The 114,228-nt window shown below is 70.4% G+C and carries 95 protein-coding genes and 7 pseudogenes (1 of these 102 only partly in view); 53 read left to right on the forward strand and 49 right to left on the reverse strand.

The genetic code is table 11. The features are described from left to right. Positions 1–1,544: restriction endonuclease (locus ACIBU0_RS39265; RefSeq protein WP_398828369.1), on the forward strand; the 1,544-nt coding region annotated here is incomplete at its 5' end. Between the two features lie 209 nt (positions 1,545–1,753). On the opposite strand, the gene ACIBU0_RS39270 is transcribed toward ACIBU0_RS39265, so the two are convergent. From ACIBU0_RS39270 to ACIBU0_RS39290, 5 genes are all read right to left on the reverse strand, one after another. Beyond that, positions 1,754–2,410 carry a hypothetical protein gene (locus ACIBU0_RS39270; RefSeq protein ID WP_398828372.1) on the reverse strand — a complete coding sequence of 219 codons (657 nt, stop codon included), beginning with the start codon at positions 2,408–2,410 and terminating at the stop codon, positions 1,754–1,756. Between the two features lie 578 nt (positions 2,411–2,988). After that, positions 2,989–3,291, reverse strand: a complete 303-nt coding sequence (locus ACIBU0_RS39275) for a hypothetical protein (protein ID WP_398828375.1) — start codon at positions 3,289–3,291, stop codon at positions 2,989–2,991. Further along, positions 3,288–4,019: a GntR family transcriptional regulator gene (locus tag ACIBU0_RS39280; protein ID WP_398828378.1), complete on the reverse strand. Its 732-nt coding sequence runs from the start codon at positions 4,017–4,019 to the stop codon at positions 3,288–3,290. The genes ACIBU0_RS39275 and ACIBU0_RS39280 overlap by 4 nt, the downstream gene beginning before the upstream one ends. An 8-nt stretch (positions 4,020–4,027) precedes the next feature. After that, positions 4,028–4,252, reverse strand: coding sequence for a hypothetical protein (locus tag ACIBU0_RS39285; protein WP_398828380.1), 225 nt, complete (start codon positions 4,250–4,252; stop codon positions 4,028–4,030). Between the two features lie 523 nt (positions 4,253–4,775). Next, entirely contained in the window at positions 4,776–5,054 is a 279-nt protein-coding gene (locus ACIBU0_RS39290) for a hypothetical protein (RefSeq protein WP_398828382.1), read from the reverse strand. 79 nt (positions 5,055–5,133) lie between these two features. Between ACIBU0_RS39290 and ACIBU0_RS39295 the strand changes: the two genes are divergently transcribed. Continuing rightward, positions 5,134–5,889 (forward strand): GntR family transcriptional regulator, encoded by a 756-nt coding sequence (locus tag ACIBU0_RS39295; protein ID WP_398828384.1) that lies wholly within the window; start codon positions 5,134–5,136, stop codon positions 5,887–5,889. A gap of 1,082 nt (positions 5,890–6,971) precedes the next feature. Then, positions 6,972–8,882: a TerD family protein gene (locus ACIBU0_RS39300; RefSeq protein WP_398828386.1), complete on the forward strand. Its 1,911-nt coding sequence runs from the start codon at positions 6,972–6,974 to the stop codon at positions 8,880–8,882. Between the two features lie 44 nt (positions 8,883–8,926). Here the strand turns inward: ACIBU0_RS39300 and ACIBU0_RS39305 are convergent, their stop codons facing one another. Next, positions 8,927–9,238: a hypothetical protein gene (locus ACIBU0_RS39305; protein ID WP_398828388.1), complete on the reverse strand. Its 312-nt coding sequence runs from the start codon at positions 9,236–9,238 to the stop codon at positions 8,927–8,929. 158 nt (positions 9,239–9,396) lie between these two features. Here ACIBU0_RS39305 and ACIBU0_RS39310 point away from each other — a divergent pair. Further along, positions 9,397–9,640 (forward strand): annotated as a pseudogene (locus ACIBU0_RS39310) (hypothetical protein); the annotation flags it as partial. 132 nt (positions 9,641–9,772) lie between these two features. Here ACIBU0_RS39310 and ACIBU0_RS39315 read toward each other — a convergent pair. Next, entirely contained in the window at positions 9,773–11,467 is a 1,695-nt protein-coding gene (locus tag ACIBU0_RS39315; protein ID WP_398828390.1) for an RICIN domain-containing protein, read from the reverse strand. 308 nt (positions 11,468–11,775) lie between these two features. On the opposite strand from ACIBU0_RS39315, the pseudogene ACIBU0_RS39320 reads away from it, so the two are divergent. Beyond that, positions 11,776–12,063 (forward strand): annotated as a pseudogene (locus ACIBU0_RS39320) (alpha-L-arabinofuranosidase C-terminal domain-containing protein); the annotation flags it as partial. Between the two features lie 87 nt (positions 12,064–12,150). On the opposite strand, the gene ACIBU0_RS39325 reads toward ACIBU0_RS39320, so the two are convergent. From ACIBU0_RS39325 to ACIBU0_RS39350, 6 genes are all read right to left on the reverse strand, one after another. After that, complete coding sequence (locus ACIBU0_RS39325; RefSeq protein WP_398828393.1) at positions 12,151–13,980, reverse strand: RICIN domain-containing protein; 1,830 nt, start codon at positions 13,978–13,980, stop codon at positions 12,151–12,153. A 119-nt stretch (positions 13,981–14,099) separates the two neighbouring features. Continuing rightward, positions 14,100–15,860: an amylo-alpha-1,6-glucosidase gene (locus tag ACIBU0_RS39330; RefSeq protein WP_398828396.1), complete on the reverse strand. Its 1,761-nt coding sequence runs from the start codon at positions 15,858–15,860 to the stop codon at positions 14,100–14,102. Positions 15,861–15,914: 54 nt separating this feature from the next. After that, complete coding sequence (locus ACIBU0_RS39335; protein ID WP_398828399.1) at positions 15,915–16,754, reverse strand: carbohydrate ABC transporter permease; 840 nt, start codon at positions 16,752–16,754, stop codon at positions 15,915–15,917. Continuing rightward, positions 16,751–17,740, reverse strand: a complete 990-nt coding sequence (locus tag ACIBU0_RS39340) for a carbohydrate ABC transporter permease (RefSeq protein ID WP_398828402.1) — start codon at positions 17,738–17,740, stop codon at positions 16,751–16,753. The genes ACIBU0_RS39335 and ACIBU0_RS39340 overlap by 4 nt, the downstream gene beginning before the upstream one ends. Before the next feature lie 31 nt (positions 17,741–17,771). Then, on the reverse strand, positions 17,772–19,022 hold the full coding sequence (locus ACIBU0_RS39345; RefSeq protein ID WP_398828405.1) for an extracellular solute-binding protein: 1,251 nt from the start codon (positions 19,020–19,022) through the stop codon (positions 17,772–17,774). Positions 19,023–19,150: 128 nt separating this feature from the next. Then, complete coding sequence (locus tag ACIBU0_RS39350; RefSeq protein ID WP_398828408.1) at positions 19,151–20,197, reverse strand: LacI family DNA-binding transcriptional regulator; 1,047 nt, start codon at positions 20,195–20,197, stop codon at positions 19,151–19,153. Positions 20,198–20,546: 349 nt separating this feature from the next. Here ACIBU0_RS39350 and ACIBU0_RS39355 point away from each other — a divergent pair. The 7 genes and pseudogenes from ACIBU0_RS39355 to ACIBU0_RS39385 form a co-directional block, all read left to right on the forward strand. Next, positions 20,547–20,727: pseudogene (locus tag ACIBU0_RS39355) on the forward strand (hypothetical protein); the annotation flags it as partial. Positions 20,728–21,027: 300 nt separating this feature from the next. Further along, positions 21,028–21,255: a hypothetical protein gene (locus ACIBU0_RS39360; RefSeq protein WP_398828411.1), complete on the forward strand. Its 228-nt coding sequence runs from the start codon at positions 21,028–21,030 to the stop codon at positions 21,253–21,255. Positions 21,256–22,486: 1,231 nt separating this feature from the next. Further along, positions 22,487–23,254 (forward strand): hypothetical protein, encoded by a 768-nt coding sequence (locus ACIBU0_RS39365; RefSeq protein WP_398828414.1) that lies wholly within the window; start codon positions 22,487–22,489, stop codon positions 23,252–23,254. 1,102 nt (positions 23,255–24,356) lie between these two features. After that, positions 24,357–25,775, forward strand: coding sequence for a non-reducing end alpha-L-arabinofuranosidase family hydrolase (locus ACIBU0_RS39370; protein ID WP_398828417.1), 1,419 nt, complete (start codon positions 24,357–24,359; stop codon positions 25,773–25,775). 146 nt (positions 25,776–25,921) lie between these two features. After that, a pseudogene (locus ACIBU0_RS39375) lies at positions 25,922–26,228 on the forward strand (xylosidase); the annotation flags it as partial. Between the two features lie 194 nt (positions 26,229–26,422). Continuing rightward, on the forward strand, positions 26,423–27,766 hold the full coding sequence (locus tag ACIBU0_RS39380; RefSeq protein ID WP_398828420.1) for a glycoside hydrolase family 43 protein: 1,344 nt from the start codon (positions 26,423–26,425) through the stop codon (positions 27,764–27,766). A gap of 231 nt (positions 27,767–27,997) precedes the next feature. After that, the gene (locus tag ACIBU0_RS39385) at positions 27,998–28,225 is read left to right on the forward strand and encodes a hypothetical protein (protein ID WP_398828422.1); all 228 of its coding nucleotides are present in this window, start codon (positions 27,998–28,000) and stop codon (positions 28,223–28,225) included. Between the two features lie 538 nt (positions 28,226–28,763). Here the strand turns inward: ACIBU0_RS39385 and ACIBU0_RS39390 are convergent. The 3 genes from ACIBU0_RS39390 to ACIBU0_RS39400 form a co-directional block, all read right to left on the reverse strand. After that, complete coding sequence (locus tag ACIBU0_RS39390) at positions 28,764–29,087, reverse strand: hypothetical protein (RefSeq protein WP_398828425.1); 324 nt, start codon at positions 29,085–29,087, stop codon at positions 28,764–28,766. Between the two features lie 458 nt (positions 29,088–29,545). Then, entirely contained in the window at positions 29,546–30,370 is an 825-nt protein-coding gene (locus ACIBU0_RS39395; RefSeq protein WP_398828428.1) for an SDR family oxidoreductase, read from the reverse strand. A 133-nt stretch (positions 30,371–30,503) separates the two neighbouring features. Then, complete coding sequence (locus tag ACIBU0_RS39400; RefSeq protein ID WP_398828430.1) at positions 30,504–31,430, reverse strand: NAD-dependent epimerase/dehydratase family protein; 927 nt, start codon at positions 31,428–31,430, stop codon at positions 30,504–30,506. Positions 31,431–31,576: 146 nt separating this feature from the next. Between ACIBU0_RS39400 and ACIBU0_RS39405 the strand changes: the two genes are divergently transcribed. Next, complete coding sequence (locus ACIBU0_RS39405) at positions 31,577–32,536, forward strand: D-2-hydroxyacid dehydrogenase family protein (RefSeq protein ID WP_398828433.1); 960 nt, start codon at positions 31,577–31,579, stop codon at positions 32,534–32,536. Positions 32,537–32,609: 73 nt separating this feature from the next. Here ACIBU0_RS39405 and ACIBU0_RS39410 read toward each other — a convergent pair whose 3' ends face one another. The 4 genes from ACIBU0_RS39410 to ACIBU0_RS39425 form a co-directional block, all read right to left on the reverse strand. Beyond that, complete coding sequence (locus tag ACIBU0_RS39410) at positions 32,610–33,470, reverse strand: tyrosinase family protein (RefSeq protein ID WP_398828436.1); 861 nt, start codon at positions 33,468–33,470, stop codon at positions 32,610–32,612. Then, the gene (locus ACIBU0_RS39415) at positions 33,454–33,951 is read right to left on the reverse strand and encodes a tyrosinase family oxidase copper chaperone (RefSeq protein WP_398828439.1); all 498 of its coding nucleotides are present in this window, start codon (positions 33,949–33,951) and stop codon (positions 33,454–33,456) included. Before ACIBU0_RS39415 ends, ACIBU0_RS39410 begins: the two co-directional genes overlap by 17 nt. Positions 33,952–34,041: 90 nt before the next feature. Further along, the gene (locus ACIBU0_RS39420; protein WP_398828442.1) at positions 34,042–34,644 is read right to left on the reverse strand and encodes a vitamin K epoxide reductase family protein; all 603 of its coding nucleotides are present in this window, start codon (positions 34,642–34,644) and stop codon (positions 34,042–34,044) included. After that, entirely contained in the window at positions 34,641–35,354 is a 714-nt protein-coding gene (locus ACIBU0_RS39425) for a beta-glucanase (RefSeq protein WP_398828444.1), read from the reverse strand. Before ACIBU0_RS39425 ends, ACIBU0_RS39420 begins: the two co-directional genes overlap by 4 nt. Positions 35,355–35,602: 248 nt before the next feature. Here ACIBU0_RS39425 and ACIBU0_RS39430 point away from each other — a divergent pair, with 248 nt between their 5' ends. The 4 genes from ACIBU0_RS39430 to ACIBU0_RS39445 all read left to right on the forward strand — a co-directional run bounded on the left by ACIBU0_RS39430 (position 35,603) and on the right by ACIBU0_RS39445 (position 37,371). Continuing rightward, positions 35,603–36,004, forward strand: a complete 402-nt coding sequence (locus ACIBU0_RS39430) for a hypothetical protein (protein ID WP_398828447.1) — start codon at positions 35,603–35,605, stop codon at positions 36,002–36,004. 254 nt (positions 36,005–36,258) lie between these two features. Then, positions 36,259–36,606 carry a hypothetical protein gene (locus ACIBU0_RS39435; RefSeq protein ID WP_398828449.1) on the forward strand — a complete coding sequence of 116 codons (348 nt, stop codon included), beginning with the start codon at positions 36,259–36,261 and terminating at the stop codon, positions 36,604–36,606. 62 nt (positions 36,607–36,668) lie between these two features. After that, a complete protein-coding gene (locus ACIBU0_RS39440; protein WP_398828450.1) occupies positions 36,669–36,989 on the forward strand; it encodes a hypothetical protein in 321 nt (106 codons plus the stop codon). A gap of 61 nt (positions 36,990–37,050) precedes the next feature. Next, complete coding sequence (locus ACIBU0_RS39445; protein ID WP_398828452.1) at positions 37,051–37,371, forward strand: hypothetical protein; 321 nt, start codon at positions 37,051–37,053, stop codon at positions 37,369–37,371. 341 nt (positions 37,372–37,712) lie between these two features. Here ACIBU0_RS39445 and ACIBU0_RS39450 read toward each other — a convergent pair whose 3' ends face one another. Further along, positions 37,713–38,021 (reverse strand): hypothetical protein, encoded by a 309-nt coding sequence (locus ACIBU0_RS39450; protein ID WP_398828455.1) that lies wholly within the window; start codon positions 38,019–38,021, stop codon positions 37,713–37,715. Positions 38,022–38,315: 294 nt separating this feature from the next. Between ACIBU0_RS39450 and ACIBU0_RS39455 the strand changes: the two genes are divergently transcribed. From ACIBU0_RS39455 to ACIBU0_RS39490, 8 genes are read left to right on the forward strand one after another with little or no spacing between them, the layout of a single operon-like run. Continuing rightward, on the forward strand, positions 38,316–39,455 hold the full coding sequence (locus tag ACIBU0_RS39455; protein WP_398828457.1) for a glycosyltransferase family 4 protein: 1,140 nt from the start codon (positions 38,316–38,318) through the stop codon (positions 39,453–39,455). After that, positions 39,452–40,918: an exopolysaccharide biosynthesis polyprenyl glycosylphosphotransferase gene (locus ACIBU0_RS39460; RefSeq protein WP_398828459.1), complete on the forward strand. Its 1,467-nt coding sequence runs from the start codon at positions 39,452–39,454 to the stop codon at positions 40,916–40,918. The genes ACIBU0_RS39455 and ACIBU0_RS39460 overlap by 4 nt, the downstream gene beginning before the upstream one ends. Positions 40,919–40,974: 56 nt before the next feature. Further along, positions 40,975–42,291 (forward strand): O-antigen ligase family protein, encoded by a 1,317-nt coding sequence (locus ACIBU0_RS39465; protein ID WP_398828707.1) that lies wholly within the window; start codon positions 40,975–40,977, stop codon positions 42,289–42,291. After that, positions 42,288–44,156 (forward strand): lipid II flippase MurJ, encoded by a 1,869-nt coding sequence (locus tag ACIBU0_RS39470; protein WP_398828461.1) that lies wholly within the window; start codon positions 42,288–42,290, stop codon positions 44,154–44,156. Before ACIBU0_RS39465 ends, ACIBU0_RS39470 begins: the two co-directional genes overlap by 4 nt. Beyond that, the gene (locus ACIBU0_RS39475) at positions 44,072–44,875 is read left to right on the forward strand and encodes a polysaccharide deacetylase family protein (protein WP_398828463.1); all 804 of its coding nucleotides are present in this window, start codon (positions 44,072–44,074) and stop codon (positions 44,873–44,875) included. Before ACIBU0_RS39470 ends, ACIBU0_RS39475 begins: the two co-directional genes overlap by 85 nt. Continuing rightward, a complete protein-coding gene (locus ACIBU0_RS39480) occupies positions 44,872–46,035 on the forward strand; it encodes a glycosyltransferase (RefSeq protein ID WP_398828465.1) in 1,164 nt (387 codons plus the stop codon). Before ACIBU0_RS39475 ends, ACIBU0_RS39480 begins: the two co-directional genes overlap by 4 nt. Further along, positions 46,032–46,664: a lipopolysaccharide biosynthesis protein gene (locus ACIBU0_RS39485; RefSeq protein ID WP_398828467.1), complete on the forward strand. Its 633-nt coding sequence runs from the start codon at positions 46,032–46,034 to the stop codon at positions 46,662–46,664. Before ACIBU0_RS39480 ends, ACIBU0_RS39485 begins: the two co-directional genes overlap by 4 nt. Beyond that, entirely contained in the window at positions 46,661–47,773 is a 1,113-nt protein-coding gene (locus ACIBU0_RS39490; protein ID WP_398828469.1) for a GNAT family N-acetyltransferase, read from the forward strand. Before ACIBU0_RS39485 ends, ACIBU0_RS39490 begins: the two co-directional genes overlap by 4 nt. On the opposite strand, the gene ACIBU0_RS39495 is transcribed toward ACIBU0_RS39490, so the two are convergent. Both ACIBU0_RS39495 and ACIBU0_RS39500 read right to left on the reverse strand, forming a co-directional pair. Beyond that, positions 47,764–49,041 carry a glycoside hydrolase family 26 protein gene (locus ACIBU0_RS39495; protein ID WP_398828472.1) on the reverse strand — a complete coding sequence of 426 codons (1,278 nt, stop codon included), beginning with the start codon at positions 49,039–49,041 and terminating at the stop codon, positions 47,764–47,766. The genes ACIBU0_RS39490 and ACIBU0_RS39495 overlap by 10 nt on opposite strands. A 122-nt stretch (positions 49,042–49,163) precedes the next feature. Next, positions 49,164–51,083 carry an AMP-dependent synthetase/ligase gene (locus ACIBU0_RS39500; protein ID WP_398828474.1) on the reverse strand — a complete coding sequence of 640 codons (1,920 nt, stop codon included), beginning with the start codon at positions 51,081–51,083 and terminating at the stop codon, positions 49,164–49,166. Between the two features lie 136 nt (positions 51,084–51,219). Here ACIBU0_RS39500 and ACIBU0_RS39505 point away from each other — a divergent pair, with 136 nt between their 5' ends. Further along, on the forward strand, positions 51,220–51,825 hold the full coding sequence (locus tag ACIBU0_RS39505; protein WP_398828476.1) for a chorismate mutase: 606 nt from the start codon (positions 51,220–51,222) through the stop codon (positions 51,823–51,825). A gap of 47 nt (positions 51,826–51,872) precedes the next feature. Here the strand turns inward: ACIBU0_RS39505 and ACIBU0_RS39510 are convergent, their stop codons facing one another. From ACIBU0_RS39510 to ACIBU0_RS39520, 3 genes are all read right to left on the reverse strand, one after another. Then, entirely contained in the window at positions 51,873–53,432 is a 1,560-nt protein-coding gene (locus tag ACIBU0_RS39510; RefSeq protein WP_398828478.1) for a von Willebrand factor type A domain-containing protein, read from the reverse strand. Between the two features lie 147 nt (positions 53,433–53,579). Beyond that, on the reverse strand, positions 53,580–54,443 hold the full coding sequence (locus ACIBU0_RS39515) for an ABC transporter permease (RefSeq protein WP_398828480.1): 864 nt from the start codon (positions 54,441–54,443) through the stop codon (positions 53,580–53,582). Beyond that, positions 54,440–57,091: a CocE/NonD family hydrolase gene (locus ACIBU0_RS39520; RefSeq protein ID WP_398828482.1), complete on the reverse strand. Its 2,652-nt coding sequence runs from the start codon at positions 57,089–57,091 to the stop codon at positions 54,440–54,442. Before ACIBU0_RS39520 ends, ACIBU0_RS39515 begins: the two co-directional genes overlap by 4 nt. A gap of 214 nt (positions 57,092–57,305) precedes the next feature. Here ACIBU0_RS39520 and ACIBU0_RS39525 point away from each other — a divergent pair, with 214 nt between their 5' ends. The 3 genes and pseudogenes from ACIBU0_RS39525 to ACIBU0_RS39535 all read left to right on the forward strand — a co-directional run bounded on the left by ACIBU0_RS39525 (position 57,306) and on the right by ACIBU0_RS39535 (position 60,152). Then, a complete protein-coding gene (locus ACIBU0_RS39525; protein WP_398828484.1) occupies positions 57,306–58,037 on the forward strand; it encodes a hypothetical protein in 732 nt (243 codons plus the stop codon). Between the two features lie 152 nt (positions 58,038–58,189). After that, a pseudogene (locus ACIBU0_RS39530) lies at positions 58,190–59,275 on the forward strand (FxsB family cyclophane-forming radical SAM/SPASM peptide maturase); the annotation flags it as partial. Positions 59,276–59,318: 43 nt separating this feature from the next. Further along, positions 59,319–60,152 (forward strand): aminoglycoside N(3)-acetyltransferase, encoded by an 834-nt coding sequence (locus ACIBU0_RS39535; protein WP_398828486.1) that lies wholly within the window; start codon positions 59,319–59,321, stop codon positions 60,150–60,152. A 28-nt stretch (positions 60,153–60,180) separates the two neighbouring features. Here ACIBU0_RS39535 and ACIBU0_RS39540 read toward each other — a convergent pair whose 3' ends face one another. The 6 genes and pseudogenes from ACIBU0_RS39540 to iolC form a co-directional block, all read right to left on the reverse strand. Then, positions 60,181–61,578: an APC family permease gene (locus tag ACIBU0_RS39540; protein ID WP_398828488.1), complete on the reverse strand. Its 1,398-nt coding sequence runs from the start codon at positions 61,576–61,578 to the stop codon at positions 60,181–60,183. 192 nt (positions 61,579–61,770) lie between these two features. Beyond that, positions 61,771–63,273, reverse strand: coding sequence for a CoA-acylating methylmalonate-semialdehyde dehydrogenase (gene mmsA / locus ACIBU0_RS39545; protein ID WP_398828490.1), 1,503 nt, complete (start codon positions 63,271–63,273; stop codon positions 61,771–61,773). 14 nt (positions 63,274–63,287) lie between these two features. Then, entirely contained in the window at positions 63,288–65,171 is a 1,884-nt protein-coding gene (iolD, locus tag ACIBU0_RS39550) for a 3D-(3,5/4)-trihydroxycyclohexane-1,2-dione acylhydrolase (decyclizing) (RefSeq protein ID WP_398828492.1), read from the reverse strand. Positions 65,172–65,275: 104 nt separating this feature from the next. Next, positions 65,276–65,386 (reverse strand): annotated as a pseudogene (locus ACIBU0_RS39555) (5-deoxy-glucuronate isomerase); the annotation flags it as partial. A 133-nt stretch (positions 65,387–65,519) separates the two neighbouring features. Further along, complete coding sequence (locus ACIBU0_RS39560; RefSeq protein ID WP_398828494.1) at positions 65,520–66,401, reverse strand: deoxyribose-phosphate aldolase; 882 nt, start codon at positions 66,399–66,401, stop codon at positions 65,520–65,522. Continuing rightward, positions 66,398–67,372 carry a 5-dehydro-2-deoxygluconokinase gene (gene iolC, locus ACIBU0_RS39565; RefSeq protein WP_398828497.1) on the reverse strand — a complete coding sequence of 325 codons (975 nt, stop codon included), beginning with the start codon at positions 67,370–67,372 and terminating at the stop codon, positions 66,398–66,400. The genes ACIBU0_RS39560 and iolC overlap by 4 nt, the downstream gene beginning before the upstream one ends. Before the next feature lie 123 nt (positions 67,373–67,495). Here iolC and ACIBU0_RS39570 point away from each other — a divergent pair, with 123 nt between their 5' ends. The 4 genes from ACIBU0_RS39570 to ACIBU0_RS39585 all read left to right on the forward strand — a co-directional run bounded on the left by ACIBU0_RS39570 (position 67,496) and on the right by ACIBU0_RS39585 (position 70,623). Next, positions 67,496–68,431 carry a sugar phosphate isomerase/epimerase family protein gene (locus ACIBU0_RS39570; protein WP_398828499.1) on the forward strand — a complete coding sequence of 312 codons (936 nt, stop codon included), beginning with the start codon at positions 67,496–67,498 and terminating at the stop codon, positions 68,429–68,431. Between the two features lie 227 nt (positions 68,432–68,658). Continuing rightward, complete coding sequence (locus ACIBU0_RS39575) at positions 68,659–69,471, forward strand: helix-turn-helix domain-containing protein (protein WP_398828710.1); 813 nt, start codon at positions 68,659–68,661, stop codon at positions 69,469–69,471. A gap of 334 nt (positions 69,472–69,805) precedes the next feature. Then, complete coding sequence (locus ACIBU0_RS39580; protein WP_398828501.1) at positions 69,806–70,006, forward strand: helix-turn-helix transcriptional regulator; 201 nt, start codon at positions 69,806–69,808, stop codon at positions 70,004–70,006. Between the two features lie 53 nt (positions 70,007–70,059). Continuing rightward, positions 70,060–70,623 (forward strand): GNAT family N-acetyltransferase, encoded by a 564-nt coding sequence (locus ACIBU0_RS39585; RefSeq protein ID WP_398828503.1) that lies wholly within the window; start codon positions 70,060–70,062, stop codon positions 70,621–70,623. Here the strand turns inward: ACIBU0_RS39585 and ACIBU0_RS39590 are convergent. Then, entirely contained in the window at positions 70,604–71,647 is a 1,044-nt protein-coding gene (locus tag ACIBU0_RS39590) for a zinc-dependent alcohol dehydrogenase family protein (protein ID WP_398828505.1), read from the reverse strand. The genes ACIBU0_RS39585 and ACIBU0_RS39590 overlap by 20 nt on opposite strands. Positions 71,648–71,879: 232 nt before the next feature. Then, positions 71,880–74,144, reverse strand: a complete 2,265-nt coding sequence (locus tag ACIBU0_RS39595) for an MMPL family transporter (RefSeq protein ID WP_398828507.1) — start codon at positions 74,142–74,144, stop codon at positions 71,880–71,882. Between the two features lie 124 nt (positions 74,145–74,268). On the opposite strand from ACIBU0_RS39595, the gene ACIBU0_RS39600 reads away from it, so the two are divergent. The 3 genes from ACIBU0_RS39600 to ACIBU0_RS39610 all read left to right on the forward strand — a co-directional run bounded on the left by ACIBU0_RS39600 (position 74,269) and on the right by ACIBU0_RS39610 (position 77,620). Then, positions 74,269–74,916 (forward strand): TetR family transcriptional regulator, encoded by a 648-nt coding sequence (locus tag ACIBU0_RS39600; RefSeq protein ID WP_398828509.1) that lies wholly within the window; start codon positions 74,269–74,271, stop codon positions 74,914–74,916. 138 nt (positions 74,917–75,054) lie between these two features. Then, positions 75,055–75,294 carry a heavy-metal-associated domain-containing protein gene (locus ACIBU0_RS39605; RefSeq protein WP_398828511.1) on the forward strand — a complete coding sequence of 80 codons (240 nt, stop codon included), beginning with the start codon at positions 75,055–75,057 and terminating at the stop codon, positions 75,292–75,294. A 7-nt stretch (positions 75,295–75,301) separates the two neighbouring features. Continuing rightward, positions 75,302–77,620 carry a heavy metal translocating P-type ATPase gene (locus tag ACIBU0_RS39610; RefSeq protein WP_398828513.1) on the forward strand — a complete coding sequence of 773 codons (2,319 nt, stop codon included), beginning with the start codon at positions 75,302–75,304 and terminating at the stop codon, positions 77,618–77,620. A gap of 695 nt (positions 77,621–78,315) precedes the next feature. Here ACIBU0_RS39610 and ACIBU0_RS39615 read toward each other — a convergent pair. The 3 genes from ACIBU0_RS39615 to ACIBU0_RS39625 all read right to left on the reverse strand — a co-directional run bounded on the left by ACIBU0_RS39615 (position 78,316) and on the right by ACIBU0_RS39625 (position 82,392). Beyond that, positions 78,316–79,605 carry a citrate synthase gene (locus tag ACIBU0_RS39615; RefSeq protein ID WP_398828516.1) on the reverse strand — a complete coding sequence of 430 codons (1,290 nt, stop codon included), beginning with the start codon at positions 79,603–79,605 and terminating at the stop codon, positions 78,316–78,318. 264 nt (positions 79,606–79,869) lie between these two features. Further along, positions 79,870–82,131 carry an ATP-dependent RecD-like DNA helicase gene (locus ACIBU0_RS39620; protein ID WP_398828518.1) on the reverse strand — a complete coding sequence of 754 codons (2,262 nt, stop codon included), beginning with the start codon at positions 82,129–82,131 and terminating at the stop codon, positions 79,870–79,872. 51 nt (positions 82,132–82,182) lie between these two features. Then, positions 82,183–82,392: a hypothetical protein gene (locus ACIBU0_RS39625; protein WP_398828520.1), complete on the reverse strand. Its 210-nt coding sequence runs from the start codon at positions 82,390–82,392 to the stop codon at positions 82,183–82,185. Positions 82,393–82,670: 278 nt separating this feature from the next. Here ACIBU0_RS39625 and ACIBU0_RS39630 point away from each other — a divergent pair, with 278 nt between their 5' ends. The 6 genes from ACIBU0_RS39630 (at position 82,671) to ACIBU0_RS39655 (ending at position 89,204) form a co-directional block, all read left to right on the forward strand. Further along, positions 82,671–83,687: a LacI family DNA-binding transcriptional regulator gene (locus tag ACIBU0_RS39630; protein ID WP_398828521.1), complete on the forward strand. Its 1,017-nt coding sequence runs from the start codon at positions 82,671–82,673 to the stop codon at positions 83,685–83,687. After that, the gene (locus tag ACIBU0_RS39635) at positions 83,684–85,237 is read left to right on the forward strand and encodes a sugar ABC transporter ATP-binding protein (RefSeq protein ID WP_398828523.1); all 1,554 of its coding nucleotides are present in this window, start codon (positions 83,684–83,686) and stop codon (positions 85,235–85,237) included. The genes ACIBU0_RS39630 and ACIBU0_RS39635 overlap by 4 nt, the downstream gene beginning before the upstream one ends. Next, positions 85,227–87,182: a substrate-binding domain-containing protein gene (locus ACIBU0_RS39640; RefSeq protein WP_398828525.1), complete on the forward strand. Its 1,956-nt coding sequence runs from the start codon at positions 85,227–85,229 to the stop codon at positions 87,180–87,182. Before ACIBU0_RS39635 ends, ACIBU0_RS39640 begins: the two co-directional genes overlap by 11 nt. A 93-nt stretch (positions 87,183–87,275) precedes the next feature. Continuing rightward, the gene (locus ACIBU0_RS39645) at positions 87,276–88,178 is read left to right on the forward strand and encodes a ribokinase (protein ID WP_398828526.1); all 903 of its coding nucleotides are present in this window, start codon (positions 87,276–87,278) and stop codon (positions 88,176–88,178) included. Further along, positions 88,175–88,564: a D-ribose pyranase gene (rbsD, locus tag ACIBU0_RS39650; RefSeq protein WP_398828528.1), complete on the forward strand. Its 390-nt coding sequence runs from the start codon at positions 88,175–88,177 to the stop codon at positions 88,562–88,564. The genes ACIBU0_RS39645 and rbsD overlap by 4 nt, the downstream gene beginning before the upstream one ends. A gap of 253 nt (positions 88,565–88,817) precedes the next feature. After that, positions 88,818–89,204, forward strand: coding sequence for a DUF937 domain-containing protein (locus ACIBU0_RS39655; RefSeq protein ID WP_398828530.1), 387 nt, complete (start codon positions 88,818–88,820; stop codon positions 89,202–89,204). An 86-nt stretch (positions 89,205–89,290) separates the two neighbouring features. Here the strand turns inward: ACIBU0_RS39655 and ACIBU0_RS39660 are convergent, their stop codons facing one another. Then, positions 89,291–90,352, reverse strand: coding sequence for a LacI family DNA-binding transcriptional regulator (locus tag ACIBU0_RS39660; protein ID WP_398828532.1), 1,062 nt, complete (start codon positions 90,350–90,352; stop codon positions 89,291–89,293). A gap of 272 nt (positions 90,353–90,624) precedes the next feature. On the opposite strand from ACIBU0_RS39660, the gene ACIBU0_RS39665 reads away from it, so the two are divergent. Genes ACIBU0_RS39665 through ACIBU0_RS39675 form a run of 3 tightly spaced genes read left to right on the forward strand, consistent with a single transcriptional unit; the run spans position 90,625 to position 93,766 of the window. Beyond that, positions 90,625–91,782 carry a Gfo/Idh/MocA family protein gene (locus tag ACIBU0_RS39665; protein ID WP_398828534.1) on the forward strand — a complete coding sequence of 386 codons (1,158 nt, stop codon included), beginning with the start codon at positions 90,625–90,627 and terminating at the stop codon, positions 91,780–91,782. Then, positions 91,779–92,933 (forward strand): dihydrodipicolinate synthase family protein, encoded by a 1,155-nt coding sequence (locus ACIBU0_RS39670; protein WP_398828536.1) that lies wholly within the window; start codon positions 91,779–91,781, stop codon positions 92,931–92,933. The genes ACIBU0_RS39665 and ACIBU0_RS39670 overlap by 4 nt, the downstream gene beginning before the upstream one ends. A gap of 32 nt (positions 92,934–92,965) precedes the next feature. Next, positions 92,966–93,766, forward strand: a complete 801-nt coding sequence (locus tag ACIBU0_RS39675; RefSeq protein ID WP_398828712.1) for a sugar phosphate isomerase/epimerase family protein — start codon at positions 92,966–92,968, stop codon at positions 93,764–93,766. 24 nt (positions 93,767–93,790) lie between these two features. On the opposite strand, the gene ACIBU0_RS39680 is transcribed toward ACIBU0_RS39675, so the two are convergent. Both ACIBU0_RS39680 and ACIBU0_RS39685 read right to left on the reverse strand, forming a co-directional pair. After that, positions 93,791–94,483: a family 16 glycosylhydrolase gene (locus ACIBU0_RS39680; protein ID WP_398828538.1), complete on the reverse strand. Its 693-nt coding sequence runs from the start codon at positions 94,481–94,483 to the stop codon at positions 93,791–93,793. Positions 94,484–94,660: 177 nt separating this feature from the next. After that, complete coding sequence (locus ACIBU0_RS39685; RefSeq protein ID WP_398828540.1) at positions 94,661–95,272, reverse strand: DinB family protein; 612 nt, start codon at positions 95,270–95,272, stop codon at positions 94,661–94,663. Positions 95,273–95,438: 166 nt separating this feature from the next. Between ACIBU0_RS39685 and ACIBU0_RS39690 the strand changes: the two genes are divergently transcribed. The 4 genes from ACIBU0_RS39690 (at position 95,439) to ACIBU0_RS39705 (ending at position 99,313) form a co-directional block, all read left to right on the forward strand. Next, complete coding sequence (locus ACIBU0_RS39690; RefSeq protein WP_398828542.1) at positions 95,439–96,035, forward strand: dihydrofolate reductase family protein; 597 nt, start codon at positions 95,439–95,441, stop codon at positions 96,033–96,035. A gap of 74 nt (positions 96,036–96,109) precedes the next feature. Beyond that, positions 96,110–97,042 (forward strand): GNAT family N-acetyltransferase, encoded by a 933-nt coding sequence (locus ACIBU0_RS39695; RefSeq protein ID WP_398828544.1) that lies wholly within the window; start codon positions 96,110–96,112, stop codon positions 97,040–97,042. Between the two features lie 73 nt (positions 97,043–97,115). Continuing rightward, entirely contained in the window at positions 97,116–97,916 is an 801-nt protein-coding gene (locus ACIBU0_RS39700; protein ID WP_398828546.1) for a sugar phosphate isomerase/epimerase family protein, read from the forward strand. Between the two features lie 158 nt (positions 97,917–98,074). Continuing rightward, positions 98,075–99,313, forward strand: coding sequence for an MFS transporter (locus tag ACIBU0_RS39705; RefSeq protein ID WP_398828548.1), 1,239 nt, complete (start codon positions 98,075–98,077; stop codon positions 99,311–99,313). A 76-nt stretch (positions 99,314–99,389) separates the two neighbouring features. Here ACIBU0_RS39705 and ACIBU0_RS39710 read toward each other — a convergent pair. The 3 genes and pseudogenes from ACIBU0_RS39710 to aroA all read right to left on the reverse strand — a co-directional run. After that, a pseudogene (locus ACIBU0_RS39710) lies at positions 99,390–99,497 on the reverse strand (hydrolase); the annotation flags it as partial. A gap of 215 nt (positions 99,498–99,712) precedes the next feature. Next, on the reverse strand, positions 99,713–100,354 hold the full coding sequence (locus ACIBU0_RS39715) for a GNAT family N-acetyltransferase (protein WP_398828551.1): 642 nt from the start codon (positions 100,352–100,354) through the stop codon (positions 99,713–99,715). Between the two features lie 20 nt (positions 100,355–100,374). Then, positions 100,375–101,610 carry a 3-phosphoshikimate 1-carboxyvinyltransferase gene (aroA, locus tag ACIBU0_RS39720; protein ID WP_398828553.1) on the reverse strand — a complete coding sequence of 412 codons (1,236 nt, stop codon included), beginning with the start codon at positions 101,608–101,610 and terminating at the stop codon, positions 100,375–100,377. A 465-nt stretch (positions 101,611–102,075) separates the two neighbouring features. Between aroA and ACIBU0_RS39725 the strand changes: the two genes are divergently transcribed. Beyond that, a complete protein-coding gene (locus ACIBU0_RS39725) occupies positions 102,076–103,881 on the forward strand; it encodes a glycoside hydrolase family 3 protein (protein WP_398828555.1) in 1,806 nt (601 codons plus the stop codon). 160 nt (positions 103,882–104,041) lie between these two features. After that, positions 104,042–104,698: a hypothetical protein gene (locus ACIBU0_RS39730; RefSeq protein ID WP_398828557.1), complete on the forward strand. Its 657-nt coding sequence runs from the start codon at positions 104,042–104,044 to the stop codon at positions 104,696–104,698. 31 nt (positions 104,699–104,729) lie between these two features. Here ACIBU0_RS39730 and ACIBU0_RS39735 read toward each other — a convergent pair whose 3' ends face one another. The 6 genes from ACIBU0_RS39735 to ACIBU0_RS39760 all read right to left on the reverse strand — a co-directional run bounded on the left by ACIBU0_RS39735 (position 104,730) and on the right by ACIBU0_RS39760 (position 112,965). After that, positions 104,730–106,172, reverse strand: a complete 1,443-nt coding sequence (locus ACIBU0_RS39735; protein WP_398828559.1) for an aminopeptidase — start codon at positions 106,170–106,172, stop codon at positions 104,730–104,732. A gap of 116 nt (positions 106,173–106,288) precedes the next feature. Continuing rightward, entirely contained in the window at positions 106,289–106,681 is a 393-nt protein-coding gene (locus ACIBU0_RS39740) for a hypothetical protein (RefSeq protein WP_398828561.1), read from the reverse strand. Positions 106,682–106,783: 102 nt separating this feature from the next. Beyond that, positions 106,784–110,503, reverse strand: a complete 3,720-nt coding sequence (locus ACIBU0_RS39745) for an ABC transporter ATP-binding protein (RefSeq protein WP_398828564.1) — start codon at positions 110,501–110,503, stop codon at positions 106,784–106,786. A 91-nt stretch (positions 110,504–110,594) separates the two neighbouring features. After that, positions 110,595–111,620: an esterase-like activity of phytase family protein gene (locus tag ACIBU0_RS39750; RefSeq protein WP_398828566.1), complete on the reverse strand. Its 1,026-nt coding sequence runs from the start codon at positions 111,618–111,620 to the stop codon at positions 110,595–110,597. Positions 111,621–111,673: 53 nt separating this feature from the next. Beyond that, the gene (locus tag ACIBU0_RS39755) at positions 111,674–112,465 is read right to left on the reverse strand and encodes a serine hydrolase (RefSeq protein WP_398828568.1); all 792 of its coding nucleotides are present in this window, start codon (positions 112,463–112,465) and stop codon (positions 111,674–111,676) included. A 197-nt stretch (positions 112,466–112,662) separates the two neighbouring features. Next, complete coding sequence (locus tag ACIBU0_RS39760) at positions 112,663–112,965, reverse strand: hypothetical protein (protein ID WP_398828570.1); 303 nt, start codon at positions 112,963–112,965, stop codon at positions 112,663–112,665. A gap of 327 nt (positions 112,966–113,292) precedes the next feature. Between ACIBU0_RS39760 and ACIBU0_RS39765 the strand changes: the two genes are divergently transcribed. Next, the gene (locus ACIBU0_RS39765; RefSeq protein WP_398828573.1) at positions 113,293–114,087 is read left to right on the forward strand and encodes a helix-turn-helix domain-containing protein; all 795 of its coding nucleotides are present in this window, start codon (positions 113,293–113,295) and stop codon (positions 114,085–114,087) included. Continuing rightward, on the forward strand, positions 114,080–114,228 hold the 5' portion of the coding sequence (locus ACIBU0_RS39770; protein WP_398828576.1) for a DUF397 domain-containing protein. 67 nt of this gene lie beyond the right edge of the window; only the first 149 of its 216 coding nucleotides appear in the window; the start codon lies at positions 114,080–114,082; its stop codon lies off the right edge, out of view. Before ACIBU0_RS39765 ends, ACIBU0_RS39770 begins: the two co-directional genes overlap by 8 nt.

Below are 114,228 nucleotides of genomic sequence, written 5' to 3' on the forward strand. Positions count from 1 at the left end.
ATCCACGGCCGCGACTGACGTTTCCCCATGCCCACATCAACGAGCGATCAATTCAACAGTCACATGATCAACCCGCTTTTGTTAGAGCCAGTAAGGCTGCTGAGTTAAAGCGTGCCCAGCAGAAGGAGCAGCGGGCAGCGAAGGCTGCTGAGGAGCGTCGGCGCCGTCCGAAGCCGGAAGCCGCCAAGGCCGAGGCCGAGCATGCCCGTCTGCTAGCCGCAGGGGAGAAGCTCCTCGACCGGGAACAGGCTGCAAAGGCACGCGAGGTTGCCCGTATTGAGCGGGAGTTAGCTAAGCGCCAGGCCGAGCGGCAGCGCGCTGCAGAGCAGCGGGAACGGGAGCAGGCCCGCTCGGAGAAGGAGCGGCAGAAGCAGGCGCGAGAGGCCCGATTGGCGCAGTTGAAGGATGAGGCAGATCAACGCACGCTCCAGGCCCAAGAGCGCCTGGCGGAGCTACAGGCGGTGCTGACGGAACGGCCCAGAAGACTGACGAGTTGGCACCCATACGTCGAGCAGGCACTCGCTGAGCGGGGCCCGCAGGGCGTGGCCGATGCTGTGGAGGAAGTGCTTAATGGCTCGGCTGTGCCCGAGGGATGCCGAGCGGGTGCGGGAGCGGCTTATGTTCCGGAGGCTCAGCAACTCCTGATTGAGGTCGAACTGCCGCAGCATGAGGTGGTGCCGACCGTGGCCGCCTACAGGGTTATGGTCCAGCGGACCGAAATCGTAGCCCAGCCGCGTAAAGAGGCCGAGACCAAGGAGACTTACCGCACTCTGGTCGCACGCCTCGCCCTGCGGGCACTGGACGAAGCGTTCTCGACCACTCCAGCCGGTCTCGTCACCACTGTGGTGTTCAACGGGCATGTGAGCGCTAAGGATCGCGCGACCGGCCGTCCAGTGCACCCCTGCCTTGTGAGCGTGGTCGCCCGGCGCGAAGACTTCGACGAACTTGTACTGGACGAACCCCAATTGGATCCGCAGGAGTGCCTTAAATACCTGGGGGCTTTAGTCTCCCGCCATCCGCACGATCTGGAGCCCGTGCCCCCGGTCGTGGAGATCGACCTGTCGAGGTACCGCATCACCGCGGATGCCGGCGCCGTGGCAGGGCTCGACAGCCGACCCGACCTCCTGCAGATGGACCCCTACGCCTTCGAGCGGCTCGTGCGCGAGCTGTTCGAAGCAATGGGCTTCGAGACCTGGCGGACTCAAGGTTCTCGGGATGATGGTGTGGACGCCGTCGCTGTACAGCGTGACCCGGTGGGGATCACGGTCTTCGCCATACAGGCTAAGCGGTCGAAGAACGCCGTGCCCGTTGAGACAGTCCGCGCGTTGGCAGGCGTGATGCACGACAAGGCTGCAAGCCGTGGAGTCCTGGTGACGACCTCATGGTTCGGAAAAGCAAGCGATGACTTCGCTCACCGAACGGGCAGGATGCAACTCATCAACGGACGCAACCTGAAGGCGCTACTCAAGGAGTACTTGAACATGGACGTCCTGATCGGCCTCCCGAAGACACCTCCGGGTTGGCAGCCCTCTGACGTCCAATGAGCCGTCCAGACGGACCGATTGACCAAGCCGCAGCTCTGCACCACAACCGCACCAGATGGAGCGAGGAACACCGGGGAATCACGATGAAGGCAACCCAGCCGGGAGAGGCCCCACCCCGGCTGTTTGCCCAAGTCAGCGACCCAGCCGTCCGCAAATGCTCGCAGCTTCCCAAGCCGAGGTCGGTTACGGAGGAAAGTAGGGATCACCCATCAGGACCTCGTTCGCTGTCCGTCGGCGATCTCAGCACAAGATCTTTGGTCGGTGCCCCGACTGACGTTGACTTCGTCGCGTGGTCGAGCGCCTGTGGTATAGCCGTGGGAAGAGAATCTCCACAGATCAGCACCGGCAGAGAGCGTGTCGGCCTTGCTGCCGTACATGTCGATCACTGTTGTCGCGAGCATCTCGTGAGTCAGTCCATCGACATCGACAGCCGTCAACGTATAGGTGTTCCCGATGTGGCCGGGACCACCAACGTTGATCTGGTCAGCGTGCCAGCGTCCGCTACGCATGGTGGCCTCGCGGGCGAAGACGACCCGGTTGTCTCCCGCCTTGTTCGGAAACTCGACCGCGATCCAGAGGTGGTGTCCTTTCGGTAGAGTTCCGCTACCTCGCAGGCTCTGCACGCAGCGAGGAATCACGACGTCCTTGCTGTCGTCGTGTGACGTGATGTGGATGTCGTCACTGTCGGGCCAGAACAGGAACCCGCCTCCTGCCGGAAGCGCCACCACAGCCGCGGCTGTTGCGACCACTCCACCACGGCGATTGCGGTACGCCTGCCTGATTGTGAGGGCAAGGCTGCGCCACGATTCCTTCTGATAGCCCCAGAACCCAGCGGGACTCGGTGTACTTCCGGTCAGCTCACTCATGATCCCCCCAAGGTCGCCTTGCAGATGGCAAGGAGCGTGAAGGGAATCTAGCGATCCGGCCACACTAGATCACCCACTGCCGCGATTCGGCAACAGAATGACCGATGATGCCCACTACTGTCCGTTTGGTTCATTTCGGTGATCGGCACTCTCCTCACCGCATTCAGAGCTCTGGCGTTTCACTTTCCGTCTAATTCAGCAGCACAGCGAGCGCATGGGGTGGGTAACGAGCGTTTACCCGTCAGCGTCCCGCCGCCCCGAAGAAAGGGAGGTCTACTCAGTCGCGGACTGTCTGTGGACAAGCCCAGGCCAGCCGCTCGCAGACCCCGCTCTGACCAGCGGCAGCCCTTCCTACCTAAAACTCTCCGGAGCCGTTTCTGTGCAGCAACGGACCACGTCAGATCCGTCCATGTTGTGCTGGGGCGAGCCGCCTTAAGTCAGTCGAGCATTCTGATAGTGCCTCTCTCGGCGTAAGCACAGAAGCAACGGGGAGAGGAACCCGGTGCGAAACCGAGTTCCTCTCCCCGTTACTAAGAAGCGGAAGGTCGCTGCCGGCCACTAAACGCAGCCTTCCCCTTTCAGGGGCAATGAGGATCGCTCACCGCTAGGAGGTCACCGCGGCTGGTCGCAACGCGGAGCACATCGCGCAAGGCCCCGGTCAGGTCTTTGGCCAGCCGTCGCAGGTCCTCCGAGCCCGTGCCCTGGTCGTCGAGCTTGTCCGAGGCTTGCTCCAGCAGCTCGGCAGCCGTCCCCAGTTGCACCGCCTCGATGTTGTCCGCCAGGCGGGACATGTAGCCCTCCCTGTCGTCGGTGCTCAGGTAGCAGGGCTTGCCCTCCGGCCCCGACCACGGGAGGAGTCGCAGTTCGTTCGGTGCCGTCATCCTTGCGTCTGCCCCTCATTGGTCATGTGGTGGGTGGTGAAGACCGCGTCGACGCGGTTCCCCGGGAACACCAGAAGCGCGGCCTCGACGACTCGCCCGGTGGCGTCGGTCGCGACGCGTGTGACGGCGAGGACTGCCACGGCGGAGCGGAGACGGAGAGCCGATGCTTCGTCCAGCGTCGGTGGGCGGGCACATACCGTCTCCCGAACAGCTGCCGGCGGCGAGCTCAGGACGGCGAATCGCGTGACTGTCTCCCGCCACGAGGACTCATCGTCCAGTACTCCGGTCGGTGCCAGGTCGCGCGGGATGTAGATGCGGGCCAACCCGTGCGGTGACTCCCCCTCGTGGCTTACGCAGAAGAACTCGGCGAGAGGGCTGCCCGTCGGCACCTTCAGCAAGGCCGTCAGCTGCCCCTCTGCTGGGACCGTGTTGGTGCGAACCGTGACACGCAGGGCCGTTTCAGCAGCGGTGCGCGGGTCCAGCGTTCCCCATCCCCCGACGTACACGATCTTCCTGGGCGGGCGACGGACGAAGTTGCCCTTGCCGTGGATCTTCTCGATGAGGCCTTCGCCCTGGAGGACCCCGAGAGCCCTCCGCAAGGTCACCGTGCTGACCTTGTAGCGATCGGCGAGGCCGGCCTCGGACGGCAGGCGTTCGCCGGGCTTGATGCGGCCGGTCGTGAGCTGGCGCCGCAGATCGTCGGCGATCTCGTGATGGCGTGAAGGCACGGACCGGATCACCGCCTTCCCTGCATCCGAACGGCGACGAGCCGGGTTCGCGAGTGCATGGTCAGCAACTCGCCTGACTCGAAGAGGAGTTGCTTGCCGCCTTGGGGAAGTTGGAAGAGGTCGCTCACCCGGCGCGCCTGGCCGCCGAGTTGGATGATGTCGCCGCGCTGCACGGTGGCCGCGGTGACCTCGACGTTGGATGCCAGCGCGCCACCAGGTTCCCAGCTGCTCACCGCTCCGCCTCCGTGGGCGTGCAGTTGTGGGATGCCGAGTGACACGGGCAGGCGCATGTCTCGTAGACAATCGGCACGTCGACCGGTGCGGGGATCGGGGAGGATTCCGCGCAAGCAGGGTGTGTGCCGATACAGCAGGCGGTCGACCAGTAGGGAACAGCCGAGACCTCGATGGTGTAGGGCTGTTGGCGAGCCGGCATCAACGCACCCCTGCAAGCGACGACCAGGCCCCAGCGGGCAGGTGAGGAGCGACTACCACCGCGCGCGGCCGTACCCGACGCTCCCAAGCCAGCAGGTACGGGCGGACGAGCGCGTTCTCCTCCCCCGCGAGAGGGTGGCGGTGGTTCGCGGTATCGGGGACCCGGCCCAGGACGACCGTCGACGGATCAGCGGACGCAGGGACAACGAGGGCGGCCGTCGGCCGGGAGGGCCGTAAGGGGCGGCGGTGCCTGCCCCTGGGGAAGTAACGCGCTCTGGCAAGCGAGGCGGCACGGCGGATACGGTTGAGCACGCTGTTCAGCTCCTATCGCTGATGGCTCGGTCCCCCGACATCGCCCGTCGTGGGGACCGCTTTGTGTACGACCGCCCAGAGGGTGCGGCCGTTCAGGCTGGTGGCGATGAGCCCGAATCGGTCGGCATTCGCCACCACTTCCAGGACCTCCCGCCATAAGTCGGCGGAGAGCGACTCCGGCAGCTCCGCTTCGATCGACGTGTACCGGTCGTGTTCCTCCACACGCGCGTGAAGCCCGACGCCGGACAGTCGGGCAGCGATGGCCGCCGCGCTAAATCCCGAAGCGGGCACAGGGCAGCCTCCGTTAACCGGCGATCACTTTGAGTGAAGCTAGTTAACTAGATTAGAGCTAGTGGACTAGATTTTCCATATGCCTGAGCAGCCGCCTTATCTCCGCATCGCTGACGAACTCCGGCGGCGGATCGCGGAGCACGTGTGGGAACCCGGGGACCGCCTGCCTTCCCGCGCCCAGATCGGCCAGGAGTGCGGGGTGGGCGAGAACGTGGTCCGTCGGGCGCAGGAGCTGCTGATCTCCCAGGGCGTGCTGGAGGGCCGTGCCGGATCGGGCACTTACGTCGCCGAGCCCCGGCAACGGGTCCGGGTCGTCCGGTCGTCGGCGCGAGAGCGGCCCGATGCGTCACCGTTCCGGGCGGACATGAAGGCCGTGGGCAGGCAAGGGGATTGGGAGAGCCGGACCGAGGCCAAGGTGCCAGCGCCGGCGGACATCGCTGCGCGGCTCGGCATCGCCGAGGGCGACCTGTGTGTCCGTACGGCGTACGAGTTCCTGGCCGACGGCAGGCCGGTGCAGTTGTCGACGAGTTGGGAGCCGTTCGACCTCACCGCCGGCACACTCGTCGTTCTCCCTGAAGGAGGGCCGCACGCCGGGGCCGGTGTCGTGAACCGCATGGCCGCGATCGGGGTCACCGTCAGCCACGCCGTGGAGCAGCCGGAGCCAAGGCCGGCGACCGCCGAGGAGGCGTCACTTCTCGGCCTCCAGAAGGCCGCACTCGTGACGCACATCCGGCGGACCTACTACAGCGACGACGGGCGGCCCGTGGAGACGGCGGACATCGTGGTGCCCGCCGCGCACTGCGAGATCGTGTACGAGATCCCCATCAACCGCTAGCCGGCAGTCGACACCGAGCCGGAGTTACTGGAGTGCGCCGCATGACCAACGAGGTCCCGGTCTGCCCCGAGTGCGGCCAACCCATGAAGTCCGGTGGACTCGTGCTCTCCGGACGGGCGGACGATGGCCGACGGACATGCCGATCTCTGTGGCGGTGTACCGATCGGCATGTCTGGTGGGGTTGGACAGACCGGCCGGACGAGCCTCTAGAGGCCTGCCCGGTGCCGCATCTCTTCCGCTGAGATCGGACGGCACCGCGAGAGCACGTGTCGAATGCGTGTCGAGTTTACGGGTGAATGCCCTGCGAACCGTACGAGTAAGCAGGTCAGCAGCGGTGTGTCACTCGACCCGCCAAGCGCCTTCTAAGCGCTTGGCCGCAGGTTCGAGTCCTGCCGGGGGCGCCCTCTCTCCGCCCTCCTTCGGGAGGGCGTTTTTGCTGGTCAGAGGCCGTCCATCGGGCCCGGCAGAGCAGCTTCGCGGGTGCGGGTGGGCCCTCGGGCGGAGTCGGCTGATGTCCGGCTGGAGACGATTTCGTCCGGCCCTCGGCGGGTGTTCTTCCCGAAAACTTCCCGATGTTTCGGTGCGGTCTCTTGCCGTCGAACCGCTCACCCACGCCGCGGTCTGTGGTCAGCCACCAGCATCGCCCTCCGCCGCGCAAAGTGGGGCCCTGACCGTCCGTGTCATCCCGCCCGACCGAAGCTCAGCTCCTCGTACCAGGCGCGCATGCCTCGCCTCCTGCTACTCGGCCCGCCATGTTCTCAGCACGCCGGCGCTGCTTGCTGTGCGTGGCGGTAGCACCACTCGTCCACTTCCTGGCGGGCACTGGTCTGATGGACAGCCTCAGTGCGCTCCTCGAAGGCGAGCCTCAGGCAATCGCGCACGCCAAGAGGCGAGACAGTGCCGAAGCCTGGGCCGCGCGATGGCTCTCCGGCGTTTCAGCAAGCGACACGCTCCAAGCAGAGTGACGACACCCGCCAGTTCAGCTCTCGACGCCGCAGGACAGCCTCGTTGCAGCGTCCCAAACAAGTGCAAATCGTCATACAGGTTGAAGGAGCGCTGGATATCAGATCATCCTTGCCGCCATGAGTCTCGTCTCCACCTCCTTCGATGTGCCCGACATGGGCGACTACGCACACGACTGGGCCTTGGTTGATGTGGAGACGTCGGGCCTCATGGCCCGACGAGATCGCGTGCTGTCCGTCGCGGTGATCACGATCGGTCCAGACGGCGGGCAGACCGGGGAGTTCTCGACGCTGCTCAATCCGGGGTGCGATCCGGGGCCGGTGGAGGTGCACGGGCTGACCGTCGAACGGTTGCAGGGTGCGCCGACCTTCGATCAGGTCGCCGGGCGGATCGGGGCGATGCTTCAGGACCGGGTCCTGGTCGCCCACAACGCCCAGTTCGACTACGACTTCCTGGCCCACGAGTTCGCCCGTGCGCGGATGTGGCTGCCGGTGTCGCAGCGGCTGTGCACGCTGGCTCTGAATCGCCAGGTGGATCCGCCGACGGACGACATGAAGCTCGGCACCCTCGCCGCCCATTACGGCGTCCCCCAGCAGCGTGCGCACGATGCGCTGGACGACACTCGTGTGCTGGCCGGCATCCTGCGGGCGTCGCTGCGCGAGGCGGCGCGGCTCGATCTGCCCTTGCCGCTGGTGACCTGCCCGCCCCGGGCAGAGTCGCAGTTCACGCCGAAGCCACCGAAGACTCCCTGCGCCTACCGCAATCCGGGACGGCTGACTCCCTGCGGGCCTCTCCAGCAGGGGATGAAGGTCGCGATCACCGGCGAGACCGCCCATGCCCGGGCGGAGCTGGTCGGGCGGGCGGTCGCCGCCGGGCTGAACATGATGACCTCCGTCAGTCGGCACACCAGCCTGCTGGTCACCAATGAACCGGCGTCCGATTCGGCAAAGGCCCGACGCGCACTCGCCGAAGGCGTGCCGGTCATCGACGAGCACACCTTCCTGCGGCTGCTGGCCGACGTACGACCGGGGACAGCCCATGAGGCGACAGCCGTCGCTGTCGCCCCGTCGGCCGAGCCGGAAGCAGAACCCGTCGCCGGACCGGTGGATTTGGCGCCCACCACAACCTCTGCCGCACCCGCCCTAAAAGCCGCAGCTCTCCCCACGGCCGCACCCGGTGCGGGGGTACCCGCACCGCGTCGACCGGTGCCCTCCGTCGGCACCTTGGACAAGCCTTTGGCCGGGCGTCGCGTGCTGGTGCTCGGTGGAGTCCATGCCGATGCCGCGGCGGCCCGTACCCGCGTCGTCGAGCTGGGCGGGTCCGCGGCGGTCAACCTGTCCGCCAGCGTCACCGACGTCGTACTCCTGGAGGGAGGGCCGGGCGACCGGCGCATGAGCCGCATCACCGCCCTTGAACTCCCCGTGCACGACCTCCACTGGCTCACCGCTCCGACCGCCACCGCCCCGGCCGAGGCGGCCCTGCGGACTCAAGAGCCGCAGGTGATGCCGAGAGGCGGTGTCATCGACCTGCCCATGCCGCACGGCAGCCCCGCGCCGGAGTGGTACGTCACCGCCGGCTGGGCCCCGCAGTCCGGCTACGAGATCGACGTCGTCGCCTTCCTCCTCGACGAGGACGAACAGGTCACCTTCGACGAGGACTTCATCTTCTACGGCGCTCCCGAGAGCCCCGCCGGAACCGTGCGACTGCTGACCGGCGGCCCTGCCGAACAGACCATCGCCCTCGACCTGGCCTCCCTGCCGCCCGCGACGCGCAAGGTCGTCATCGCAGCGGCCATCGACGGCGCCGCCACCTTCGGGGCGGTCGGTGCGATCCAGATCGGTGCCGCCCCCGGTAGTAGCGGGGCACCGCTCGCCCGGGCCACTCTGGATGCCGCCACCACCGAACGCACCATGCTGCTCGCGGAGATCTACCGCAGAGGCCCGGTCTGGCGCCTACGCGCCGTCGGCCAGGGCTACGACCACGGCCTCGACGCCCTCGCACGCGGATACGGCGTCGACATCGCCGACTGAACGCCGGTGCCGGAAGCGGAGATCTGTCCGTCCCTACTTCCGGGTCAAGCCCGACGACGCGGTGCGAGCGTGGATCCAGGCTTGGGCACCGGCCTGCTCGGGGCCGGACCGGCGGGCAGGCGCTGGGGGCCTTCGATGCGCTGCTGGAGTTCGGCGAGCCGGCCCGTGATGCAGGGGGGGAGGTGGCGAGCAGGGGCGGGGACGCTGTTGCCGGCCCACTCGGCGACCTGGGCGGGTGGGATGCCGTGGTCGAGCCAGGTGGTCAGGCAGGTGTGGCGCAGTCGGTCCTGCTCGTCGAAACAGTCCGCAGGATTGGCCTTGACCGGGCCGTATCCGCAACTCTGGTCTGGCTCCATGGCGGAAGCCGCGGGCCGTCCACTTCATGGAGCAGATGCCCCAGGGCGCGGCCGCAGCAGCCGGAGGCGGTGCATTCCTGACCGGCGCCGTGCAGCCAGGCGAAAGTGTGCGCGGGTGCGTGAACGCCGGTATCCGATCGATATGACGCACAGGGAGGGACCTGGTCCGCCTGCTGCGCTTCAGCCACGGCGACGCCAACCTCGTTGAGCTGACCCTGCCGGAGGAGTCGGCCCTGGCAGGCACACAGGTCGGCGATGTCGAGTGGCCGGCAGGACAGCTCCCTGGTCACCAGCATCCGCAGCAACCGCGTCCTCACCCCATCCTGGGAGGGATGCGTACGCGATCCGCAGTCTCCGCACGAACGGCCGGGGCAGGCCACGGCCGTCCTCGGCGGACCGTAGCCGCCGGCCGAGGCACTCTTGGCAGGCGGCTACGGGCGGCGGCAGCCGGTCGGCACCGGCCGAGGAGCCCTCAGCGTGACGAAGGGGACGAACGCGACCCCTTCGAAGGGCGGGCCGACCGGCTGCGTGCGCCTACTGGAGCGGCGTACCACCCGACTTGCGGTAGGCGATCGTCTTGTTGATCAGGTTTCCGCCGTCGGACTCGACCGTTGTCTGCTCCTGCCACCCCGCGCCGAACAGGAGGGCGACGATATGCGCCTTCGCCACCTGGTCCATGTGCGCGAAGAGCCAGTCCACCTTGTCGTCCTTGTAGTGGTTGGTGGTGTTGTTCTGTGCCATGTTGCCCACGGGGATCTGCCACAGGGCCACCGGCTTGCCCACCGCCTCGGCCATCTTCTTCCAGAAGCCCAGCTCGGCGGTGGCCTTCTGGTCGGTCCAGAAGGTGTTCTTGCCACCGTGCTCCGGCTTCGCGTACCAGCCCGCGTCGCGGTCCACCACGTCGGAGACCAGGAAGTCGGCGTTCTTCGCCCCGAGCTCCTTGTAGTCGTTGATGCAGTCCTGGAGGTTGGTCTGCCAGTCCCAGCAGGAGAGGTGGAGCCCCACGCCGGAGTTAGGCGCGTACTTGCGCGCCATGTCGATCAGGCAACGGGAGAGCCCGGCGGCGCTGTTCTCCTGCGACCCGCAGTCCGTCGGATTCGCGGTCTTGACCTGCGCGGGGACCTTGTGCAGATCGCCGAGCGACCGGGCGAAGCCCCAGAAGTCGGGCTCGATGTCGATCATGTCGTCCCTGTTGCCGATCTTCTGGAGGAAGAAGCGGTAGTCGTTCAGGTAACGGGTGAGCAGGTCGGCCCTGTTGATGGCGACGACCTCGCCCGGACCGTCGCCCTGGCCCGCCAGATCCCCGAGGTCGCGCAGCGAGTACCAGGTCCAGAAGTACTTCTGCGGGCGCGGCTTGCCCTGGTACGTCGTCTTGGACGCCTTCTCGTTGCTCCAGGTCACGTAGGTGCCGGGCGCCGTGGTCTCGCCGTTCCAGCACCCCCACCAGTTCGACCACTCGGCCTTGCAGCGCTTGGCCGTGTAGTACTCCGAGGAGGGCGCGGGGTGGCTGTGCACGTAGTTGTATCGCATGTCGAACGGCGCGGCGGTCGCCGAGGCGTCGGACATCGAGGCACCGATGAGCACCGTGCCACTGCCCATGAAACGCTTCGCCGAGCTGCCGTTTCCGGTGGCCGGAGACGACGGCGACGGCGACGGCGGGCGGGTGCCGCTGCTCGGAGCCTGGCTTGTCGGAACGCTGTCGTCCGGCGTGGTGGGGCTGTTGGGCGCGGTGGTGCTGCCGGAGCTCCCGGTGCCGCCGACACTCCCGGCCGGGACGAGTTTCCACTGCTGGTTGGCGCCACTCTTGTCGTGGTGCTGGGTGACGCGGCCCCCGTCGGCCTTGGAGCCCTTCTCGACCTCGACGGCCATGCCACTGAAGCGATTGATCAGACGCACGTAGCCGCCCGACGACTTCTTCACGTGGAACTGCTGGTTGGCGCCCTTGTGGTCGTTCCACTGCACCAGGGCGGAGCCGGCGCTCTTCGACCAGCGGTAGTCGTCCAGCACCTTGCCGGAGTTCCGGTTCTGCAGCCGGTAGTTTCCGTCACCCGAGTCGATGAACCGCCACTGCTGGTTGGCCCCGCCGTTACGGCGCCACTGCACCACCGCCGCACCGTCGTGCGAGGCGTAGGCAAGGCCGTCCAGCACCTTGCCGCTGTCGCGGTTGACCAGCACGTACCAGGACTTCGTGTCGACGACGTCCGCTGAGGCCGTGTTGACCACGGCCACGGAGCCGCCTACGACTGCCAGGGCGACGGCCGCCCAGAGGCTCCGACGCTGGTACAACCGACGGCCGCGGTGCCCCTGCTGTCGGCCCGGAACAGCTGAGCGGAACGACAGGCGACGACGGCGACGGCGGCGGGCGGCGCGACCGCCGACGGGTGCCCCCTCAGGCGACGTGGATGGGGGAGGGAACATGCTCGGTGCTCTCTTTCAGCTGTTGCCTCTGACCGGACCGTCTGGTCCGAACATCCCCCAGTTGTCACAGCCTCCGCAAAGGTTGCCTCGGCCCGAAGAAGTATGTGCGGCCGCCGCGCGACCTGCTGCACGCCACCGCCGTGCGCGCCGAGGACGGCTCGGTCACCGTCTTCGCCGTCAACCGCAGCCGCACGCAATCCCTACCCCTGCAAGTCACCCTGAACGGCCTCGCGTTGGCATCGGTCGTCGAGCACAGCGCCCTCGCGGACGCCGACCCCGACGCACGCAACACCCTCACCGGTCCGGAACGCGTGACCCCGCACCAGGTCTCCGGGACCACCCTGAGCGACGGCACCCTCAGCGCCGTCCTCGAACCGCTGTCCTGGAACGTGATCCGGCTCGCCTAGTACTCCTGCCGGAGTTGGGCGAGGAGGAGGTGGGGGCTCCCGGCTGTGGCCGGCCGGGAGCCCCCATGGGGAACCGGGGGGCGTAGGTCAGCCCATGCCCTGGAGGCGCCAGATCTGGTTCCTCTTGTTGGTCAGCGCGCTCTCCGGGTCGCACGTCCACTGGTGGATCTTCGCGCCGGCCGCCGTCGAGATCTCGCTGACGTCGACGCACTTGCCGCTGTGGACGGCGGCCAGCTGGTAGTCCTTGCTGTTGCCGAGCGCGGTGACGGGCTTCAGAGTGAACATCTGGTTCGTGGAGCCGTTGCACGTGTACTGGATGACGGCGGCACCGTCGGTCGTGGAGGCGCCCGAGACATCCAGGCACTTGCCGCTGTGCTCATTCACGATGGTGTAGGTGTTCGCCCGGCCCGCGACCGGCTTGAAGTCCAGCATCTGCTGGTAGCCGCCCTCGCAGTAGTACTGCTGGTACTGCGTACCGTTGGCCGTGGACAGGTTGGTGTCGTCCAGACACTGACCGCTGTGCTGGGCCACCGCGACCGTGGAGACCGTCGTGTTGGACGGCGGGAGCAGGGTGACGGTGTAGCCGTCCGAGGCATCCGTCCACGGCACGCTCACCGAGGCCGAGTTGCCGCTCACGGTCAGCGTCTGGTCGGAGACCGTCACCGGACCCGTCACCGCGCCGCCGCCGTTGTTCGGTATGCGCTGGACGACCGCGCGCACCCGGCCGTTCTCCACCACCGACGTGGTGTCGAGGCGGTTGAGGCTGACGTTGACATTGCCGGTGTTGCCGTTGCTGCCCAGCAGGATCTTCGCGTTACGCGCGGAGTTGTCCTTCGTCGCCAGCCCGTCGGTGTTCGTACCGGCCGTGACCTTCACGACGTTCCCGGTCTGCGAGCCGTAGTACCGGTAGAGGAACCATTCGCCCAGCGGCAGGTACTGCCCGGCGCTGTTCTTGGTGAGCAGCTTCGCCTCGAAGTCGTGCAGGTTGTTGGCGGACGCCCAGTTGGCGCGCAGGCCGTCGGCTCCGGCCCGCTCCAGGCGGGAGATGTACCAGCCGCCGCGGCCCGGGTTCTGCTCGGTGGGGGAGGCGTACTCGTTGACCTGGAACGGACGGCTCGTCGTCATCGACCGCGCCGACAGCTTCGAGTTGACCGCGTTCGAGTCCGCGACCGGGTCGCCGGGGAGGTCGTGCCAGCTGTAGATGTCCGGCTCGACGTTGTTCGCCTTGACGTAGTCCAGGTACGTGTCCCACCAGGACGAGCCGGTCGACCCGGGCTTGCCGGCGCTGCTGGCGCCGACGATCACCGCGCCCGGGAAGGCCGCTCGGATCTTCCGGTAGGCACGCTTCCACATCTCCAGGTACTGGGCCTGCGGCCGGTCCCAGAAGGGATGCCAGTCGGGCTCGTTCCAGATGTCCCACTCGACGTCGGTCATGCCGCCCGCCTTCGCGTCGGCGATGAGGCGGTCGTAGAAGGCGTCGAAGAGGGTCCAGTCGCCGTTGTCACCGGGGTACGTGGGGCTGGCGGTCCCGGTCCCGTCGGCGCCCCACAGGTCGTGCGGCAGGATGACGAAGGTGCCGCCGAGCGCCTTGGTGCGCTTGTACTGGGCCAGGGTGGAGTTCCACCGGCGGTCGTACTTGCCGGCGACCCAGCCTCCCGGGTTGTCGAGCTGGGCGCCTCCGGCCCGCATGAACTTCCACTTGATGTCCTTGTAGAAGTGCTCCTGGGGCAGCGAGCCGTTCTCGGACATCCCGTAGATGGTGCCCGAGGCACGGTAGGTGGGGGCGCCCCCGGCGGTGGCGAAGTCCACGGCCACGGTCGTGTCGGCGGCCTGCGCCGACGTGCCGGGAAGGGCGACGGCGGCGACCGACGCCAGGAGGGCTGCGAGCGCGGTGACCGTGCGCGGGTGGGATCCCATCCGGGCGGGGCTGCTCGTGCGTCCGGATCGGGGAAGGGGGCGAGGTGCGTCGTGCATGGCGGGTCTCCCGGGGAGGGGTGGGTGCTGCCTGGGCGGAAGGGGGGTGCCCAGGGGGTCGTTCAGCCGCCGGTGTGCGCGGCCGGTGCGGGTGTGGTGTGCCGGAGTGTGTGGGCTTCGGCGAGGAGGAGGTAGGCGGCGGCGGTCCAGGTGTAGGCGCGGTCGCGCAGGCCGGTGCCGGTGAGGGCGTCGAAGTTCTCGGCGAAGCCGTGGGTTTCGCACAGGGCGCGGAAGCGGGCGCTGATCTCGTCGGCGAGGCGGTGGTGGCCGGCGCGGCGCAGGCCGTCCTCGATGAGGACGGTGGCGGGGGCCCAGATCGGGCCGCGCCAGTAGCCGTCGGAGAGGTAGTGCGGTGAGGTGGGCAGTTCGGTGGCCAGGCCGTACGGGGTCAGGTGGGCCTCGATGCGGGCGGCCAGGGTTTTGCCGATGTGTTCGGGCAGGTGCTCGCCCAGGGCCATCGGCATCAGGTCCAGCAGGCTGGAGGTGCTCCAGGTCGCGCCGCTGTCGACGCCGCGGGCCACGAACCGCTCTCCCGTCCACAGCTCGTCGAGCATCGCGGCCTGGGTCACCTCGGCGGTGCGGGTCCAGTGGCGGGCCTCGTCGGGCAGGTCCAGCTCGGTGGCCAGTCGGGCGAGTTCGCGGAGCTGGAGGGTGAGGAAGGCGGCCAGGTCGGCGGTGACGACCACGCGTGCGGGGTCGAAGGTGGTGGCGTTGTCCCAGCCGCTGTCGTTGCCGTGCTGGTAGTGGGGCAGGGCGGCGCCGGGTGCGCGGCGGGCGGTGAGCCAGAAGTCGGACCAGCGGGCCAACCTGCCGTAGACCTCGGTGAGTTCGGTCCGGCTGAGGGGTTCGGGGAGTCTTCGGCGCAGGTGGGACAGGGTCCAGCCGTGGATGGGCGGTTTGACGAAGTTGTAGAGGACCTCGGAGTGGGTCACCGAGTCGGGCAGGGCGCCGGTCTCGTCCTGGTGGTCGAACGGCAGACGGAACTGGTCCCACGCCAAAGCCGGTGCGCCGGGGGCCAGGGCGAGGGCGTTGAAGCAGTGGTCCCAGCTCCAGACCTTGTCCATCCAGTGCTTGGACATCAGCACCGCGGGCCGGGTGACCAGGCCCGCCGGACGGACCGTGGCCGACCACAGGACGTAGGCGGCGAGTTCGGCGGCCGGCGTGGCGGACGAGCGCCACGGAGCCACCGCGTCCACGAACGTCGCGAAGGCCTGCTCCGCGGCCGCCACTACGACGTCGAACGTCTCCGAGGACGCGTAGGGCAGGCGTGCGCTGTCCAGTTCCTCGATCGCCGCTTCCCAGACCCCGCCTGGGTCCGCGGTGACGGTGACGCCTCGTGCACTGGTGCCGAGGGCCTGACCACCGGACACCTCGACGGAACCCGACAGCACGGTGACCCGGTAGCGGCGCCCGGTCTCGTAGGAGGTGAACACGTACGCCCCGTCCACCGGGTCGCGGTAGAAGTAGGTGCCCGTGAAGGGGGTCAGGGTGTCCGCTGCCGCGGTGATGCGCAGGCCGAGTCCTTCGCCGCGCAGGCGGACGGTGTCCGGGGAGGCGTAGGCGAGGGCTATGTGCCCTTGCTCACCGGTCCAGCTGAGCAGGCCCGCGGTCGCCTCGGTGCGGGTCCCCGCGCGCTCGCCCGTCGTCGCCTCCAGGGGCGTGAAGCGCAGGATCGCGTGCATGCCGTTCTGGTGCGAGACGAGGTGCAGGTCCTCGGCCCGGGTCTTCTCCGCGAGTACGGGCGAGATGCCGAACCAGGAGCCGTGCGTGCTGAACGGGATGTCGTGGAGGGAGAAGGCCGGGCCGGATCGGGCGGCGGTCATGTGGTGTGACTCGTTTCTTGAGCAGGGGTGACCGACGGGGGGTTCGTGTGGTGGTCAGTCCTTGACGGCACCGGCGGTCACGCCGGCGGCCACGTAGCGCTGGGCGAGGACGAGGATCACCGTGGCGGGCAGCGAGGCCACGACGGCGGTGGCCATGATGGCGTTCCACTCCTGGTTGTTGTTGCCGATGTAGTGGTAGATGCCGAGCGTGATCGGCTCGTGGGCGCCGCCGTTGGCGAGGGTGCTGGCGAAGATGAAGTCGGACCAGGACCACAGGAACGCGAACAGCGACACGGTGACGACCGAGTTGCGGCTCATCGGCAGCACCACGGACCGGAAGGTGCGCAGCGGCCCGGCTCCGTCCATCTGCGCGGCCTGGAGGAGTTCGCCAGGGATGCCGGACATGAACGCCGTGAAGATCAGTACCGCGAAGGGCACGGCGAGAGTGGAGTCGGCGACGATCAGGCCGGGCACGGACTGGAGCAGGCCCAGCTGCAGGTAGATGGCGTAGAAGCCCATCGCCATGATGATCCCGGGGATCATCTGCGCCACAAGGAAGAGGAAGCTGAGGACTCCCCCGCCCCGGGGGCGCAGTTTCGCCAGCGCGTATCCGGCGGGCGCTGCCAGCGCCACGGTCAGCACGACCGTGCCGAGACCGATGACCAGGCTCGTGGCCAGGTAGGGCAACTGCTCGTCGAACACGGCGCGGTAGCCGGCCAGCGTGCCGTGCACGGGGAACAGGTCGGGCGGGGATTTGCGCATGTCCTGGTCGCGGGTGAAGGACACGTTGAGCATCCAGTAGACCGGGAAGAGCATGACGGCGGTCAGTGCCAGGCCAAGGCCGGTCTTCCACCCCGTACCGCGAAGCCGGAGCCGGTGCAGCAGGTTGTTCATGCCAGTGCCTGCTTTCGCTGGACCCTCAGATACACCAGGCCGAAGACCAGGGCGGCGACCACGAGCAGGTTGCCGACGGCCGCTCCGGGGCCGAAGGCGGGCAGGAGGTTGCCGAAGCCGAGCTGGTAGGACCAGGTGGCGAAGGTGGTGGACGAGTCGGCCGGGCCGCCCTTGGTCATGATCCAGATGATGTCGAAGACCTTGAGCGTGTAGACCAGGCCCAGCAGGAGGGTGATCGCGGAGACCGGGCGCAGCAGCGGGAAGGTGATGCTCCAGAAGCGCCGCCAGGCGCTCGCGCCGTCGAGGGCCGCCGCCTCGTACAGCGAGCCAGGGATCGACTGCAGTCCGCTGTAGAGCACGACCAGGTTGAACGGGACGCCGATCCAGATGTTCGCGATGATCACCGACGTCAGCGACCAGTCCGGTGAGGTCAGCCAGTTCACCGGGTCGACGCCGAGGGCGTGCAGGGCGGCGTTGACGATGCCGGAGTCGCTGTTGAGCATCCACGACCAGGTGGAGGCCGACACGATCAGCGGCAGCAGCCACGGCACCAGGAACAGCGCCCGCAGGGTCGCGGAGAGCTTGAAGTGCTGGTTGAAGAAGACCGCGAGGGCCAGGCCGATGGCGTACTGGAAGAACAGGCACACGGCGGTGAACACGACCGTGTGGGTCAGGGCGGGGCCGAAGGTCGGGTCGTCGAAGACCTTCTGGTAGTTGTCCGGTCCGGTGAACGGCGCGTCGCCCTGGACGAAGGAGCGGACGGTGTAGTTACGCAGGCTCAGGTCGAGGTTGCGGTAGAGCGGATAGGCGTAGAAGAGGACGAGGTAGAGGGTGACCGGGGCGAGGAAGGCCCAGGCAGCCCACTGCTGGGAGGTGGGGCGGCGGCGCCGGGCGGCGGTGGGGGCCGGGGGCGGGGCGGCGATGGCCGCCGCCCCGTTCCGGTCACGCACCGGCCGGGGGTCCGGCAGGGGTGTCGTGCGTTTCATCAAAGGCCCTGGGTCGGGGTTGCCTGACGGTTTACTTGGTGGCGGCGTCCTGTGCCGCGGAGAGCGCGTCCTTGGGCGACTTGGAGCCGCTGAGGGCGGACTGGACGGCCTTCCACATCTGCTCGGAGATCTTGGGGTACTTGGTGCCGAGGTCGTCACTGGTGCGCCCCTTGGCGGCCTTGACCGCCTCCACCCAGGGCTTCAGCTCGGCGTTCGCCGCCACCTGCTTGTCCTGGACCTCACTGGTCGGGGCCACGTAGGACAGGGTGGTGTCGGTGGCGTTGAGGTTCTCGGTGCTGGTCAGGCAGGACACCAGCTTCTGCGTGGTGGCGTAGCGGTCGGTGTCGCCCTGGACCGGGACGGTGACGAACTCGCCGCCCGTCGGGGCCGCGGCGTTGCCTCCGCCGGCGCCGGGGATGGGCAGGACGCCGTAGTCGAAGCCGGCTTTCTTCGCGTTGGCGAGCTGCCAGGTGCCGTTCTCGGCGAAGGCGTAGTCGCCGCCGGCGAACTCCTGCCAGCTGGTCGTCTGGGTGTTGTTGATGACCGAGTTGGGCGCGTACCCCTTCTTCAGCCAGTCGGTCCAGAGTTTCAGCGCGGAGACGCCCTCGGCCGAGTCGAGTTCGGTCAGCTTCGCACCCGAACCCCAGAACCAGGGCAGGAACTGGAAGCTGCCTTCCTCCGTTCCGATGGCGGAGAAGGTGATGCCCTTCTTGCCGGCCTTCTTGACCTTGTCCAGGGCCGCCGTCAGCGACTTCCAGTCCTTGATCGAGGCGACGTCGACCCCGGCGTCCTTGAGGACCTTCTTGTTGTAGTAGAGCGCAAGGGTGTTCGCGCCGATCGGCGTGCCGTACGTCTTGCCCTCCGACTGACCGGCCGCCAGCAGATTGGGGTCGACCTTCGAGGTGTCCAGCTTGTTCTCGTCGGTCGTGGTCAGCACGCCCGCCTCGGCCAGCGTCGACACCACCGGGTTGTCGACGATGAGCACGTCGGCGGAGTTGTCCTGCTGCGCCGCCAGCAGCGCCTTGTTCGACAGGTCGCTGGTGTCGAAGGCGGTCCGCTTGATCTTCACGCCGGCCTTGGTGCCGCAGTCGTCCAGCAGCTTCGCCCAGGCCGAGGTCTTGTCGAACTGCGGGTACGGGTCCCAGATGGCGTACGTGCCGCTGTCCGCGCCCTGGGAGCCGGCGCTGCCCGAGCCGGAGGAGCAGGCGGTGGCACCGGCGGCCACGGTCAGGACGGTCAGGGCTGCGGCGGTCAGACGGCGGTGTCTGGAGAAGTGGTTCATTGAGGGTTCCCTTGTTCTGACATGCGGGTGCCGAGGGCACGGGGTGAGGAGGAGAGGCGGGCACGGAGAACGGCGCCGCTGAGCAGTTCGGCGTGGGGCGGTGTTTGGGGCGGTGTGCGTGGAGGGGGTCAGAGGGGGGTGGCGGGCCCGTCGCCCGCGGTGGGTCTGGCTTGCGTGGGCCCGGTGCTCGCCCGCAGGGAGATCGGTGGCGCGAGGAGATGGTGCCGGGGCGGTGCGTCGGGATGGCCGAGCCGCTCCACCAGCAGGTCGACGGCCCGTCGGCCCATCTCTTCCGCCGGCACGTCCGCCGCGGTGAGCTGCGGGGTCACCGTCTCCGCCCACCGGCTGGCCACGACTCCGGTGACGGAGAAGTCGCGCGGTACGTGGCGGCCCGCCTCGGCGAGCCCCCGGTAGAGGCCACCGAGCGCGGCCTCGTTCAGCGTGACCAGAGCGGTGGTGGCCGGATCGTCCTGCAGGATCCGCTCCAGGCACGCCTGACCGGAGGCGGCGTCGTCCCCGCAGCAGTAGGTCCGCACGGTCAGCCCGCGCTCGGCCGCGGCCTTGGTGAAGCCCTCCAGCCCCCGGTGCGCGGACTCGTAACCGGCCCGCAGAAGCTGTTCGGGCCGGTTGACGAGGGCGATCCGGCTGTGGCCCAGGTCCGCGAGGTGGTGGACGCACGCCGCCGCGAGTGCGGTGTGGTCCAGGCCGACCCACCAACCGCCCTCCGGACGGGCGGTGCGGCCGATGGCGACGGAGGGGAAGTCCAGGGCGGCCAGGTGATCGATCCGGTCGTCCTGCAGCCTGATCTCCATCAGGATCGCGCCGTCGACCCGCCGCTCCCCCAGCAGCCGCTGGAACGAGCGGTCGCTGTCCACGCCGCTCGGGGACAGCAGTACGTCGTAGTCGTAGGCCGCCGCGGCCTCCACCACACTGCCGATGAAGTCCAGCTGCATCCCGGTGTAGTGGTTCCCGGCCGGCGGGAAGACCAGGCCGATCGTGCTGGTCCGGCCGTTGGCCAGGGCGCGGGCGCTGGCGTTCGGGCGGTAGCCCAGTTCGTCGATGACCTCCTGGATCTTCCGGCGCGTGTCGTCCGACACCGGCCGTTTGCCGCTCAGCGCGTACGAGACGGTGGAGCGCGAGACACCGGCCCGCTTGGCGATCTCACCGATGTTCACGGCGACTCCTTGGTCGAACCGGTTCGATGTTCCGTGGAACGGAACCTCGAACCGCGTAGGTGGTGGAGTTGGAGTGGGTACTTCGGCACTGCGGTGGCAAGTCAACCGATCACCGGTCGTCGAACCGGTTCGGTGAAGCGAAGATAGGAACGACGCGGAGGGCTGTCAACGCCTGCGGTGAAACTTTTCGAAACCGTCCCGTAACCCGGATGTTCTGCGGACTCCGCTCGCGTCAGAGGTGTTGCTGAGAGCTTTCCTCGCTGCTAAGTTCCTGCGAACCGGTTCGACACCACCCGTGATGCGGAGCCTCTTGGCCACGAGGCCCGCGCTGCCAGGTGCGGGAGTGTGCCAGGTCAACGACACCCTCATGCTGCACCGGCGACTCGCCCGCGACCACGACCACCGACCCGACAACGCGGCCTCCCGCGTCTACTGGACCTCCACCGCCGGCATGCTCCGCCGCCGACATGCTCCGCCGCCTCACCACCCCTACCCCAGCCTGGGGGGACGACGTGGAGCCGACCACGTGAACGTGAGCGAAGCTTCCTCGTCTGGTCATTCCGGACAGGTCTGGGCTCGCCGACGGACTCGGGCAGCATGGTCTACATCGCGGAGACGACCGTGGCTGATCCCACTCGTCTCATCAGCGAACCGGTGTTGCTGACGCGCCCGCTGTACGGCTGGGAGAACGTGCAGGGGACGATCAACAACGAAGGCCCGTACCCGTTCCTGACCGACGAGACCGTGTACATCACGTACTCCGGTGGAGCGGCCAGAGGCTACACCTGCTCCATCGGGATGCTGAGTATTCCCCGAGGCGGTTCCAGTCGGTGGAAGGGCTCTATGGTGCCGGGCGCAACTCCCTCTTCACCGACCACGACGGCAACACCTGGATCTGCTACCACGCGGTCGCCTCGCCCGTGGGTCACGATGTGGTCTCGTCCGCGATGCACCGAGTCCGCTTCGGCAAGGACGGAGTTCCCGCCTTCAACCTCAGCCCGGCCCGCGACCTGCGAGAGGAACTGACCGACATTCGCCTCGAAGTGGTGGTGCCCTGATGCGGAGGACAGGCCCTACCTAGGGCTGATGGCATCGGCGAACGGCCTGGGCGGCACCCGGACCTGGTAGGAGGTCCGGGTGCCGTCGTCACACGACGGCGGTGAGGTGGAAGACCAGGGCCTGCACAGGCAGCAGGGTGGGGCTGAAAACCCACCTCGGCGAGCAGCCGGCCTGAGAGCACGAGTCGGGTGGTGGCGCTCAGCCGGCTCGGGGCGCCCACTCGGTCCGTGATGCGCCGACGTCGTTACGCACCTGCACCGTGTAGCGGCGGCCGGGGTCGAGCCCGGACAGCCGCAACCGGTCAGCGAGGGACTCCTCGGGCTGGGCGACCGCCGCGACGGTCCACGGGGCTTGTGATCGATCATGAGTGACGACGCCGCGCACCCGCAACGCGGGTCGACGTCGTCGGGGTGGATCACGGTACCGCTGTGCAGGAGGTCGCGAAGCTCGCGGTAGAGCGCCCCGTACGCGCGGACCGACTTGAGCTCGGTGTCGTCGCAGCCGAGCAGGTCATGCTCGTGCAGCGTTGGAGGTGAAGCGATCGCCGACGCACACGGATGAGCCGGTGGCGACCACCGCCCGCCGTCCGAGTTTCCCGACCCCACCAACTTCGCGAAGTTCTTCACCCCTCACGTCGGCACCTGCCCCGGCACCTTCCGCCACATCCGCCAGGACCAGTTGCGGTTCAGCGAAAGCCAGGTGGCGGGCGCGGCCGAAGCCATTCGATGCGCTTCGACAATGATGTCGCCAGGTGAAAGAAATGTGTCTTCCTGCGCAGAGTGTTGCTGTTCAGACGTCCCATCATTACTGTCCCCGAAGACGCAAGCGCTTCGACACTTCGCGCCTGTGTCTGGCCAGTCCGGTGCTTGAAGTAAGGGGACCGAGCACCGTTCCCGCAGTTCTTGAGCGCGCCACCTCGACGACACGAGCCACCCACCATCGCGAGCAGCACCGCATGTGAACGGAGCGAAGGTGTCAACACGTCAGCTGACCGACCGTCTCGGCCGCCTCGCTTTCGGCGGGACTCCAACTGCGAGCAGTGGAAGGAACCACTTCGCCCAGGGCGGGCCTTCAAGGCGATCAGTCGGCTGACTGCGCAAGCACCTCGGACGGAGCTGAGTCGCGCCGTCCCGAGCCCGGACTCGCCTGCGAGCGACACCTCGCGACGGCAGAGTCCGCCACCAGACCAGGGGGGACCGGAACAACCCATCGCCGTCCTTGGAGGGACACATGAGATGGCAAGCCCGTAAATCCATAAGCGGCAAGTCGGCCGGGTTCGGTCGGCTGGCCCTGATCGTCGCCGTGATCGCCGGGTTCCTGAGCTTCGCGTCTCCGGCGCAGGCAGCGGTGTACACCACCTGCGAGCGGTACGGTCAGTACACCCAGGGCACCTGGACGATCCACAACAACCTATGGGGCGACAACTACGGCAGGCAGTGCCTGACCGTCGACAGCATCAAGTCCTGGTACATCGATGCGAACCACTCCGGCGGCGGGATCAAGTCCTACTCGAACACCTCGGTCCGGCCCCAGACGCCGCTGTCGCAGTTGAACTCGGCGGGCTTCTGGTACAACACGTCGTCGGCTCCCGCCGCCGGCGGTGACAACTGGGGCTGGACGGCCGACCTCTGGTCCACCAACAACCAGGACGAGATCATGGTCTTCACCAGCTGGAACCCGGGACCGCTAGGCGGCTGGGGAAGGCAGGTCGCGTCCAACGTGACCATCGGCGGCGTCCGGTACGCGTCGGTCTGGCAGGCCGATCCCGGCTGGAACGTCCTGCAGTTCATCCCCGCCCAGCAGAGCAACACCGGCACCATCGACGCCGCGGCGGTCTGGCGATGGGCCGCGTCGCAGAACCTCCTGCGCAACACCACCTTCGACACGATGCAGTTCGGCGTCGAGATCAGCTCGACCAGCGGCGTGCAGAAGCGGTACTCGCTGAACTCCTACAGCGCCTGGTGGAGCAACACCTCCGGCGGCGGATCAAGCATCTAGCCGCAATACGCGCGACACGACGGTGCACTCCGTCCGCGCATAGAGGCGAACGCCGGAGCGATTCTCAAACGCATACCTTCTCGTCTTCCACCAGGTCGGCAAACGGCCCGCGCTTCAGCAGATGAAGAACGTCGCCGACCTCACCCGCTGGCCACTGGCAGGGCCAGCGGGCCGAAGGCGGCTTCCGCATCTACAACCAGAAGATGCCGATCGTGGCGACCACTCTGGAGCTGCTGCGCGAGCACGGCCCGACCGGGCCCGCGTTCTGGCGCTTCGGCCGCGAGGACCGACAGAACCTGTGGGAAGCGATCGGCAACCCCCGCCGGGACGTTCACCGACGACCGGTGGAAGGCCGGCATCGCGGTCGACTGGGGCCGCGGGGACAGCCACCCGCACCTGTGCGACGACTGCAAGGCCCGGGCAGTCGAAGCGGAGCGGCAGGCGGAACAGGCCGAACACGAGCGCCAGGAGCAGGAGCGCCAGGAGGCGGAGAGGGCGCAGGCCTCGAAGGCCGGCGGCTGGCTCGGACGCCGGCGCAACTGACCCCGGAAGCCCTCACCGTCGACAACCGCGTGCCAGGGAATCGTCTCCAGCTCGATGAGCGAACCGACACGGGGTACATCTGCCCGGCCTTCGATCAACTCGTGACGCAGGTCTAACAACAGGAGTTTCCTTCAGACGGCGATCAGCCGCCCGGGCGACCGGAGCGGCTTGGCCACGATTCCCTCAACGCCGGTGCCTTCGAGCGTCTCGAACCAGAGCAGGGCAGCGAGGCACACGCGCGCCTGATCGGTCGGGGCCCCCGCCGTCGCGGCCCGTAATGATCACCAAGCCCGCACCCGCACGCGCTGCTGCCTCCCCCCTCACGACAAGAGACCCGCATAACCACGGAACCCGAAGCCGCTTGGTTCAATCTGCGATTTCGGCTCGCGAATCGTGCGAAAAGTATTGACGCACTTCACCGGAACCTTAAGATCCAGTCGATCGACACTTCGACCCTCGTTCGTTATCTCGAACACGCTAGGGCCGCACCCCTGCCGGATTCAGGACAGCCTCTGACGGGCGAACCGGTACCGCCAGCTCCAACGATGACGAGGTTCGCATGCACAGACGTAGTTTCAGCCGCAGACACCCGTCTGCGGTGCTCGCGGCTACCGTTGCTGCCCTGGCCGCCTTGGCGGCGACGCTGCTCGCCAGCCCCGCTCAGGCGGCCACCACCAGCGCCGTACGCGGCGTCGCTTCCAACCGGTGCCTCGATGTGCCGGGCGCCAGCCAGACCGACGGCACGAACGTGCAGATCTGGGACTGCAACGGCGGTACCAACCAGCAGTGGACCCTGACGGACAACAACCAGCTGACCGTGTACGGCAACAAGTGCCTGGACGTCCCGAACCACGCCACCACGGCCGGTACCCGGCCGGTCCTCTGGTCCTGCAACGGCGGCACGAACCAGCAGTGGCGGGCGAACGCCGACGGCACGATCGTCGCCGTGGAGTCCGGACTGTGCCTGGACGTCAGCGGCGGCGCCACGGCCAACGGCACGGCGGTGCAGCTGTGGGACTGCAACGGCGGCAACAACCAGAAGTGGACCGGCCTGTCCGGGACGAGCACCACGTGCGCACTTCCGTCGACGTACCGGTGGTCCTCGACCGGCCCACTGGCGCAGCCGCAGAACGGCGCGCTCGCGGTGAAGGACTTCACCACCGCGAAGATCAACGGCCAGAACCTGGTCTACGCCACCACCTCCGACGGAAAGTCGTGGGGCGCGACGATGTTCAGTCCCTTCACGAACTGGTCGGACATGGGGACAGCCACCCAGAGCAAGGTGAGCGGGTCAGTGATCGCGCCCGAACTGTTCTACCTCTCGACCAAGAACATCTGGGTGATGGCCTCGAACGGGTGGGACACCGCCTGGCCCTTCACCTACCGCACGTCCAGCGACCCCACCAACCCCAACAGCTGGTCCGCGCCGCAGCCGCTGTTCACCGGCAGCCTCCCCGTCGGCGGCCCGATCGACCCGACCCTGATCGCCGACGACCAGAACATGTACCTGTTCTTCGCCAACGACAAGGGCGGCATCTTCAAGTCGACCATGCCGCTCGCGAACTTCCCCAGCAGCTTCGGCTCGTCGTACGAGACGGTCATGAGCGACACCGAGGAGCGCCTGTTCGAGGCCCCGGAGGTCTACAAGGTCCAGGGCCAGAACCAGTACCTCATGATCGTCGAGGCGCGGGGTGCCAACGGGCGCTACTTCCGCTCCTTCACCGCCCCCAGCCTGAAGGACAAGTGGACCGAGCAGGCCGGCACCGAGAGCAACCCCTTCGCGGGCAAGGCCAACACCAACCAGACCTGGACCAACGACATCAGCCACGGTGACATGATCCGCGTCAACTCCGACCAGACCATGACCATCGACCCCTGCAACCTGCAGTTCCTCTACCAGGGCAGGTCTCCCTCATCGGACGGCACCGACTACCTGTCGCTGCCGTACCGGCCGGCCCTGCTCACCCTGCAGCGCTGACCCCGCCCGCTCAACGGTGATCGCGACGCGGGTCGGCCCGCCGACGCGTGGACGAGCTGTCCACGACGTGGGCGAACCCATCCGCTGACCGACCCACCACCTTGAGGAACCCCAGCCGCGCGTCGGCCGGGGTTCCTCCCCTCACCACCTCCACCGCGACCATCCAGCTGGACTACGCGACGATGCGCGACGGCGGCCGGGCCGGACTCGCCCTGCTGCGCGACCTCTTCGCGTGGATCGGCATCGAACGAGACGGCGGCACAACACGGTAGTGATGGTCAACGGCTTGACCATGGACAGCAATCGGAACGCCGCCGGCACCAGCACCGAAGTCGCGAGCGCCAACGTCACGGGCGGTCGCATCTGGCTGCGCGCGGCCGCCGACATCCGCCCCGGCGCCTCCCGTCCGGGAACCTTCTCCACAGCACCGACGGCACCGACTTCACCCGCCTGGCTGACCACACCCCGAGCGCAGCGACGTCCCTCTCCCCCGCATCTGACCGGCTGCTCAGTCCCCGAGCCGCAGCATCAGGAAGGACCACACCATGTCCAGTACCGACGTCCACAGACCAACGGTTCCCCCGACCGCGGTGAGACCACCCGCCACCGTTACGAGACTCGCCCGGGCAACCTGGGTGCTGATCCTCATGTTGGCGTTCGCCGTCCTTCCTGCCGCGGTGCATCCCACCGCGGCCAGGGCCGACAACCCGATCGTGCAGAACATCTACACCGCCGACCCGGCCCCGCTGGTGTACAACGGCCGGGTCTACCTCTACACCGGGCACGACGAGGACGGCTCCACCTCCTCCTTCGTGATGAAGGACTGGCGGGTGTATTCCTCCGCCGACATGGTCAACTGGACGGACCACGGCTCACCGCTCAGCCTGAACACCTTCAGCTGGGCGGGCGCCAACGCGTGGGCGGGCCAGGCCATCGAACGGAACGGCAAGTTCTACTGGTACGTTCCGGTGTCGGTCCGGGCGACCGGCGCATTCGCCATCGGCGTGGCGGTGGCGGACAGCCCCACCGGACCGTTCCGGGACGCCCTCGGCCACCCGCTGCTGGAGAACACCGAGTTCGACCCGACCGTCTTCATCGACGACGACGGCCAGGCCTACCTCTACTGGGGCAACCCCAACCTGTGGTACGTCAAGCTGAACGCCGACATGACCTCCTACTCGGGCAGCCCCACCAAGATCCCGCTCACCACCGCGGGATTCGGCACCCGCACCGACAACCCCGACCGTCCCACGCTGTACGAAGAAGGGCCGTGGGCCTACAAGCGGAACGGTCTGTACTACCTGGTGTACGCGGCCAGGTGCTGCCAGGAGTTCATCGCCTACTCCACGGCACCCACCCCGACCGGGCCGTGGACCTACCGTGGAACAGTCATGCCCGCCCAGGGCAACAGCTTCACCAACCACCCGGGCATCGTGGACTTCAAGGGCGGTTCGTACTTCTTCTACCACAACGGCGCCCTCCCGGGCGGAGGCGGCTTCACCCGCTCGGTCGCGGTGGAGAAGTTCTCCTACAACGCCGACGGCACCATTCCGACGATCAACATGACGAGCACGGGTGCCCCGCAGGCCGGCTCACTCGATCCGTACGTCCGCCAGGAGGCCGAGACGATCGCCTGGGGTTCCGGGATCGAGACCGAATGGAACAGTGAAGGCGGAATGGACGTCGGCTGGATCGAGAACGGCGACTACATCAAGGTCAAGGGAGTGGCCTTCGGGGCCGGCGCCTCCTCCTTCGCCGCACGCGTCGCCTCGGCCACCAGCGGCGGCACCCTCGAAGTGCGCCTGGACAGTCCGAGCGGGTCGATCGTGGGCCGGTGCGGTGTGCCGAACACCGGTGGCTGGCAGTCCTGGACCACGGTGAACTGCCCAGTGAGCGGCGTGACGGGAACCCGTGACCTCTACCTGACGTTCAGCGGCGGCAGCGGCTACTTGTTCAATGTCAACTGGTGGCAGTTCACCCGCGCCGCGTAACCGCACCGCGTTGACTTGCTCCTCGGGGTGAAGCCCGAGAATTCCGGCCTTCCCGTCCGTTGCTGTGCCTCTACGTGAGACAGCAACGGACGGGAATCCGTGACTTCCCGCTTCGTCGCGCTGTGCCGGGACGAGTTCTGGTCCGACCTGCGCTCCGCAGGCCGTAACCGCCAGTCCGGCGGCCGTTCTCACCTTTTTCGCGGCGATCGGCCACCGATCACGGGAGGGAACATGAGTATGTCGCTGTCCACTCCCTCGTTGCACACCGCTCGCCTTCGACTGCGTGCCTTCGAAGACGCGGAGGCGAACGACCTGTTCGCGCTGCACAGCAGCGCCTACGTGCCGCGCTACTGGGACGCGCCCCTGTGGAGCGAACGCGTGCGCGCCGAGCAGTTCATCACGGTTTCCGGGCCACTCCGCCACCTGAGCGGGCGGAAGGAGCACTGCGCCGGAGCCTGAGCAAAAGCCAGGAAGCGACTTTGCCGCCACTGCACTCCGTCACGTAGGGCCATGCGCCCAGCCAAGTTGCTTCGGAACGAAGAGGTCATTCCGTTAGCGTGCGCCGCATGACCGGCGATGCCCCGGACTGCCCTGAGTGCAGCCAGCCCATGAGGTCAGGCGGATCTGTCCTGTCCAAGCGGGAGGACGACTCTTCACACTTTCAGGCATGCTGACACCTCGATGCCACCCGGCTGGCGCTCTCGGTCACATACCTCGTGAACCCACCGAATTCCTATGCGGAGTTGGGTGCACCACACCCATCTGCGGCGTCCGCAGGTGCCGGGCCTGTGGAATGTTGCCGCCCTTCGGCTCTCCGCGAGCCGAATGCGGGCAGCGTATCGGATGGTCGCGCGGTACGGGCAGTGGGGAATCACGGTGAAAGCCGCCGCAGCCGTTGAGCCGTCAGCCCAACCGTTGGCCCAGGTCGGCGTACGAACCGCCACAAATGTTCGCAGCTTCCCAAGCTGAGAGCGCCGCACGTCCGCTCAGTTGTGATCTAGGGCCGCACCACGGCTGCGACGGCCACACCAAGGCCGACGAGCCCGAACACAGCCAACCCCACCGTCCACACTCGATGGGAACGGAGCTTGACCAGGCCTTTGGACGGTATACCCGCAGCTTGGCAGCGCATTGCTGCTGGAGCATGGACCTCGGGCAGTCCCCTCGCCCTCTCGAACTCCTGCAGCCAGATGCTGTCAGCCAGTTCGTGGAGGCGGTGCTTCGCCAAGAGCTGCACGCACAGGAAGGACACCACCATCGACAGCGCCCCAGAAGTGAGCCGCGCCAGTTGCCCCGTATCCGGGCTGAGAGCGATCGTCATGAGGAACGCCTGAGCCGTCAGTCCCAGACCGGGCACTTGCCACATCATCGAGTCAAATCCAGCTCGGCGGGCGGCTACCGCTTGATACTGGAGGAGTGCTTGCCCGTCGCTCGGGGGTGGGGGCGTCGACATGACCCCAATGGAATCAGCAGACGGCACCTATTCGCGGGTGAATCGATGAGCTTCTGATCAGGACGTGCCGTGGCCCACCCGTGCCCGATCGTATGGGGAACCGCAGGGAACCACGGTGCCGGGCGCGCACCGCGCGCCACAACGACCCCCGATCAATTTCCCGGTCCGCTTACGTCTCCTTCAGCAGGACGCCAGAAGCGGGTGTCGACCCCTCGGCCTACCGGCGACCGTGAACCGGCTCGGGGCCGTGTCGAATGTGTGTCGACGGCTGGTGACAAGCCGCCGTGATCCGGACTCCCCCCGGCACCCGCGCACCCGCACCCCTCTCACATATCAGTGCCGCCACTGACATCGAGATACTGCCCCGTGATCCACCGGGAGTCGTCGGAAGCCAGGAACGCCACCACGTCGGCCACGTCGGACGGCTTGCCGATGCGGTTGAAGACGGAGCGGGCGGCGAGGGCGGCGCGGTCCTCGGGGGTTTTTCTGCGGCGGGCGTTCATGTCCGTTTCGACGAAGCCCGGGCCGACCGTGTTGACGGTGATGCCGCGATCGCCGAGTTCCTTTGCCAGACAGCGGGTCATCGTGTCCAGTGCGCCCTTGGACATGGCGTAGGCGACGGACTCGGGGAAGGCGCGTCGGGAGGCGAGGGAGGAGATGTTGATGATGCGCCCGCCGTCCCGCATGCGCGGCAGGGCGCGCTGGGTGAGGAAGAACGGTGCCTTGGCGTTGACGGCGATCATGCGGTCGAAGACCTCGGGCACCGCCTCCCCGATCGGCCCCGATCCGCTGGTGCCCGCGTTGTTCACCAGGATGTCGAGCGAGGCCGCGACATCGGCCGCCGTCTCCGTGTCTCCCCGCTCCCGCAACCCGGCGTCGTAGGCGGCCTCCTCCCGCAACCCGGCGTCGAAGGCCGCGAAGACGGCGTCGGCGTCACCGGGCACGCCGAGTTCCGCCCGGACCGGGAAGGCCCGCCCGCCGTTCTTGCGGATGCCGGCGACGACTTCCAGCGCGGCGGCCGCACTGTGGCCGTAGTGGACGCCGACCAGCGCCCCGTCGCGGGCGAGCCGCTCGGCGATGCCTCTGCCGATGCCCCGGCCCGCCCCCGTGACCAGTGCGATCTTGTCCGTCAGTGCGCGTTTGTTGTTCACGAGGACAGGTGTATCGGAAGGAGGAGGAGACGAAGGAGAAACTCCGGGGAGACGGGGTGAGAAGGTGCGTGTACGTGTATGTGCGCGTGCGTGTGTACGTGTGCGTATGTGTACATGTACTTGTGCATATACGTCAGTGGTCCATGAACGTCCGGTACCACGCGGCATGTTGTGCCATCGCCTCCTCCCATCCGGCCCCTGGGCCGACGCCCGCAGCCGCCCAGAAACCGCCGTCCGAGAACCAGTGGTCCACGGCGAGCAAGCCGAGGTGGTGCAGTGCGCGTGGGCTTCCGGTGAGCCGTGTCCGGGCGTCGTCGAGGTCGAGGGGGGCGCCCGGCAGGCGCAGGCCCAGCCGGTCCGCTACCGCGTCCAGCAGTTCCGAAGTCGTCACCGGCTCGGGGTGGTTGACGTGATGCGCCCCCGCCACGACCCGGTCCGACAGCCCTGCGGCCACGACCGCCCGCCCCAACGCCCGTACGTCGATGACGGATTGCCGAGCGGTGCAGTCCTTCAGGCCCGCCGACAGCGCTCCCATCAGGGTGGCCAGTCCGGGCACCACCCATCGGTCGCCGGCCCCGAACACCAGGTGCGGGCGCAGCACGACCCCTCCCGCCCGAAGCACATGCCGCTCGGCCGCGGCCCGGGAACGGCTGGTCGGTGAGGCCGGGGCGTGCGTCAACTCGCCCACCGTCGCGTCGGTGTAGGGCCCTCGGCCGTACACGGCGGCCGTGCTCACGTAGACGACGCGGGTGACCGCGGCGCGGGTCGCCTCCTCGACGAGGGCCCGGGTGCCGTGGTCGTTGACGGTCTCGGTGCGCCGATCGTCGTCGCCGACGTAGGAGGCGCAGTGCAGGACGACGTCGATGCCGTCGCAGACACCGCGCAGGGACGCCGGGTCGGTGAGGTCCGCCCGTACGACGTCCACCGCCGGCGCGGTCGCCGGGGCGCGCAGCAGGAGCCGGATCCGGGACGGTGTGACACCGGACGACTCCCGCAGGGCGGCCAGGACATGCCCGCCTATGAAGCCGCTGCTTCCGGTGACGAGGATGCGTGGTGACAAGGTGGGTCCTCTCTCTCCGGTCTCCCGCCGGCGATGCGCGCCTCGCTCAGCCTTGCACGGGAGCGCGGCGCACTCGCACGGGAGCGCGACCCACCGCCCTCCCCGCTTCCGTAGAGTCGGTTCCCTGACCATGGAAAGGAACTGCTGTGCGGCTGCGCTGTGCTGTGCTCGACGACTTCCAGAACGTGGCGACCGACATCGCCGACTGGTCGCCGCTCGCGGACGACGTGGAGGTCGTCCCTTTCACCACCCACTTCCCGGACGAGGACACCCTCGCCGCGGCCCTCGCCGACTTCGACATCGTCGTCACCCTGCGCGAACGCGTCCCCTTCCCCGCCTCCCTGATCGCCCGTCTCCCCCGGCTGAAGCTGCTGATCGCCTCCGGCATGCGCAACTCGGTCATCGACTACGCCGCCGCCGAGGCGCACGGCGTCACCGTCTGCGGTACGGCCAGCTCCTCGACCCCGCCCGTCGAGCTCACCTGGGCCCTGCTGCTCGGCCTCGCCCGCGGGATCGTCCAGGAGAGCAACGCCCTGCGCTCACAGGGCCCCTGGCAGTCCACGGTCGGCGCCGACCTGCACGGCCGCCGCCTCGGCCTCCTCGGGCTCGGCAAGATCGGCGGCCGGGTGGCGCAGGTCGGTCTCGCCTTCGGCATGCAGGTCAGCGCGTGGAGCCAGAACCTCACCAAGGAGCGCGCCGAGGAGGTGGGTGTCGACCTCGCCGCGAGCAAGGAGGACCTCCTGCGCGACAGCGACTTCGTCTCGATCCACCTCGCCCTGAGCGACCGCACCCGCGGCCTGCTCGGCGCCGCCGAACTCGCCCTGCTCAAGCCCACCGCCTACCTGATCAACACCTCACGCGCGGCGATCGTCGACCAGGACGCCCTGCTCGCCGCCCTGCACGAGGGCCGCATCGCCGGAGCCGGCGTCGACGTCTTCGACATCGAGCCCCTCCCCGCCGACCACCCCATGCGCACGGCCCCGCGCCTCCTCGCCACACCCCACCTGGGCTATGTCTCGCAGGCCAACTACGCGACGTACTACGGCCATGCGGTCGAGGACATCCGGGCGTACCTGGCGGGTTCACCGGTACGACGGCTGCCCTGAGGGCTGCGGCCAAGCACACCGCAGGTCACGTATACCGGCGGTCACGCGCGCCAGTCGCCAGGCGCACAGGGCGTCACGCGTACTGGTAGATCGTGGACATGTCCTCCAGGTCGTCCGGAGTGACGTCCCACGGGGGCAGCCTCTCGTGCCGGGCGACGATCCGGCCGTACTGCGCGCTGCCCCGGCCGGGCGGCCGCGCCGGCAGGTAGCGGTGATTGCGGTGGCGCCGCTGCCACCGCTGCCACTGCAGGTCCATGAAGGCGTGGACCAACCAGAAGACGGGATCGTTGACGGAGGCGGCGCCGAGCATGGCGCCCCCGATCCAGCGATGCACCCTGTTGTGGTTGTCCCAGGGGACGCTGCCGGTGCCCCAGCCCTCCATCTTGTTGCGGAAGCCCTTGGTGACCGTGGAGTCCCACGGGGAGACGTCGTAGACGGGGTCCTTCAGCGCCCGGTTCAGATCGTCCCGCGTGGGCAGGTCGATCGGTCTGCGGGCGCGGCCCAGGTCCCGGGTGAGGAACTCCGTGTCGGTGACACTCACCCTGAGGGGCCACCGGCCCGCCGCGTAGGCGAACGGCCCGGTCATCACCTGCCGGTCCCCGCGCCGTCCGTTGCCGCCGAGCAGATCGTCGGTCCACGGCACCGAGGTGGCCGACCGGTCCCGGGTCCAGTCCCAGTACGGCACCGTCACCGAGGGGTCGATGCGGCGCAGGGCGTTCTCCAGGTCCAGCACGAACTGGCGGTGCCAGGGCAGGAAGGAGGGCGTCATATGGGCGGCGCGCAGGCCCCGGTCGCCGTCCCCGCGGAAGTGCGCGATGTGCAGCCGTACGAACTCGTCGTACTCCCCGCGCCGTTTGAGCTCCAGCAGCGCCCCGACGAAGCGCCGCCGCTCGGTCGGCGTCAGCGTGCTCACGTTCTTACGCACGTACACCATGCTGTGCCTCCCTGTGCGGGTGCCCGCCGCCGAACGGCCCGGGGGCCACGTCGCGCAGCCGCCTGCTGGGGCCGAGTTCGTCGACGGCCGCGCGGGTCGCCTCCAGCGGGGTCCGGTACCAGCTGTAGTGGTCGAGCATGCTGAGCCAGGTGCCGTCGGCACGGCGCATCAGGTGCAGCGGGCGGCCGTCCACGGTGACGTGCCAGGCGACGCCGAGCGCGCTGAGTCCGGCGGCGGGAAGCGGGGAGCCCTGGATGTGGCGGCCGCGGTAGGTCTCGTCGAAGGGGATGTCGGTGGGCTGCCGCCGGTCCGCGGACTGCGAGGGCCGGGAGGCGGCCAGCATCGGGGTGAGCGCCACGGCGGCCGAGCCGAGCAGCAGCCGCGCCACCTCCCGTCGCGTCCGCCCCTCCGGCCGGCTGCACCCCGGGGTGCCCGCCCCCTGTCCCGCACCCACCGACACCCCGTCTGCACTGACGGCCATCGCTCACTCCTCGTACGGTTCGGCTGTTCGTACGAGTAACCGTCCGGGACGCCCGTCGGTCACCGCAGAAGCGCCCATACGGTGCAGTGGTCAGCTCGTCCAGAAGTCCCACCAGCGGGTCAGGACCAGCATCCCGACGATCCCGGTGTGCAGGACCGGCAGCACCCAGGTGAACTCCGCGAAGAAGGTCTGCACCGGGCCCGGCGCGGGCAGGAAGCCGCTGCGCACGGTGAAGGACGTCAGGTACCAGAACAGCACGATCGTCGCGAGCCAGGCCAGGCAGCACCACAGGCACAGCGCGTTGATGCGGTACAGCGACTCGAACTGCAGCCAGGAGACGAACCCGATCCCGAAGAGGCACCCGGCCTCGAAGACCAGCCAGTACCAGCGCGGGAAGACGGCCCCGGCCAGCAGGCTCATGCCGACGCAGATCACGATGCCGTAGGCGACGAGGCCCAGCATCGGGTTGGGGAACCCGAAGGCCTCGGCCTGGTCGCTCTCCATCACGCTGCCGCAGGACACCACCGGGTTCAGGCTGCAGCCGGGGGTGAAGTCCGGGTCCTCCAGCAGCTTGAACTTGTCCAGGGTGATGACCCAGGAGGCCAGCAGCCCGGCCGCCCCCGTGACCACCAGAAGCAGGGCGAACGCGCGGCCGGCGCCCGCGGTCCGCCGCGTGACCGGGGCCGCGGTCACCACCGTGCGGCCTCGCGGTAGACGCGGAGGTGGTCGACGGCGAAGGTGAGGGGAGCCGGGTCGCAGGGCGCCGGGTGGTACCGGCCCGCGCACACCGACAGGTTCAGGATCAGGTACGCCGACCAGTCGGCGCCGACGCCGGTGCCGTCGGAGCAGACGCACGCGCCATTGACGTACCACTCGACGGAACGCTCGCCGTAGCGGGTGCCGATGGTCACCCACCGGTCCGGGGCGATCGTGTCGGCGTCGGTGTGGTACGCCGAGGAGAAGGTGACGTGGTTGGACAGCTCCAGCAGGTTCGGGTTGTCCGGGTGGTACTCGAAGGAGTCGACCTCATTCCCGCCGTCCTTCCAGGTCCACAGCGCCGGCCAGGCCCCGGTGCCCGAGGGCAGTTTGACGCGGGTCTCGACATAGTCGCCGGTGCGCACCCGGAATTCCTCCGCGGAGTACTCCGTGGTGAGCAGCCCGGTGCGCCAGGCCTGCCGGCCGTTTTCGAGGGTGCGGTCGGCCGGTGCGGCGGTGAAGGTGGCCACGCCGCCCGAGACGGTCACACAGCCGGGGTCGAGCCAGTCGAGCTTGTTGTCGTCCGGGTTGTGATCGCAGTAGCGGTAGGCGCTGGACCGGTCGCCGACCCAGGTCGAACCCCAGTCGATCGGCGCGTCGAACTCCTCGGACCAGACCGGCGTGAACGTGGCGATGTCGATGGTCATGGCGGCGAGGGTAGACGGCCTGCCCTCTTTCCCCATTCAGCTCGCGCAGGCGATCGAATCGAGCCGGGCGCACCATACGATCAATCGATGCGCGGACCAGATGCCCATACCTCCGAATGCCTCTGTGCATTCCATTCTTCACCCCTGCGACTTTCACGCGTATGGAGCAACGCGTCGCTTTTACAGGGGCCTTGGACTGCTATGTTCTCCAACCGTCGGATCAGAGGTACTTTCAAGCGAGGTGAATCATGAAGAAGGCAGTTTTCACCACTGCGGCGTTGGCTATCGGTGCGGGTCTCGTGGGTGGCTCCGCCGCGGCGGCGGCGGCCGCCACGGGCGGATCGGGAATCTCCACCAGTCCGCTCGGGCTCATGTCCCCGACCAAGGTGAGCCCGGCGATCCTGCCCGCGGCCGACGCCGTGACGCGGCTGGCCCGCGACGGCGGAATCGCGAAGGGCAGCGCGTTCGACAAGAGCAACAAGAGCGCGGTGGGAATGTCCGGCGTGTACTTGGACGGAATGGACCCGGACGCCGCAAAGCGGCCCACCATTCCGGTGAAGAACCCGGCCGGCAGCGGCTCCGTTCAGGTGCACCCGCTGAAGGCACCGACCTCCGCCGGGCTCGGCACCTTCCTTCCCAAGTCCAAGTGACGACCCGGCAACCGTACGAGTCCTTGGCCCCGGAATTCTGAGACTCTGATCCGGTTCTCGGCACCCCCGCACCACAACTCCGGCCCACCGGCCCGCACCCTGCCGGTGGGCCGGACGCATTCTGTTCTGCATGCTGCGTTGCGCCATCCGAAGGAATCTTTCCACGTTTGATTGTTCCCGCCGTGACTTAGGGATGCATATACGGGTTTCCTTTTCGTAAGCGTGCGCAACCGTGAATTCAGGAAGGAACCGAGTTGCCCAAGAAGTTCGCGGTCATCACGGCCCTCGCCCTCAGCACCGTCGTCGGCACCGCCGGTATCGCCTCTGCCGGTGGCAGCGGCAGCGGCAGCGGCGGCAGCGGCAACAACACCACCGTCAAGGGCGGTAGCGGCTTCTCGTCGGCCCCGGTCGTCGTGAACGAGCCCCAGCAGGGCGTTCTCGTCATCAACGGCAGCCTCGTCGACGGTCGTTGCATCGCCCCGTGGTCCAACGGAGCCGTCCTCGGCGGCGTCCCCGCGCCGAACTCGCACTACGCCGCCTGCGACACGGCCACGGTCAACCAGCAGCAGAACGCCCCGTACATCGGCGGCCTGCTGTTCTGACGTCTGCTCAGAGCCATTAGCAGCAGCTGATTCCCCCAACGCAGCCCGGAAAGGCGCAACTCATGCGTAAGAAGGTTACGGCCATTTCCGCCCTCGCGGCCGGCATCGCTCTCGCGACCGGCGGCACCGCCGCGGCCGACACCAACACCACCACCGTCAAGGGCGGCAGCGGCTTCTCGCAGTCCCCGGTCGTCGTGAACGCCCCGCAGCAGGGCATTCTCGTCGCGAACGGCACCGTGATCGACCTGCGCTGTGCCGCGCCGTGGTCCAACGGAGCCGTCCTCGGCGGCGTCGTCGCGACCAACTCGCACTACGCGGCCTGCGACACGGCCACGATCAACCAGCAGCAGAACGCCGGGTACAAGGGCGGCTTGCTGTTCTGACTCCTGCTCCGAGCAATTCGGAGCAGGTAAACCCCATACGCAGCCCGGAAAGGCTCAGCTCATGCGTAATAAGGTTACGGCCATTTCCGCTCTCGCCGCGGGCATCGTGCTCGCGGCCGGCGGTACCGCCGCCGCCGACGGCGACACCACCACCGTCAAGGGCGGTAGCGGTTTCTCGTCGGCCCCGGTCGTCGTGAACGAACCGCAGCAGGGGATCGCCGTCGTCAACGGTGCTTTCCTCGACGCCCGCTGCCTCGCCCCGTGGTCCAACGGTGCCGTCCTGGGCGGCGTTGCCGCGCCGAACTCGCACTACGCGGCCTGCGACACGGCCACGGTCAACCAGCAGCAGAACGCCCCGTACGTCGGCGGCCTGCTGTTCTGAGCAGCGCCTCACCCGAGGGCGGTCCGCCGGATGTCCGGCGGACCGCCCTCGTCTTCGTGTGTGCACGGCAAACCCGTGGGCCCTGTCCGCATCGCTGCGCGGACAGGGCCCACAGTCAGGGAGCGCCGGCAAGGAGGAAAGAGCGCCCATTCAGATGGACTAACGGGGTCGGCCGATGCCGGGTCACCCCGCATCATTCATTCGGCCCAATATTGGGATTCCATGAGGAAATATGCCGTCCCTGAACATGCCGAAAGGCCGGCTCCGCGGAGTGCGGAGCCGGCCCGGAACAACAAGCCGATGGGCGACGAAGTCGAGGAACGAGTCGCCTGCCTGATCGCCTACCTGTTGATCGGGAGTCCACCGAGCAGCTGACCGTCGATCGGGTTCGGCAGGGTGCCGCCGAAGACGGGGGTCTTCACCACTCCAGAGCGCTTCACGCCCTGCTTCACGTTGTCGGCCGTGCGCTTGACGTTGTTCCCCACGTAGCCCGTCGGCAGCTTGGCGGCCGTGGGCAGGCTGCGGGCGACCGTCCTGCCGTTGTCGACGAGGCCCGATGCCGGCATGTCCACCGCGGCGGCGGGCCCGGCGACACCGGCAACGGCGAGGGAGCCGGCGACGACGGCGGCAGCCTTCAGGTTCTTCATCATGTTCCTTTCCTGGTGACTCGTTCTCGGTTCTCCTGGGCTAACGAGAGGGGACCGCTCGGGAAACTCTGCTGCCGACAACTTCCAGGAACTCATACGAAAAGACCCGTTGCGCCGAACACGTTCGGCCCACGACGGCTCCGAACGGGTGACATCACGCGCGAAACAACTCCGGGAGAGCCGCCATTCCAACATGTTTGGCTGTTTGGCAGATAAACATGGATAAGTGGTCGGGAACGCGAGCCACACATCGTGTTGCTGGTTCGGACTCTTTTCCTCGGAGGGGCAGCCTCGATCATGCGCATTTCCGTGCCGCACATCCTGCATGTCGCGCAGCCCCTCGAGGGCGGTGTCGCGCGGGTCGTGACGGACCTGGTGGCGGCGCAGCTCGCCGCGGGGATGCGGGTGACGGTGGCCTGTCCCGAGGGCGGCACGCTGACCGGCTCCCTGCGCGCGCGGGGCTGCACGGTACTGCGCTGGGACGCCACCCGCACCCCTGGGCCCCGACTCGCCGGTGAGGTACGGCAGTTGGCGCGGCTGGTGCGGGTGGCGGGGCCGGACCTGGTGCATGCGCACAGCGCGAAGGCGGGGCTCGCGGCCCGGCTCGCGGTGCACGGCCGTCTGCCGACCGTCTATCAGCCGCACGCCTGGTCGTTCGAGGCCGCGGACGGGGTCGTCGCCCAACTGGCCCTGGACTGGGAGCGGTTCGGTGCGCGGTGGGCGACGCGGGTGCTGTGTGTGAGCGAGGCCGAGCGGCGGACCGGGGAGCGGCGCGGCATCGCCGCCTCGTGGCGGGTGATCCCCAATGGTGTCGACACCGGCAGGTTCCGGCCCGACGGGGACAGCGCGCGGTCCGGGGCGGGTCCGCTCGTGGTGTGCGTGGGCCGGCTGTGCCGCCAGAAGGGGCAGGACGTGCTCCTGGCGGCCTGGCCCGAGGTGGTGCGGCGGGTGGCCGGTGCGCGGCTGGTGCTGGTCGGCGACGGGCCGGACGCGCGGCGGCTGCGCTCCGGTGCGCCCGCGTCGGTGGAGTTCGCCGGGGCCGCGCCCGAGGCCGCCCCCTGGTACCGGGCCGCCGACGTCGTGGTCCTGCCGTCCCGCTGGGAGGGCATGGCGCTCGCCCCGCTGGAGGCCATGGCGTGTGCCCGGCCGGTCGTCGTCACGGACGTGGACGGGGCGCGCGAGAGCCTGCCGTCCGGTCATCTGCCGTTCTGCCTGGTGCCGCCGGAGGACCCCGGTGTGCTGGCCCGGGCGCTCACCTCGCTGCTGCGGGACGAGCCGCTGCGCGCGGCGCTGGGTGCGCAGGGCCGCGCACACGTGCTCGGGGCCCATGACCTGCGGCGGACCACGGACGCAGTCACCGACGTGTATCGCGAGTTGCTCGGCGGCGTTGCCACGCCGGCCGTACCCGACGAGGGCAGGAAGTGCATCACCACATGACCGCGGAAAGTACCCTCGCCTCGGCCGCGGGGCAGCAGCGGGCGCCCGAGGGCGCCCTCTCCGTTCCCGCCCCGACCGGCCTCGCCCCGCGGCGGCGGCCGTCCGCCGGACGGGCAGCCCGTCGTGCGCGGCGGACCTCCCCGGCGCTGCTGTGGCTCGCCGACGTCGGCGCCGTCCTGCCGGCCGTGCTGCCGGTGCCCGCGCCGCACAGGTACCCGCTGGTCTTCGCGCTGCTGGTGCTCGGGGTGCTCGGTCTGAACCGACGGGCCTCGCTGTACGAGACCTGCGTCGTCCCCGGCGTTCTCGACGAACTTCCCGCCGTCTGCGGCCGGATCGGCGTCGGCTGGGCGGTCGTCGTGGCGCTCTCCCCGCTGCGCTCGCTTCCCGTGACCGTGCTGGTCGTCGCGGTCGCCGCACACTGCGGGGCGGCCTGCGCGGGCCGCGCGGCGGTGCACGGTCACCGGCGCCGGGCGCTGCGACGCCGGCCGGCTCCGGCCCTGGTGGTCGGCCCGGCCGACACGGCCCGGCGCGTCGCGGCCGCGCTGTTGCGCCAACCGGACTGCGGGGTCCGTCCGGTGGGCCTCGTCGACGGCGACCCGGAGGTCTCCGGCGACGCCGACGACGAGCCCGGGCTGCCGGTGCTCAGCACGGCGCCGGACGCGCGCCGCGCACTCATCCAGAACGGTGTGGAGACGGTGCTCGTGGTGGGGCCCGCCACGCGGGTGGAGCAGGCCGCCCTGCTGCGGGAGCTCGCCGGCCACGGCTGCGTGCTGTGGGAGCTGGAGGCGGACCCGGCGCCGTACGGCCCCGGTGGGCGCCGTGAGCGGGCGGGGCATTTGGCCGGCTTCTCGCGCAGGCTGCTGGTTCCGGGCGGCGGACGGCGGCGCGGCGGCCTGGGCAAGCGGGTGCTCGACGTGGTGCTGTCGGGGTCGCTGCTGCTGCCGGCCGCTCCGGTGCTGCTGGTGTGCGCGCTGACGCTGCGGGTCATGGACGGACCGGGCGTGGTGTTCCGGCAGGAGCGGATCGGCAAGGACGGACGCCCTTTCACGATGCTGAAGTTCCGCACGCACCGGCCCGCCAGCGCGCACGAGGCGGCGACCCGCTGGAGCGTGGCGAACGACCAGGACATGAGCCGCTTCTGCCAGTTCCTGCGCCGTACCTCCCTGGACGAGCTGCTGCAGCTGTGGAACGTCTTCCGCGGTGACATGAGCCTGGTCGGCCCGCGGCCCGAACGGCCCTACTTCGTCGCCAAGTTCAGCCAGGCGCACCCGGGCTACCCGGCGCGGCACCGGATGCGGACCGGGATCACCGGGCTCGCGCAGATCCACGGGCTGCGCGGCGACACCTCGATCGAGGACCGGTGCCGTTACGACAACGCCTACATCGACAACTGGTCGCTGTGGCAGGACGTCTGCATCCTGCTGCGCACGGCGGCACAGTTCGTACGGCCGACGGGGAGCTGAGCGCCGTGAGCACTCCGCCGGCGGCCTCTGCCCCGCTCGTGCCGCCACTGCCGGCGTTGCCGCGCCGGGCCGACGTCGTCCCGTCCGTCCTGTCCGTCCCGTCCCTCCTGTCCGTGCTGCCGGTCGTGGCGGTCGTCGTGCTGCTGGGGCTGCCCGTGGCACCGGACGGCGGCGCCACCCCTGCCGACGCGGCGTCGGGGCTGGTGGTGCTGTGTGCCGTCGTCGACACCGTGCGGCGGACCCGGCGACCGCTGACGCGGACGGCGGCGGTCGTGCTCGGGCTGCCCGTGGTGGGCATCGCGGCCGCCGCGGCCGGGGCGATGACCGCCGGGGACGCGATCGCCGGACTGGCCCGCTATCTGCAGGTGTTCGTGCTCGTCCCGGTCGCGGTGCTGCTGCTGGTGCGCGGCCGGACGGGCGCCCGGCTGGTGCTGTGGTCCCTGATCGGCCTCGCGCTGTGGCAGGGGGCCGTCGGGGTGCAGCAGTACCTCACCGGGACCGGGGCGTCGTATCAGGGGGCCGACATCCGGGCGGTGGGCACGTTCGGGCCGACCGACGTGATGGGCATGGCGACCGTGGTCGCGATCGGGGTCGTGGCCGCGACGGGGCTGGCCCTCGGGACGCGGGCGCGGCGGGCGCGGGTCGTGGCGGCCGGGTGTGCGCTGGTCCTGCTCGTGCCGCTCGCGCTGTCCTTCAGCCGGGGTGCCTGGATCGCCACGGCCGTGGCCTGCGGGGCGCAGCTGCTGATGGGCGGGGTACGGCGGGCGGTGGCGGTGCTGGCGGCGGCGGGCGCGGCGGCCGTGGTGCTGGTGGGCGGGTTCGGGGTGGGCGCAGCGGTGCTTGAAGAGCGGCTGACCAGCATCACCCGGGTCGCCGACGCGCCGGACCAGTCGGTCGTCGACCGGTACACGATGTGGGCGGCGGCGGCCGGCATGTGGCGCGAGCATCCGGTGACCGGCGTGGGGCTGAAGGCCTTCCCCGCGCACCGGGACGGGCATGCCTCGCTCGCGCTGTCGTCGGGCAGCGACACGGAGGGGGCGGGCCAGGCCTACCACCGCCGGCCGCTGCTGTCCCCGCACAACATGTACCTGCTGCTCCTCAGCGAGCAGGGGCTGCTGGGCCTGCTCACGGTGGCGGGCAGCTGGTCGGCCCTGCTGGTGTGCGCCCTGCGCCGGCTGCGGCGGAGCGGACGCGCCCGGGACTGCGCGTTCCCGCTGTGCGGGCTGCTGGTGTGGCAGCTCGTCAACTTCCTGTACGCCGACATCGGCGGACCCTCCACCGTACTGACGGCCGTGTGCTTCGGCCTCGCCGCCTGGTGGGCCCTCGCCCCCCGGGAGACGGCGGCCCCGGCCGCGGAACCGGGCCCACGATGAGGCCCCGGCCGACGACGACGGGGGACGCTCCCGGCCACCCGTCCGGCACGCAGGGCCTGCGGCCCGCCGAAGGCAGCCACCGCGGGCACGCACCCGGCACGGCCAACCGGGCCACCCTGCAAGCCGCAGGCCCCGACGACAACCGGCGCACCCCCACCCCCGCCCCCACGCCCGCAGCCGACCCACGCACGCACGTGCCCTCGGAGCGTCTGCTCGCCCGGGCGACGTTGCTCTCCGCCGTGCTGGCCGTCGCCGGTGCGGTGCTCGGGCTCGGGCGGGATCAGGCGCTCGCGCATCTCTTCGGTGCGGGGGCGGACACCGATGCGTTTCTGGTGGCCTGGACGGTGCCGGAGATGGCGTCGACGTTGCTGATCGAGGACGGGATGGCGTTCGTGCTGGTGCCCGCGTTCAGCGTGGCGCTGGCGCGGCGGGCGGCGGGCGGGACCGGGTCGCCCGATCCCGTGCGGGCCCTGGTCGCCGCCTCGCTGCCGCGACTGTGCCTCGTGCTCGCCGGTGCGGCCGCCCTGCTCGCGGCCGGGGCGCCGTTGGTGGTGTCGGCTCTCGCGCCCGGCCTGCCCGACCCGGCCCTGGCCGTGTCCTGCACCCGGCTGACCGCGACCTGCGTGCTGAGTTTCGGGCTGGCCGGGTACTGCAGCGCGGCACTGCGGGCCCACCGCAGCTATCTCGTCCCGGGCGCCATCTACATCGCCTACAACCTCGCGATCATCACCACGATGGTCGCCCTCGCCCGGCACTGGGGTGTGCGGTCCGCCGCGCTCGGGGTGGCGCTCGGCGGGTGCGTGATGGCCGCCGTACAGGCACCGTCCCTGTGGCGGCGGATCGCGGGGCGCCCCGGCCCGCCCTCCGAGCGGACGGCGCCGCCTGCGCCGCAGGCACTCGCGCTCGGCCTGGTCTGCGCGGTCCTGCTGTTCACGCTGTGCCGGCAGTCGCAGGTCCTCATCGAGCGCTCCTTCGCCTCGGGGCTGCCGTCCGGTGCCATCTCGCACCTCAACTACGCCCAGAAGGTGGCCCAGGTGCCGATGTCGCTGGCGATGATGGTGTGTGTCGTCACCTTCCCGGTGGTGGCGCGGGCGATCGCCGAGGGCGACACGCGGCGGGCCAGGGACCGGGTCGAGCGGGACCTGGTGCTGATGGCCTGCCTCGTGCTGCTCGGTGCCGCCGTGGTCGTGGCCTGTGCCCCGCAGCTCGTCCAATTGCTGTTCCAGCGCGGCGCGTTCACCGCCCAGGACACCGTCGCGACCGCCGCCGTCATGCGGGTGTACGCGGCCGGACTGCTCGGGCACATGCTGGTGGGGGCGCTCGTGCGGTCGTACTTCTCGGCAGGCCGGACGACCTGGTATCCGCTGGGCGCGATGGGCGCGGGCGCGCTCGTCACGGTCGTCGTCGGCGCCTGGGCCGTGGGCCCCTGGGGGGCGCCCGGCATCGCCGCGGCCAACGCGGCCGGCATCACCCTGACGGCGCTGCTCCTGCTGCACGGCCTGGGCCCGCGCAGCGTGCCCGTGCGGGTCCGCCGGGTCGTCGCCGGGCTGGCCCGGCCGGTGTGCGCGGCCGTCGGCGCCACCGGGGCCGGGCTGGTCTGCGCCGGGCTGTTCGCCTCGCCCGCCGTGTCCGTGGCCGCCTGCTGCATCTGTGTGAGCGCCGTCTTCCTGCTGCTGGCCTGGCTCCTGGACGCGGCGGACACCCGCTCCCTCCTGCTTCCCGTCCCGCATTCCGTCCGCAGCTCCCTCACACGAAAGCCCCGTCACACGAAAGCTGAGCCATGGTCGTTGACATCTCCGCCCCACCTCGCGCGCCCGAACCCGGACCAGGACCAGGACCCGAACCGGCCACGAAAGGACGTCTGAAGCGGCGTCCCGCCGCCTGGGTGGCCATGTACCACTCCGTCTCGGACTGCCCGGACGACCCGTACAACATCAGCGTCACCCCCGCGCGTCTCGACCAGCAGCTCGCCTGGCTGGCCCGCCGCGGTCTGCGCGGAGTGAGCGTCCGGGAGCTGCTCGCGGCGCGCGCCCTGGGTGCGGAGCGCGGCCTGGTGGGGCTCACCTTCGACGACGGGTACGCCGACTTCGTCACCGCCGCCCTGCCCGTGCTGCGCCGCCACGGTTTCACGGCCACGGTGTTCGTGCTGTCCGGGAGGGTCGGCGGCGAGAACGCATGGGAGCCGACCGGCCCGCGCAAGCCGCTGCTCGACGAGGACGGCATCCGCCGTGCCGCGGCCGCGGGCATGGAGATCGCCTCGCACGGTCTCACCCACGTCGATCTGACCACGGCCCCGGAGGACGTCCTGCACAGCGAGGCCGACGACAGCCGGCACCGGCTCGCCGCCCTCATCGGGGACGACGTCGAGGGGTTCTGCTATCCCTACGGCCGTATCGACGAGCGCGCCGCCGCCGCGGTGCGCCGGGCCGGTTACCGCTACGCCTGCTCGATCGCCCCGGGCCCGGCCGGCTGCGGGGACTTCGCGCTGCCCCGCATCCACGTGGGGCAGGCGGACACGCCGGTGCGGCTGGAGCTGAAGCGGCGCCTGGCCCGGGTCTGCGGCCGTGCTCTGGAGGCGTCGTGAAGGCGCTGCACATCATCACCGGACTCGGCGTCGGCGGAGCGGAGCAGCAACTGCGCCTGCTGCTGCGCCACCTGCCCGCGCAGTGCGACGTGGTGGCGCTGACCAACCCCGGCCCGGTCGCCGAGGGCCTGACCGCCGACGGGGTCCGCGTCACCCACCTCGGGATGGGCGGCAACCGCGACCTCGGTGTGCTGCCCCGCCTGATCGAGGTGATCCGCTCCGGCCGCTACGACCTCGTCCACACCCATCTGTACCGGGCCTGCCTCTACGGCCGGATCGCGGCGCGGCTCGCGGGCGTCGAGGCCGTCGTGGCCACCGAGCACTCGATCGGCGAGACCCGGCTGGAGGGCCGTCCACTCAACGCGGGCGTGCGCGCGCTGTACCTGGCCGGTGAGCGCCTCGGCCGCGCCACGGTGGCCGTCTCGCCGACGGTGGCCGAGCGGCTGCGGCACTGGGGCGTGCCGGAGCAGCGCATCCGGGTCATCCCGAACGGCATCGACGCGTCCCGGTTCCGCTTCGACGAGGCGCGCCGCAAGGAGGCCCGGGCGTTCCACGGGCTGCCGGAGAACGCGTTCGTCGTCGGGGGTGTGGGGCGTCTCGCCCCGGGCAAGCGTTTCGACCTGCTCGTGCAGGCGCTGGGTCTGCTGCCCCTCGACGTACGGCTGCTGCTGGTCGGCGGCGGGCCCGAGGAGGAGACGCTGCGGCGCACCGCCCGGGATCTGGGCCTCGCGGAGCGGGTGGTGCTGACGGGCGAGCGGCCGTATCAGCCCGACCCCGGCGACAAGGCACCCGGCCTGGTCTCGCTGCTGTCCGCGATGGACGTGCTCGCCTCGCCGTCGCCGGAGGAGTCCTTCGGCCTGGCCGTGGTGGAGGCGCTCGCGGCCGGGCTGCCCGTGCTGTACACGAGCTGCCCGGCCGTCGAGGACCTGCCGCCGGACGCCGCGCCCGGAGCCCGGCGCGTCACGGGCGGCGCGGGGGCGTACGCGCGGGAGGTACTGCGGCTGCGGGCGGCGGGGCCGGGCGAGCGGACCGTCCCGGAGGTCGTCCGCCGCTACGACATCGCGTGCACGGCGCGGCAGCTGATGGATCTGTACACGGCCGCTGTGTCCGGCTCGGCTCCGGATGTGTCCGGCTCGACTTCGGAGGTGGGTTCCTCATGACGGACAACCCCGCTCGGCGCGTGTGGTGGTGGCTGCCGGCCGGCGCGCTGCTCGGTGCCGTGGCCGGTGGCGCCTACGGCCAGTTCAAGCCGCCGGAGTACACGGCGACGAGTTCCGTCGTCGCCGTCCCGACCGGCAGGACCGAGTCCGACTGCACCGACGCGCTCGGTTTCGCTCAGGCGTACGGCCGGATGGCCCCGCAGCTCGCGGTGCTGGGGGACGCTCAGGTGTGGGCGGGTGTGCCGGTGTCCACGCTGCGCGACAGCGTGGAGGTCGCGACCTCGCCGGACGCGCCGATGGTCGCGGTCTCGGCGACGTCGTCGAGCCCCGGTCAGGCGGTCGACATGGCCGACGCGGTGTCCCACGCGCTGATCACGCAGGCGGACCACACCAAGGACCGCACCGGCATCCGGCTGGAGCGCCTCGCCCGCGCCCTGAAGCCCTCCGAGCCGTCGTCGGCGTCCCCGGCGCTGACCTCTCTGGTGGGCGCGAGCGCCGGAGGTCTGCTGGGCGGCCTGGCCCTGCTGGCCCGGCCGCGGCGGGCCACGGAGGAGGAGGGCGAGGACAGGGGCCGGGCCCCGGTGCCCGGCCCGGCAGGCGCCGCCGACGCCCACGGAACACGCGGGTGACCGCATCGGCGCGCGCCCTGTCGGTGGAGGTGTGCACCGAGGAGCGTGCCTTCGCGGAGCTGGCCGGGGAGTGGGAACGGCTGTACCGGGCGTGCCCTTCGGCGACGCCGTTCCAGAGCCATGCCTGGCTGCACTCGTGGTGGCTGTCGTACGGCAGAGCGGGCAGGCTGCGGCTCGTCCTGGTGCGCAGGGGCGGTGAGTTGGTGGCGGCGGCCCCGATGATGCGCGTGCACCACCCGCTGCCGGCGCTGGTGCCGATCGGCGGTGCCATCACCGACCTGTGCGATGTGCTCATCGACGACGAAGTGGCCGCGCCGGGCGCAGGAGCCCTGGCGGACGCACTGGCCGGCCTGGCCCGCACGGCGCTGATCGACTTCCGTGAGGTGCGGCCGGGCGGTGCGATGGAACGGGTCTACCTGTGCTGGCGGGGCCCGCGGCACCGGCTGCGCGACTCGATGTGCCTGGAGCTGCCCGGCGTACCCATGGACCAGTTGGTCGAGCGCCTGTCGTCACGGCACGCCCAGCGGGTCCGCAACAAGGTGAGCCGGCTGGCCCGGCTCGGCATCGAGTGGCGTGTCGTGCCCCACGACGAGACCGGGGCCGCGCTGCGCCGGCTCCTCGAACTGCACCGGCTGCAGTGGGAGGGCCGGAAGATGTCGGCGGAGCACATGCGGCCGCGCTTCCTGGAGCACCTGGTCCGGTCGGTGGCGCCCATGGCCCGCTGCGGCCGGGCGGCGGTGACGGAGTTCCTGCTCGAAGGGGCGGTGGTGGCGGTCAATCTGAACCTGCTGTCGGAGGGGATGACGGGCACGTATCTGTACGGCTTCCACCCGCGGTTGCGGGAGCGGAAGGTGGACGTGGCGGCGATGCTGCTGCACGCCTCCACCGAGCACCTCGTGTCCGACGGCGGGCACCGGGTGCTGAGCCTGCTGCGCGGCGACGAACCGTACAAGTACCGCTGGCACCCCGAGTCGGCCCCCAACCAGCGGTTCCTGCTGGCGCGGCGCCGCACTCTCCCGCTCCTGGCCGTCGCGGCCGGCGAGGGGGCCGCGCGGCACAGGGCCAGGAAGGTCCTGCGCCACACCCGCGGCACCGCGGATCACCGGTAGCGCTCCGCCCCTTCCTGGCAGACGGTGAGCTTGCCGCCCGTCTGGTGCTCGAGCCAGTCGGGGAGGTCCACCGGGGTGCAGCGAGGCAGCTCGGAGGGCACCGGCACCGGGGTCGCCGGGTCGTACGTGTCCTCCGAGTCATCCGGGTCACCCGAGTCATCCGGGTCGCCCGGGTCGCCGGGGGCCGTGGGCACGGACGGGGCGGGGACCGACGGCCCCGGTTCCGGCCGCGGGAGGGGCGGGTTGGACAGCAGCGCGCGGTAGAGGGCGGAGGCGCGGGGATTGTCGGAGCACAGCCAGACGCCGTGCGGGCAGTAGTCGGTGATGGTGTTGTACAGCGGCTTGTGCTCGTCCATCCACGCGAGCATGCGCAGCATGTACCGGATGTTGTCGCCGTTGCGGAACAGGCCCCATTCCGGGTACGAGATCGGCTTGCCGTGCAGGCGCGCGAAGTCCACGTGGTGCTGCAGGCCGTAGGGCTCGGCCACCTGCTCGTCGAAGCCGATCCCGCGCGGCTGGTCGTACGCGTCCATGCCGATGATGTCGACGACGTCGTCGCCGGGGTAGCACTCGGGCCAGGGGATCGCGTCCATGCCCCGGCTCGGGGCGAAGTCGAACCGGAACTTCTGTCCGGGGACCGAGCGCATGACGGTGACGATGCGTTTCCAGTACTGCTTCCAGCTGTCCGGGTCGGGGGCGCAGCGGTGGGTGTAGGTGATGCCGTTCATCTCCCAGCCCAGCACGATGACCGTGTCCGGCACGCCCAGGTCGACCAGCCGCTCGGCCAGCGCCTCGAAGTGGTCGTCGTACGCGCCGTCCGCGGCGCTCTGCAACAGCTGTCTGACGGTCCGGTCGGGGAGGTCGTCCTCGTTGCGTTCCATCATCGGGACGTTGAGCACGAGCAGCCGGTCGGGCTTGGCCCGCCGCCACTCGGCCCAGCTGTCGAGGAAGCCGTGCCCGCCCTCGATGTTCTCCCATGCGTCGCCCGGCAGATAGGTGTGTCCCACGCGCAGTTCGTGCCCGCCCAGCCACTGGCTGAGCTCCTTCATGCGCTGCACTCCGGCGGGCCCGTAGTGGAGGAACGCACCGAACGCGGGGTTGTACGCGGCCACCCCCGCCGGGGCGGGCGCGGGGCGCCGCGGGTCGGGGCGGGAGGCGTCGTCGTCGGCCCCGAAGGCCGCACCGGGAGCGAGGGACGCCGCGGCCAGCACTCCGGCGGTGATGAACGCCAGTCCGGTGCGGGCGGACCGGCGATGGTGAGGGGCCATGCATCCTCCTTGGTGCAGCTCCTTCCGCTAGTGATACGTAGTCATATAGGGACGTACTGCGCCATTTGAGTGCGGCCGAACGGACCCTCGGCTGCCGAGACCCTCGACCGCCGAACGGGCTCTCAGTTGCGGTACAGCGCCTCGATGTCGGCCGCGTACGCCGCCGTCACCGCGTGCCGCTTGACCTTCAGGGATGGGGTGAGCATGCCGTTGTCCTCGTTGAACTCCCCCTCGACCAGGGTGAAGGCACGGATCGACTCGGCCCGGGAGACGGCCTCGTTGGCGTAGTCGACGGCCTTCTGGACGTCGGCGCGCATCCGGGGGTCACGGATCACGTCGGCCATCGGGGTGTCGGCGGGCAGCTTGCGCACGGCGAGCCAGTGGGCCACCGCGTCGGGATCGAGGGTGATCAGGGCGGCGACGAAGGGACGGTTGTCGCCGACGACGAGGCACTGGCCGACCGGCGGGCGGCTGCGCAGGCGGTCCTCCAGGACGGCCGGGGAGACGTTCTTGCCGCCGGAGGTGACGAGGATGTCCTTCTTGCGGCCGGTGATGGTGAGGTAGCCGTCCTCGTCGAGGGAGCCGAGGTCGCCGGTGGCGAACCAGTCGTCCTGGAGCACGGCGTCGGTGGCGGCCGGGTTGTTCCAGTACGAGCCGAAGACGATGCCACCCTTGATGAGCACCTCACCGTCGTCCGCGATCCGCACGGCCGTTCCGGGAACGGGTCGGCCGACCGTGCCAGGCCGGGGCTTCAGCGGCGGGACGATGGTGGCGGCGGCGGTCGTCTCGGTCAGGCCGTAGCCCTCGTAGACGATGATTCCGGCGGCGTAGAAGAACAGGTTGAGGCCCCGATCCAGCGGGGACCCGCCGCTGATGGCGTAGCGCATGCGGCCGCCGAGCTCCTTGCGGATACGGCGGTAGACCAGCAGGTCGTACAGCGCCCAGGCGGCGTAGAGGCCGGGGCCGGGGCCCTTGCCCGTGCCGAGGAACTTGTTCAGGTAGGCCTCGCCGAAGCGGACGCCGATGCGGTCGGCGCGGTCGAAGGAGGCGCCGCGGCCGATCTTCTCGGCGGTCGCCCGGCCGGTGTCGTGGATCTTCTCGAAGAGGTACGGGACGCCGACGACGAAGGTCGGGCGGAACTCCCTGAGCGCCGGGCGGAGTTCGTCGGGCTTGATGCTCGGGCAGTGGCCGATCTCGATGCGGGCCATCAGGCAGGCGATCTGGAGGGTGCGGCCGAGGATGTGGGCGAGCGGGAGGAAGAGAAGGGTGGAGGCCTCCTGGCCGGTGACCTCCTTGAAGATCGGATGCAGCAGCTCGACCGTGTTGGCGGCCTCGGCGTGGAGGTTGCCGTGGGTGAGGACGCAGCCCTTCGGCCGGCCGGTGGTTCCGGAGGTGTAGCAGACGGTGGCGATGGTGTCGGGGGTGAGGGCGGCGCGGCGCTTGGCGACCTCGTCGTCGGTGAGGTCGTGGCCGAGGGCGGTGAGGGCAGCGACCGCCCCTGCCTCCAACTCCCAGATTTTCGGCGGTTGTTGGTGACCGGACGTGCCTGTCGTCACCGTCTGCGTGTTCTCGTCCGTCTCGGTGATGACATGGCGGGCGCCCGAGTCGCGGACGATCCACTCCACCTGGTCGGCCGAGGAGGTGGCATAGACGGGCACGGTCTGGCCGCCCGCCGCCCAGATGGCGAAGTCCAGGACCGTCCACTCGTAGCGGGTGCGGGACATGACGGCAACGCGGCCGCCGGGTTCCAGGCCGGCCGCGATCAACCCCTTGGCCACGGCGGTGACTTCGCGGGCGAAGGCCGTGGCGGTGACGGGGTGCCAGGCGGCGCCCTGCCTGCGGCGGAGCACTACGGCGTCGGGGGCCTCGGCCGCGTTGGTGTAGGGCAGGTCGGCGGTGGTGCCGGTGGTCGGGCGGGGGGCGAGGGGCGGGGTGCGCGCCTCGCGGACCACGCCCTCGGCGTCCTTGACGATCTCGACAGTGGTGCGGTCCATCAGGTCGGTGCGCTGCTTCGCCCGCTTCAGATCCTTGCGTACGCCCATGACGGCTCCCGGTGCCAGTTGGACTTACTCGGGAGTCAACTTACTCGCGCGTAAGGGAAGGTCAATGGGTCGGCGCGTGGCGAAGGTGTGTGCCTCTGTACGTTGCTGTACGACCATCCCCCACGGAAGGAAACCCGTGTCTTCCCGACGTCTCCGGTCCGCCCTGGTCGCCGCATGCGCCGCCGCGGCCGTGTCCTTCGCCGGCACCGCACCGGCCGCCGCACACACCGCGGCTCCGGTTCGGGCGGCGTCCGTCGCCCACGGACTCACCTCGCTGACCGACCTGTTCACCGAGCGGCTGCTGCTCGCCGACAAGGTCGCCGCCGCCAAGTACGACACCGACAAGCCGATCGACGACCCCGTGCGCGAGCAGCAGATCCTGGACGACGTCGCCGCCCGGGCGGCTGGGCTCGGCCTCGATCCGGACGCGACGAAGGCCGTCTTCCGGGACCAGATAGAGGCCAACAAGCTGGTGCAGCGCGGGCTGTACGCACGCTGGGACGCGCATCCCGAGGAGCGTCCCACCGAGCGGCCCGACCTGGTCAAGGAGGTGCGCCCGGCACTCGACCGCATCACCACCCGGCTGCTGGACACCCTCAAGGACACCCAGCGGCTGCGGACGTCGCCGTCCTGCGAGCCGCGCCTGGGTGTCGCCGCCCTGCGGTCCGCGTACGGCCATGAGCTGGACGCGCTCCATGGGGAGGGGCTCGTACGGGCACTGCCCTCCGTCTGCGCGGACTGAACCGGCGACCTCGGCACCGTACCCGCACCCGTACCCGCACCCGTCCCTCAGTCCGTCACCCTGTCCGCCCGGCCGATGGCCTCGGCGAGCTGCCGCACCTCCCGGTCCTCCGTCTCCTTCGCCAGCTCAGCGGCGCGCTTCTCGAGCTCGCGGAGGGACGGGGCACCCGGCAGGGAGCTCCAGCGGTCGTCTCCGTCACGCAGGGCGTCGGCGAAGTAGGCGGCGGTCGCGGTCACCTGGAACCTCGGGGAGGCGTCGCCCAGGGAGTCGTGCAGGGAGCCGGTCTCCAGTCGGCCCGACTCCTCGTGCGGGGCCCGGGTCCTCGGGTCGAGCCAGCGGACGCTCGCCGTGGCGAGGTGGCCTTCGGTGCCGGGCCTGGTGCGGACGGCGTAGAGGGCGGTGACCGTGTGGCCGGGCCCGATCTCGCCGCCGTCGACGCGGTCGTCCCGGAAGTCCTCGTCGGCGACCTGACGGTTGTCGTAGCCGATGAGGCGGAAGTCGGCGACCGTCGCCGGGTCGAAGGCGACCTGGGCCTTGGCGTCGCGGGCGGTGAGGTCGATGTTGCGCGGGAGGTCGTCGCAGAAGACCTCCCGGGCGTCCTCGTCGCTGGAGACGTACGCCGTGTGCCCGTCGCCCTTGTCGGCCAGGCGTTCCATCAGGGCGTCGCCGTAGTCGCTGCCGACGCCGACGCCGAAGAGGGTGATGCCGTGTTCGCGGCGTTCCGAGGAGATCCGCTCCAGGATGGTGTCCGCGTCGGTGTCCCCCGTGTTGGCCAGGGCGTCGGAGACCAGGACGACGCGGTTCGTGGCGCCCTCGCGCAGGCCCTCGACGGCCGTTTCGTAGCCGGTCTCCACGCCCGCGCCCAGGTTGGTGGAGTCGGTGGGCTCCAGGCTGTCGATCGCGTCGTGGATGTCGTCCCGGTTGCCGTCGAGGCGGGTCATGGGCAGGACCGTCTCGGCTTCGTCGCTGAAGGTGACGAGGGCGACCGAGTCGTCGTCGCGCAGGCGGTCGGTCATCACGCCGAGGGAGTCCTTGGCCAGGTCCAGACGGCCCGGTTCGGCCATGGAGCCGGAGATGTCGATGACGAAGGTGAGGGCGGCGGACGGGCGTTCACCGGCGTCCTCGGCCGGGCGGGTGGCCAGGCCCACGCGGACCAGGGACCAGTCCTCGTCGTCGGTGCGGGCGCCGTCGACCGTGACCGTGAAGCCGTTGCCGTCGGGGCGGTCGTAGTCCTGCCGGAAGCTGTTGACGAACTCCTCCGGGCGGACCGTCGACGGGTCGGGCAGCCGGCCCTCGGCGAGGGTGCGGCGGGCGTAGCCGTAGGAGGCGGTGTCGACGTCCAGGGCGAAGGTGGAGAGGTGGTCGGGGGCGGGCGCGAACTCACGGGAGTCCGAGTCGCCGGTGCCGTTGTGCTCACCGGTTCCGCCGATGCCGCCCGTCCTGCCGGTTCCGCCCGAGTCGGGAGCCGGGAAGCCGTTGCTGTTCTTGCCGCCGTCCGCCGAGCTGCTCCCGCTGTCCCCGGCGCTGCAACCGGTGAGCAGCAGGCCGCCCGCCGCGGTGAGTGCGAGGAGGGCGGCGCGCAGCCGTCGTATCCGGTACCTCTCCATCGTTCGTGCCCCCTGGGTCCGTTGACGTCGACTTCTGCGACTGTGACGGGCCAGGGGGCCGGAACGTGCGCTACGGAGCGTTGCGGATGGGTCTCGAATACGGCACGGGGGCGGCCCTTCGAGACCGGTGGGTGATCCTCCGGTGACCTACGAGACCACGTCCTTGCGCGCGAAACCGCGGAAGGCCAGCGCGAACAGGACCAGGGCGTACGTTACGGAAATCGCCGTGCCCTGGATCATGCCGGACCACTCGGGGCGGGGCTGGACCGCGTCCGCCCACGCGAACTGCCAGTGCGCGGGCAGGAAGTGGCGCCAGTCGCCGAGGGCGGTCACCGCGTCGAGGACGTTGCCGACGATGGTCAGACCCACCGCACCGCCGACCGCGCCGAGCGGTGCGTCCGTCCTGGTCGAGAGCCAGAACGCCAGGCCCGCGGTGACCAGTTGGGACACGAAGACGTACGCCACCACCACCAGCAGGCGCTGCGCCGCCGTGGCCGTGTCGAGCGAGCCGCCGGTGGGGATCTGGAGGGGACCCCAGCCGTAGGCGGCCGTACCGACCGCCAGCGCGACCAGGGGCAGGATGATCATCGCGGCGAGGCTCAGCCCCAGGCCGACCACGAGCTTGGACCACAGGAGGCGGGCTCGGGGTACGGGGGCCGCGAGGAGGTAGCGCAGGGAGGACCAGCCGGCCTCCGACGCCACCGTGTCCCCGCAGAAGAGGGCCACCGGAATGACCAGCAGGAAGCCCGCGGAGACGAAGAGGTTGACCGCGGCGAAGTTCGCGCCGGACGCCGTGGCCGTGTCCATCAGGGTGATGCGGTCGCCGCCGCCGTCCGGCTCGCCGCCGATCGCGAAGGCGGCGACCAGGACGAACGGCAGGACGGCGAGGATGCCGAACATGACCAGCGTCCGGCGCCGCTTCAGCTGGCGGACGAACTCCACCCGCAGGGGCAGCGTGCGGCCCGCCCGGTAGCCGGAGGCGACCTCGGTGCGCTCGGTGAGCGTGCTCATGCGGAGCCTCCGATCAGAGTGAGGAAGGCGTCTTCCAGGCGGCGGTGCGGGCCGACGGACTGGACGGGCACCTCCAGCCGTACGAGTTCGGCGACCAGGCGCTGGGCGCTGCCGTCGCCGTCCAGGCGGACGAGCAGGCCCTCGTCTGTGCTGATCGCCGAGGCGATGCCGGGCAGCGCCGCCACCTTCTCCACGACCGGCTCCTCGACGGGCGCCGCCGTGCCGACGAGCAGCGTGTCGCCGGAGCCGACGATCTCGGCGACCGGACCGGCCTGCACGAGGCGGCCGCGGTCCATGACCACGAGGTGGGTGCAGGACTGCTCGACCTCGGCCAGCAGGTGGCTGGAGACGATCACTGTGCGGCCGGCGGCCGCGTACCGGATCATCACCTCGCGCATCTCGCGGATCTGCGGCGGGTCGAGGCCGTTGGTCGGTTCGTCGAGGATGAGGAGGTCCGGCATGCCCAGCATGGCCTGGGCGATGGCCAGGCGCTGGCGCATGCCCTGGGAGTACGTGCGGACCGCGCGGGCCAGTGCGTCGCCGAGGCCGGCGATCTCCAGGGCCTCGTCGAGGTGGGCGTCCTCGGGCGGGCGGCCGGTGGCCTGCCAGTACAGCTCCAGGTTCTCGCGGCCGGACAGGTGCGGCAGGAAGCCCGCGCCCTCCACGAAGGCGCCGACGCGGGAGAGGACGGGTGCGCCGGGCCGGATGGCGTGGCCGAAGACACGGATCTCGCCGGCGTCCGGCTTGATCAGGCCCATCAGCATGCGCAGGGTCGTCGTCTTGCCCGCGCCGTTGGGCCCGAGGAGGCCGAGGACCTGGCCCTTCTCGACGCGGAAGGACAGGTCCCTGACCGCGTAACGGTCCTCCGAGCCCGCGTACCGCTTGCTCAAGTCGGTGATCTGCAGCGGGACTTCGGCCAGCTCGGGATCGGGTGCGGGGGTGGCGGTGCGGCGGCGGGCCGTCAGCAGCAGGGCCAGGGCGATGAGCGCGCCGGTGAGCGGCAGCCACCACACCCAGGACGGCAGCGGGGCCGCGGCGGTGCTCACGCCGGGGGCCGTCGGGACCGACAGGTCGCCCTTCAGGGAGACCGTGTACGTCGCCGGGGCGGCCGGGGAGGCGTAGCCGAGGTCCGTGGAGGACAGGACCAGGCGCAGGCGGTGGCCCTTCTCGATGCCGTAGTCGATGGCGGGGAGCGTGAGCGTCACGTCCTCGCCGGCCTTGGCGCCCTCGACGCGCAGGGGCGTGACCAGCTGCGAGGGCAGCACCTGCTGGTTGCCGTCGGGGCCGACGTCGTAGACCTTGGCGAAGAGCACCGCGTCGTCGCCGGTCGACTTCACGTGGACGGTCGCCGTCGGGGAGCCGGTGATGCGCAGGTTGTCGGTGACCGGCGCCGACTGGAAGGCGGCGAACTGGCCGGGGAAGTCCAGCGAGATCCCCACGCCCAGCGAGGACAGCTGGGCGAGGCCGCCGGAGCCGCCGAGGCCGGGGAGGGCGGAGACGGCGGGCGGGTTGGCGCCGGCCGGGTTGGCGAAGCTCTGTTCGCCGCCGGTGAGCGGGACCGGCTTGCGGCCGCTGTCCAGGCCGGGGTACGCGTCCGCGCTCGCGCCCCGCAGCTGGGCCCGGCCGTCGGTGGAGTCGACGCCTCCGGTGCGGGTGACGCGGAAGGCGGGGCCCGTGTCGGCGCTCTTGTCGTCCTTGAGGTAGCGGTCGAACCAGGACACCACGCGGCCCTGGATCCGGCTCGTCTCCATGTCGCCGCCGTCATGGCCGCCGGCGATCCAGTCGACGTCGACCGGGGCACCGTTGGCGCGGATGGCCTTCGCCGCCCGGTCGGCCTGGCCGAGCGGGAAGAGGGAGTCGGACTGGCCCTGCACGAGCAGCGTGGGCACCTTGATGCGGTCGCCGACGGCGGACGGCGAGCGCTCCTCCAGCATGGTGCGGGCCTGCGCGTCCGGGATGCCGGACTCGGCGACCCGGTCGTACATCGCGCAGATCTGCTTCTCGAACCTGGCGCAGCCGCCGCCCGTGTTGACGAAGATGCCGGCCCAGAGCTTCTTGAAGACGCCGTTCGGGAACAGGGCGTCCGCGAGGTTCCAGTACGTGATCGCCGGGGCGATGGCGTCCACCCGGTCGTCGTGGCCGGCGGCGAGCAGCGCGATCGCGCCGCCGTAGGAGCCGCCCGCCATGCCGACCCGTGGGTCGCCGGCCTTGTCGAGCTGGACCTGGGGCTGCTTCGCCAGCCAGTCGAGCAGCCGGGAGACGTCGGCGACCTCGCCCTTCGGGTCGTTCAGCCCGATCCTGCCGGTCGACCGGCCGAAGCCGCGGGCCGACCAGGTCAGCACCGCGTAGCCGTCGCGGGCGAGGTCCTCGGCCTGCTGCCGTACGTCGTTCTTGCTGCCGCCGAAGCCGTGTCCCAGCAGGACGGCCGGGCGGCGTCCCGTGGTGCCGGACGTGAAGAACGAGGTGTCGATGCGTACCCCGTCTCCCATGTCCATGACCCGGTCGGCGCGGCGCACCTGCGGCGGGTCGTCGGCGGCGACGGCCGTCCATGTCCCGGCACCGGCCAGGACGACGACGGAGGCCGCGGCGGCGATCCACCGGCGCGGCCTCCGTACGCGTCCGCGCAGTCCGGACAGTCGAAGATCCATGTTTCAACGGTACGGGGTGAAGCTGTCGGGGAGTTGTCGACCAGAGAGCGAACCGGGGGACCTCCCACGGGCGTACGGGGCCGCCGCGGCATACCGCGTCCGTGGTACGCGGGCCGGCCACGCGATGTCCGGAAATGCACCTGGCGGGACATTCCTCCCCTGTCATACTTTTCGGCACCCGAGTGCCCTGCTGGACGAAAGCGGGAACAACCACATGACACGTGGCACCGTTCTGCCGGGATCAGGGCATCTCGACGACCGCCAGCGCCGCATACGGCGCAGCCCGCTCCTTTTCACCACACCCGTCGCGCTGGTCGCCGTACTGACCATCATGGCGATCTGGGAGATAACCAGGGGGAATCTCTCCCCGCACAGCAAAGATCATTGGCCGTGGCGGTTTTCGCTGCTCAGCCAGGAAGCGCTGTCCAGTCTTCTGGCCGTGGCGATCGGCTTTGTGTTCGCGCGCGCACAGTACTCGCGGACGGTGAGGCCGATCGTCGGCTGGAACGGGTACGTCAGCAAGGACACCCCGGCCATGAGCAGCCGACTCGTCTGGGTCGTCCGAGTCCGCAACGGAGGCATGCACAGCGCCATCCTGAAGAGCGTCGACTACCACGTGCAGCCGAAAGGTGAACTGACTCCCGCCGCGGATGTTCAGTGGCAGGGATTCGAGGCCGCCATCGCGAGGCTCGAATCGCTGGGCCTGCGCATCGGGAAGGACTTCGACCTGAACGCACTGGGCCCCGGATCGCCGCTCACCGTGGCGGGTGAGCACCCTGGCGTGTACGTGGCTCATCTTTCGATACCGGCGATCTCTTTGCTCGACAACTTGTACATCCGCGTACGCGTGATCGATGCGGTTGGAGACACCCATGAGCGAATCGTTCACTGCCTTCGGGCAGCCGAAGTCGAAATACGCAGCGCTCGCGCCGCCGACGAGCCCTGAACAGCCCTCGCCGGCGACCGGGCACGGCACCCCGGAATCCAGGGTGATGACGAATCCTGCACCCGAGGCGGAGGCGAACGACGATGACCGAGGCTGGCCCGCCACGTTCCAGTCCTGCATCTGAGGCGGACGAAGCAGCCCACACCGCACCGTTGCGGCAACTCGTCCTCAAGGTGCACAGCCGCTGCGATCTGGCCTGCGACCACTGCTACGTCTACGAGCACGCCGACCGGAGCTGGCGCGGCCGGCCACCTGTCATGTCCGCCGAGGTGGTCTCACGGACAGCGGCCCGCATCGCCGAGCACGCCGCCGCCCACGGGATCGGCACGATGCACGTCATCCTGCACGGTGGGGAGCCGCTCCTGGCGGGGCACACCCGGCTGCGCCGGGTGGCGGAGGAACTGCGCCGGGCCTTGCCGGGCCACTGCGAGCTGGACCTGCGCATCCAGACGAACGCAGTACGGCTCGACGAGCGCTTCTGCGAGCTCTTCCGGGACCACGACATCAAGGTCGGCGTCTCGCTGGACGGCGACCGGTCGGCGCACGACCGCCACCGCCGCTTCCGGGACGGCCGCGGCAGTCATGACCAGGTGCTGCGCGGCGTACGACTGCTGCGGCAGCCTCGCTACCGGCACCTGTTCGCCGGGCTGTTGTGCACGGTCGACCCGGAGAACGATCCGCTGCGGGTCTACTCCGCCCTCCTGGAACTGGCCCCTCCCCGGATCGACTTCCTGCTGCCGCACGCCACGTGGGACCAGCCGCCCGCTCGTCCGGACGGCAGGGCCACCCCCTACGCCGACTGGCTGATCACCATCGCCGAGGAGTGGTTCGCGACCGGGCGTCCCGTGCCGGTGCGTCTCTTCGCGTCCGTCCTCAGCCTCCTGGCGGGCGGCCCGAGTTTCGTGGAGTCCCTGGGGACCACGTCGGTCGATCACGTGGTGATCGAGACGGACGGCACCATCGAGCAGGCGGACTCCCTCAAGACGGCCTACGACGGCGCGGCGGCCACCGGAATGGACGTCTTCTCCCACAGCCTCGACGAGGTCGCCGACCACCCCGGACTGCGGGAGCGGCGACGGGGGCTCGCGGACCTGTGCGCGACGTGCAGGTCGTGCCCGCTGGTGCGGGTGTGCGGCGGCGGCCTGTACGCCCACCGCTTCCGCTCCGGCAATGGATTCGACAACCCGTCGGTCCACTGCCCCGACCTGACGAAGCTGATCGGTCATTTCCGGAATCGCTTCCCGGTGCCCGCCCTGGGCCAAGGCAGCTGACAGGGGACTCATGGCGCACAGACTCGACAACCCCGCGTTCCTGTCGGCCCTGGACGAGGAGACGCTGACCGCCGAGCTCCACGCCCTCGGCATCCGCCCCGGCACGGTCCTGCTCACCCACTCCTCGCTGCGGGGCCTGGGCCCGGTGCGGGGAGGCAGCCGGACCGTGGTGCGTGCTCTGCGGGCCGCCCTCGGCCCGGACGGCACCCTCGTGGTGCCCACCTTCACCCCGGAGAACTCCGACACCTCCCCCGTCTACCGGCAGCGGGTACAGGGGCTGACCGCGGCGCAGGTGGCCGAGCTGCGCCGCCGGATGCCCCCGTTCGATCCCGCGTACACCCCGGCCCGGTCGACCGGGCGGCTCGCCGAGGAGGTGCGCACGCACCCCGAAGCGCTGCGCAGCAGCCATCCGCAGACCTCGTTCGCGGCCATCGGCCCGCTCGCACGGCGGATCGTCTCCGGCCATGCGCCGCGCTGCCACCTCGGTGAGGACTCCCCCATGGCCAAGCTGTACGACGTGGGGGCGCAGGTGTTGCTCCTCGGCGTGGGCTTCGCTTCGTGCACCGCGTTCCACCTGGCCGAATACCGTGTGCCCGAGAAGCCGGTCCGTGAGTACCACTGCGTGATCCGGGACCGGGGTGCCCGGACGTGGTGGAGTTTCACGGACGTGGCACTCGACGACAGCGACTTCGTGGACGTCGGCGCCTCCTTCGAGCGGAGCGGGGCCGCCGTCCGGGCCGCGACCGTGGGCAGGGCCACGGCGCGGCTGTTCGCGTTCAGGGCGGCCGTCGATCACGCGGTCGGGTGGCTCACGGCGCACCGCCCAGGTCCGCGCCGGGGATAGCCCGGACCCGTCGTCGCCCTACCGCGGCTCAGGCCTGCGCGTCCTCCGGGAGCGTCACCAGCCAGCGGGTTTCGCGGCGCGGGCGCAGGTACAGGGCCCAGTACAGGGTGGCTACGGCCGTGATGCCGCCCGTCCAGAGCAGGTAGCTCGTCTCCTGCCGGCTCAGGATGTACACCAGGACCACGATCAGCAGCACGGGCATCGCGGGCCACAGCGGCATGCGCCATGCCGGGCCGTGCTTGTGAGCGCCCCGGCGGGCCAGTAGCGCGGCCACGGCGACGAGCAGGTACATGCCGGTCACCGAGACGCCCGTGACGCCGTACAGGGTGTCGAGGTCGACGAAGCAGAGGGCGGCGCCGGGGACGCCGACCGCGAGGGTGGCCACCCAGGGGGAGCCGAAGCGGCCGAGCTTGGCGAGGACGGTGTTGACCGGCCGGGGCCAGGCCTTGTCGCGGGCCGAGGCGAACAGGACGCGGGAGTTCTGGATGACCATGACGATGCCCGCGTTGACGATCGCCAGGGCCACGCAGAGGCTGACGAAGGTGCCGACGGCGGAGTTGGACCAGGCGGTGACCATGGTGCTCAGGTCGCCGCCGGTCAGCTCCGCGAGGTCCGAGGCGCCCAGGGTGATGGCGACGACCGGCACCAGGATGATCACGGTGGAGATGCCGAGGGTGGCGAGGACGGTGCGGGCGACGTTGCGGCGCGGGTTCTCCAGTTCCTCGGAGAGGTAGACGGCGGTCGAGAAGCCCTGGGTGACGAAGAGGGCGATCGCGAGGCCGGTCACGATCAGCAGGGTCGTCACGGTGTCCGTGCCACCGTCGGCGCCGGCCACCTGCAGGGAGACCAGGCTGCCGGGGCCGCGCTCGGCGTGGGCGAAGCCCAGTACCGCCACCACGCCCGCCGCGACGACCTCCAGGACCAGGAAGACGCCGGTGATCCAGGCGTTGGCACGCAGGTCGAGCAGGCCGGCGAGGGTGGCGAGCAGCATGACGCCGGCGCCGGTCATGGCCGGGTCGAGGTGCACGATCGGGGCGAGGTAGTCGGCGGTGCCCATCGCGATCACCGGCGGGACGACCATCACGACCAGGAGGGACAGGACGAAGACCAGCCAGCCCGCCAGCCGGCCGGCCAGCGTCGACACCATCGCGTACTCGCCGCCCGCGCTGGGGATCAGGGTGCCGAGCTCCGAGTAGCAGAACGCCACCGCGACGCAGAGGAGGGAGCCGATGGCGATGGTGAGGGCGGTGGCGGTGCCGAGCGAGCCGAACAGGTCGGGGACGACCACGAAGAGGGTGGAGGCGGGGGTCACGCAGGAGAGCGTGAGGAGGGTGCCGCCGACGACCCCGATGGAGCGCTTGAGCTTCTGGGGGCTGTCGGGCGCCTCGGCGACGGCGGTCTCGACAGGGCGGAGCGTGTCGGTCATACGGCGGTTCCGATCGACTCGGGCAGCGGATTGGCTGCATGGAACCCCGACGAAAACCGTCACGTCAATGCCTGTTTACCTACGGAATCCGTAGCCGCAAGACGCTTTCACTGATCATTTGAGCACCACGAGTCAGTCGGATGCGGTTGCTCGGCGCCCTACGGGAACCGCAGGGCGCCGAGCGAAAAAACCTCAGTGGTTGCGCGGGAAGCCCAGGTCGACGCCGGAGGGAGCGTCGGCCGGGTCCGGCCAGCGGGTCGTGACGACCTTGCCGCGCGTGTAGAAGTGCGTGCCGTCGTTGCCGTAGATGTGGTGGTCGCCGAAGAGGGAGTCCTTCCAGCCGCCGAAGCTGTGGTAGCCGACGGGGACCGGGATCGGGACGTTCACGCCGACCATGCCGGCCTCGATCTCCAGCTGGAAGCGGCGGGCGGCGCCGCCGTCCCGGGTGAAGATCGCGGTGCCGTTGCCGAACGGCGAGTTGTTGATGAGGGCCACGCCCTCCTCGTACGTGTCCACACGCAGCACACTCAGCACCGGGCCGAAGATCTCGTCCTGGTAGGCCTTCGCGCTGGTCGGCACCTTGTCCAGCAGCGAGATGCCGATCCAGTGGCCGTCCTCGAAGCCCTCGACGGTGTAGCCGGTGCCGTCGAGGACCACCTCGGCGCCCTCGGCCGCCGCGCCCGTGACATAGGAGGCCACCTTGTCCCGGTGCGCGGCGGTGATCAGGGGACCCATCTCGGAGGTGGGGTCGTTGCCGGGGCCGATCTTGATCTTCTCGGCGCGCTCGCGGATCTTCTCCACCAGCTCGTCGCCGATCGAGCCGACCGCGACCACGGCGGAGATGGCCATGCAGCGCTCGCCCGCCGAGCCGTAGGCCGCGCTCACGGCGGCGTCGGCGGCCGCGTCCAGGTCGGCGTCCGGGAGGACCAGCATGTGGTTCTTGGCGCCGCCGAGGGCCTGGACGCGCTTGCCGTTGGCGGAGGCGGTGGTGTGGATGTAGCGGGCGATCGGGGTCGAGCCGACGAAGGAGACGGCCTTGACGTCCGGGTGCTCCAGCAGGCGGTCGACGGCCACCTTGTCGCCGTGCACGACGTTGAAGACGCCGTCCGGCAGCCCGGCCTCGGCCAGCAGCTCGGCGATCCTGATCGACGCCGACGGGTCCTTCTCGCTCGGCTTCAGCACGAAGGTGTTGCCGCACGCGATGGCGAGGGGGAACATCCACATCGGCACCATCGCCGGGAAGTTGAACGGCGTGATGCCCGCGACGACGCCCAGCGGCTGCCGGATCGCGGCCACGTCGACACGGCTGGCGACCTGCGTCGACAGCTCGCCCTTCAGCTGCACGTTGATGCCGCACGCGAGGTCGACGATCTCCAGGCCACGGGCCACCTCACCGAGGGCGTCGGAGTGCACCTTGCCGTGCTCGGCGGTGATCAGCTCCGCGATCTCGTCGCGGTGGGCGTCCAGCAGCGCCCGGAATTTGAACAGGATGGACGTGCGCTGGGCCAGCGAGGACTGGCCCCAGGTCAGATACGCGTCCTTGGCGGCCGCGACCGCCGCGTCCACCTCGTCGACCGAGGCGAACGCGACCTTCGTGGTGACGGCGCCGGTCGCCGGGTCGGTGACCGGCCCGAACGTGCCCGACGCGCCTTCGACGGCCTTGCCGCCGATCCAGTGGTTGACGATCTTCGTCATGACCGGTTACTCCTTCACAGATGGCGGCGTCGGGTCGAGACGTGCCGTTCGTACAGCTCACGTGCCTTGACCGCCGACGCTCGGGTCGCGGTCTCGGCCACGGGAACATCCCACCAGGCCTGCGCCGGCGGCGCGCCCGACACTGTGTCTGCCGTTTGGGTCTCGACGTAGACACATGTGGGAGTGTCGGCGGCCCGGGCCTCGGCGAGCGCCTCGCGCAGATCGCTCACGGTCTTCGCGCGCAGCACCCGCATGCCGAGGCTCGCCGCGTTGGCGGCCAGGTCGACGGGGAGCGGGGGGCCCGTGAACGTGCCGTCGTCCGCGCGGTGGCGGTAGGCGGTGCCGAACCGCTCGGCTCCCGTCTCCTCCGACAGGCCGCCGATCGACGCGTACCCGTGGTTCTGCACGAGCACCACCTTGATGGCGACGCCCTCCTGCACGGCGGTCACGATCTCCGTCGGCATCATCAGATAGGTGCCGTCGCCGACCAGCGCCCACACGGGCCGGTCCGGGGCGGCCATCTTCACGCCGATCGCGGCCGGTATCTCGTAGCCCATGCAGGAGTAGCCGTACTCCAGGTGGTACTGGTCGCGCGAGCGGGCCCGCCACAGCTTGTGCAGGTCGCCGGGGAGGGAGCCGGCCGCGTTGATGATCACGTCCGTCTCGTCGACGAGCGCGTCCAGCGCGCCCAGAACCTGCGGCTGCGTCGGCCGGACGTCCGGCTCGTCGGCCTCGTAGCAGGCGTCGACGCGGTGCTCCCAGCGGTCCTTGTCCTCGGTGTACTCGATGACGTAGGAGTCGGCGACCCGGTACGCGTGCATGTCCAGGGCCGCGGTCAGCTCCATCAGGCCGCTGCGGGCGTCCGCGATCAGCGGCATGCCGGCGAGCTTGTGGCCGTCGAAGGGCGCGATGTTCAGGTTGAGGAACCTGACGTCCGGTTGGCTGAACAGGGTGCCGGAGGCGGTGGTGAAGTCGGTGTAGCGCGTGCCGACGCCGATCACCAGGTCGGCGGTGCGGGCGAGTTCGTCGGCGGTGGCGGTGCCGGTGTGACCGACGCCGCCGACATCCTGGGGGTGGTCGAAGCGCAGGGAGCCCTTGCCGGCCTGGGTGGAGGCGACCGGGATGCGGGTGGCCTCCGCGAACTCGGCGAGGGCCTCCTCGGCGCGGCTGTGGTGGACGCCGCCGCCCGCGATGACCAGGGGCCTGCGGGCGGACCTGATCGCCCGGACGGCCTCGGCGAGTTCCGTCGGGTCGGCGCCCGGGCGCCGTACGACCCAGGTGCGCTCGGCGAAGAGGCCGTCGGGCCAGTCGTACGCCTCGGCCTGCACGTCCTGCGGGAGCGCGAGCGTCACCGCGCCGGTCTCGACGGGGTCCGTCAGCACCCGCATGGCGTTCAGGGCGGACGGGATCAGGGCTTCCGGGCGGGTGATCCGGTCGAAGTACTTCGACACCGGGCGCAGACAGTCGTTGACCGACACATCGCCCGCGCACGGCACTTCGAGCTGCTGCAGGACCGGGTCGGCGGGGCGGGTGGCGAAGACGTCGCCGGGGAGGAGCAGGACCGGGAGGTGGTTGATGGTGGCCAGGGCGGCACCGGTGACGAGGTTGGTCGCGCCCGGGCCGATGGAGGTGGTGACGGCATGCGTGGACAGCCGGTTGGACTGGCGCGCGTAGCCGACCGCCGCGTGCACCATGGCCTGTTCGTTGCGGCCCTGGTGGTACGGCATCTCGTCGCCGTACTCGACGAGCGCCTGCCCGATCCCGGCCACGTTGCCATGGCCGAAGATGCCCCAGGTCGCGCCGATCAGACGCTGTCGTACGCCGTCGCGCTCGGTGTACTGCGCGGACAGGAAGCGGACGAGCGCCTGTGCGACCGTGAGCCTCGTCGTTGAGGTCATCGGTAACCCTCCGTGTGGTCCGGGCGGACCGTGTGGTCCGGGCGGAAGTGGATCCGCCACTTCCGTACGGCTCCGCCGTCCCGTACGACTCGACGGCGCGGGTCGGGGACCTCCGGCGCGGGGCCGTAGCGGGCGGGGAGTCTTCGCTCGCACTTCGCTCCTGCCAAAGCAAAGCGGCCACCCGCGCCGGAGGCGATCGGTGCGCCGGCGCTCCGCTGGGGGCGCCGACGGGGAACTACGGGTCGTGCGGGTCGTTCATGGCCGTCCACGTCCGCGCGGCCGGGCCACGGGGCTGCGCAGCCTCGGGGCCCTGCGGGGCGGAACGTGCGGCTCGTGGTCATGGGGACCTCACAGCAGTCCTACGGCAGTGTCCACCGCGGCGGCAACGTCCCCGTCCGCCGGGTACAGCAACGAACGGCCGACCACCATGCCCCGTACGGTGGGCAGTTGGAGCGCGCCGCGCCACTTCTCGTACGCCCCCTCCTGGTCCTCGCCGACCTCGCCGCCGAGCAGCACGGCGGGCAGCGTGGACGTCTCCATGACCTCGGCCATGTCGTCGGGGTTGTCGGTGACCGGCACCTTCAGCCAGGTGTACGCCGAGGTGCCGCCGAGGCCCGAGGCGATGGCGATGGACTTGGTGACGGCCTCGGCGGACAGGTCGTTCCTGACCCTGCCCTCGGGGGTGCGGTGGCTGATGAACGGCTCGACGAAGACCGGGAGCCGTCGCGCGGCCATGTCGTCGATGGCGCGGGCGGTGGACTCCAGGGTGGTGAGGGAGCCCGGGTCGTCGTAGTCGATCCGCAGGAGCAGCTTGCCGGCGTCGAAGCCGAGACGCTGGATGTCCTCGGCGCGGTGGCCGGTGAAGCGGTCGTCGAGTTCGAAGCTGGCGCCCTGGAGGCCGCCCCGGTTCATCGAACCCATGACGACCTTGCCGTCGAGGGCGCCGAGGAGGAGCAGGTCGTCCAGGATGTCGGCGGTCGCGAGGACGCCGTCGACGCCGGGGCGGGACAGCGCCAGGCAGAGGCGTTCGAGCAGGTCGGCGCGGTTGGCCATGGCGAACTTGCGGTCACCGACGCCGAGGGCGCCGCGGGCCGGGTGGTCGGCGGCGACGATCATCAGCCGGCCGGAGTCGCCGAGCAGCGGTCTGCGGGTGCGGCGGGCCGCGGCCTCGGCGATCGCCTCGGGGCGCTGGGTGCGCAGGCGGACGAGTTCCGCGATGTCGACGGTCACTTGACGACTCCCGCGGCGATGGCGGCCTCGATCTCGTCCGGCGTCGGCATCGCGGAGGAGCACTCCAGGCGGGAGGCGACGATGGCACCGGCGGCGTTGGCGTGCCGCATGATCTTCTCCAGGTCCCAGCCGGCGAGGAGCCCGTGGCACAGCGAGCCGCCGAAGGCGTCGCCGGCACCGAGACCGTTGAGGACGTCGACGGGGAGGGGCGGGACCTCGGCCGCCTCGCCCTTGCTGTTGACGGCGAGGACACCCTTGGGGCCCTGCTTGACGACCGCGAGCTCCACACCGGCGTCGAGGAGGGCGCGGGCGGCTTCGTGCGGGTCGCGGACACCGGTCGCGACCTCCACCTCGTCGAGGTTGCCGACGGCGACGGTGGTGTGCTTGAGGGCCTCGGTGTAGAAGGGGCGGGCCGACTCCGGCCCGCGGCGGGAGCCGCTGGTGTCACTGCTCCAGAACATGGGGCGCCAGTCGAGGTCGAAGACCGTGGTACCGGACTTGGCTCGGTGGGCGAGGGCCGCGAGCGTCGCCGTACGGCTCGGCTCCTCGCTCAGGCCCGTGCCGGTGATCCAGAAGATGCGGGCGTCGCGGATCGCGTCGAGGTCGAGCTCGTGGGCGTCGATCTCCAGGTCCGGGGCCTTGGGCTGCCGGTAGAAGTACAGCGGGAAGTCGTCGGGCGGGAAGATCTCGCAGAAGGTGACCGGCGTGGGCAGACCAGGGACCGGGGTGACCCAGCGGTCGTCGACGCCGAAGCCCTTCAGGGCCTCGTGGAGGTAGGTGCCGAAGGGGTCGTCGCCGGTGCGGGTGATCACCGCGGTGCGCCGTCCCAGGCGGGCCGCGGCGACCGCGACGTTCGTCGCCGAGCCGCCGAGGAACTTACCGAAGGACGTGACCTGCGGCAGCGGGACGCCGGTCTGCAGCGGGTAGAGGTCCACTCCGATCCGCCCCATGGTGATCAGGTCGTACGCCATCGCGTTCCCTTCGTATCGGCTCTCCCGGCTTTGTAGTCCGCCGCACACAGCCCTGTCAATGTTTTGTCCAGACATTCGGACCAGACCTTGACAGCGGGTTCCCTCGCCCGGAGGCTGACCGGCATGACGTCGTTGTCACCTCAGTCGCCTTCTTCCGGCTCTTCCGCTCTCTCCCGCATCCGCATCGGGTCGGCTCCCGACTCGTGGGGGGTGTGGTTCCCCGACGATCCCCAGCAGGTCCCCTGGCAGCGCTTCCTCGACGAGGTCGCCGAGTCCGGCTACGAGTGGATCGAGCTGGGCCCGTACGGGTATCTGCCGACCGATCCGGCGGTCCTCTCCGAAGAGGTCGCGCGCCGAGGTCTCAAGGTGTCGGCCGGCACCGTGTTCACCGGCCTGCACCACGGCGAGGGCGTCTGGGACAAGACCTGGGCGCATGTCGCGGACAACGCGGTGCTCGCGCAGGCCATGGGTGCGAAGCATCTCGTCGTCATTCCGTCCTTCTGGCGGGACGACAAGACCGGTGAAGTGCTGGAGTCGGACACGCTGACGCCGGAGCAGTGGCGGAATCTGACCTCGCTGACCGAGCGGCTGGGGCAGCGGGTGCGGGAGGAATACGGGCTGCAGATCGTCGTCCATCCGCATGCCGACACGCACATCGACAGTGAGGAGAACGTCGTCCGGTTCCTCGACGGGACGGACGCCGGTCTGGTGTCGCTGTGTCTGGACACCGGGCACTACGCGTACTGCGGTGGGGACAGCGTGAAGCTGATCGAGACGTACGGGTCGCGGATCGGGTACCTGCATCTCAAGCAGGTCGACCCCGAGATCCTTGCGGACGTCCGGGCCAAGGGGACGCCGTTCGGGCCGGCCGTCGCACAGGGCGTGATGTGTGAGCCGCCTTCGGGGGTGCCTGCGTTGGGGCCGGTGCTGGAGGCTGCGGGGAAGCTGGATGTGGATCTGTTCGCGATTGTCGAGCAGGACATGTATCCGTGCGAGCCGGACGCTCCGCTGCCGATCGCTCTGCGGACGCGGGCGTTTCTTCGGAGCTGCGGGGCGTGACGAGCGCCTACTGATCTGCCGGGTTCTGTGATGGGGCGAGTGCGGGTCGTTCGTGGCTTGTCGCGCAGTTCCCCGCGCCCCTGAGGGTGTTGCAGCATGGGGCGATGACTAGTCCCGTTCGTGTTCGGTCGGGGCATGGGCCCTGGGGAGCCTGGGAGGTCGCTCTCGGGCTGCCCCATCCTCGGGTGCGGCCCGGTGTGATCAGTTACCGCGGGGTGCGGCTCGCTCTGGCACGGCCGCGGCGGCGACTTGAGGCGCCGATCGGTGCGGCGACGTTGCTCCTCGGTTTTGACGAACCGGTACGCATCACGCGCGCCGGCCACCCCCCGGACACGCTCGTCTCCGTCTACTGCGGACCCACGACCACCCCGGCCGTCGGCGAGCACAGTGGTCGACTCGCCGGGATCGAGGTGCTGTTGATGCCCTGGGCGGCGTTCACGTTGTTCGGGACGCCGCAGTACGAGCTGGCCAATCGGACCGTCGATCCCGACGAGCTGCCGCACGCCCTGCACACACGCATCGGTGAACTCGCCGCCGCGCTGGCCGCGTTGCCGACCTGGACGGATCGGTTCGGGCTGCTCGACGACGTGTTCGCACGGTGGTCGCAGGCGGGGACGCCGTGTTCGGGCCGGGTGGTGCGGGCCTGGGCGGAACTGGTGCGTACGGGGGGTGCGGTGCCGGTGCCGCGGCTCGCCGACGAGGTGGGGTGGAGCGTACGGCACCTGGAGAACCGGTTCCGGGAGCAGATCGGGCTGGGCCCGAAGGCCGCGGCCCGCGTGCTGCGGCTACAACGGGCGCGTCGGCTGCTCGCGGCGGGGCGCGGGCAGGCGGAGACGGCGGCGGCCTGCGGGTTCTACGACCAGGCGCACCTGAGCGGCGAGTTCAAGGCGATGACGGGGTGCACGCCACGCGAGTTCACGGCGGCACGAGAGGTGCCGGCCGGGACGCCGGCATCGGACCGACTGGCAGGCGAGGCGACGAGTCTTGTCCTCGCATCCGACCGCAGTGCGCATTTTTCCAAGACCCGCGAGCTTGGCTGAATGCAGTCTGTGGCCCTCGGCGAACGAGCCACAGGGAGGCGGGGGAGCTGGTGGGCCGGGCCCGGCGCAGCGGGTCCGGCCCACCGTCTGCTGCGGTGCGCGTACGCGGTCCAGCGGCACAGCGGTTTTGCACCACGTGCGTCACAAACGCCCCCTTCCCGTCACGGATGTCACATGTACGTGGGCCTCGCGTCACGCCCGCGCACGGCCCCTCCCCCTTCCTCACTCCCTGTCGTTGACCGGTCACAGGCTCTGTGATCACCAGCGCAGCGCAACGGTCCCCCCGACGACCGCCCCTGGTCGCCGCCGCTGCGCGCGCGGGGAGGTGCAACCGATGACCGACCGACTGCTCTGGTCCTACAAAGAGATCGCGGCACACATCAAGGTGCAGCCGGACACCGTGCGGTCGTACCGCAAACACGGGCTGCTGCCGCCGCCGGACCATGTGGAGGGCGGCAAGCCCTTCTGGTACCCCGACACCGTCCGGGCCTGGGTGGCGTCCCGTCCCAGTAACCGCGGCCGGAGGGTGGACTGACCTCCCGTCACACCGCCTGTGCCCCACTCTTCGCCGTGGGGCACAGTGACCCCATGAACTTCTCCGTCCAACCCACGCTCACCGGTGAGAAGACCGTGCTCCGGCCGTTCCGTGCAGCCGACGCCGAGGTCATGTGGGAGATCGTCACGGACCCGGAGGTCCTGCACTTCGCCTTCGACCCCGGCACCGAGCTCACCCAGGAGCGGCTGCGGTCCTGGTACGGCTCCCGGTCCGAGCAGTCCGACCGCCTCGACCTCGCCGTCACGGACCGGGCGACCGGCGAGGTGCTCGGCGAAGTCGTCCTGTGCGGATGGGATCCGGCCGCCCGGTGCTGCACGTTCCGCACGCTCATCGGCCCCCGCGGCCGCGGCCGGGGCATCGGCACCGAGGCCGCCCGGCTGATCGTCGGCCACGGCTTCGAGCAACTCGGCCTGCACCGCATCCAGTTGGGCGCCTACGGCTTCAACCACCGGGCCCTGCACGTGTACAAGAAGGTCGGCTTCGTGGTCGAGGGCGTGCGCCGGGATGTCCAGCTGCGCGACGGCGAGTGGGTCGACGAGATCCTCATGGCCATCCTCGACCACGAGTGGGCCGCCCTCAGCTCCACGGCTCGATGACCGTCACCCCCGCCCCCGGCCCCGTCCCCATCGCCGCCAGTGCCGACGGCACCGCGTCCAGCGGGATCGTCGACGTCACCAGCAGATCCGGCCGCAGCACCCCCGCACGCACCAGCTCCAGCATCGGCGGGTAGGTGTGCGCCGCCATGCCGTGGCTGCCCAGGAGTTCCAGTTCGAGGGCGATCGCGCGGGCCATGGGAACGGGGGTGGTGCCGGACGTCGAGGGCAGCAGGCCCACCTGGATGTGGCGGCCCCGGCGGCGCAGCCCGTTGACGGAGGCGGCGCAGGTGGCGGGGGAGCCGAGGGCGTCCAGGGAGAGATGGACGCCGCCGCCGGTCAGCGTGCGGACCGCGGCCGCCGTGTCCGGCACGCTCGACGCGTCCACGCACTCCGCCGCTCCGAACTTCCGCGCCAGGTCCAGGGCCTGCGGTGAGACGTCCACCGCGACGACCCGCGCGCCGGACGCCGCCGCGATCATCACCGCCGACAGGCCGACCCCGCCGCAGCCGTGCACCGCGACCCACTCCCCCGCCGCCACCCGGCCCTGCTGCACGACCGCCCGGAACGCCGTGGCGAACCGGCAGCCGAGCGAGGCCGCCGTCGCGAAGGACATGCCCTCCGGCACGGCGACGAGGTTCACGTCGGCGTGGTCCAGCGCCACGTACTGCGCGAAGGAGCCCCAGTGCGTGAAGCCGGGCTGGGTCTGGCGCTCGCACACCTGCTGGTCGCCCGCCGCACACGCCGCGCAGCTGCCACAGGCGCACACGAAGGGCACCGTGACCCGGTCGCCGGGGCGCCAGCCGGTCACCCGGTCGCCCACCGCCTCGACGACACCGGCGAGTTCATGGCCGGGCACATGCGGCAGCGCGATGTCCGGGTCGTGGCCCTGCCAGCCGTGCCAGTCACTGCGGCACAGCCCCGTTGCCTCGACGCGCACGGTCACTCCGTGGGGGGCGGGGTCCGGGTCGGCCACCTCACGTACCTCGGCCGGTTCCCCGAACCGCTCGAACACCACCGCGCGCATCGCTCACCCTCGCCCTTTGAATGGTTCGGTCGCCTGCGGGGCGCCACATGCCGGTGTCGAGAGGGCGATCGTGCTCGGCGCTTCGCGCCTCCGCGCGTTCGCCCTCTCGACACCGGCGCGCCCCTCCAGCTCCCTCACGGCCGGTGTCGTCGGCACAGCGCAGGTTGGTGGGCCGTGGCCGTTGGCCGTGTCGACGCTGCCGTCCGCGGAGATCATCATGTCCAGCTGAACGCTAGCCGCCCACCCCCACCTTGTCCCGCTCCTCGACCGCGACCGGCGCCGATGTGCCGTCGGACTCGCTCAACCCGAACCGCTCATGGAACCGCCTCAGCGGCCCAGGCGCCCACCAGGTGGCCCGCCCCGTGAGGCGCATGACCGCCGGGACCAGGAGGCTGCGGACGATCATCGCGTCCATCAGTACCGCCAGGGCGATACCGAGGCCGAGCATCTTGGTGTTGGTCACCCGGGAGGTGCCTATCGCGACCATCACCACCGCGAGGATCACGGCGGCCGCGGTGATCAGGCCTCCGGTGCGTTGCAGCCCGTGGCGGACCGCCTGGTCGTGGTCGCCTGTCGCGTCGTACTCCTCCTTGATGCGGGAGAGCAGGAACACGCCGTAGTCCATCGACAGGCCGAAGGCGACGCAGAACATCAGCACCGGGAGGGTCGTCTCGATCGAGCCGGGGCTGGTGAAGCCGAGCAGGCCGGACAGGTGGCCGTCCTGGAAGACCCAGACCACCGCGCCGAACATCGCCGTCAGGCTCAGTGCGTTGAGCACGACCGCCTGGATCGGTATGAGCACGCTGCCCGTCAGCAGGAACACCAGCAGCAGGGTGACGATCGCGATGAAGGCGGCCGCCAGGGGCAGGCGTTCGGCTATCGCGTCCTTGGAGTCGACCAGGACGGCCGCCGCGCCGGTCACCTCGGTGTCGAACGGCGCCTGGGTGGCGCGCAGTTCGCCGACCAGGCGCTGGGCCGGGTCGTCCACGGCCTCGCCCTTGGGCAGCACCGTGAAGTACGCCGCGTCGCCCTTCACCAGTGGTCCGTCGACCCGGAGCACCTCGGGGAGCGCGGCGATCCGCTCCTTGTAGTCGGCGTACTGCGCCTGCGTGGCCCGTCCCTCGGCGAACACTTCCAGGCCGCCGCCGGGGCTGCCCGGGAAGCCGTCGCGGATGTGCTGCTGCACGACATGGGACTCGGCGCTCGACGGCAGCTGGCGGTCGTCGGCGGTGCCGAACTTCACGCCCAGGAAAGGCAGTCCGAGCAGGACCAAAACGGCGGTGGTGCCCAGGGCGAAGAACGGGGCGCGGCGCATGACGAGGTTCGCCGTGCGGGTCCAGGCCCTGCCCTGGGTGGCCACCGTGCCGTCGGTGGTGCCCGTGCCGTCGGTGGCCTCCGCTGCCTCCTCGGACGGCTTCGGGCGCCCGCGCCGCAGCAGGCGGCGCAGGTCCAGGGAGTTGACCCGGTGGCCGAGCAGCACCAGTGCCGCCGGGAGCAGGATCAGCGCGGCCGCCGCGGCCAGCAGCACCACGGCGATCCCGGCGTAGGCGAAGGAGCGCAGGAAGTACTGCGGGAAGAGCAGCATCGCCGCGAGGGACACGGCGACCGTCAGGGCGGAGAAGAGGACGGTGCGGCCGGCCGTGCGCAAAGTCGTACCGACCGCGGCCAAGGGGTCGGCGCCGGTGGTGAGTTCCTCGCGGAAGCGGCGGACGATGAACAGGGCGTAGTCGATGGCGAGGCCGAGGCCGAGGGCCGTGGTGAGGTTCATCGCGAAGACCGACACGTCGGTGAACTCGGTCAGGCCGCGCAGCACCGCGTTCGTGCCGAGGATGGCGACGATGCCGATGCCGAGGGGCAGCAGGGCGGCGACCGCGCTGCCGAAGACCATCACCAGCAGCACCAGGGTCACCGGCAGGGCGATCACCTCGGCGCGGGTGAGGTCCTCCTGGATGACGGTCTGCATCTCGTGCCGCACGGCGACCGGGCCGCCGATGCCGACGTCCACCGGGCCGTGCGTGCCCCGGAACGCGGGCGCGAGGCGGTCCAGGGTCTCGCCCATCTCCTTCTCGTCGCCGGTGATGCGGGCGGCGATCAGTGCCTCGTGGCCGTCCTTCGCGCGAAGGCCGGGGGCCGTGGAAGGGTCGGCCTGCCAGTAGGAGCTGACGCCCGTGACGCCCTGCTCGCCGGCCAGGCGTGCGGTGATGCGGCGCGCCTCCGCGGCGACCGCCGGGTCGTCCACCGAGGCACGGCCCGAGTCGACCAGCAGCAGCAGGTTGGGCTGGGAGTCCGGGAACTCGCGCTCCAGTGCCTTGGTCGCGTACGTGGATTCGGCGTCGGGGTCCTCCCAGCCGCCGGCTCCCAGCCGGTCCGCGACCCCGCTGCCCGCCAGCACGGCGAGGACGGTCAGCACCAGGGCCGCGAGCAGCGACAGCCTGGGACGGGCGGTGACGAAACGGGTCCAGCCGCCGACATCGGGTGGGCTGTTGACTTCGGTCATGGTGCGGTGTCCCCTTCACCGTGGAAACCGTAAGCTGGCAAACACGAGACGTCGCTCGCGTTTTTCTAGAATGCGAGCGACCACTCGCGTTTGTCAATCATGTTCGGAGAGCTGGGGATAACGCGTGCCCGACAACCAGGAGAAGGAACAGCCGCGCCGCCGCCAGGCCCGCGGCGAGCGCCGTATCGCCCAGCTGCTTCAGGCCGCGGCCACCGTCTTCACCACCACCGGCTACACGGCCGCCAGCACCAACGCCATCGCCCGCGAGGCGGGCGTCTCACCGGGCACGCTGTACCAGTTCTTCCCGAACAAGGAAGCGATCGCGATCGAGCTGGGCGACCGGCTCATGCACGAGATGCGTGAGACGTACGGCGAGGCGCTCGCGCCGGTCGACCCCGCGACTCCCCTGGAGGAGGCGGTCGGCTCGGCCGTCGACCGGTTCATCGCCTTCAACTGCGAGCACCCGGTGTTCTTCGCCCTGATGCACGGCCCCGACATCCCCGGCCGCATCACCGAGGAGCACGACGCCCTGCACGCGACCCTGCTCGCCCGGATCGGGGGGCTGCTCTCCTCGCTCCTGCCGGACACCCCGCCGGCCGACCTCACCCGGATCGCACACATGTGCCTGGGTCTGTACAAGGCGGGGCTGGAGCTGATCCTGGCCCACGAGGGCGCCGAGCGTGAGGCCTACATCCGGGAACTGAAGAACGCCCTGGTCCGCTACCTCGACCCCCTCGTGGGCGACCGGCTCGGACACCCGGGCTCACCCTGAAGCGAGAGGCCGCCCCGCCGTGCACTCGTCCGGCCACCGCGGACCCCTCTTTGGGAAATACCCCGCAGGGGTATAGCGTGGGATAAGGGAGGCCCCGTGGACCCCCTCGGCCCCACATGCCCCGACGAGGAGAACGACATGAGCGCCCAGACCGACACCCCGGGTTCCGTCACCGCCGTCTACAAGGTGAGCGGCATGAGCTGCGGGCACTGCGAGGGTGCCGTATCCGGCGAGATCTCCGAACTCCCCGGCGTCAGCTCGGTGAAGGCCGTCGCCTCGACCGGCGAGGTCACCGTCGTCTCCGTGGCCCCGCTGGACGAAGAGGCGGTGCGCGCGGCCGTCGACGAGGCGGGCTTCGAGCTGGTCGCCAAGATCTGAGCCTGCCATGCCCCGCACCACCGACCAACCGCCGATAACCGGAGCGGCCGACACGCCCGGCGGGCCCGCCGGCACCCCCGGCGCGACCGCCCACGCCTCCGGCACGCCCGCCGGCACCTCCTCGGTCGAGCTGCTCATCGGCGGCATGACCTGCGCCTCCTGCGCCGCCCGCGTCGAGAAGAAGCTCAACCGGATGGACGGCGTCACCGCCACGGTGAACTACGCGACGGAGAAGGCGAAGGTCAGTTATCCCGCGGGCATCCAGGTCGCCGACCTGATCGCCACGGTGCAGAAGACGGGGTACACGGCCGAGGAACCGACGCCTCCGCAGCCCGCCCCGCACGAGCCGCGAGAGCCGCAGGAGACTCCGGAAGATCCCGAACTGGCCTCCTACCGCCACCGGTTCATCGTCTCCGCCCTGCTCGCCGTACCCGTCGTCCTGCTGTCGATGATCCCGGCGCTGCAGTTCGACAACTGGCAGTGGCTCGCCCTCACCCTCGCCTCGCCGGTCGTCGTCTGGGGCGGGCTGCCCTTCCACCGGGCCGCGTTCACCAACGCCCGGCACGGCGCGGCGACCATGGACACGCTGGTCTCCCTGGGCACGCTGGCGGCCTACGCGTGGTCCCTGTGGGCGCTGTTCTTCGGGGACGCCGGCATGACCGGCATGCGCGACGACTTCGAGTTCACCGTCGCGCGCGTGGACGGCGCCTCGCAGATCTACCTCGAAGTGGCCTCCGGGGTCGTCACCTTCATCCTCCTCGGCCGCTATCTGGAGGCTCGTGCCAAGCGACGCGCGGGAGCCGCACTGCGCGCCCTGATGGAGCTCGGCGCGAAGGACGTGTCCGTGCTGCGGGACGGGCGCGAGATGCGGATTCCCATCGACCGGCTGAGCGTCGGCGACCGGTTCGTCGTCCGGCCCGGCGAGAAGATCGCCACCGACGGCACCGTCGTCGAGGGCACCTCCGCGGTGGACGCCTCCATGCTGACCGGTGAGTCGGTGCCGGTGGACGTGACGGTCGGCGATGTGGTCACCGGTGCGACGGTCAACGCGGGCGGGCGGCTCGTCGTCGAGGCGACCCGGGTCGGCGCCGACACCCGGCTCGCGCGGATGGCGCAGCTGGTGGAGGAGGCGCAGAACGGCAAGGCCGAGGTGCAGCGGCTCGCCGACCGCATCTCCGCGGTCTTCGTACCCGCGGTCATCGTCCTCGCGGTCGCCACCTTCGGGGCCTGGCTCGGCACCACCGACGACACCGTCGCCGCGTTCACCGCGGCCGTCGCAGTACTGATCATCGCCTGCCCGTGCGCCCTGGGCCTTGCCACGCCCACGGCCCTGATGGTCGGCACGGGACGCGGGGCACAGCTCGGCATCCTCATCAAGGGTCCCGAGGTGCTGGAGTCCACGCGCCGGGTCGACACCGTCGTCCTGGACAAGACCGGCACGGTCACCACCGGCCGCATGACCCTGCAGCAGGTGTACGCCGCGGAAGGCACCACCGAGGAGCAGGTGCTGCGGCTCGCGGGCGCCGTCGAGCACGCATCGGAGCATCCCGTCGCCCGGGCGATCGCCGCGGGCGCGCAGGAGCGGCTCGGCCGGCTGCCGGAGGTCACACAGTTCGAGAACGTGCCCGGGCGCGGCGTACGCGGGCGCGTGGAGGGCCATGAGGTGGCCGTGGGGCGCCTTTTCGAGGCGCTGCCCACCGAGCTCGCCCGCGCCGGGGAAGAGGCCGAGAGGGGCGGTCGTACGGCCGTCGTGGTCGGCTGGGACGGAGCGGCTCGCGGTGTCGTCGCCGTCGCGGACGCGGTGAAGGAGACCAGCGCCGAGGCGGTGCGCGAGCTGCGGGCGCTGGGGCTCACTCCGGTGCTGCTGACCGGGGACAACCGGGCGGTCGCCGAGGCGGTGGCGCAGGCGGTCGGCGTCGATCAGGTGATCGCGGAGGTCCTGCCCGAGGACAAGGTCGAGGCGGTACGGCGGCTGCAGCGCGAGGGGCGGTCCGTAGCCATGGTCGGCGACGGCGTCAACGACGCGGCCGCGCTCGCCACCGCCGATCTGGGTCTCGCCATGGGGACGGGAACGGACGCGGCGATCGAGGCGGGCGATCTGACGCTGGTGCGCGGGGATCTGCGGGTGGCGGCCGACGCGATCCGGCTCTCCCGCAGGACGCTGGGCACGATCAAGGGAAACCTCGTCTGGGCCTTCGGGTACAACGTCGCCGCGTTGCCGCTGGCCGCGGCGGGGTTGCTGAACCCGATGATCGCGGGGGCGGCGATGGCGTTCTCGTCGGTGTTCGTGGTGACGAACAGCCTGCGACTACGGACGTTCCGGTGAATTCCCAGTAAGAACCCCACTGGGCCCCTCTGGAGTCCGACGCCCGGCTCACATAAGCTCTTCACAAGACTCGCGCATCGTCCTTACGCTTGGGTCTCGATCGCCATATCGGGGCTCTTGCGCATCTAACGGACATATGCAAGAGACGCAGATCACAGTGATGTGAACGTAACCATCGAAGGGGTTCGAAGGTCTAAGTTGACGATGTCAGGCAGCGTCTTGGGGGGCGCTTACTGGCATCTGGGGATGTCTTGGGGGACTTCCTCAGAGTTGCGTTGCCGGGGCACGTGCGTAGGGAAGCTTTGAGCGGCCCTCCCGAGCGTGCGCTGTCCCGGCAGATCGCACAGAGAACCGCATAGATGAGTACGTCGAGTTTTGCTCGTTCTGCTCAACGCAGTACCGAAAGACAGCGATTCAGGCGCTGCTCTCTCAGACGCCCGGCCGGATCCCGTGGGGGGAATCCGCACCGGGACATGGGAAGGCGCCCTGGACGTCGGCCCGTGGGGGGACCGGCGCCAGGGCGCCTTTCGCTTCGCGGATGGAACCGGGGGGCTCGTGGGACTCCAGGTCCTCTCCCGGCTACCGGCCGGTGGGGGCTGGTCGCGCCCGCGCGGCGGAGCCGCATATCGATACGGCCCCGCGCCCCTCAGGTCGGAACAGTCGCCCCGAACCTAGCAGCCCCCAACCGACTGGTGTCAGCGCTCTTCCACCGGCACGAAGTCGCGCTCCACCACACCCGTGTAGATCTGGCGCGGGCGGCCGATGCGCGAACCCGGCTCCTTGATCATCTCGTGCCACTGGGCGATCCAGCCCGGCAGGCGGCCGAGGGCGAAGAGGACCGTGAACATCTCGGTCGGGAAGCCCATGGCGCGGTAGATCAGGCCGGTGTAGAAGTCGACGTTCGGGTAGAGGCTGCGCGAGACGAAGTAGTCGTCGGAGAGCGCGTGCTCCTCCAGCTTCAGGGCGATGTCCAGCAGCTCGTCGGACTTGCCGAGGGCCGAGAGGACGTCGTGCGCGGCGGCCTTGATGATCTTGGCGCGCGGGTCGAAGTTCTTGTAGACCCGGTGGCCGAAGCCCATCAGACGGACGCCGTCCTCCTTGTTCTTCACCTTGCGGATGAAGGAGTCGACGTCGCCGCCGGCGTCGCGGATGCCCTCCAGCATCTCCAGCACGGACTGGTTGGCACCGCCGTGCAGCGGGCCCCACAGCGCGTTGATGCCGGCCGAGATCGACGCGAACATGTTGGCCTGGGACGAGCCGACCAGGCGGACCGTCGACGTCGAACAGTTCTGCTCGTGGTCCGCGTGCAGGATCAGCAGCTTGTCCAGGGCGGAGACGACGATCGGGTCGAGCTCGTACTCCTGCGCCGGCACCGAGAAGGTCATACGCAGGAAGTTCTCGACGTAACCGAGGTCGTTGCGCGGGTAGACGAACGGGTGGCCGATCGACTTCTTGTACGCGTACGCCGCGATCGTCGGGAGCTTGGCGAGCAGACGGATCGTGGAGAGGTTGCGCTGCGTCTCGTCGAACGGGTTGTGGCTGTCCTGGTAGAAGGTGGACAGCGCCGAGACGACCGACGACAGCATGGCCATCGGGTGGGCGTCACGCGGGAAGCCCTTGTAGAAGTTCTTGACGTCCTCGTGCAGCAGGGTGTGCTGCGTGATGTCGTTCTTGAACGTCGAGAGCTCGTCGACGGTCGGCAGCTCGCCGTTGATCAGCAGGTAGGCGACCTCCAGGAAGGTGGAGCGCTCGGCCAGCTGCTCGATCGGGTAGCCGCGGTACCGGAGGATGCCCGCCTCGCCGTCGAGGTAGGTGACGGCGGATTTATAGGCGGCGGTGTTGCCGTACCCGCTGTCCAGCGTCACCAGACCGGTCTGGGCGCGGAGTTTGCCGATGTCGAAGCCCTTGTCGCCGACGGTGCTGTCAATCACCGGGTAGGTGTACTCGCCGTCGCCGTACCGCAGTACTACAGAGTTGTCGCTCACGTCTTCCCTCACCGACGTTGTGCCTCATCTTCGAGGTTGCCCTGACTGTCTCTACCCTCCCCCATTCGGCTCAGGAGAGTGCACTCGGGGTCGACCATTGGGCCTATTGGCGGCACTCAGTGCCGCCAACCTGTCATCCTGCCCGCTGTTTTCCCCATCTGGAAGTGCTCTGTGACCTTCACGACTCGTTTGATCGATCATTTTTTTCGATGTCTCACGAATCGCCAGGTCAGGAGAGTGACCCGGCAGCGGGCCGGAAGCAGTTCAGAAGCCCGCGAGCCGGAAGTCGAGCGCCGTGCAGCGCCGCCCCGCCGACACCGTGCGCACGGCCTGGCCGATCGCCTTGCGCGATCCCACGAGGACGACCAGTTGCTTGGCGCGGGTCACGGCCGTGTACAGCAGGTTCCGCTGGAGCATCATCCATGCTCCGGTGGTGACGGGGATCACCACGGCGGGATATTCACTTCCCTGTGAGCGGTGAATGGTCACCGCGTACGCATGCGCCAGTTCGTCCAGTTCGTCGAATTCGTACGGGACCTCCTCGTCCTCGTCCGTCAGCACCGTGAGGCGCTGGTCGACCGGGTCGAGCGAGGTGACCACGCCCACGGTGCCGTTGAAGACACCGTTCTTCCCCTTCTCGTAATTGTTGCGAATCTGGGTGACCTTGTCGCCGACTCGGAAGACCCGGCCGCCGAACCGCTTCTCCGGAAGATCGGGGCGTCCGGGGGTGACGGCCTGCTGGAGCAGGCCGTTCAGCGTGCCCGCGCCGGCCGGGCCGCGGTGCATGGGGGCGAGGACCTGGACGTCCCGGCGCGGGTCGAGCCCGAACTTGGCCGGAATGCGACGGGCCGCCACATCCACCGTGAGCCGTCCGGCCGCCTCCGTGTCGTCCTCGACGAAGAGGAAGAAGTCCTTCATGCCGTCGGTGACGGGGTGCTGCCCGGCGTTGATCCGGTGGGCGTTCGTCACCACGCCGGACTGCTGGGCCTGCCGGAACACGCGTGTGAGGCGCACGGCGGGGAGGGGGCTGCCGTCGGCGAGCAGGTCCCTGAGGACCTCTCCCGCGCCGACGCTGGGCAGCTGGTCGACGTCTCCCACGAAGAGCAGATGGGCGCCCGGCGGTACGGCCTTGACCAGCTTGTTGGCGAGCAGCAGGTCCAGCATGGAGGCCTCGTCGACCACCACCAGGTCGGCCTGCAGGGGGCGGTCCTTGTCGTACGCCGCGTCGCCGCCGGGCTTGAGCTCCAGCAGCCGGTGGACGGTGGAGGCCTCGGCTCCGGTGAGCTCGGCGAGGCGCTTGGCGGCGCGGCCGGTGGGGGCGGCCAGCACGACCCTGGCCTTCTTGGCGCGGGCCAGCTCCACGATCGAGCGCACGGTGAAGGACTTGCCGCAGCCGGGGCCGCCGGTCAGGACCGCGACCTTCTGCGTCAGGGCCAGCTTGACGGCGGCCTCCTGCTCGGGGGCCAGGTCCGCGCCCGTGCGCCCCTTCAGCCAGCCCAGCGCCTTGTCCCAGGCCACGTCCCGGAAGCCCGGCATCCGGTCCTCGTCCGTGCGCAGCAGGCGCAACAGCTGGGCGGAGAGGGAGAGTTCGGCGCGGTGGAAGGGGACGAGGTAGACGGCGGTGACGGGATCCTCGGAGCCGCCGCCGGGGCCGGGGACCTTCTCCCGTACGACACCGGGGTCGCCGCCGTCCTCCGGGACCCGGGCCAGCTCCGCCAGGCACTCGATGACGAGCCCGGTGTCGACCTGGAGGAGCTTCACCGCGTCCGCGATCAGCTTCTCCTCGGGGAGGTAGCAGTTGCCCTGGTCGGTGGCCTGCGACAGCGCGTACTGCAGGCCCGCCTTGACGCGCTCCGGGCTGTCGTGCGGGATGCCGACGGACTGGGCGATCTTGTCGGCGGTGAGGAAGCCGATGCCCCAGACGTCGGCCGCCAGCCGGTACGGCTGGTTCTTCACGACGGAGATCGAGGCGTCGCCGTACTTCTTGTAGATGCGCACGGCGATGGAGGTGGACACCTCTACCGTCTGGAGGAAGAGCATGACCTCCTTGATCGCCTTCTGCTCCTCCCAGGCGTCGGCGATCTTCTTGGTGCGCTTGGGACCGAGGCCGGGGACCTCGATGAGCCGCTTGGGCTCCTCCTCGATGATCTTCAGGGTGTCGAGGCCGAAGTGCTGGGTGATGCGGTCGGCGAAGACCGGGCCGATGCCCTTGACCAGGCCCGAGCCGAGATAGCGGCGGATGCCCTGGACGGTGGCCGGCAGGACGGTCGTGTAGTTCTCGACGGTGAACTGCTTGCCGTACTGCGGGTGGGAGCCCCAGCGCCCCTCCATCCGCAGCGACTCGCCGACCTGGGCGCCGAGCAGCGCGCCGACGACCGTGAGGAGGTCTCCGCCGCCCCGGCCGGTGTCGACGCGGGCGACCGTGTAGCCGTTCTCCTCGTTGGCGTACGTGATCCGCTCGAGCACGCCTTCCAGCGTGGCCAGTCGCCGCTCGCCCGCCTGGGAGACCCCCGCCTGATTGGACATGATCCGACGGTACCGCCCGGCACCGACAGCCGGGCCGGAGCGTTCAACGGCTCAGCCGACGCCGAAACTGACGCAGTCGTCCTGCGCGCCGCGCCCGACCGAGAGGTGGGCACCTTCGACGTCGAGGCTCGCGCTTCCGTCCGCGCAGAGCCTGCCCTGCACGTCCTGGGCCGAAGCCGGGCCGCTGCCGAGCAGGACGGTGGTGAAGACCGCCACGACGGACAGGGTGACGATGGTCAGCCGGTGCCGCAGGTAGGGCATGGGAGCCTCGCTTCATTGCTGTGCGGATGGGGCCGTGACTGAACGCTCTCCGGGCGGCACGGACGGGAAACGGCGCGCGGAAGCACGGCAGGTAGTGCGGCCGGGCACCTGGGCGGCTCGGGCCGCACGGCTCATCACGATCCGGTCTCGGGATGTGGTTGAGGGCTTGATTAACTCCCGTGTAATCGATTCCAATCCTCCGTACACGTCGGTGTAATCGATTCCACGCGTATCGATCACACGACCGATCGAACGACCCACAAGGAGGTGGAGCGGCGATGGCGAGCATCAAGGACGTCGCTGCCGAGGCGGGTGTCTCCGTCGCCACGGTCTCGCGCGTCCTGAACGACCATCCGTCGGTCAGCTCCGAGGCACGCGCGCGCGTGCTGGCCGCCGTCGAGACCCTGGGCTACCGCCCGAACGCCGTCGCCCGCTCCCTGCGCACCGACCAGACCCACACCCTCGGCCTGGTCATCAGCGACGTGCTGAACCCGTACTTCACCGAACTGGCCCGCTCCGTCGAGGAGGAGGCCCGCGCGCTCGGCTACAGCGTCATCATCGGCAACGCCGACGAACGGCCCGACCTCCAGGACCACCACGTACGGAACCTGCTGGACCGCCGTATCGACGGCCTGCTGGTCTCCCCCACCGACGGCGGCTCGCCGCTGATGCTGGACGCCGCGCGCGCGGGGACGCCGATGGTCTTCGTGGACCGGTGGATCCCGGGCGTGGACGTGCCGGTGGTGCGGTCGGACGGGCGGGCCGCCGTACGGGATCTCGTCGCGCATCTGCACGGGCTGGGGCATCGCAGGCTCGCCATCATCGCGGGCCCCGCGGCCACCACGACCGGACGGGAGCGTGTCGAGGCCTTCCGGGAGGCGCTCGGCGCGTACGGCCTCGAACTCCCCGACGCCTACATAGGACAGGGCGACTTCCAGGCCGACAGCGGGCGGCGGGTCACCGACGGGTTCCTGGACCTGCCCGAGCCGCCCGAGGTCGTCTTCGCGGCCGACAACCTGATGGCGCTCGGCGCGCTGGACGCCGTACGCGCGCGTGGGCTGCGCGTGCCGGACGACATCGCGCTGGCCGCGTTCGACGACATCCGGTGGTTCGTGCACACCGACCCGCCGATCACCGCGATCGCCCAGCCGACCGGCGAACTGGGCCGGGCCGCCGTACGGGCCCTGGTCGACCGCATCGAGGGACGGCCCGGCGAGTCCGTCACCCTCCCCGCCCATCTCGTCGTACGCCGCTCCTGCGGCGAGCACCCCGTAACGAACAGGAGCCAGTCGTGAGCAACCAGGACGAGTTGCTGCGCATCGAGGGCATACGCAAGACCTTCCCGGGCGTGGTCGCGCTGGACGGCGTCGACTTCGATCTGCGCCGGGGCGAGGTGCATGTGCTGCTCGGTGAGAACGGCGCGGGCAAGAGCACGCTCATCAAGATGCTCTCCGGTGCCTACACGCCCGACGCCGGGCGGATCCTGGTCGGCGGCAAGGAGACGCGCATCCACGGTGCGCAGGACTCCGAGCGCCTCGGGATCGCCACCATCTACCAGGAGTTCAACCTGGTTCCCGATCTGACGGTCGCGGAGAACATCTTCCTGGGCCGCCAGCCGCGCCGCTTCGGGATGATCGACCGCAAGAGGATGGAGGCCGACGCCGAAGTCCTGCTGCAGCGGGTCGGCGTCGACGTCTCTCCACGCGCGCGTGTCCGCGAACTCGGCATCGCCCGCCTGCAGATGGTCGAGATCGCCAAGGCGCTCAGCCTGGACGCCCGTGTGCTGATCATGGACGAGCCGACGGCCGTGCTGACCTCCGAGGAGGTCGACAGGCTGTTCGCGATCGTGCGCAAGCTGCGCGAGGACGGCGTCGGGATCGTCTTCATCACGCATCACCTGGAGGAGATCGCCGCCCTGGGAGACCGGGTGACCGTGATCCGCGACGGCAGGAGCGTCGGGCAGGTCCCGGCGTCCACGCCCGAGGACGAGCTCGTACGGCTGATGGTGGGGCGCTCCATCGAGCAGCAGTACCCGCGCGAACGGGCCGACAGGGGCGCCGCGTTGCTGTCCGTCGAGGGCCTGACCAGGGACGGCGTCTTCCACGACGTGAGCTTCCAGGTGCACGCCGGTGAGGTGGTCGGCATCGCGGGGCTGGTCGGCGCCGGGCGGACCGAGGTCGTGCGGGCGGTCTTCGGGGCCGATCCGTACGACAAGGGCACCGTGAAGGTCGACGGCAGCTCGGTCGCCAAGTACGACGTCAACGCGGCGATGACCGCGGGCATCGGCCTCATCCCCGAGGACCGCAAGGGCCAGGGCCTGGTGCTGGACGCCTCCGTCGAGGAGAACCTGGGCCTGGTGACGCTGCGCTCGGCCACGCGCGCGGGGCTCGTCGACCTCAAGGGGCAGCGCGAGGCCGCCGCGCGGATCGCCGGGCAGCTGGGCGTGCGGATGGCGGGCCTCGGACAGCACGTGCGCACGCTCTCCGGCGGCAACCAGCAGAAGGTCGTCATCGGCAAGTGGCTGCTCGCCGACACCAAGGTGCTCATCCTCGACGAGCCGACGCGCGGCATCGACGTCGGCGCCAAGGTCGAGATCTACCAGCTCATCAATGAACTCACCGCCCAGGGCGCCGCCGTGCTCATGATCTCCAGCGATCTGCCGGAGGTCCTCGGCATGAGCGACCGCGTCCTGGTGATGGCGCAGGGCCGGATCGCGGGCGAACTCGCGGCCGACGAGGCCACCCAGGACGCCGTGATGGCGCTCGCCGTCAGCGCTCCCACCCCACACAAGACCGGAACCACGACCGGAACCACGACCGGAACGGAGGCCTCCCGTGGCCACTGACACGCTCAAGAGCACGACGGGCGCGCCTGACGCCTCGGGCGGCCTGCGCCGCATCCTGCTCGACAACGGCGCGCTCACCGCGCTCATCGTCCTCGTCGTCGCGATGTCGGCGCTGTCCGGCGACTTCCTGACGACCGACAACCTCCTCAACGTCGGCGTCCAGGCGGCCGTGACCGCCATCCTCGCCTTCGGCGTCACCTTCGTCATCGTCTCGGCGGGCATCGACCTGTCGGTCGGCTCGGTCGCCGCCCTGTCGGCCACCGTCCTCGCCTGGAGCGCCACGTCGGAAGGCGTCCCGGTCGTCCTCGCCGTACTCCTGGCCGTCGCGACCGGCATAGCGTGCGGCCTGGTCAACGGCTTTTTGATCTCGTACGGCAAACTCCCGCCGTTCATCGCGACGCTGGCCATGCTGTCGGTCGCGCGCGGTCTGTCCCTGGTGATCTCCCAGGGCTCCCCCATCGCCCTCCCCGACTCGGTCTCGCACCTCGGCGACACCCTCGGCGGCTGGCTGCCGGTGCCCGTGCTGGTCATGGTCGGTATGGGGCTCATCACGGCGTTCGTGCTGGGGCGGACGTACATCGGCCGCTCGATGTACGCGATCGGCGGCAACGAGGAGGCGGCCCGCCTCTCCGGTCTGCGGGTGAGGAAGCAGAAGCTCGCCATCTACGCGTTCTCCGGTCTGTTCGCCGCCGCCGCGGGCATCGTGCTCGCCGCCCGGCTGTCCTCCGCGCAGCCGCAGGCCGCGCAGGGCTACGAGCTCGACGCCATCGCGGCGGTCGTCATCGGCGGCGCCTCCCTCGCGGGCGGCACCGGAAAGGCCTCCGGCACGCTGATCGGCGCGCTGATCCTCGCGGTGCTCAGGAACGGCCTCAACCTCCTGTCGGTGTCGGCCTTCTGGCAGCAGGTCGTCATCGGCGTCGTCATCGCGCTGGCGGTACTGCTGGACACGGTGCGGCGCAAGGCTGGGGCGACCCCCGCGCCGGCGGGTGCCGGTGCGCCCGGCAACCGGGGCAGGCAGGCGGCGACGTACGTCCTCGCGGCCGTCGTCGCGGCGGCGATCGTCGGTGCCACGTCCCTGCTGCACAGCGGCTCGTCCTCGGCGACGACGCGGAAGGTCGGCCTGTCGCTGTCGACCCTCAACAACCCGTTCTTCGTGCAGATCCGGGCGGGCGCCGAGGCCGAGGCGAAGAAGCTCGGCGTCGACCTGACCGTCACGGACGCGCAGAACGACGCGTCGCAGCAGGCCAACCAGCTGCAGAACTTCACCTCCGAGGGCGTCGGTTCGATCATCGTGAACCCGGTGGACTCGGACGCGGCGGGCCCGTCGGTCCGCGCGGCCAACAAGGCCGGCATCCCGGTCGTCGGCGTCGACCGAGGCGTCAACGAGGCCGACACGGCGGCGCTGGTGGCCTCCGACAACATCGAGGGCGGCAAGCTGGGCGCCCGGGCGCTCGCCGAGAAGCTGGGCGGCAAGGGCACCATCGTGATCCTGCAGGGCCAGGCCGGCACGTCCGCCAGCCGTGAGCGCGGCGCGGGCTTCGCGGAGGGCCTGAAGGCCTACCCGGGCATCAAGGTCGTCGCCAAGCAGCCGGCCGACTTCGACCGCACCAAGGGCCTCGACGTCATGACCAACCTCCTCCAGGCCCACCCCGACATCGACGGCGTCTTCGCCGAGAACGACGAGATGGCGCTCGGCGCGATCAAGGCGCTCGGCTCGAAGGCCGGCAAGTCGGTCCAGGTCGTCGGATTCGACGGCACCCCGGACGGCCTGAAGGCGGTCGAGGCGGGGACTCTGTACGCGTCCGTCGCGCAACAGCCCAGGCAGCTCGGGCGGATCGCGGTGGACAACGCGGTGCGGGCGGCCGAGGGCAAGAAGGTCGAGGAGACCGTCAAGGTGCCGGTGAAGGTGGTCACGAAGGAGAACGTGGCCGGCTTCGGCGGCTGACATCGGCGGAACGGCGAACAGGCGGGCGGCCGTTGCAGGAGCATGGGGCCGCCCGCCGCACGCCGGCACGGGGACTATCAGGGGAGCAATCTCATGTACGACTACGACCTGCTGGTCGTAGGGTCGGCCAACGCCGACCTGGTGATCGGTGTCGAGCGCCGGCCGGGCGCCGGCGAGACCGTGCTCGGCTCCGATCTGGCCGTCCACCCGGGCGGCAAGGGCGCGAACCAGGCGGTCGCGGCCGCCCGGCTCGGGTCCCGTACGGTCCTGCTGGCCCGCGTCGGCGACGACGCGTACGGCCGGCTGCTGCTCGACTCGCAGCGGGCGGCCGGCGTCGACACGGTGGGCGTCCTGGTCGGCGGCGCGCCGACCGGCGTCGCGCTGATCACGGTGGACCCGTCCGGGGACAACAGCATCGTGGTGTCGCCGGGGGCCAACGGCAGGCTCACTCCGCAGGACGTACGGGCCGCCGCGAGCCTCTTCCAGGCGTCGCGGGTGGTCTCCGCCCAGCTGGAGATCCCGCTGGAGACGGTCGTGGAGGTCGTACGGAATCTGGCGGAGGGCAGCCGTTTCGTCCTCAATCCCTCCCCGCCCCGCCCGCTGCCGACCGAGGTGCTGGCGGCCTGCGACCCGCTGATCGTGAACGAGCACGAGGCGAAGGTGATCCTCGGCGACTCCGCGGTGGGCGAGACGCCGGAGGACTGGGCGCGGATCCTGCTGGCCAAGGGGCCCCGCTCGGTGGTGGTGACCCTGGGCTCGGAGGGGGCGCTGGTGGCCTCCTCGGCGGGGGTGACGCGGGTTCCGTCCGTGAAGGTGGACGCGGTGGACACGACGGGCGCGGGCGACGCGTTCACGGCGGCGCTGGCCTGGAAGCTCGGCACGGGTTCGTCCCTGACGGAGGCGGCGGCGTACGCGGCCCGGGTCGGGGCGGCTGCGGTCACGAAGGAGGGCGCGCAGGAGTCCTTCCCCACCGCGGCGGAGGTCGAGGCGCCGTGAAGAAGGCCGGAATCCTGAACCGTCACCTCTCCGGCGCCCTGGCGGAACTGGGCCACGGCGACGGCGTGCTGGTGTGCGACGCGGGCATGCCGATACCGGACGGTCCCCGGGTCGTGGACCTGGCCTTCCGGGCCGGGGTGCCGTCCTTCGCCGTGGTGCTGGACGGTCTGCTGGCCGAGCTGGTGGTCGAGGGCGCGACGGCGGCGAAGGAGATGCGGGACGCCAATCCGGCGGTGGCCGCGCTGCTGGAGGGTGAGTTTCCCGAGCTGGAGCTGGTCACGCACGAGCGGCTGAAGGAGCTGTCGGCCGGGGCGCGGCTGGTGGTGCGGACCGGGGAGGCACGGCCGTACGCGAATGTGCTGCTGCGCTGCGGGGTCTTCTTCTGACCCGCTGACGCCCGCCCTGCCGACCCTTGACCCGCTGAACGTTTCGAGGGGCCCGGTCCGTCGACCGAGCCCCTCGCGTTCCCCTCCCGTCAGAACCCCCGCGATCCCCCCAGATCCCCCTCCAAGAGTCCTGATGCCAAGTACGACCCGCGAGGTGGGGGAAGGGTTGCACGGTCTCCGCGGATTTTTTTCCCGGCGCATCTCGGCGTATCTCGGCGTGCCGAGCAATCAGGGCAGACGTAGCGTTTCAGACATGTCAGAGGTAGACGAGAACCCCCTCACGTCCCTGCAGGACGATGTACTGGACGAGCTCGGCGACGACCGGGTCGGGGAGATCGCCGGACTGCTGGGCACGGACGAGGCGGGCGCCCGGCAGATGGTCGGTACGACGGTGGCCGCGCTGTCCGGCGAGGCCGAGGCCGTCGCGACACCGCACGACGCCCCGCTCACGGGCGTGGCCACGGTGGGCGGCTTCGCGACGGGCGGCCTCATGGCCGGGGTGCTGGCCGAGGAGGCCGCGTCGGTGGCGCAGGCGGTGGCCGGGAGGACGGGGCTGCCGCCGGACGCGGTGTCCCGGGTCGTGGCGATGGTGATTCCGGCGGAGCTGGCGGTGCTCACCAAACGGGCGGCGGGCAAATGATCAGCGAGACAGGGGCGCCTCGGGCGACATAGCCCCGGGGAGCCCTGCGCCGGCTCGGTGTCCGAGGATGCCGCTCGAACAGGCACTCAAGCCGATGGCGCGCTCTCCCTGGGCCCCCCGGACGACCCCCGGACCATCAGCTCCCCCCGAATCGTCGCGATCCCCCCGGGCGGCGGCTCCTCCCGCCCCATGGCGATCCGCCCGGCCCGTGCCCCCGCCTCCGCCAACGGCAACCGCACCGTCGTCAAAGAGGGCACCGCATCAATGCTGAACGGAAGGTCGTCGAAGCCCGCCACCGACACGTCGTCCGGGATCCGCAGCCCGGAATCCCGCAGCGCCGCGCACGCCCCCAGCGCGACGGAGTCGTTCGCGGCGACCACGGCCGTCAGCGACGGGTCCCGGCGCAGCAGCTCCAGCGTCGCCTCGTAACCGGACTGCCGGTCGTAGCGCCCGTGGACCGTCCAGCGCGGGTCCTCCTGTATGCCGTGCGCCTGCAGCGCGGCCCGGTGGCCCTCCAGCCGGTGCCGGGTCGTCGTGCGCTCTTCGGGGCCCGCGATGTAGCCGAGCCGCCGGTGGCCCAGGCCGATCAGGTGCTCGGTCAGTTCGCGCCCGCCGCCGCGGTTGTCGAAGGTCAGCGCGATGGCGCCGGTGTCCGGCGCAGGCGGCCGCCCGCACAGCACGACCCGCGTCCCGGCGTCCGCCAGCTTCCGCAGCTTCGCCGCGACCGCCGCCGCGTGCGGCTCGTCCTCGACGGCGCCGCCGGTCAGCACGACCGCCGCCGCGCGCTGCCGCTGCAGCAGGGTCAGGTACGTCAGCTCGCGCTCCGGGGTGCCGCCCGTGTTGCAGACCACCGCGAGCCGCTCGCCGCCCGCGCGGCCGCCCGGCCCGCCGATCTCGGACTGGATCGCGCTCGCCATGATCCCGAAGAAGGGGTCGGCGATGTCGTTGACCAGGATGCCGACCAGATCGGACGTCGCCGCGGCCAGCGAACTCGCGGGGCCGTTGAGTACGTAGTCCAGCTCGTCCACCGCCCGCAGCACCCGCTCCCGGGTGGTGGCGGCCACGGGGTAGTTCCCGTTCAGCACGCGCGACACCGTCGCGGGGGAGACCTGGGCGCGGGCCGCCACGTCCGCCAGGGTCACCGTCATCTCGTCGTCCTCCGGTCGCGCATCTCGTCGTACCACCGCATACGTGCTCGTAGACAGGCCGTCCGCGGCCCGTGGTTCCGAATGTGTCGAGCAGACCTTACGGCGAGAAACCCCCGTTGTTCGTCCCCTCGAACAACTCAACCTCGTCACGGTCTTGTCCAGACCGCTGCTCAGAGGCTAGCTTCTTATCTCATAGAAAGCGCTTGCTGCGACGCTCACCAGTGCACGACAGGGCGATACGCGGCGCAGACCCCGCGTACGAAGGGAACGACGTGACACGCAAGACGGTGCGTATCGCCATGAACGGTGTGACGGGGCGCATGGGCTACCGCCAGCACCTGGTCCGCTCCATCCTGGCCCTCCGTGAACAGGGCGGCCTCGACCTGGGCGACGGCACCGTGCTGTGGCCGGAGCCGATCCTGGTCGGCCGCCGCGAGCACGCCCTGAAGGCGCTCGCCGAGCAGCACGGCCTGGACCCGCAGAACATCTCGACCGACCTCGACGCGGTGCTCGCCGACCCGACCGTCGACATCTACTTCGACGCCCAGGTGACCTCGGCCCGCGAGGAGGCGATCAAGAAGGCGATCGCGGCGGGCAAGCACATCTACACGGAGAAGCCGACCGCGACCGGCCTGGAAGGCGCCCTGGAGCTGGCTCGTCTGGCGGGCGAAGCCGGCATCAAGCACGGCGTCGTCCAGGACAAGCTCTTCCTCCCCGGCCTGCTGAAGCTGAAGCGGCTCATCGACGGGGGCTTCTTCGGCCGCATCCTGTCCATCCGCGGCGAGTTCGGCTACTGGGTCTTCGAGGGCGACTGGCAGACCGCGCAGCGCCCGTCCTGGAATTACCGCGCCGAGGACGGGGGTGGCATCGTTGTCGACATGTTCCCGCACTGGGAGTACGTGCTGCACGAGCTGTTCGGCCGCGTGAAGTCCGTCCAGGCCATCGCCACCACCCACATCCCGCAGCGTTGGGACGAGAACGGCAAGCCCTACGACGCCACGGCCGACGACGCCGCCTACGGCATCTTCGAGCTGGACGGCGGCGCGATCGCCCAGATCAACTCGTCGTGGGCCGTGCGCGTCAACCGCGACGAGCTGGTGGAGTTCCAGGTCGACGGCACGGAGGGCTCGGCGGTCGCGGGTCTGCGCAACTGCCGCGTCCAGCACCGCAGCGCCACCCCCAAGCCGGTCTGGAACCCCGACATCCCCGCCACCGAGGTCTTCCGCGACCAGTGGCAGGAGGTCCCGGACAACGCCGAGTTCGACAACGGCTTCAAGGCCCAGTGGGAGCTGTTCCTCAAGCACGTCTACGCCGACGCCCCCTACCACTGGGACCTCCTCGCCGGCGCTCGCGGCGTCCAGCTCGCCGAGCTGGGCCTGAAGTCCTCGGCCGAGGGCCGCCGTATCGACGTACCGGAGATCTCGCTGTGACCATCCGACTCCCTGACTTCAAGGGCGGGTCGAGGGCGTACGAGCCCCGCCAGGAGCCCCTCGCCCTCAACCCGGGCGCGCCCTTCGCGTCCCGTACGGTCCTCTCGGCGGCGCACGTCGTCGCCGACCCGTTCGCCGACACCACCCCCGACTCGCCCGCCGCCGTCGACTGGGACGCCACCCTCGCCTTCCGCCGCCACCTGTGGTCGCACGGGCTGGGTGTCGCCGAGGCGATGGACACCGCCCAGCGCGGGATGGGGCTCGACTGGGCGGGCGCGGCGGAGCTGATCCGGCGCAGCGCCGCCGAGGCCAAGTCGGTCGGCGGTCTGATCGCCTGCGGCGTCGGCACCGACCAGCTGACCGGCCCGGCGACCCTGGACGAGGTCCGGGCGGCCTACGAGGAGCAGCTCGCCCTCGTGGAGGAGTCCGGAGCGCAGGCCATCCTGATGGCGTCCCGGGCGCTCGCGGCCGCCGCCAAGGGTCCCGAGGACTACCTGGAGGTCTACGGCCACCTCCTGCGCCAGGCCGCCGAGCCGGTGATCCTGCACTGGCTCGGCCCGATGTTCGACCCGGCGCTGGAGGGCTACTGGGGGTCGAGCGACCTCGACACGGCCACGGACACCTTCCTGGAGGTCATCGCCGCGCACCCCGACAAGGTGGACGGCATCAAGGTCTCGCTGCTGGAGGCTCAGCGCGAGATCGACATCCGCCGCCGCCTCCCGCAGGGCGTGCGCTGCTACACCGGCGACGACTTCAACTACCCCGAGCTGATCGCGGGCGACGAGCAGGGCTTCAGCCACGCGCTGCTCGGCATCTTCGACCCGCTGGGGCCGCTGGCGGCGGAGGCCGTCCGGGTGCTCGACACCGGGAATGTCGCCGGGTTCCGCGAACTGCTCGACCCGACCGTCGAGTTGTCCCGCCACCTCTTCCAGGCACCCACCCGCTTCTACAAGACGGGTGTGGTCTTCCTGGCCTGGCTGGCCGGTCACCAGTCGCACTTCACCATGGTCGGCGGCCTGCAGTCGGCCCGCTCCCTCCCGCACTTCGCCCGTGCCTACGAACTCGCCGACGGACTGGGCCTGTTCCCCGACCCGAAGCTGGCTCAGGAGCGGATGAAGAACCTGCTCGCCCTGTACGGAGTGGCCCAGTGAGCACCGGACTCGAACGCTTCTCCATCAACCAGATGACGGTGAAGCAGCTGTCGCTGCCCGAACTGGTCGACGGCTGCGCCCGGTTGGGCATCGGGAACGTCGGCCTGTGGCGCGAGCCCGTCCAGTCGTACGGCCTGGAGGCGACGGCCAAGCTGGTCCGTGACGCCGGACTGACGGTCACCACACTGTGCCGGGGCGGCTTCTTCACGGCGATCGACCCGCAGGAGCGGGCCGCGGCGCTGGACGACAACCGGAGGGCGGTCGACGAGGCGGCGACGCTGGGAACGGACGTCCTGGTACTGGTGTCCGGCGGTCTGCCCGTCGGCTCCAAGGACCTGCACGGCGCGCGGGAGCGGATCGCCGAGGCGCTGGGCGAGCTGGGCCCGTACGCCGAGGAGCGCGGTGTGAAGCTGGCCATCGAGCCGCTGCACCCGATGTACGCCGCCGACCGCTGCGTGGTGTCGACGCTGGCCCAGGCCCTGGACCTCGCGGAGCGCTTCCCCGCCCGGCAGGTCGGCGTCACCGTGGACACGTACCACATCTGGTGGGACGACACGGCGCCGGAGCAGATCGCCCGGGCGGGCGCTTCGGGCCGTATCCACACCTTCCAGCTCGCCGACTGGACGACCCCCTTGCCCCAGGGCGTGCTCACCGGGCGCGGCCAGATCGGGGACGGGGCGATCGACATGCGGGAATGGCTCGGGTACGTGGAGGCGGCCGGGTACGCGGGGGCCGTCGAAGTCGAGTTGTTCAACGACGGGTTGTGGGCCCGGGACGGGCGGGAGGTGCTGGCGGAGACGGCGCGGCGGTTCGTGGAGCACGTGATGCGGTGAAGCGCCGCGACGCCTTCCGTGGCCTTACGGGTAGTACGGGGTGTACGTGATCGAGGAGACCTTCAGGTACCTCGCGCCGTCTCCCGTGGCCCATGTCGAGTCGTTGGGGTTGCCCGGCCAGTCGCCGCCGACGGCGGTGTTCACGATGAAGCGCATCCCGACACCCGGTGGAGTGGTGTACCACTTGGTGCCGGTGATGGTGCCGTCCACGGCGAAGTCGATGTGATCGGGCCACCAGGTGAACGAGTACCTGTGGTACGTGTTGGTCCAGCCCGCAGAGTTCGTCTTCGAGAACTGGGTCTGGGCGTTGTTCATGTCGTGGGAGGTCTGGTAGACGGTGTTCGGGTTCTGGCCGACGATTTCGGCGGCGTCGAACTCGGGCAGCCACGGATTCAGGTAGGCCGCCCATACCGCGGGCAGGAGGCCCTGGCCGTTGGGCATGTTCGCGGTGAAGCTGTAGGTGCCGTAGCCGTAGAGCGCCTTGGACTCCACGCGGCCCGAGTAGTACGTGCTGCCCGACTTGTAGGTCTTGATGACGAGGGTGTTGCCCTCGTACCAGACGCAGGCGGGGGTGTAGGTCTCCAGCTCGTTGTTGGCGGTCCACCGTCCGCTGATGGTGTTCCACGAGTTGACGGCCTGCGGGGCTCCCCAGGACGCCGCGTGGGCTCGCGGCTGTCCCAGGAGAAGCAGTGACAGCGCCGTGAGGGTGACAACCATCAGGCGTCCCGGCCTGAGAAGTGCAGATGACATCGCGGTTCCATTGCTCGGACGACGTGGGGGTGGGAGCGGTCCCACGCTCCCTTATCGCCGGACTGTAGGAGTCCGTTCAATGTTTGACAAGATGCGCGGCGCGCTTCGTTTCCTGGCTTCCGGAGTTGAAGACACCCGGGTGTTTCAGGTGAGGCCCTGGTCGCCGCGCTCGCCGTCCCCGGCGGCCCGCGCCGCCGCCTCCACCCGCTCCCGGTGCGCCGCCCACCACTCCGCGTCGCCCGGCGCCATGTTGCCGTCCCCCGCGCGCAACCCCGCAGCCCCGTCGATGAGTTCGCGCACGATGTCCGCGTGGCCGGCGTGCCGGTGGGTTTCGCCGATCATGTGGGCGAGGACGCGGTGGAGCGTGATCTCGATCGGAGGATCCCCGGGTATTCGGCCGACCGCGTCCAGGGGCAGCGCCTCGATCGTCGCGTCCGCGTGGGCGCAGACCCTGCGATAGTCGGCGACCAGGCGCTCACGCGTCTCGTCGGCGGTCGCCCACAGGTCGGCGTTCGGCTCGGCGGCGTCACCGGTGATCCAGAGCGGAGGCGCCGGGCAGGGGCGGCCGAAGGTGTCACCGAAGTAGAACGCCTCCGCCCCGGTCAGATGCTTGACCAGGCCGAGCAGGTTGGTGCCGGTGGGGGTCATCGGGCGGCGGACGTCGTATTCCGAGAGGCCGTCGAGCTTCCAGAGGAGGGCGTCGCGGGCGTCCTGTAGGCAGCGGCGGAGGTCTTCCCTGGGATCGGTGGCGGTCATCGGGGCAGTCTGCCAGGTGCGTGATCTTGGGCGACAAGTCTTTGCCGTAGGCGCGTCCTCTACCGAATCCGTGATTCCGCACATAGGACTCCCCCACCGATGAGTTTCCGGACGCGTCCCGGTCTCTCATGCCGACCTCACCCGAGCGAGCAACAGGAGCCCTCTCATGCGCATCGTCATCACCGAGTTCATCAGCCTCGACGGCGTCGTCCAGGCCCCCGGCGGCCCCGAGGAGGACACCGACGGCGGCTTCGCGCACGGGGGCTGGTCGCACCCGTACTTCGACGAGGAGGTGCTCGGCCCGGCGTTCGGCGAAGGGCTGGAGAAGGCCGAGGCGCTGCTGTACGGGCGCCGGACCTACCTGACCATGGCGGGGGCCTGGCCCGAGCGCGCCGGCGATCCGTTCGCCGACCGGCTGAACTCCCTCAAGAAGTACGTCGTGACAGACACGCTCACCGACGCCGAGCTGACCTGGAACAACACCACCCGCATCCCCGGCGGCGAGGCCGTCGCCCGGATCCGTGAGCTGCGCGAGAGCGAGGGCGGCGACCTGGCGATGATGGGCAGCGCCACCCTCGTCCGCACGCTCATCCAGGAAGGGCTGGTCGACGAACTGCAACTCGTCGTCATGCCGGTGCTGCTGGGCGGCGGCAAGTCGATCTTCCCGGCGGACGGCGGGAAGCGGCCGTTCGAGCTCGTGTCCACGGTCGCCGGGAAGACCGGCGTGCAGGTGTGCGTCTACCGGCCGGCCGCCGAAGGGTAGCCGCGGGGGCGCGGGCGTTCTAGGCTCGACCTACGACATCTCTGACTGAGTCAAGCATCCGGGGGTCGACACTCATGACCGTCCAGGACATCCGCGCCTTCAACCGCTTCTACACGAACGTCATCGGCGCCCTCGACTACAGCCGCCACCTCTACGCCCCGTACACCCTCACCGAGGCCCGCGTCCTGTACGAGCTCGCGCACTCCCCGCGGACCGACGCGGCCGACCTGCGGGCCGAACTCTCCCTGGACGCGGGGTATCTGAGCCGGATCCTGAACAAGTTCGAGCAGGACGGCCTCATCGAGCGCACCACCTCCCGGCACGACCCGCGCCGCCGGCGCGTCACGCTCACCGCGCACGGCCGGGAGACCGGCAAGCTGCTGGAGGAACGGTCGAACGACACGGTCGGCTCCCTGCTGTCGACGGTGCCGGCGGCCGAACGGCCGCGCCTCGCCGAGGCCATGGCGACCGTGCGCACGATCCTGTCCCACGGCCGCCCTCCCCGCCGCGAGGACGTGCTGCTGCGCGAGCCCGGCCCCGGCGACCTCGGCTGGATCGTGCAGCGCAACGCCGCCCTGTACGCCGCCGAGTACGGCTGGAACGCCGACTACGAGGGGCTGGTGGCGAGGATCGTCGCGGACTTCGCCGAGGACCATGATCCGCACCTGGAGCGGGTGTGGATCGCCGAGCTGGACGGACGTCCGGCGGGCTGCGTGATGTGCGTACGGGACGAGGCACCGGGCACGGCCCGGCTGCGCCTCCTCCTCGTCGAGCCGGACGCCCGCGGCCTCGGCATCGGCGACCGGCTGGTCGGCGCGGTCGTCGACTTCGCGCGCGGCGTCGGCTACCGCGACCTCGTCCTGTGGACCAACGACGTCCTGGCCGCCGCCCGCCGTATCTACCGGCGCCATGGTTTCGTCCTCGTCGCCGAGAAGCCCCACCGCTCCTTCGGCAAGGACCTGACCGGGCAGGACTGGCGCCTGGATCTGCAGGGCACAGCGGAGTGACGACGTCCTGATCGCCGGGCGTCCGTGCCCGGCCGGATGGGCGTGCTCCGCCTTACCTGGCAAGGTGGAAGGCATGAAACTGGCGTTCTCCACCCTCGGCGTCCCCGGTCTCCCCCTCCCCGACGTGCTGCGGCTCGCGACCGCGCACGGGTATCACGGTGTCGAGTTGCGCGCGCACCCGGAGGAACCGGTGCATCCGGGCCTGGATGCCGGCCAACGGGCCGACGTGGCAGCCGAGTTCAAGGCCGCCGGCATCGAGCTCCTGGGGGTCGCCGGGTACGCCCGGGCCGCCGCGCCCGGCGACGACGGCCCTGTGATCGAGGAGATCCGCACCCTCCTCGACCTCGCCCACGACCTCGGCGCCGGCTTTGTCCGCGTCTTCCCCGGCGCCGACCCCGAGCAGAGCCGGCAGTCCGCGGACGCGATCGCCGCGCGGCGCCTGGGCACGGCCGCGGAGTACGCCGCCGACCTCGGCGTACGGATCCTGCTGGAGACCCACGACTCGCACCGCACCGGCGCCGAGGCGATCCGTGTCCTCGGCCTGGTCGGCCACCGCCACGTCGGGTCGCTGTGGGACGTCATGCACACCTGGCTGGGCGGCGAACAGCCCTCGGAGAGCTACGCCGCCCTCGCCCCGTACCTCGGCTATGTCCAGGTCAAGGACATCGCCTCCGCCGACGACACGACCCCGTTGCCGCTCGGCGCCGGGGTGCTGCCGCTGGCCGAGTGCGTCGAGGTGCTCTCCCGGCACGGCTGGGACGGCTGGCTGTGCTGGGAGTACGAGAAGCGCTGGTACGAGGCTGCCGCCGCGCTGCCCGACCTGCTCGGCGCGGGCCGGGAGCATCTGGGGCGGCTGCTGAACGAGTCGGCGTAGGCGCCGGCTTGCGGAGGCCGCTGCCCGTGGCGGCTGCCGGAGGTCATGCGCTGCCGCGGGTCATGCGCTGCCGCAGGTAATTCGGTGGCCCGGCACGACGGGCGCCGGATAGCGTCCCGCCTCGTGCCCGATTCCGCCCCGCGCCCCGCCATGCCGTCATGAGTCTCGCCCGTACGCTGATCGACGTACGGCCACTGCGTACCTCGCCCGCCTTCCGGCGGCTGCTGATCGGGCGGACGGTGTCCCTGCTCGGCGGCTTCATGACGCTGGTGACCGTCATGTACCAGGTCTGGGACCTGACCCACAGCACGGTCTGGAGCGGTGCGGTCGGTCTCGCGCAGGTGGTGCCCATCGTGGGCGTGGGCCTGTTCGCCGGGGCCTGGGTGGACCGGGGTGACCGGCGGCGGATCTTCCTGCTCGCCACCGTCGGACAGGCGGTCTGCGCGCTGCTCCTCGCGGTGCAGGGCTTCACCGGAGGTGTGCCGGTGGCCGGGATCCTCGCCCTGGTGGCGGCCGGCTCCTGCTTCGGCGCGGTCGGCGGCCCGGCGGCGGGGGTGTTCGTGCCGCGGCTGCTGCCGAAGGAGCAGGTGGCGGCCGGACTGGCCCTCAACCACGCCACCGCCCAGGCGATGATGCTCGTCGGCCCCGCGCTGGGCGGGGTGCTCCTCGGCTGGTTCGGTATCGGCGTCTGCTATCTGCTGGACGCCCTGAGTTTCGGTCTCGCCTTCTACGGCGCCTTCGGCCTGCCCGGGCTGCCGCCCGAGGGCGAGCCGTCGCGGGCCGGACTGCACGGCGTTCTGGACGGGGTGCGTTTCCTGGCCGGCCACCGGGTGGTGCGCGGCGTGCTCATCACCGACCTCGCCGCCACGGTCCTCGCCATGCCGGTCAGCCTCTTTCCTCTGGTCAACGCCGAGCGCTTCGGCGGCGACCCGCGCACCCTCGGCCTGTTCCTGTCGGCCCTCGCGGTGGGCGGTGTAGCGGCGACGGCCCTGTCGGGTTCGGTCACCCGCCTGGGCCGACCCGGTCTGGTGATGCTGTGCGGGTCGGCGACGTGGGGCGCGGCGCTGGCGCTGTTCGGCCTGATGACCGACCCGTGGGTGGGGCTCGGGCTGCTGGTGGTGGCGGGTGCCGCCGATGCGCTGGCGGTCGTCTCGCGCGGGACTGTCGTCCAGACCCGTACGCCGGACGCCCTGCTCGGCCGGGTGACGGCCGCCGAGCAGATCGTCGGCCAGGGCGGCCCGCACCTCGGCAATCTGCGCGGCGGCCTCGTCGCGGGCTGGTCGTCCGGTGCGACCGCCCTCGTCACGGGCGGGCTGCTGTGCGTGCTGGCGGTGGCCTACGTCGGCACGAGCACGCCGGAGCTGCGGGGCGGCGCGGCTACGCCGGACGGGGAGTGAGCTTCGCGGCGGCGTCCAGGCACCAGTCCAGTACGGCGGGCCAGAGGCCGTAACCGGCGCCCGTCCCCGGCCCCACGGGGTCGTCGGGGTCGGGCAGCTGTGGGTAGGTGACCTGGTGGCGGAGGTCGGTGAGGCGGTCGGCGAGCCAGTGCTGCCAGTGGTCCTTGGGGCGGTGGTTCTGCACCGGTCCTTTGTCTCTTTCGCCCCCGCCGCCCCTACCCGTCCCATCCTCGAAGGGGCTCCGCCCCTTCAACCCCGCAAGGGGGCTGCCGCCCCCTGGACCCCCGCTTCGGCCCCGAAGGGCCTCGTCCTCAAACGCCGGACGGGCTGAAAGACGCGGACCGGCGTCCAAAGCAGAGCCGGTCACCGCCGCCGTATGCGAGCCCCTCGCGGCGGTGGTCAGGGAGTGGGCGGTGGCTTCGGTAGGAAGTGGGCCACCCGTTGCTCCAGACGCCCCCGGCACTCCGGCCACTCCCCCGCCGTGATGGAGAAGATCGCGGAGTCGCGCAGCCGCCCCTCCTCACCGACCACCTTCGACCGGGACCAGTTCCGCAACACGCCCTCGAAGCGGGCGCCCACACTCTCGATGGCCGCGCGGGAACGCTGGTTGCGGGCGTCCGTCTTCAAGTCCACCCGGGACACGCCCCAGACCTCGAAGGCGTGCCGAAACAACAGCAACTTGGCCTCGGCGTTGATGCCCGTGCCCTGCGCCGACTTCGCGAGCCAGGTGTGGCCGACCTCGACGGCGGACACCTCGTCCTCCGACAGCCACGACCTGGGTTCGCAGTAGGCCGTGGTGCCGACCGCACGCCCGGAGGCCGTCGCCACCTGCGCATACGGGGCAACCTCGCCCTCCGCCGCCCGGGCGAGCTGCAAGTCGATGTAGGCGCCGACCTCATGGGCCCTCGGCACCCATGTGAACGCGTAGGTCCCGCGGTCCTCCTCCGCCGCCACCGCCAGATCGGCGGCGTGCCGGTGTTCCAGCGGTTCCAGACGCACCAGCGCGCCCTGGAGAACCGGCCCCTCCGGCTTGAAACTCACCCGTCGACCCCCGTCACTCGTCACAACCGCGCCCGCAGCGCCCCGAACTCCTCGTGGAAACCGGGGAAAGTCTTCCGTACGCACCCCGGGTCGTCGAACGAAATGCCGGGCACCCGCAGGCCGGTCACCGCGAACGACATCACGATGCGGTGGTCACCGTAGGACTTGATCTGCGCCCCGCTCGCGGCGGGCGCACCCGGGTGGATCTCGATCCAGTCCGGGCCCGTCGCCACCTCCACCCCCAGCCGCCGCAGGTTCTCCGCACATGCCTCCAGCCGGTCGCACTCCTTGACCCGGGTGTTCGCCACGTCCTCGATCCGCACCGGCCCGGAGGCGAACGGCGCGATGGCCGCGAGCGTCGGCATGGTGTCGGAGATGTCCCGCATGGTGACCGTGAGGCCGCGCAGTTCGCCGGTGCCGCGGACCGTCGTGCCGTCCGCGCCGCTCTCGACTTCCGCGCCCATCCGCCGCAGGACGTCGACAAAGCCCAGGTCGCCCTGGAGGGCGCCCTCGCCCAGGCCCGGGACCGTCACCTCGCCGCCCGTGAGGGCGGCCGCGGCGAAGAAGTAGCTCGCGGTCGACGCGTCGGGCTCGATCTCGTAGGTCGTCGCCCGGTAGCCGCCCGGCGGGACGACGAAGGCGTTCCCCTCGCGCCGTACCTCCGCCCCGAACGCCCGCATCATCGCGATCGTGATCTCGACGTACGGCACCGAGACCAGGTCGGTCACCGTGATCCGCAGGCCCTTGCGGGTCAGCGGGCCGAGCAGCAGCAGGGCGGTGAGGTACTGCGAGGACTGGCCCGCGTCCAGCGTGACCTCGCCGCCCTCGACGCCGGCCGCGACGACCGTCAGCGGATGGTGGCCCGCCTTCTCCTCGTGCCGCAGGTCCACGCCCAGGTCGCGCAGGGCCGAGCTCAGCGGCCCCAGGGGGCGGCGGCGCATCTGGGGCGAGGCGTCGAAGCGGTAGGTCCCGTGGCCGGTCGCGGCCAGCGTCGGCAGGAAGCGGGCCGTCGTCGCGCCGTCGCGGCAGTAGACGTCCGCCTCCGCGACCGCGGGGCCCTGCGGGCGGCCGTCGACCTGCCAGGTGTCCGGAGTCCGGCCCACCCGGTAGCCGAGCCGGGTCAGCCCCTCGGCGAAGCCCTCCGTGTCGTCGGAGCGCAGTGGCCGTACGAGGGTGGTGACACCGTCGGCCGCGGCCGCCAGGAAGAGGGCGCGGGCGGTGATGGACTTGGAACCGGGGATGTCGACTGCGGGCATGGCCTCATGATCGCCCGGGCGGCGGCCGGGGTGCCGGGGCGTCCACGGGATGGACCCGCACCGGACACACGCCGGAAAACCGCACCGGACACGTGCCGGAAGCCGCGCTCATCGCCCACCATCCGTCACGTCGGCCACCGGCGCCCCGACTTCGCCGATTCCGGCCGTCCCCGGGAACCCCGCCCCACCCCCGCTCGTCCAACCCGCAAGCTGCCGGAGAGTCACCGTGGTGCGGTGTCGGCCCTCGCTGCTGGCTGCGATCGCTGACCACCCTCTCCGCCGTGCCGCGGCCGGCAGCACGCCGTCATCGGCGCGCCCCCCTCCAACTGCGCCGATGGCGGCCCCTCCGCGAAAGCCCCTGCCGTGTGCGCGCTCCCTTGACCGGCAGAAACTTCCCGGATATTGAGTCCCTCACGGAAGTTTCCTTCAGCCGATCTCCAGCGGATCACTCCGGAAGGAGCGCACGTGCCCTCCAGACGTACCGTCCTCGCCGCCACCGCAGGCGTCACCGCAGCTCTGGCCATCGGCACCACTGCAAGCGCCGGCACCCCCGGCGACAAGAAACTCCGCTCCCTCATCTCCCGTATGACCCTGGAGGAGAAGGTCGGCCAGCTCTTCGTCATGCGGGTCTACGGCCACTCCGCCACCGCCCCCGACCAGGCCGACATCGACGCCAATCTCAAGGAGATCGGCGTCCGCACGGCCGCCGAGCTGATCGCCAAGTACCGCGTGGGCGGCATCATCTACTTCACCTGGGCCCACAACACCCGCAGTCCGCACCAGATCGCCGACCTGTCCAACGGCATCCAGCGGGCGTCCCTCACCCAGCCCCGCGGTCTGCCCGTGCTCATCTCCACCGACCAGGAGCACGGCATCGTCTGCCGCGTCGGCAAGCCCGCCACCCTCTTCCCGGGCGCCATGGCCATCGGGGCCGGCGGCTCCCGCGCCGACGCCCGCACGCTCGGCCGCATCGCCGGACAGGAACTCAGGGCGCTCGGCATCCGCCAGAACTACTCCCCCGTGGCCGACGTGAACGTCAACCCGGCCAACCCGGTCATCGGCGTACGCTCCTTCGGCGCCGAACCGGACGCCGTGGCCGGCATGGTCGCCGCCGAGGCGGCCGGATACCAGCGCGCGCGGCAGATCGCGGCCACCGCCAAGCACTTCCCGGGCCACGGCGACACCGCCGTCGACAGCCACTACGGCTTCCCGGTCATCACGCACACCCGCGAGCAGTGGGACGCACTGGACGCGCCGCCCTTCCGGGCCGCCGTCCGGGCCGGCATCGACTCCATCATGACCGCGCACATCATGGTCCCGGCGCTCGACGACTCCGGCGACCCGGCCACCCTCTCCCACCCGATCCTCAGCGGCATCCTGCGCGAGGAACTGGGCTACGACGGGGTCGTCGTCACCGACTCGCTCGGCATGGAGGGCGTACGCACCAAGTACGGCGACGACCGCGTCCCCGTCCTCGCCCTCAAGGCCGGCGTGGACCAGCTCCTCAATCCGCCGTCCCTGGACATCGCCTGGAACGCGGTCCTCAGGGCCGTCCGGAGCGGCGAGCTGACCGAGGCGCGGCTGGACGAGTCGATCCTGCGGATCCTGCGGCTGAAGGCGAAGCTGCGGCTGTTCGACGAGCCGTACGTCAGCCAGGACGGGGTCGAGAAGAACGTCGGCACCGCGTCTCACCTCGCCACCGCCGACCGCATCGCCGACCGTACGACGACCCTGCTGGTCAACGAGGGGCCGGTGCTTCCGCTGTCCCGCCGTACCCATCCCAAGGTGCTGGTCGTCGGCGCCGACCCGGCCTCCCCGTCCGGCACCACGGGACCGCCGACCGGCGTGCTCGCCGCCGCCCTCACCGAGCTGGGCTTCACGGCGAGCGCCCTGTCGACCGGTACGGCACCCTCCTCCGCGACCATCGCCCGGGCCGTCGCGGCGGCACGGGAGGCGGACGCGGTGGTGGTCGGGACGTACAACGTCACCGCGGGCAGTGCCCAGAGGACGCTGGTCGGGGAGCTCCTCGGGACGGGGCGGCCGGTGGTGGCGGTGGCCATCCGCAACCCCTACGACGTGGCCCAGCTCCCCGCCGTCCCTGCCTGCCTGGCGTCCTACTCCTGGACCGACGTCGAACTGCGCGCGGCCGCCCGGGTGATCGCGGGGCGGGTGGCGCCGCGCGGGAAGCTGCCGGTGCCGGTGCAGCGGGCGGACGATCCGACGCGGGTGCTGTTTCCGGTCGGGCACGGGCTGTCGTACGGGAGCAGGTAGTACAGGAGCAGGTAGTACAAGGGTGTAGCACCATGCGCGTAGCGCGCGTACGCCATATACCTGTCGCACTCCTCCCCAACCGGCGCAAAGGACCCCACATGTCTGGCGTGCGCCCGCCGCCGCGGGTCACGCTGGACCGGGGTAACCCGGGGGGAGTGCGATGCGTGGGAGAAGTGCCGCGGGGGTGGTCTGTGCGTTGCTGGTCCTGCTCAGCGCACTGTTGACGGGGTGCCAGAGTCCGTCGGGGACGGCCGAGGAGGACGGCCGGCTCGGCGAGAGCGAGAGCGGAAGCCGGAGCGCACGGGAGGTGACGCCGACCCAACCCGTCGGCTACGGCGCGGTCTTCCTCGGCGTCGACGAGTGCAGTTCCTTCGGTACGACGAGTTTCACCGAGGTGCCCTGCGGCGGTGAGCGGGCGGCGGCGCGGGTCGTGGCGCGGCACGACGGCACGGTGGGCGACGGGCCGCTGTGTCCCGGGACCACGGACTTCGTCCTGCACATCAGCGAACAGAGCCGTACGTCCGACGAGGACGGCGACGGCGCGATCCCGCAGGGATACGCCTGCATGCGCAACCTCACCCCGCCCCACCCGGGCGACCCCGGCGGCGGAGGCGGCCCCCGCACCATCGTCGGCGACTGCGTCTACAGCTCCGGCGACGGCCAGGTCCGCGAGACGGCGTGCGACGGCACGGGCAGGCGCGAGCCGCAGTACAAGGTGGCGAAGGCCGTCGACGGGCGAGCCGAGTGCCCGCTGTCGACGGCCCTGTACGTCCAACTGGGCGGCGAGAAGCCGGTGGGCTGCGCCCGGCCGGTGTGACGGCGCACAACGGCCGGGCGCGGCAGGGGACTTACGGACGCAGCGTGGGCTCCCGCTCCACGTCGCGCACGTCCAGCTTCGCGTCGTACTTCGCCAGCGGCTTCGCCCGGGCCACGGCGGTGGCCGGGACGCCCGCCCAGTCGAGGATGCGGGCCGTGGCGAGGGCCTTCTCGTCGTCGACGAGTCCGGCCACGCGGGCGCCGTGGTTGGCGCCGGGGGCGGTGAAGACGTACGAGTCCTGCGTGCCCTTGCCCAGGCGGAACGGCTCGGCGCCCCACGGGTCGTTCTGTCCGTAGACGTAGAGCATGTGGCGGGCGTTGTGCTTCACCCAGGTGTCCACGTCGCGCATGGCCCACGGCTGGAACTTCGTCGGGATGTCACGCGGGACGAAGTTGCGCGGGGGCTGGTAGCCGTAGCGGATGTACTGCTTCTCGATGTGCGGGAAGCGGATCGTGGGCGCGCCGAGCTGTGTGGCGGCCTGGTAGTAGTACGGCGTGTACGGCTCCAGGCCCTGGTCCGTGTAGTTGGCGAAGCCGGAGATCGTCTCGATGGACGTCCAGATCTGGTCGTCCGTCGCGGTCTTCGCGTCCGGCGGGATCAGCGTGCCGTCACCGCAGTTCTCCAGCAGGTTGTACTGCCAGAAGCCCCAGACGTAGTCCAGGACGACCGCCTCGTACGCCCGGTCCAGGCTGCCGATGGTGTGGAAGGTGTAGTCGTTCTCGGCGGCGTACGCCTCGTACTTCTTCTCCAGGGGCTCCCGGCGCACCAGCGCCTCCCGCTGTACGGCGTTCAGCCGGTCGCGGCACTCCTTGGTGCCGACGCCCGCGAAGAAGCGGTCGTAGGCGGAGTCCTCGTGGTTCACCACGTCGTTGGGGGCGACGTAGGCGACGACACCGTCCATGTCCCTCGGGTAGAAGCGCTCGTAGTAGGTGGCGGTCATGCCGCCCTTCGAGCCGCCCGTGGAGAGCCAGTTCTCGGGGTAGATCGCCTTCAGCGCCTTGAAGATGCGGTGCTGGTCGCTGGCCGCCTGCCAGATGTCCAGCTTGGTCCAGTCGGCCGGGTCGGGCCGGGAGGGCGTGAAGAAGCGGTACTCCATGGAGATCTGGTTGCCGTCCACGATCTGGGTCGGCTCGCGGCGGCTCGGTGTCGTGGAGACGTTGTAGCCGCTGGTGTAGAAGACCGTCGGCCGGCTGACGTCCTTGTGCAGCACGGTGATCCGCTGCTGGAACGTGCCCTTGGCCGGGTTCCGGTGGTCGACCGGCTGGGTGTAGTCGAGCACGAAGAAGCGGTAGCCGGTGTACGGCTTCTCCTCGATGAGGCTCATCCCCGGTATGGAGAGCAGGTCTTCCTTGATGTCGGTGGCGGCCTGCGGCCCGGCGGCGGTGGCCGCTCCTGCCGTGCCCGCCGTTCCCGCCGTGCCCAGCGTGCCGATCAGCACGGTGAGCGCCAGCAGCCATCTGAGCGCTTTGCGCATGCACCCTCCCCTGTGAGTCAGATGTGCGTGCGGAAGCTATCGGAGCAACTCCCTGACGCACCAGGGGAGATGGAGAAGTCGCAGGTCGCGAGGTTACCGTGGGCCCGCCTGGCCGGTCAGCACAGAATCCAGCCCTTGCTCACCGAACCTCTTCCCACCTTGGCCTTCACCCATACGCAGCGCTGCCCGGCGTGCACCTTCACGGGGCCCGCCTGGTACCGGTAGTACCACTCGTCGACGACGGGGTTGGCGCGGCGCGCCTGCACGCTGACCATCATCCACTGCTTGCGGCCGGGGTCCTTGGCCTTGGTGATGGCGCAGACGTAGCCGCCCTTCTTGTAGACGTACAGGGTGCCGGTGGAGAACGGGTACGTCTTGACCTTGCGCCCTTCGCAATGGGTGGGGGCGGCGGCCTGCGCCTGCCCCGGGGCCGCGACCGCGAGCAGCCCGGACGCGGTCAGCAAGGCCAGGCCGGCCGCCAGCCGTCGGCATATCGCACCTTTGTCCACTGTGTTGTCCTCCCCGTACACCGGCAATGAGCGTACTGGTGTACGGACGCACGACGTATGCCGAATGGTTGCACGACCGTCGACAGGACACCCTCCCGGGGCCTACCGGGACACCCCGACCGGCTCCTCCGGCTCGGACTGCCCGAGGAACGTCCGCCACAGCTCCGCATACCGCCCGCCCCGGGCCAGCAGCTCCTCGTGCGTGCCGTCCTCGGCGACCTGGCCGTGGTCCATGACGACCACCCGGTCCGCGCGGGCGGCCGTCGTCAGGCGGTGGGCGACGACGAGGGTGGTGCGGCGGCCTGCGAGGCGGTCGGTCGCCTGGTTGACCTGCGCTTCCGTCGCCAGGTCCAGGGCCGCCGTGGCCTCGTCGAGGAGCAGGACGTCGGGGTCGACCAGCTCGGCGCGGGCCAGGGCGATCAGCTGGCGCTGCCCGGCGGAGAGGTTGCGGCCGCGCTCGGCGACCTCGTGGAGGTAGCCGCCGTCGAGGGTGGCGATCATCTCGTGGGCGCCGACCGCGCGGGCCGCGGCCTCGACCTCGGCGTCCGTCGCGTCCGGGCGGCCGTAGGCGATGGCGTCGCGGACGGTGCCCTGGAAGAGGTACGCCTCCTGCGGGACGACACCCAGGCGGTGACGGTACGACGTGATGTCCAGCGACCTCAGGTCGGTGCCGTCGGCCGTCACCCGGCCGCCCGTCGGGTCGTAGAAGCGGGCCACCAGCTTGACCAGGGTCGACTTGCCCGCGCCCGTCTCGCCGACGAACGCGACCGTCTGCCCGGCGGGGATGCGCAGGTCGATCCCGCTCAGCGCCTCCTCCTCGTCGCCGTACGCGAAGTGCACGTCCTCGAAGGCGATCTCGCCCCGCAGCGACAGCACCTCCAGCGGCTCCTCGGCGGCCTTCGTCGACGTCGGCTCCTGGAGCAGCTCCTGGATGCGGCCGAGCGAGACCGTGGCCTGCTGGTAGCCGTCGAAGACCTGGGAGAGCTGCTGCACGGGCGCGAAGAACAGGTCGATGTAGAGCAGGTACGCCACCAGCGCGCCCGTCGTCAGCGTCGCGTCGTCGATCCGGCCCCCGCCCACGATCAGCACCGCCGCCACGGCCGCCGACGACAGGAACTGCACGAAGGGGAAGTAGACGGAGATCAGCCACTGGCCGCGGATGCGGGCCCGCCGGTAGCTGTCGCTGCGCTCGGCGAACCGCGCGCCGCCGTCCCGCTCGCGCCGGAAGGCCTGCACGATCCGCAGCCCGGACACCGACTCCTGGAGATCGGCGTTCACCAGCGACACCCGCTCACGGGCGAGTTCGTACGCCTTCACGCTCGCCCGGCGGAAGAAGTACGTCGCGACGATCAGCGGCGGCAGCGTCGCGAAGACGACGAGCGCCAGCTGGACGTCGAGCACCAGCAGGGCGACCATGATGCCGAAGAAGGTGACGACCGAGACGAAGGCCGTGACCAGGCCGGTCTGGAGGAAGGTCGACAGCGCGTCGACGTCCGTCGTCATCCTCGTCATGATCCGGCCGGTGAGCTCCCGCTCGTAGTAGTCGAGTCCGAGCCGCTGGAGCTGGGCGAAGATCTTCAGGCGCAGGGAGTACAGGACGCGCTCGCCGGTACGCCCGGTCATCCGCGTCTCACCGATCTGCGCCGCCCACTGGACGGTCACGGTGAGCAGGGCGAGCAGCGAGGCCGCCCAGATCGCGCCGAGGGCCATCTCCGTGACACCCGAGTCGATGCCGTGCCGGATCAGGACCGGCAGCAGCAGACCCATGCCGGCGTCCACGGCGACCAGCCCGAGGCTGATCAGCAGCGGAAGCCCGAAGCCGCGCAGCAGCCGCCTCAGCCCGTACGACTCCTCCGGCCGCACCGCGCGGGCCTCGTCGATGTCGGGGGTGTCGGTCGCCGGGGGCAGGGCCTCGACCTGGGCGAGGAGTTCCGGGGTGGCCGGGGACTCGGAGAGCGCCAGATCCTTGCGCTCGCGGTCGCCGGTCCACAGCCGCGGCGTCACCCCGCGCTCGGCGTCGAACTCGGCGTCGAGTTCGTCCCGTACGGAGGTGTCCTCCTGCGGACAGGCCGGCTGGGCGTGGCCGGGTGAGACGCCACCGAGTTCGTCGGGGTCGGTGAGGAGGCGGCGGTAGAGGGCGGAGCGCTCCTGCAGCTCCTCGTGGGTGCCGATGTCGGCGAGGCGGCCGGCGTCGAGGACGGCGATGCGGTCGGCGAGGCCCAGGGTGGAGCGCCGGTGGGCGATCAGCAGGGTGGTCCGGCCCTCCATGACGTGCTTGAGCGCCTCGTGGATCTCGTGCTCGACACGGGCGTCCACCGCCGACGTCGCGTCGTCGAGGACGAGGAGGCGGGGGTCGGTGAGGATCGCGCGGGCGAGCGCGACGCGCTGGCGCTGGCCGCCGGAGAGGGTGAGGCCGTGCTCGCCGACCTTGGTGTCGTAGCCGTCGGGAAGCTCCCTGATGAAACGGTCCGCCTGGGCGGCACGCGCGGCGGCCACGATCTGCTCGTCGGTCGCGTCGGGACGGCCGTACGCGATGTTGTTGCGCACGGTGTCGGAGAAGAGGAACGAATCTTCGGGCACCAGTCCGATGGCGGCCCGCAGCGAGTCGAGGGTCAGCTCGCGCACGTCGTGGCCGCCGATGAGGACGGCGCCGCGCGTCACGTCGTAGAAGCGCGGCAGGAGCAGGGAGACCGTCGACTTACCGGAACCCGAGGAGCCGACGACGGCGAGGGTCTCGCCGGGCCGGATCTCGAAGGAGAGCCCGTTGAGCACGGGGCGCTCATTGTCGTAGCCGAAGGAGACGTCGTCGAACTCGACGGTGGCGGGCGCGTCGGCGGGAAGGGTCTTGGTGCCGTCCTTCATGGACGGCTCGGTGTCGATCAGCTCCAGCACGCGCTCGGTGCCCGCCCGGGTCTGCTGCCCGACCGTGAGAACCATGGCGAGCATCCGGACCGGGCCGACCAGCTGGGCGAGGTAGGTGGAGAAGGCGACGAACGTACCGAGGGTGATGTGCCCCCGGACCGCCAGCCAGCCGCCGAGGGCGAGCATGGCGACCTGTCCGAGCGCCGGGACGGCCTGGAGCGCCGGGGTGTACTTGGAGTTGAACCGAATGGTGCGCAGGCGCCCCGCGAAGAGCCTCCGGCTGACCTCCCTGAGCTTCCCGGTCTCCTGGTCCTCCTGCCCGAAGCCCTTCACCACGCGTACGCCGCTGACGGCCCCGTCGACCACGCCCGCGACGGCGGCGGCCTGGGCCTGGGCGTACCAGGTGGCGGGGTGCAGCCTGGTCCGGCTGCGCTTGGCGATCCACCACAGGGCCGGCGCCACGGCCAGCGCCACCAGGGTGAGCGGGACGGACAGCCAGGCCATCACGACCAGGGAGATCAGGAAGAGCGCGAAGTTGCCGATGGTCATCGGCAGCATGAAGAGCAGGCCCTGGATCAGCTGGAGGTCGCTGGTGGCCCGCCCGACGACCTGCCCCGTGGACAGCTCGTCCTGGCGTCGCCCGTCGAGCCGGGTGATCGTCCCGAACATCTCGGTCCGCAGGTCGTGCTGGACGTCGAGGGCGAGTCGGCCGCCGTAGTAGCGGCGGATGTAGGTGAGGACGTAGACGGCGAGCGCGGCGGCGATCAGCAGGCCCGCCCAGACGGCCATGCTGCGGCGGTGGTCGCTGATCACGTCGTCGATGATCACCTTGGTGATCAGCGGGACGACCGCCATGACGGCCATGCCGGCGAGCGAGGAGCCGAGGGCGAGGATCACGTCCTTGGGATAGCGCCAGGCGTATTCCCACAGTCGCCGTGCCCATCCCCGTTGCGTTCTCACGCCGGTGCCCTCCGTTTTTCGTCCTGATCTACCGGAAGGCACCAACGCGAGACGGGGCGGATTTCATCCCGCTGTAACGATCGGCGACCGATCAGATACGGACACGCAGGGAGTAGAACCGGGTGGTCTGAACGGCGTTCTGGTTGTCGTCGCTGACCAGCAGCACCCGCAGGTGATCGCCCGTACGGCCCGTGATCGCCATGCCCTCGATGTTGTCGAGGAGCGGGTTGGGCTGGGGCTGCTTGGCGGTGGCGCCCAGGGAGGGGCACGCGGCGATGTCCGCGAGGAGCGTCTTCTTGATCAGGCGTACGCCGTCCTGCCCCGTCAGCTTCTCGATGCCGCTCGTGTCGGTCGCGCGGCGCGGGTCGGCCAGATACAGGCGGACCGTGTTGCCGACGCCGGAGGTGAAGCCGCGCTCCAGGACGAGGAGGCGGCCGTCGGGGGTCGCCTGGACCTCGGGAACGCCGAGCCCGGTGTCGGCGCGGTAGGCGTACTGGCGGCCCAGCGCGAAGGGGCCGCCCGCCGTCCGGGTCCGCTGCCAGGTCTGGAAGCGGACGATGCCGGCGCTGTCACCGTTCAGCGCGTACTCCATCGACGCGAGCAGGGTGCGGCGGCCGGGCAGCAGGGTCAGCCCCTCGAAGGTGCCGTTGGAGACGGCACGGCCGGCCGGGGCGACGCGGAGGGCGTCCGGGACGGGCAGCCGGTCGAGGATCCTGCCGTCGCGGGAGTAGCGGCGTACGGACGGCTCGGTCTCGGAGGTGATCAGCCGGGTGCCGTCCCGGTCGACGACGAGGCCCTCGGAGTCGAGGGCGGCGCCGTTCTCGTCGGCGAGCGGGACGACGGCCCGCGGCGCGAGCGTCTCCCGGTCGAGGCCGAAGAGGGCCGAGCGGTCGGAGACGGCGGCGAGGGAGCCGTCGCGATCCACGGCGAGCGCGGAGAAGTTGCCGACGAAGGTGCCCTCGTACGCCGTCTTGTCGAGCGCGTCGGAGAAGCGGTCGATGGAGACGGAGGGCGAACAGGTGTGGCTCTGCACGGCGTTGGCGGTCCCGGCGGCGGACAGACAGGTGGCCGCCGCCAGGGACGCGGTGACGGTCGCGAGGACGGTTCTCAGGCGCATGGGCGTCACCGTAGGACGGCACGGTGACGGACGGGAGGCCGCCGCGTGAAGCGTCAGCTTGCCGCCAGGTCCCGGTGGATGACCTTGGCGACGCCCTGAATGGTCGTGATGCCGTAGTTCATGGTGCTGTTGCCATGAGTGAGCACCGTGACCATGTAGTCGTGGCCGCCGCCCTTGAAGGCGCCGACGCTGTGCACCCGCCAGCCGTGGGTGGCGCGCTGGAGCCAGCCGTTCTTGACGGCCACGGAGACACCGGACGGCGCTCCGTACGGCGTGCCCCAGCGCTGCGAGGAGATGACCTGGCCCATCAGCTTCAGGATGTAGGCGCGCGCGTTGTCGCTGAGGACCGTGTTCCTGGCGGTTATGAGCTTGAGCAGCTTCTGCTCGTCGGTGACGGTGATCTGGGTCAGGCCCCAGTAGCCGTTCGTGCCGGGCTTGGTCTGGGTCATGCCGGCGGCGGCGAGGAAGCCCTTGATCTTCGTCATGCCGAGCTGCTTCCAGAGCGTGCTCGTCGAGGCGTTGTCCGACTTGGTGATCATGGCCTTGGCGAGGGACGCCTCGCGGTCGGTGAGGTACCGGTTGTGGTTCCTCGCGTCCCACAGCAGCGTGGCCAGCACGGTGACCTTCACGACGCTGGCGGAGTCGAAGGCACTGGAGGGGCGCAGAGAGCAGGTCGTGTTCGTGGAACGGTCGTAGAGACCGACCGCGATCGTGCCCTTGCGATTGGCGAGCGCGGCGGTGATGTCCCGCTTCAGCTTGTCCGCGAGACCGGCCTTGGCGGACGTACAACTGACGGTCGGTGTGGTGGCCGCGACGGCGGGCGTGGCCGCGGCGACGGTCGTCATGACGACCGCAGCGCCCATACCCGCCGCGACGACCGCTCTCGCGCGCCTGGAAACGCCTGTCGGCTTCTCGCTCGTTGTCCCCTGAGTCATGTCCTGTTGACAACGAGACGGCATGGAAGGTTGTACGCATGATGACCGCTGACGGCGTATTTTCCGTCCCGATCTTGCTCCGAAAGGCGCACGGGTGCGGTTCGCGGTCAGGGACCGCCGGTCCGGTGCCTGTCCGCCGGTACGGGCAGACGTGCGCCCCTGCTCTCCGCGATGCGACGGACGTCGGTGAGCGCCTCACTCATCCGCGCGAGCAGGAACCGGAGCTGAGCGGGCGTCGCCCGGCGGTCGGCGAGGATGTCGTGCACGTGGTCGAGGAGGTGGCCGGCCATCCCGAGCTGTACGCGCTCGACCGTGTCGGCCACGTGCGCGAGATAACCGGTTCCGTCGGTGTCGAGGTAGCACGGCTTGCCGCCTTCCCCGGTCCAGGGAAGCAGGCGTACGTCCTTCATCGGACGATCCACATGCACGAGGCGGGGATGACGGTGGACCCGGCGCCGACTCCGGGGACGGTGGCCGAAGGTGCGGTCTCCTCGACACCAACACGGCTCCGCTTCCGGGCCGGGCGGCGCAGTAGACGTGCCAGCGGCGAGAAGAGCAGGGCGATACGGTGGCTCATGTCGTCGACTCCTAGCGTTTGTTGATGACCACGCCCCCGGACCGGTCGCGCGGTCGCGGGGGTTTCGCTTTGTAGCGATCTACTCACAGAGTGAGACGGGCCGGGCTAGCCTCGCCAGAGGGTTGCGTGTGACCAGGCGTTTGTCACAAGGGAGTTGGCCATGAGCAACACGTACGGTGACTGGCTCAGGCAGCAGCGCGAGGCGGCGGGGCTGACGCAGGAGGAGCTGGCCAACCGGGCGATCATGACGCGTTCGCACATCGCGCACATCGAGGCCGGGCGCAGGATGCCGTCGAAGGAGGATGCGCGGCGGCTGGACAAGGTCCTGAACACAGGGAATGTGCTGAGCACTTTTCTACCGCAGGACGACGTGGCGGTCGCCGACTACTTCGAGGCGGTGCTCGTACTCGAACAGCAGGCGGTGATGATCCGCGAGTTCGCCCCGACGTACTTTCCGGGCATCCTTCAGACCAAAAGGTACGCACGCGCGGTTCTGGGCGCGGCGTTCCCTCCGGTGAGTGAAGAGGAGTGTGACAGACGCCTTGTCACACGCCTTGATCGCGCGAAGATTCTCGAAGACCCGGTGACGCCAGTGGTGTGGGCGCTGCTCGACGAGGCGGTGCTACGACGACCGGTGGCCAGTGGGGATGTCATGGCCGAGCAGATCATGCACGTCGCTCGTCTCACCGAGTCTGGACGGATCCGCGTGCATGTGATGCCGTTCAGTGTGGGCCCTCACCCACTCACGCACAGCATGCTCACGCTGATGTGGTTCGAGGACCAGCCGCCTCTGGCATACACCGAGGGCCATGAGATGGGGAAACTGCACGATTCCCCGTCCGTGGTCGGCCAGTTGCAGAGTCGCTACGATCTCGCATTGAGCGACGCCTTGCCGCTGAAGGAGTCATTGGCCCTGCTCAGGGCCACTGCGAAGGAGTACGGACACCATGACTGACCGAGCCATCCCGAGCGCGGCCACGCTGAGCGGCTGGCGCAAGTCGTCCTACAGCAGCCCCAATGCCGACAGCTGCCTCGAAGTCCTCGACAACCACCCCTCCGGGGTCCCCGTCCGCGACTCCAAGAACCCGCACGGCCC

It is taken from the genome of Streptomyces sp. NPDC049627 (genome assembly GCF_044465645.1).
Classification (GTDB): domain Bacteria; phylum Actinomycetota; class Actinomycetes; order Streptomycetales; family Streptomycetaceae; genus Streptomyces.

Coding starts and splice junctions, on each gene's coding strand:
- ACIBU0_RS39630 (WP_398828521.1), top strand. CDS start 82,671: ATGGCGAGCATCAAGGACGTCGCTGCCGAGGCGGGTGTCTCCGTCGCC.
- ACIBU0_RS39295 (WP_398828384.1), top strand. CDS start 5,134: ATGCCTGAGCAGCCGCCTTATCTCCGCATCGCTGACGAACTCCGGCGG.
- ACIBU0_RS39440 (WP_398828450.1), top strand. CDS start 36,669: ATGCGTAAGAAGGTTACGGCCATTTCCGCCCTCGCGGCCGGCATCGCT.
- ACIBU0_RS39755 (WP_398828568.1), bottom strand. CDS start 112,465: ATGACGACCGTCGCCGCGGCCACGCCCGCCGTCGCGGCCACCACACCG.
- ACIBU0_RS39570 (WP_398828499.1), top strand. CDS start 67,496: ATGACGTCGTTGTCACCTCAGTCGCCTTCTTCCGGCTCTTCCGCTCTC.
- iolC (WP_398828497.1), bottom strand. CDS start 67,372: ATGGCGTACGACCTGATCACCATGGGGCGGATCGGAGTGGACCTCTAC.
- ACIBU0_RS39735 (WP_398828559.1), bottom strand. CDS start 106,172: ATGCGCAAAGCGCTCAGATGGCTGCTGGCGCTCACCGTGCTGATCGGC.
- ACIBU0_RS39410 (WP_398828436.1), bottom strand. CDS start 33,470: ATGGTGTACGTGCGTAAGAACGTGAGCACGCTGACGCCGACCGAGCGG.
- ACIBU0_RS39365 (WP_398828414.1), top strand. CDS start 22,487: ATGAGATGGCAAGCCCGTAAATCCATAAGCGGCAAGTCGGCCGGGTTC.
- ACIBU0_RS39470 (WP_398828461.1), top strand. CDS start 42,288: ATGAGGCCCCGGCCGACGACGACGGGGGACGCTCCCGGCCACCCGTCC.
- ACIBU0_RS39680 (WP_398828538.1), bottom strand. CDS start 94,483: ATGGTTGTCACCCTCACGGCGCTGTCACTGCTTCTCCTGGGACAGCCG.
- ACIBU0_RS39525 (WP_398828484.1), top strand. CDS start 57,306: ATGACACGTGGCACCGTTCTGCCGGGATCAGGGCATCTCGACGACCGC.
- ACIBU0_RS39605 (WP_398828511.1), top strand. CDS start 75,055: ATGAGCGCCCAGACCGACACCCCGGGTTCCGTCACCGCCGTCTACAAG.
- ACIBU0_RS39485 (WP_398828467.1), top strand. CDS start 46,032: ATGACGGACAACCCCGCTCGGCGCGTGTGGTGGTGGCTGCCGGCCGGC.
- ACIBU0_RS39325 (WP_398828393.1), bottom strand. CDS start 13,980: ATGGGATCCCACCCGCGCACGGTCACCGCGCTCGCAGCCCTCCTGGCG.
- ACIBU0_RS39335 (WP_398828399.1), bottom strand. CDS start 16,754: ATGAACAACCTGCTGCACCGGCTCCGGCTTCGCGGTACGGGGTGGAAG.
- ACIBU0_RS39675 (WP_398828712.1), top strand. CDS start 92,966: ATGACGGTGAAGCAGCTGTCGCTGCCCGAACTGGTCGACGGCTGCGCC.
- ACIBU0_RS39450 (WP_398828455.1), bottom strand. CDS start 38,021: ATGATGAAGAACCTGAAGGCTGCCGCCGTCGTCGCCGGCTCCCTCGCC.
- ACIBU0_RS39750 (WP_398828566.1), bottom strand. CDS start 111,620: ATGCGCCTGAGAACCGTCCTCGCGACCGTCACCGCGTCCCTGGCGGCG.
- iolD (WP_398828492.1), bottom strand. CDS start 65,171: ATGACCTCAACGACGAGGCTCACGGTCGCACAGGCGCTCGTCCGCTTC.
- ACIBU0_RS39520 (WP_398828482.1), bottom strand. CDS start 57,091: ATGGATCTTCGACTGTCCGGACTGCGCGGACGCGTACGGAGGCCGCGC.
- ACIBU0_RS39690 (WP_398828542.1), top strand. CDS start 95,439: ATGCGCATCGTCATCACCGAGTTCATCAGCCTCGACGGCGTCGTCCAG.
- ACIBU0_RS39340 (WP_398828402.1), bottom strand. CDS start 17,740: ATGAAACGCACGACACCCCTGCCGGACCCCCGGCCGGTGCGTGACCGG.
- ACIBU0_RS39655 (WP_398828530.1), top strand. CDS start 88,818: ATGTCAGAGGTAGACGAGAACCCCCTCACGTCCCTGCAGGACGATGTA.
- ACIBU0_RS39370 (WP_398828417.1), top strand. CDS start 24,357: ATGCACAGACGTAGTTTCAGCCGCAGACACCCGTCTGCGGTGCTCGCG.
- ACIBU0_RS39380 (WP_398828420.1), top strand. CDS start 26,423: ATGTTGGCGTTCGCCGTCCTTCCTGCCGCGGTGCATCCCACCGCGGCC.
- ACIBU0_RS39475 (WP_398828463.1), top strand. CDS start 44,072: ATGGTCGTTGACATCTCCGCCCCACCTCGCGCGCCCGAACCCGGACCA.
- ACIBU0_RS39425 (WP_398828444.1), bottom strand. CDS start 35,354: ATGACCATCGACATCGCCACGTTCACGCCGGTCTGGTCCGAGGAGTTC.
- ACIBU0_RS39455 (WP_398828457.1), top strand. CDS start 38,316: ATGCGCATTTCCGTGCCGCACATCCTGCATGTCGCGCAGCCCCTCGAG.
- ACIBU0_RS39270 (WP_398828372.1), bottom strand. CDS start 2,410: ATGAGTGAGCTGACCGGAAGTACACCGAGTCCCGCTGGGTTCTGGGGC.
- ACIBU0_RS39595 (WP_398828507.1), bottom strand. CDS start 74,144: ATGACCGAAGTCAACAGCCCACCCGATGTCGGCGGCTGGACCCGTTTC.
- ACIBU0_RS39415 (WP_398828439.1), bottom strand. CDS start 33,951: ATGGCCGTCAGTGCAGACGGGGTGTCGGTGGGTGCGGGACAGGGGGCG.
- ACIBU0_RS39430 (WP_398828447.1), top strand. CDS start 35,603: ATGAAGAAGGCAGTTTTCACCACTGCGGCGTTGGCTATCGGTGCGGGT.
- ACIBU0_RS39510 (WP_398828478.1), bottom strand. CDS start 53,432: ATGGAGAGGTACCGGATACGACGGCTGCGCGCCGCCCTCCTCGCACTC.
- ACIBU0_RS39590 (WP_398828505.1), bottom strand. CDS start 71,647: ATGCGCGCGGTGGTGTTCGAGCGGTTCGGGGAACCGGCCGAGGTACGT.
- mmsA (WP_398828490.1), bottom strand. CDS start 63,273: ATGACGAAGATCGTCAACCACTGGATCGGCGGCAAGGCCGTCGAAGGC.
- ACIBU0_RS39275 (WP_398828375.1), bottom strand. CDS start 3,291: ATGACGGCACCGAACGAACTGCGACTCCTCCCGTGGTCGGGGCCGGAG.
- ACIBU0_RS39345 (WP_398828405.1), bottom strand. CDS start 19,022: ATGAACCACTTCTCCAGACACCGCCGTCTGACCGCCGCAGCCCTGACC.
- ACIBU0_RS39495 (WP_398828472.1), bottom strand. CDS start 49,041: ATGGCCCCTCACCATCGCCGGTCCGCCCGCACCGGACTGGCGTTCATC.
- ACIBU0_RS39500 (WP_398828474.1), bottom strand. CDS start 51,083: ATGGGCGTACGCAAGGATCTGAAGCGGGCGAAGCAGCGCACCGACCTG.
- ACIBU0_RS39390 (WP_398828425.1), bottom strand. CDS start 29,087: ATGACGATCGCTCTCAGCCCGGATACGGGGCAACTGGCGCGGCTCACT.
- ACIBU0_RS39760 (WP_398828570.1), bottom strand. CDS start 112,965: ATGAAGGACGTACGCCTGCTTCCCTGGACCGGGGAAGGCGGCAAGCCG.
- ACIBU0_RS39300 (WP_398828386.1), top strand. CDS start 6,972: ATGAGTCTCGTCTCCACCTCCTTCGATGTGCCCGACATGGGCGACTAC.
- ACIBU0_RS39610 (WP_398828513.1), top strand. CDS start 75,302: ATGCCCCGCACCACCGACCAACCGCCGATAACCGGAGCGGCCGACACG.
- ACIBU0_RS39685 (WP_398828540.1), bottom strand. CDS start 95,272: ATGACCGCCACCGATCCCAGGGAAGACCTCCGCCGCTGCCTACAGGAC.
- ACIBU0_RS39625 (WP_398828520.1), bottom strand. CDS start 82,392: ATGCCCTACCTGCGGCACCGGCTGACCATCGTCACCCTGTCCGTCGTG.
- ACIBU0_RS39515 (WP_398828480.1), bottom strand. CDS start 54,443: ATGAGCACGCTCACCGAGCGCACCGAGGTCGCCTCCGGCTACCGGGCG.
- ACIBU0_RS39330 (WP_398828396.1), bottom strand. CDS start 15,860: ATGACCGCCGCCCGATCCGGCCCGGCCTTCTCCCTCCACGACATCCCG.
- ACIBU0_RS39695 (WP_398828544.1), top strand. CDS start 96,110: ATGACCGTCCAGGACATCCGCGCCTTCAACCGCTTCTACACGAACGTC.
- ACIBU0_RS39705 (WP_398828548.1), top strand. CDS start 98,075: ATGAGTCTCGCCCGTACGCTGATCGACGTACGGCCACTGCGTACCTCG.
- ACIBU0_RS39660 (WP_398828532.1), bottom strand. CDS start 90,352: ATGACGGTGACCCTGGCGGACGTGGCGGCCCGCGCCCAGGTCTCCCCC.
- ACIBU0_RS39535 (WP_398828486.1), top strand. CDS start 59,319: ATGGCGCACAGACTCGACAACCCCGCGTTCCTGTCGGCCCTGGACGAG.
- ACIBU0_RS39730 (WP_398828557.1), top strand. CDS start 104,042: ATGCGTGGGAGAAGTGCCGCGGGGGTGGTCTGTGCGTTGCTGGTCCTG.
- ACIBU0_RS39460 (WP_398828459.1), top strand. CDS start 39,452: ATGACCGCGGAAAGTACCCTCGCCTCGGCCGCGGGGCAGCAGCGGGCG.
- ACIBU0_RS39700 (WP_398828546.1), top strand. CDS start 97,116: ATGAAACTGGCGTTCTCCACCCTCGGCGTCCCCGGTCTCCCCCTCCCC.
- aroA (WP_398828553.1), bottom strand. CDS start 101,610: ATGCCCGCAGTCGACATCCCCGGTTCCAAGTCCATCACCGCCCGCGCC.
- ACIBU0_RS39540 (WP_398828488.1), bottom strand. CDS start 61,578: ATGACCGACACGCTCCGCCCTGTCGAGACCGCCGTCGCCGAGGCGCCC.
- ACIBU0_RS39445 (WP_398828452.1), top strand. CDS start 37,051: ATGCGTAATAAGGTTACGGCCATTTCCGCTCTCGCCGCGGGCATCGTG.
- ACIBU0_RS39765 (WP_398828573.1), top strand. CDS start 113,293: ATGAGCAACACGTACGGTGACTGGCTCAGGCAGCAGCGCGAGGCGGCG.
- ACIBU0_RS39305 (WP_398828388.1), bottom strand. CDS start 9,238: ATGGAGCCAGACCAGAGTTGCGGATACGGCCCGGTCAAGGCCAATCCT.
- ACIBU0_RS39645 (WP_398828526.1), top strand. CDS start 87,276: ATGTACGACTACGACCTGCTGGTCGTAGGGTCGGCCAACGCCGACCTG.
- ACIBU0_RS39620 (WP_398828518.1), bottom strand. CDS start 82,131: ATGTCCAATCAGGCGGGGGTCTCCCAGGCGGGCGAGCGGCGACTGGCC.
- ACIBU0_RS39585 (WP_398828503.1), top strand. CDS start 70,060: ATGAACTTCTCCGTCCAACCCACGCTCACCGGTGAGAAGACCGTGCTC.
- ACIBU0_RS39385 (WP_398828422.1), top strand. CDS start 27,998: ATGAGTATGTCGCTGTCCACTCCCTCGTTGCACACCGCTCGCCTTCGA.
- ACIBU0_RS39580 (WP_398828501.1), top strand. CDS start 69,806: ATGACCGACCGACTGCTCTGGTCCTACAAAGAGATCGCGGCACACATC.